The sequence below is a fragment of the Ewingella americana genome (genome assembly GCF_006438725.1).
Lineage (GTDB): Bacteria > Pseudomonadota > Gammaproteobacteria > Enterobacterales > Enterobacteriaceae > Ewingella > Ewingella americana_A.
Genome location: NZ_RCZD01000001.1, coordinates 461,373 through 576,715 on the forward strand (window position 1 = coordinate 461,373; position 115,343 = coordinate 576,715).

Genomic DNA, 115,343 nt, shown 5'->3' on the forward strand with positions numbered 1-115,343 from the left:
GGTAGTATTTATCGCTGAAATCATCCTGAAAGGCCTGGATCGGCACATTAAAGAAAGCATCAATGGTGTTGGTTTTTTGCAAACCCTCCGACTGTTCGCGCAGGCCGTCGTAAAACATCTGATAGCTGACTTGCAGTTCAGCCGCCGCTTTCTGTGCATCTCCCTGCAAACCTCCGGTGAGGGCCGCAAACTGCCGGAAGTATTTATCCGAGGCGACCAGCGAAGCCTGTGATGCTTCCATCAGGCTATGCCAACTGCCGTCAGAGCCGGTTTCCTTATCCTGCATGAAATAAATGCCAGCCCGGTTGAGCTTGTCGCTGGCCATCAGCAATTCCATGCGGGCTTTGTCCATGACCGCTTGCTGCTGGCGCAGACTTTCGGTGGCAATGACGTTTTGGCGGGCGTCTTGTAAAATATTGGCCAGGGTCAGGGTTGAGAAAATCTGTAACGCCGAAAACAGCGTAATGACACAAATTACCCCAAAAAGAATCCCCCGCTGGCGGGATATGAATATTGAACGGAGTGCTGTGGTTAAAATGCGTGGCAAATTAGTAAGAGGAAATGTTAATTTCATGATTATTCTGCGTAATTTTTAATGTAAGCAGAATTTTAATCCCTGGAAATGACATAAATATTTCAGGGATCACCATGTCACTCACCCAATGCGTATTTGGGGCTGGAACAACGAACTGGCGTTCAAGATAATTGGGGCTGGCAACTGAAGGTTTTCCGCCCCCGTAATAGCGTCGTTTTCGGTATCCAGTCTGAGACGCTAATTCAGCGAACCTCATGAGGTGCACGATCCTGTTACCGTCCAGGGGGGCACGCCAAATGAGGCAAAAAAGTGTCTACGAAATCCGGATCTATTCCGTTTTGATGCAGTAAGTGTAATAAAAAAGTTAATTATTATGTCATGCTGTATTAAATATTTTAATTTAAAATATTAATATTCAATTTGTCAACAAAATAGAGTTCATTTTTTTCATTTCAAACACATATCAGAGCAATCGTTTGCTTTAAAAAGGAAAGCAGCCTCAAATTGCAATAAAAAGAGAAAATAAAGCACAGATTTCTACTCATCGCTTTAATGGCGAATTATTATTTTTTTGCTGATAATAGCAAAAAAATAATCGCCTTGACTATTGTCCCTCCAGGTTTAGAATCTTCCGCAGAGTATATATAGAGAGTTCACCTTCGCTCGGATGAATAATCTATTTTAGAAATCTCAAACCAACAAAATAAAGGAATAATTGTGCCTATCAACAACCCAATATGGAGTCAGGAAGAGTTAACTGGCAATATAAAATACAACAAAGACTTAGCCACAATAATAAAAAACAACGCATGGCATGGACTATTTGAATCACCCAAATGGATTTTGATGAACCCCGCCGATGAAGTTATTGACTTTTATCATAAATACATCGTTAACCCCTCTTTAGCTTTACGTAATCGATTCTCACTTTCTGGCAATAAGCTCCATGATCTCGGTTGTGGTGGCGGACGTCATCTGTTTTACTTTAATGAACGAGGTTTTGAGGTTACGGGCAGTGATTTGTCTGAAAATGCCATTGAGTTTACAAAGTCTGAATTAGCACGCCGTCAACAAAGCGCAGAACTCGTTCTTTGCCCAATGACAGAACTCCCCTTTGAAAATGATACATTTGATATTACTGTATCTCGTGCTGTTATCAACCACGCCTCTTTACAGGATGTTAAAAAAACCATCTTTGAAGTTGCCCGCACAACCAAACAAGGTGGCCTATTTTTCGTCACTTTCTCTTCGGAACGTGCATCCGATTGGAAAAAAGGTACGGAAGTTGAAGAGGATGTCTCCTATATTCCAGAGTCTGGCCCGGAAAAAGGTCTTATTCATACTTTCCTGAATGCTGCAGCCACATCAGCTCTGCTCGAACCGTTTTTCCGTATAGAAGAAATTTACTTGTACGAACACCCGTCTTGGGTAACTGATGCTCCTGGCGCCTCGAGTCCAAATGAATATTTTGGTTCTGAATACGTCGCTATTTGCGTGCGCCGCTAATATTATTTAGCCATGGCAGTTTCTCGCAATGGAGGGCTGCCACTTATTTTGTGGTGTTCAAGGTATTTAAAGATGATATTGACAGGAAAATCCATTGAGGAATTTGTCAGGAATGGTGACATTTCCATATCTCCTTTCTCCAAAAATAATATAACAACAAATTCTTATGATCTTACTTTAGGATGCCAATTTATTCGGTATAGTGAAGAGGTTATGGATCCTAAGAAAGAAAATAAATACGATATTATTGAGTGTGGCCCTGAAGGCATATTACTGAGCAAAGGGGATTTTCTATTAGCTCATAGCATTGAAAAACTCGGCAGTAATAAGTATGTTCCCATTATTCACGCCAAATCCAGTATCGCCAGGCTGGGGCTCTTTGTGCATATCACAGCAGACTTAATTGACATTGGTTCATTTGGCTGTGTAACCTTCCAGTTGCATAGCACCTTACCGATAAGATTATTTCCCGGAATGAAAATAGGCCAAGTAACGTTCTGGAAACCTCTGGGGGAGATTATTCCCTACAGCGGGAAGTATCAGGGTTCTGTGGGGCCGAGGGCATCGATGGCTTATTCAGATTTTAAAGTGTAATAATCAAACAATTCAACATGGACTCAGAATATGATTCTTACCGGCAGCGAAATAAAAAAGAGAACCGCCAGTAACGACATTACTATAATTCCATTTAATGAAAAACAATTAAATCCAAACAGCTATAACTATTGTTTAGGCCCACGATTAGGTATTCCTAACCTCACTGGGAATAATGTTTCTTTTGACTTTATCGATCTCCCTCCAGAGGGATTTGTAATGGATGCTGGAACCACTTATTTGGGGCATACGCTGGAGATTTTGGGTAGCAATAAATTCGCTATGTCTCTGATTGGGCGTAGCTCTTTAGGACGTCTAGGCCTTTTCTTGCAAGTTTCAGCTAATCTTGGACATACCGGGGCCTGCCATCAATGGACATTGGAGTTAGTTGCTACCCGCCCTTTCCGACTCTATCCTGGTATGCGTATCGGTCAAATATCTTTCTGGGTTAATCAGGGTTCTCCGGGTCTGTACCATGGGGGATATTCCGCCTACAACAACCCACAAGTGTCGAAAATAGTACCATTGGTTGAGTCTGTATGATGAATATTACCAGTAAAACACTCAGTGATAATAAACTGCATCTCATGGCATCAGAAAAAGTGCGTGCTAAAGAGGCTTTTTCACAGGCTTTTTCGGGGGCTGGTTTTACTTTTCATCAACCTGATGGATTGATACCCAGCCATGATAAATCCACCCTATTTACAGGCTCTACTATTAGTACCTTTAAGCCTTATCTGCAACAAAATGCGGGACTTGTTCTAAATCCTATGTTTACGGTTCAGGACTGTTTACGCACCCAAAATAATCTTGCGATGCAAGATGTAGTCAATTACCCCAAATGGTCTTCTCTGTTTAGTAGTGTAGGCGCAATCGGGCGATATCAGGATCGCTATCTAATAGTTCAGGCTTTGCGTGATTTCATCTCTAACCTGGAGCTGAATACTCCTGCGCGTCTGCGGATTAATATTGCTAGCCTGGACCATGATATTATTGACATGCTGGAGGCTGGAGGGATGGCTGATTATCTCCATTTTGATAGCCAACAACCAGCCTATTACTGCCATAAGTTTGGTATGGATGGCATTACTGGCCGAAACTGCAACCTTGCCGTCAGCAGTGATGGCGAAACGTTTATGGACATTGGTAATCTCATTGTCATTGAGTCAGCACAGGCACCGCTTGGTGTTGAAGCGGCATTCGGGCTTGAAACCATCGTCACGCGTATGCATGGGTTGTGCAGCTCAATTCTGGCTTTGAGCGCAGCCACTTGCTTTTCAATCCACTCAGCTGAAAACTTGTACATCATTGATGCATTGGTTGCCTGTGTCGCCATCATGTCATTCGATATCCAACCTATAGCGAATAATCGAGGCAGAGTTTTGCGTCGATATCTTCAAGGCCTAAATCAGTTACGCTTAAAAAATAGTATATCAATCGAATTTATTGCAGATGCTGCCAGACATTTCGAACTAACCCATTACAAAACACAGCATATCTATAAGAGGATTGAACAATATCTGCAGCAGCATACATTGTTAGTAGTACAAGACCTGACATTATCTAATATTAACATGCGCCTATCCCACAGCTTGTACAAATAAATAACAGGATATTATTTAGATATGAAACTTGGTGTTATTTCTGATATCCATGAAGATGTTGTCCGGCTTGAAGAATCGTTAAAACTATTCGAAGCTCTTGGAATAGATGATGTGGTTTGCCTGGGTGATATCGTTGGTTATTCTGTACCCTTCTATGGTTATCTTAAGACGAGAAATGCTAACCGTTGTGTGGAATTGATACAAAAAAACTGTTGTGCCGTGGTTATTGGTAACCATGATCTATTTGCTATTCGCAAGGTGCCTTCTGCAGCGGCAGACTTTGTTTACCCTGCTGATTGGTATCAGCAGGACTATGAGCAGCGTAAGTTATTAGCCGATAAAAAAATATTCCTTTATGAAGACCACGAATTACCAAGCCTACTCAATGACAATAACCTTAGCTATTTAAACTCATTACCAGAAAAAATCATCAAATCCTTTTCCACTCATAATTTATTGCTCTCTCACTACGCACTGCCTGACATTACCGGTTCATGTACCCATGAAGTCAAAACTCATCAGGATCTTGCAGCACATTTTGCCTTTATGGATGAGCATCGTTGTCTGCATGGCTTATCAGGCAATGATCATATTCCGGGCATGAAAGTATTTACTCCTAAGCATGTTGTCCAGACTGGATTCGAACGTCATGAATTAGGGACATCCGTCGCCTGGATAACCGGGCCAACACTGTCTAAAGGCACGATGGAAAATGGCGTCATGATCTATGACAGCAAGGAGATGTCCATTTCCTCAATTGCACTCGGCACACCATTGCATCAGATTCCGGCCACCATCTGAATCGGTTTATACCAACGAGACGAATCGAATGAATAACTATATTTTATACATTAATGGTCGACAAAATCCTCATGAACGGATGGCAGAAATGCGCGCAGCACGTTCTTTGGGTCTGAACATTGTGCTTATGGCTAAAAACATACCGGCATATGCCGCTGTATTAGCCATCGAAACCGTCACTGTTGATTTGGATGATTTCGAAACTTGTCTCGGCGTCGCCAGTTTGTTGAATAAAAAGTATGCTTTTAAAGGCATTGTCTGTTGGTCGGAAACAGATGTTCCGCTTAAAAATTTTCTCGCGAACGAATTACATCTTGCAGGCATGAGTGCGCAGGCCGTTCGCCATAGCCGCGATAAAATTGCCATGAAACAAAAGGTAAAACATCTTGGCTCGATGATTCCTCGTTTTCAAGCAGTCATCTCTTTACTGAGTGCGAAAAACGCAGCAAGGCAGATAGGTTATCCGGTGATCGTCAAACCTGCATCAGGTTCGGGATCAAAAGGTATATTTAAAGTTAACAACGACCACGCATTAGAGCAGGCGCTTAGTCAACTTTCAAACATCGCTACAGACTCCTTTGATACGGTATTCAGTGCATTTGGGGGGGAGATTATTCTTGAAGAGTTTATTGAAGGGCCTGAGTTTAGCGTAGATGGTTATGTGTCTGACGGGAAGATTACAGTCATCGGTATCACTGACTATCAGTCTGATCCAGTAACCTTTGTGGAAAACCGTCATATATTTCCTTCTAACCATAGCGATCCCATACAGGATGAGATCGAACGCTGTGCGCGTCAGATTGTCGAATCACTAGAAATAAATAATACTGTTTTCCATCTGGAAGGAAAATACTCATGTAACGGATTTAAATTTATTGAGTGTGCCGCCAGACCAGCCGGTGGGTACATATCGACCCATCTATTACAGCATGCCAGCCGTCACCAACACTTACAAAACTATGTCCAGGTTTGCTGCGCAATTCAGCCGTCAACTTTACGCTTAAGCGGAGATTATATCGGCGTACGATATTTATTTGCAGAAAAAAATGGCACATTACACAGTATAGATAACGTGACCAAAGTACTGAACCATCCTAACATTCAGCATCTATATTTACATTTCTCCCCAGGGCATATTGTCACATTACCACCCGAGGATTACAGCGCTTATCGTCTCGGTGTAATTATTGGTACGGGCGAGGATTACAATCAGCTTGCCGATACCTTAGAATGGGCAGCAGAACAAATAAGGTTTACAATCAAATGAAAAACGTCCTAATCTTATTTGGGTGTGCATCACACCGTCAGGGACCACGTGCTATTTCTCAAGCTCACTCATTAGGGCTCAATGTTATTCTGGTTGATACTCAGGATAATGTCGAAAATCTATCAGCTAATGCTCCGCAGAACATTCAAATTTATACAGTAAGCTCAAAAGATTATGATGCTTGCTTTCCGCTAATCAAATCACTGTGTACAACATTTCCGGTAATTGGAATTTATACTTTTGAAGAGTATTCCGTGGAAACCTGCTCGCGTCTTTGCGCCACGTTGGGTTTCATCAATAACCCAACGGCGGCCATATTACGAATTAGGAACAAAAACAGTTGTCGTCAAATTCTCTCTGAAAATGGCTTGCCGCAGCCGGAATTACACATTTTCAACAATCTGCAACAGGCCTGTTATTGTTTACAAACCCAACCGACTGGAGGTGGAGATTGGATTCTTAAACCTATCGACGCCTCAGGTAGCCAAGGAGTCAGTCGTATAACCAATAATGGCATACATCAACTGCACACAGCATTTTCCAGATTGACTTCCACTCAACAGGAAGGGTTTATTATAGAAAAATTTATTATTGGTAAAGAATTTAGCCTTGAGGGATTCTTTCATTATGGCGAGCCAATATTTCAAGGCATCACAGAAAAAGCCCTTAAGCCGGGCAGTAGTTTTGTAGAAGATATGCATATCTTCCCTGCTGAATTGCCTATAGAAACGAGAAATGACGTTTTTGCGGTGGCAAAAAAAGCCTTACATTGTGTTGGGTTGATGTTTGGGCATTTTCATCTGGAGTTTTGGATTTCTGACTGCCAAATCATCATTGGTGAAATTCATAGTCGACCAGGTGGCGATTACATTCATCTTTTAACAGAAGTCGTGACAGGTATTCCCACTTATGCGGCGGTATTCCAACAATATATTGAATCTGCATCTTGTCATGAACCTGCTCCCACAATCACTCACCGATGCGCCGCTGCGGTGAAATATTTCGATGCCCCAGAGGGTGAACTGATTGCGATCTACGGAATAGCTGACTTACAAAAAAAGAATCAAATAATACTGACTGAAATCACTGTTAAACCCGGAGAAATACTTCCACCATGTACTGAGTCTGGTAAGCGCGTGGGATGTGTTGTTGTTCGGGAGGAAAGTAGTGACAAGGCAAAACACACTGCAATGGAGATGGCAGCATATGTCCACTTTGACATCCTCTAAAAACAGCATGTCCTTGATGACCATCGACTCATTTTTATTCTCGTTCACCTACTTTATGACATTGTCGATCCTGGCTTTGTATATGGATGCATTTCTTGGCCTGTCGGCATTAGAAACTGGCAGTATTATTATGGTGTCCTCTATTGGTTCTAAGGTCACACGCTTGCTGATTTCGCCATTTCTGGACTTGATTACACCAGCATACTTAGTTTCTCTTTCGGCCTTTACGATGAGCCTGAGTTGCATCACTATCGCCCTTTCGCAACAGTACCTGCCAGTATTGTGCGCTGTAGGTTTTTTTGGCATTGCTTATGGAAGTAACAGCATTTTAATCCGTGCTGTCGCGGGAGCAACTGATAACACTCATATGCGTACTGCGTTCTTTGTCCGATTGTCCGTCATCACAAATCTGGCATCCATGCTGGCACCATTAATCGCCATTTATCTTTATAACCACATTTCGCCACGCCTACCTTTCTTAGTTGCTTCTTTCCTGATGTTCTGTTTCTCACTCGCGCTCTTGAGGAGCCACGAATTATGGCCTCCCCTGGCTGCGCAAAAAAAATGGACGCATGCATTACGTGAACAGCTGGGTGACAAAACGTTGCGACACTATTTTCTACTAACAGCGCTATGCTGGATGATCTATTCCCAATTATTTACATCTTTACCGTTACATATTAATCAGCTTATGGGATCCACTAGCCAATTTGGTTATATAATGACGTTTAATGGTATCCTTTCCATAATGCTAGCTCCCAGGTTACAGGCACTATTTACACACTATAAAATCAACACATTCCAGACACTTTTCTTTTCTTTGGCGGCCCATGCGATGGGATCTTTATGGCTGCATTACGCTACAACGCTAACAGAACTCTATTTTGCTATCTTTGTCTGGACGTTAGGTGAGTTGCTACTAATCCCGACATTACAAAGCTGTATTTCGGGCTATTCTGCCAAAAATATTCTCATCAGTGTTTTGGCCATCAATTCTATTGCTATGGGAATCGGCGAAGGTCTGGGGGGGTTTCTCGGCATCTACTTGATCAAAAATTCAAGCTACTGCTTCATGATATTTTTCGCTCTGACAGTGCTCACTCTGGGGTATGTTATTGCCTTCAAGCCCTTGTTTACACCAAATGGCGATGACCTGGCAATTAACGACAAACCAGCATGTTAGTTTAAACGTTAAGCAGTTTACAACTAAGACTAAGTATCTGGCTTGTTGTGGCTTTTTCTGAGGGTAAACTGCTTCTAAAGAAAATTAATGTCAGAACGGTTAACTATTTCTGACTAATCACTATTTGTTCAAAGATTTCATGGCCAGGATAGTGACGCTGCAACGTAGTATTAATATCCATACGTATAAATTGGCCATTTACTCTAAAAAGACCGTAATTAGGATCTAGAAAATAGTACTCGCCTGAGGATATACGGACTAATGCGACTGCATGCATCGTATTTTTAAATTGGGGGGCTGAGACACCAAAAATAACACCACAGGATTTACCAAAATATTTCAACCCTTGAAATAATGAAAACCCACCAGATTTAGAATAAGAATATTCCAAACCAGGATTTTCGCTGTTTTTTTCCAACTCTCTCTGCCGATTATTCTTATAATGCGCAGTGAATTCCGCAGATCTCACTCTTGCATTAGAGCTATTCGTCCCATTTATACCCACACGTGTTTCATAATTTTTCTGCCGTCTCGCCGCCCTTTCCAAAAAATGTATAAACTCTTGTCGATCAACCGGGATATGTACATGCATCACCGAAGGAGCCGAGGAAAACCAACCCGGCACCCATCTTTCAAGGAGATTTTTTTCTGTTTTCACCGGGCGATTTTTTAAAATATCACCAAGCCAGGTCAGGCAGAAACCCATACAAAAACCTTCGGATTTATGCGTATTAAGAAATTCATTATAGTTACGCTGAAAATTAACAATCAATTCCATTTGGACATCCTTTCAACCTTCTCCATAAACACCATCACAACAAATTCAACCATGGCGGGACGATTTATCATTTTCATCGCGTAGAGGAATATCTATTCGTGATTATTTACAACCTGTTCATTTCCTGAGAATGACTAATAGACAATGTATAATCATCTCGTCACACCTATTTATTATAATCAACAAATAATAAACCGCCTCAACATCTCATATAACCCACAGTATAATAAAGGCTAATATTATAAATAACAATGGGCATTTCAATAAGAAACATGCCTTATTAAATATTCGGGTGAACAAAAACAAATAACCCATGCAAATTAATTTATATGGGTTATTTGTTAGCACTTATACTTTAGGGAAAATCCATACATCATCGACAGGCAGGGAAAGACGGCACATCTCCTGGCCCCGCACGTCGTTGCCGTAAGCCCGCACCACGAAGTCCTCAGCCACCGTACGGAACAGGTACTCCCAGCGGTCACCAAGGTACATGCTGGTCAGTAACGGCAGTTCTATCTGGTTGCCATCCGGGTTGTCCCCCATGCGCACACGTTCCACACGGATAACGGCGGTCCCCTCCTCACCAGCCTTCACGCTTTCGCCCGCCTGCCCCCAGAGAACCCAGTCTTTACCCTCAATGCGGGCTTTGCCGTCACGCACTTCAGTCACTTTGCCATGCAGGCGGTTATTGCTGCCCATGAATTCGGCGGTGAAGAGTGTTTTCGGCGAGCCGTACATCTCCTGTGGCGTACCTTGTTGCTCTATTTTTCCGTTATTGAGCAGCAGAATACGGTCGGAGATCGCCATGGCTTCATTCTGGTCGTGCGTCACCATCAGCGCCGACAGGCCGAGCTTGATGATCAGTTCCCGCAAGAACACGCGGGCTTCTTCGCGCAGCTTGGCGTCGAGGTTGGACAGCGGTTCATCGAGCAGGATCACCGGCGGGTTGTAGACCAGTGCGCGGCCAATCGCCACGCGCTGCTGTTGTCCACCGGATAGCTGATGCGGATGCCGCTTACCAAGATGGCCAAGGCCGAGCTGATCAAGTACCGCTTGCACCCGCTGGGTCAGTTCCGATGAGGCGACCTTACGCAACTTCAACGGATAGGCGACATTCTCAAACACGGTTTTGTGTGGCCAGAGTGCGTAGGACTGAAATACCAGCCCGAGGTTACGCTCTTCTGCCGGGATCTCACTGCGTGAACTGCCGTCATATACGGTATTTTTACCGATAATAATGCGCCCCTGCGTAGGCTTTTCCAACCCGGCCACGGCTCTGAGCAGCGTGGTTTTACCGCTGCCGGAAGGCCCGAGCAGCGAGACAACTTCCCCGCGTTTTAGATCCATGGAAACGCCCTTTAACACCGGATTGTCGCCATAGGTTAAGTGCAGATTCTCGACCGATAATTCAATCATGTAATTTGACTCCAAAACGAAGGGCAATACCCAGACCTAACACCACCAGCAGGATGTTAATAAAGGAGAGCGCGGCAACGATATCAATCGCTCCGGCGGCCCACAGGGAAACCAGCATGGAGCCGATGGTTTCCGTTCCCGGCGAAAGCAGGTAGACGCCGGTAGAATATTCACGCTCAAAAATCAGAAACATCAGCAGCCACGAACCAATCAGGCCGTAGCGTGACAGAGGAATAGTGACATGACGGGTGATTTGTCCGCGGGTGGCACCGGTACTGCGTGCCGCCTCTTCCAGCTCCGGGCCGACCTGCAATAAGGTCGAGGAGATCAGCCGCAGACCATAGGCCATCCAGACCACGGTATACGCCAGCCATACGCTAAAAATGGTACTGCGCAGCGATCGCAGCCACACCACCAGGTTGTCGCGCAGCCACTGCGACCATGACATATCGGACAGCCAGCCGGACTTGAGCGAGTTGTCCAGCCACATCGGCAGGAACAGGAATACCCACAGGAACGCCAGACCGGCCAGCAGTCCTGGCACCGCACGTGGCACCAGCACGCTGTAATCCAAAAAGCGCGTTACGCCGTCAGGTTTACGATGCATCGCGATACCGATAAACAGATAGCAGGCTACCGCCAGCGCGCCACCGATAACGCCGATAGCCATTGAGTTAACGATCGCCCGCAGCAGGTTTGGCTGCTGCCAGATAGTGCGGAACGTATTGAGAGAAAGCTCATCCCATATCGACACCCCCACGCCCCAGTTAGAAATGAAAGCACGTAAAATCACCCCCACCAGCGGTACGCCAATGGTCACCGTCAGCCAGAAGGCCACCACGGCACCGGCTACCCAGCGCCACTTGCCAAGTGGTAATGCGCGGGCCTGCGAAGCTTTACCTTTAACGGTGACGAAACGGTTGGCGGTGCGCATCAGGCGACGCTGCAACATCACCAGCGGGATGGTGATGCAAATGAGCACCACCGCCACGGCAGCCATCAGATGATAAGAGGGTGTACCGAGTTTGTTGGTGAGCTGATAGAGGTAGGTGGCCAGCACCAGGTTGCCTTCGGGGTCACCGAGCACCAGCATCAGGCCGAACACTTCCAGCCCGAGGAAAAACAACAATACGGCGGCATATAAAATGGCCGGACGCACCATCGGCAGACTGACGGCCGTCATCACCTGCAAGGGCGACGCCCCGGCGGTTCGCGCTGCTTCTTCGACGTCAGACCCGACGCTGCGCAACGCTGAGGAGATGTAGAGATAGGCATGCGGCACGTGAGTCAGACCAGCAATCACCACGATGCTCAACATGTCGTAGATATTCCACGGCACGAACCCGAGAATGGATTGCGCCCACAGCGAGAAAAAACCGACTGGCCCGGCGGCCACCACGTAACCAAACCCCAACACCATTGGCGAGACAAAAATCGGCACCAGAATCAACGGTTCAATCACGCGTCTGCCGGGCAAATCGGTACGCACCATCAAAAATGCCAGGATACCGCCGAGTGGAATCGAAATAATCACCAGTCCAAATGCCAGGATAAAGCCGCTTTTCAGCGCCTTATAGAAATCCGGGTCGGTGAAGATAAATTCAAAAGACTCGAGGCTCCACTCTTTTGACGGGGAAAAGAACGGGGCCGAGAGAAAACTCTGTATGACGATGAACGACAGCGGAATGTAGATAACCAGTGCCGTGATTAACACCACTATGCTGCGCGGCAGACCCTGCCACTTTCGGCGCAATGCATTCATGTTACTTCCCTTCGGTTAGAAACCCTGAACAGCGTGATCAGGCAAGAGAAAGGGAGGCTTACACCCCCGTCTATATCCAAAATACTTCAAGCTGCAGGAGTAAATCTGTCTGGAGCAGATTTGAACGCGGCAGCCAGCGGCCCTGCAGCTTGAAGGATGGCGGGTATATTATTTGCCGGCGGCGGTGCGCCACTGTTTGATGTAATCCAGACGTTTTTTCTGTTGCAGATACTCCAGCAGGGTTTCATCGACCGGAATTGGCTTGAGCGCGTTACCTAGCATTTTGGTCAAGCCATCAATGTCATTTTTGCCTTCGATATCGTTGCGAATGGACGGAATGTCGGCCTGGTTGGCAAGGATGTTCTGCCCCGCTTCAGACAGCACATAGTCCAGCCACAGTTTGGCGGCATTGCCATTTTTGGCTTCTTTACTGATGAAGGAGACGCGCGACAGCACCAGGGTGTAATCCTTCGGATAGGAAATACCCAGCGATGGATCCGTTTTGGCACGGGCTTCGGCGTAGGAACCGAGAATGTTAAAGCCGATCAGGTTTTCACCTGATGAGACCCGTTCCATCATCGTCCCGGTGGAAGACTGCACTGCCAGACCGCCCTTCGCCACTTCGCTCAGCGTGTTGAAATAATTCGGATCTGCTTTGAAATCCTGCACGGAGAGCATGAAACCCAGACCCGATTTTTCGATGTCGTAGGTGGTGACTTTTTTATTAAATTTGTCAGTCTGGCTGGCGATGAGTTTTGCCAGTGCTGCGTGGGAATCCGGGACATCACCCTGCGGGATCAGGCGCTTGTTATAGATAAATACCACCGGCTCATAGGTCGTGCCGTAGGCTTTCTCTTTCCACACGGCCCATTTCGGCAATTGTTTCAATTCAGGTGAAGAATATTCAGCGGCATAATCGGTCGCCAGCTTCAGCGCGGTGTCCATTGACGAACTCCACACCACATCGCCACTGGTCCCGCCGGCTGCCTGTTCACTGATGTAGCGGTTGTAGAGTTCGGTGCTGTTCATGTCGTTGTATTCGACTTTCACGCCCGGATAAGCAGCTTCAAAGCCCTGAATCAGCGGGCCTGCGGCTTTGGTATCCGTGGTGGAGTAGACCACCACTTTGCCCTCTTTGGTGGCCGCATCGACGATTTTTTGATAGTCAGCCGGGTACCCTTGAGGTAATGCAGACATGGCAGAGGTAGAAATCAGTACAGCAGAAGCAAGCAGAGACAGGCGTAATTTTTTCGACATTATTGTTAACCTCTAGTTACATTTGAGAAACTAAAAATCAACATAACGCATAACATCTGACAGGCAATGGAGTAATTCTTTTATCTTCTTAAATTGTGATTCGGGGCGTTTTTTAGGCAATTAACACCATAAAAACCACGGTAAAAGCGCGAAACAGACCAACTGAAGGTGGCCCGTTGTGGAGAGACATGCGGGCGTGATTATCCAAAGAATCCGCAGTGCCGATATCCGCCGCTCCCCCCTTTCACGCGCCATTGCGATGATCATCGGCACAAATTCGTGGTCCCCTTCACCAACCTAAGGTTTTCTTAATAATAGATGTGGCATAAAGCCGGGCCGAAAGATGATGAGATGTTTTTACATAATTAAATGCGAATCAGTTTCAGAACTGTTATCAGTGTAATATGTAAACTTTGCCATGCCTTGCGCATGTCGGCGACGTCGTTTTCTTCTTCTTTTTTCTTAAGGACTTTTTTATGAAGTTACGCTTTTCCTCACTCGGGCCAGTCGCTTTACTCACTTCTTCACTGATGCTGGCCTTTTCTGCCAGCGCCGCTGATGAAGGTATTGTTATTTACAATGCTCAGCATGAAAACCTGGTGCAATCCTGGGTTGATGGCTTCACCAAAGATACTGGCATCAAAGTCACGCTGCGTAACGGTGGCGATAGCGAGCTGGGCAACCAGCTGATACAAGAAGGCAGCGCCTCTCCGGCCGACGTTTTCCTGACCGAGAACTCACCGGCTATGGTGCTGGTCGATAACGCCAAACTTTTCGCCCCCCTCGACTCAGCGACCCAAAAGCAGGTTGAGCCCGCCTACCGTCCAACGCATGGCCGCTGGATTGGCATTGCTGCCCGTACCACTGTGTTTGTTTATAACCCGGAAAAAATCAGCGAAGCGCAGTTACCTAAATCAATGATGGATCTGGCTAAACCAGAATGGAAAGGCCGCTGGGCTGCCTCCCCTTCGGGTGCTGATTTCCAGGCGATTGTCAGCGCATTACTGGAACTGAAAGGCGAGAAAGCAACGCTGGAATGGCTGAAAGCGATGAAAACCAACTTCACCGCCTATAAAGGCAACAGTACCGTGATGAAAGCGGTGAATGCCGGTCAGATTGATGGCGGGATCATCTATCACTATTACCGCTTTGTCGATCAGGCCAAGACCGGTGAAAACAGCAAAAATACCAAACTGTTTTACTTCAAACATAACGATCCCGGTGCGTTTGTGAGCATCTCCGGCGGCGGCGTTCTGGCTTCTAGTCAGCATCAAAAAGAAGCTCAGGAATTTGTTAAATGGATCACCGGTAAACAAGGTCAGGAGATTCTGCGCACCAATAACGCCTTCGAATATGCTGTCGGTGTGAATGCCGCGTCTAACCCGAAACTGGTTCCGCTGAAAGCGTTGGATGCACCGAAAGTGGATGCGTCAGAGTTGAACAGCAAAAAAGTGGTCGAGTTAATGACTGAAGCAGGCCTGCTGTAATAGCAGTTATTTTTCCCAGCAGCGTGCCTTAATTATTATGTCGAATATCAGTATCGAAGGTGTCCGCGCCAGATGGCGTAACAACAGTCGCCGTTCCTCACGCCGGGCTGGAACCGGTATCGTGCTGGCCGCGGTTTTGCTGTCCCTGTTGTCTCTACTGCCGCTGGGATTTGTGGTCGGCATTACCCTTGATACCGGTTGGGCGACGGTGAAGGCACTGGTTTTTCGCCCACGCGTGGGCGAATTACTGACCAATACGGTGCTGCTGGTGATCATCACGCTACCGCTGTGCGCTGTTATTGGCATCGCGCTGGCGTGGCTCACAGAACGCACTCAACTGCCGGGGCGCAGGTTCTGGTCTTTGTTGGCGATAGCGCCTCTGGCCGTGCCAGCGTTTGTACAAAGTTACGCCTGGATAAGCCTCGTTCCGTCAATGCATGGGCTGGGGGCGGGCGTATTTATCTCCGTCATTGCCTACTTCCCGTTTATTTATCTGCCAGCAACCGCCGTGTTGCGACGCCTCGATCCCGGCCTTGAAGATGCTGCATCCTCACTGGGTTCTACGCCTGTGGCGGTTTTTTTCCGCGTGATCCTGCCGCAATTAAAACTGGCCGTCTGGGGCGGCTCACTGCTTATTGCGCTGCATTTACTGGCTGAATATGGCCTGTATGCCATGATCCGTTTCGATACCTTCACGACCGCCATCTTTGATCAATTCCAGTCAACGTTTAACGGTCCGGCCGCCAACATGCTGGCGGGCGTTCTGGCGTTGTGCTGCCTTGCGGTATTAATGGTGGAGTCCGCCAGCCGTGGCACAGCGCGTTATGCACGAGTAGGGTCAGGCAGCGCCAGACGACAAACGCTACGGTCATTAAAACCGGGCCTGACAGCGCTGAGTTTGTGCCTGCCGATATTGCTGACTGCCCTGTCGCTCGGCGTACCTTTTGTCACCCTGACGCGCTGGCTGTATCTGGGCGGCACTGACGTATGGCTCAACCCTCAACTGTTGCCTGCGTTGAAACAAACGCTGTGGTATGCGCTGGCCGGTGCGGCAATCACCACGGTGTGTGCGGTGCCAATGGCGTGGATTTCCGTCCGCTATCCGGGGCGCTTATACCGCTTTCTGGAAGGCTGCAATTATATAACCAGTTCGCTGCCCGGCATTGTGGTGGCGCTGGCGCTGGTGACCATCACCATCCGCATCGCCCGTCCGCTATACCAGACGGAAATCACCATTTTATTTGCCTATCTGCTGATGTTTATGCCGCGTGCGCTGATCAACCTGCGGGCCGGTATTGCTCAGGCACCGGTTGAGCTAGAAAATGCGGCGCGCAGCCTGGGCCGCACACCGTTTCAGGCGTTGTGGAGTACAACGATGCGGCTGGCCGCGCCGGGTGCCGCCGCCGGTGCTGCACTGGTGTTTCTGGCCGTAACCAATGAACTGACCGCCACCTTGCTGCTGGCACCCAATGGCACGCGAACGCTGGCGACCGCCTTCTGGGCACTGACCAGCGAAATCGATTATGTTGCGGCATCACCCTATGCACTGCTGATGGTATTGCTGTCGCTGCCATTAACCTGGATCCTTTATTCACAATCTCAACGTAAGGCTGGACTATGAGCACGCTCGACCTGCGGGAAATCACAAAATCTTATTCAGCGGTAAAAGTGCTGGAAAGTATTAACCTGCGGGTGGGCCCCGGCAGCCGCACGGCGATTGTCGGGCCTTCCGGTTCTGGGAAAACCACACTGCTGCGCATTATTGCCGGTTTCGAAACCCCGGATAGCGGGCAAGTACTGTTGCAGGGCCAAAGGTTGTTTGATGTCACTACACAGGTCCCTGCACACCAAAGAGGTATTGGGTTTGTGCCGCAAGATGGGGCGCTGTTCCCACATTTTACCGTGGCGGGAAATATTGCTTACGGCTTGAGCGGCGGGAAACGCGAGAAGCAAATCCGTATCGACGAACTGATGGAGATGGTCGCGCTGGACCGGCGTCTTGCAACCTTATGGCCGCACGAACTTTCCGGCGGGCAGCAGCAGCGTGTAGCACTGGCGAGAGCGTTGGCACAAAAACCGGTGCTGATGTTACTGGATGAGCCGTTTTCCGCACTCGATACCGCCCTTCGCGCATCAACCCGCAAAGCGGTTGCCGACTTGCTGGCACAAACCCGTATCGCCTCTATTTTGGTTACACACGACCAGACCGAAGCGCTGTCATTTGCCGATCAAGTCGCAGTGATGCGCAACGGGAAACTGGCACACGTAGGCGCGCCACAGGCGTTGTATTTACGTCCTGCCGATGAAATGACGGCAACATTTTTAGGTGAAACACTGTTACTGGATGCGCACCTGGAACATGGCTGGGCACAATGTGTGCTGGGAACAATCGCCGTGGATAACGCTTCCCGCACCGGCAGTGCGCGCGTCATGCTGCGCCCGGAGCAAATCCGCCTGACGCCAGTCGAGGTCGCCGGGCAGCCCACGAAGCAATGCCTGGCAAGGGTGACACGCATTGATTTTGCAGGATTTATCTCAACGCTAAGCCTGGACATTTCGGGCAGCCATCAGACAATTGAGATCAAAACGGTCAGTAAAAAGGATCTTGTGGTGGGATCAACGGTTGAAATTACTGTCGAGGGCAGTGCGCACGTATTCCTTACGTAACCCCCGCCACACGTGAAGAATCTCAACTTTCAGGCACAAAAAAAGCCGCTAATTGCTTAGCAGCTTTGATGTGTTGTTTATGGCGGAGGAGGAGAGATTCGAACTCTCGAATGGTTTCCCATCGCCGGTTTTCAAGACCGGTGCCTTCAGCCCCTCGGCCACCCCTCCGTAAACAACAAGCACCGACCGACATCAGTCGCTCAGTACGGGGCGTAGTATACAAGACCGAAAAAAAGATGCAAATATTATTTTCAGGCTAGTTTGTTGATTTTATGAACATTTACACAGTGCTCATGAATTTCAGATACAAAAAAAGCCGCTAATGACTTAGCAGCTTTCTTGTGTTGTTTATGGCGGAGGAGGAGAGATTCGAACTCTCGAATGGTTTCCCATCGCCGGTTTTCAAGACCGGTGCCTTCAGCCGCTCGGCCACCCCTCCGCAACGAAGCGAACTATAAACATAGCCGATCCTCTTGTAAAGCCTGATTCTATCCGATTGCCTGAAAAACAGGCATTCGGTTATCAAACGGTGATTTAAGCATCATTACGGCGATTGTGACGTCAGGAAACCCTGCCCGGCCACGCCTGGCGAGGTAAAGAAGGGTAAAACGTCTTTGATAACGCAAGGCAACTACTTACACTCCAGTCTGACTCTATTTTCACCGACTCCAATTCTATTTTAAGAGTGAGAATTTAATTATGGATCGTATTGTTGCCTCTTCGTCTTCACGTGCAGGCTCACTGCTCAGCACACACCGGGTGCTGCGTAATACTTATTTTCTGCTCGCACTGACGCTGGGTGTTTCTGCGATGACCGCGACTGCCAGTACGTTGCTGCGTCTGCCCTCTCCGGGCATGCTGATCACGCTGGTCGGCTTTTATGGTCTGATGTTCCTGACCTACCGCACCGCCGATCGCCCGGTAGGTATCCTCGCGGCCTTCGCGCTGACCGGCTTTATGGGTTACACCTTAGGCCCGATGCTCAGTTCACTGCTGTCTGTCGGCGCCGGTGACATTATTATGCTGGCGCTTGGCGGTACCGCGCTGGTGTTCTTCTGCTGTTCCGCCTACGTGCTGACAACGCGCAAAGACATGTCGTTCCTGTCAGGCATGATGATGGCCGGTTTTGTGGTGCTGCTGGTCGCGGTTATCGCGAATCTTTTCCTGCAAATCCCGGCGCTGTCGCTGGCGATCAGCTGCCTGTTTATTCTGTTCTCGGCAGGCGCGATTTTGTGGGAGACCAGTAATATTATTCACGGTGGTGAAACCAATTATATTCGTGCCACGGTCAGCCTGTATGTCTCGCTGTATAACGTATTTGTCAGCCTGCTGAGTATTTTAGGGCTGTCACGCAGCAACTAACTCTCCAGGAAGATGTGTCAGAGCCTCGCGAATGCGGGGCTTTTTATTTTGTGCTGAACCTCTTTTTGGTAGACTGTGGGCTGAGTTTTTTACCGCTTTGAGGTTTTATGCTGGAGTTTGCAGGTCGTGAAATTGAGACCGATGCGCAGGGTTATCTGAAAAACAGCGCTGACTGGGACGAAGCCCTGGCCCCGCTGCTGGCCGAACAGGAAGCCATCACCCTGACAGACGCACACTGGGAAGTGATCCACTTTGTGCGCGGATTCTATCTGGAATTCAATACGTCGCCCGCCATTCGTATGCTGGTGAAAGCTATGGGCCAAAAGTATGGCGAAGAAAAAGGCAACAGCCGGTATTTGTTCCGACTGTTCCCACAAGGTCCGGCCAAACAGGCGACTAAGATTGCCGGGCTGCCGAAGCCGGTGAAATGCCTGTAAGCCAACGACTGAAAATCAGTGGCGGATTTTAAATTCGCTAAACTCGCCCGGTGCAACAGGTTCGCTGAGTACGCGGTCTACGGTGGCGTGTTTAGGCCCACCCAGTTTCAGCCATTCAAGTAATTGCTCGACGTTTTCCTGCTCGCCGCAGACCACCACTTCGACACTGCCGTCATCCAGATTTTTGGCATAACCGGTCAGACCCAGTGCAGTGGCCTGATGCTGTGTCGCGAAACGAAATCCGACACCTTGTACCCGGCCGTAGACATAGGCGGCTATACTGATTTTTGCCATAATATTCTCTCCGTTAGCGGTATGGTTCGTTGCAATTTCGACTGCTTGCCCGGACAATGACGCTCTTTTTTTGTCTCCGAACTGACAGAACCTAACTCTATGACTGCTCGTTTATTTCTGGCCAAAGGCCGCGAAAAATCCCTCCTGCGCCGCCATCCGTGGGTGTTTTCCGGCGCGGTTACCCGTGTCGAAGGCAAAGCTAATTCTGGCGACACTATTGATATTGTAGACAATCAGGGGAAATGGCTGGCCCGCGGTGCCTATTCCCCCTCTTCGCAAATCCGTGCCCGCATCTGGACATTCCGCCAGGATGAAGACATTGATATCGAGTTTTTCGTCCGCCGCTTGCAGCAAGCGCAGAGCTGGCGTGACTGGATTGCCAGGCGCGATAGCCTCGACAGCTACCGCCTGATTGCTGGTGAATCCGACGGCCTGCCGGGGATCACCATCGACCGCTTCCAGAACTTCCTGGTGCTGCAATTGCTCTCTGCCGGTGCGGAATATCAGCGCGCGCCTCTGCTGGCCGCGCTGCAAAAATGTTACCCGGAATGCGCAATCTGGGACCGTTCTGACGTCGCCGTGCGTAAGAAAGAGGGCCTGGAATTGACTCAGGGCCACATATTCGGCGAAGAGCCCCCAGCCCTGTTGCCGATTCAGGAACATGGCATGAGTCTGCTGGTCGATATTAAGGAAGGCCATAAAACCGGCTTCTACCTTGACCAGCGTGACAGCCGTCTGGCCGCGCGTAAATATGCCGAAGGCCGTAAAGTTCTGAACTGTTTCTCTTACACCGGTGCTTTCGCGGTATCTGCGCTGATGGGCGGTTGTGAGAAAGTGATCAACGTCGATACTTCACAAAGCGCACTGGATATCGCCCGCCAGAACGTCGAGCTGAATAATCTGGACCTGTCTAAAGTGGAATTTGTCCGCGAAGACGTGTTCCAGCTGCTACGCAAATACCGTGCGGAAGGCGAACAGTTCGACATGATCGTGATGGACCCGCCGAAGTTTGTCGAAAACAAAAATCAGCTGGCCAGCGCCTGTCGTGGTTACAAAGATATCAACATGCTGGCATTACAGTTATTGCGTCCAGGCGGAATTTTACTGAGTTTCTCCTGTTCCGGCCTGCTGCCAACCGATTTATTCCAGAAGATCCTGGCCGATGCCGCGCTGGATGCTCATCGTGAAATCCAGTTTGTGGAGCAGTTCCGTCAGGCAGCTGATCATCCGGTGATCGGTTCTTATCCAGAAGGTCTTTACCTGAAAGGTTTTGCCTGCGTAGTCATGTCCTGATGTTATCGATCTGTGCTTTATCCTGGCTCAGATCACCCATCCTCAGGGCATAACGGGGTAAAAACTTGAAATCGAGCGTCCTGCCTCCATATTAGAAGGTAGAATGTAATTTCAAGAGGTGACTATGATTGCCAGCAAATTCGGTATAGGCCAGCAGGTCCGCCACAGACTGTTAGGGTATTTAGGGGTAGTGATTGACGTTGATGCGGAATATTCACTGGATAAACCGGATGCCGACGACGTTGAAGCCGACGACGCCATGCGCACGGCGCCGTGGTATCACGTGGTAATGGAAGATGATAAAGGCCAGCCAGTGCACACTTATCTGGCAGAGATCCAAATCGATCACGAAGCCGCACGCTCACATCCTGAGCAAACTTCGCTGGACGATTTGGCAGAGTCTATTCGTAATCAGTTACTGGCTCCACGCCTGCGAAACTAAACCTGAAAAGGCGCATGTCTTTGATGAAAAACCGGTCTTCTCAGACCGGTTTTTTTGTGCCCGATAAGCGCATCACCGGGTTATTTTTCCAGACCTAATCGCGGGATCTCAATTTTCGGGCAGCGATCCATAACCACTTTCAGCCCAACCTGCGTTGCCAATTCCTCTGCCTGAAGGTTGATCACCCCGAGCTGAAGCCATAACACTTTTGCTCCAATATCCACGGCTTCCTGTGCTACACCAAAAGCCGCTTCGGCATTGCGAAAGACATCAACCATGTCCACCGGATGGGGGATCTCAGCCAGCGTCGCATAGGCTTTTTGCCCCAGCAGGGTTGTACCGGCTAATTTCGGGCTCACTGGCGTTACCTGATACCCCTGAGAGAGCAAATACTTCATCACCCCAAAACTCGGGCGGGAAGGATTATCACTAGCCCCAACTAAAGCGATGGTTTTAACGTCGTTAAGGATGGTGCTGATATCATCATCGTGCATTGCAAAAACCTCATTAAAGGGCGTAAGCAAAGTGTAACGCAGCCTTTTAGGTTTGGCAGCCTTTCGTCTCACACGACCGGACGCAGAATTTTAGAAATAGTGTTTCAAGAAGTAAACATAAATACATTCTGCAAAACTTTGACACACTATCTGTATTGCTCAATAATAGAAGTTGTCGGTAGCAGTTAAGGGGTGAGAAATGAAAGTCAGAATGATGACCGCTTTATTGTCGGTTTGCCTGCTGGCACCCGCATGTGCGACCAGCCTGAAACTTTCACCCGATCTGGATCTACTGGTTATTGACGGAAAAAAAATGTCTGGTGCGATCCTCAAAGGAGCAGACAGTCTTGAGGTGGATGCGGGACAGCACCAAATTTTGTTTCAGGTGAGTAAAAATCTGCACCCCGCCATGATGGCCCCGTTGACCTACCACTCCCCCGCCATGATCGTCACGTTTAGCGCCAAAGGTTTACGCTCTGTCTCGTTTGAACTACCTGCGCTGGATAATGAAATGGACGCCGCATTCTTCAGTAAAAATCTTAACTACCGCGTGGTTGATGAAAACGGCCAGGATGTTGCCACACGACGCGATGTGCTGAGATCAGTGGCCTACAGTAATTCTGTCGACGTGGTGAAAATGATGATCCACTACAATCAATCGGGCCTCAAAGCATCCGTGCCTGATTTTGCTGTTCTGGCACAACAAGGAGGGGCCACAGCGAACGTTACCCCGCTCTCGGCTTTGATGCCTGCCAGCCAACACCATGGGCAGTCATTACCTCCTTTCTGGTCGCAGCTTACCGCATCCCCTCACTTTGGCCGTTTTTTCTCCTGGTTCACCCTTCCACACGCCTGACATCACACAAATTTCCCCACCGGCGTCACGGATTGCACTTTCATCCCATAATTATTGCGCTGGCGCTATGCAGTGAAACGCAGTTTCAGTATTCTGGATACAACCATACTTTGCATTTTTGATTCTGCGTTTAAGGGAAAATTGATGGAATTTACCACCCGCACCATTGCCAAGAAAAAACATATCGCGCTGGTCGCACATGACCATTGCAAAAATATGCTGATGAAATGGGTCGATAAGAATGTGGCCGAACTGGCACTGCACACACTTTACGCCACCGGTACCACAGGTAATTTGGTGCAACGCAATACCGGTATTGAGGTAAAAAGCATGTTGAGCGGCCCGATGGGCGGCGATCAACAGGTGGGCGCAATGATTGCGGAAGGGAAAATCGACATGCTGATTTTCTTATGGGATCCGCTGAACGCGGTGCCCCATGACCCGGACGTGAAAGCCCTGTTACGTCTTGCGACCGTGTGGAATATTCCGGTGGCCACCAATTTGGCCACGGCAGACTTCCTGATCGCCTCGCCGCTATTTAAGTCGGAAGTGGAAATTTCTATCCCTGACTACCAGCGCTATTTGTGGTCACGCCTGAAAGATTAAGCCATCCTTTTGCCCGTCAATGTCTGTTCCAGGACGTTTGGCGGGCATCCTCATTAACCTGTCAGGGTTTACGCTGAACGGGTACGCCCAAATCTTCCAGCTGTTCGACAAACACCGACGGTTGGGATTTATTCTGCAATAGCCAGACATTGTGTTTTGCACGGGTCATGGCGACGTAGAGCAGACGCCGCTCTTCAGCATCGGCGAAATTCTCCGGCTCCGGCAATAAGACCTCTTCCAGCAACGACTCGCGCGCTGCCGCAGGGAAACCATCATTACCTTCGTGCAGCCCAGCAATAATCACGTATTCCGCCTGCTGACCTTTACTGGCATGAATGGTCATAAATTCGATATTCAGCTTCGGCCAGCGGGTGGCCGCTTTCTGTAAAACCTCAGGACGCAGGTGATGATAACGGGCCAGGATCAGGATCCGCTCGTCAGGTTTAGCGAAGCCACTGAGCTTATCCAACAGGGCATCGAGCTGGTCATCTGGCAGGATCACTACATTTTTCTTATTTCCCTTCGTCAAACTATTGAGCGGTTTTTTCAGCTGGTAAGGGTTTTGCAACACGAACTTATTGGCAATGTCGCCAATGCGATCGTTGAAGCGATACGTGGTATCGAGTGCGCACTGCGCGCTATCACCGAAATTCGCCGCAAATGCCGTGGTCAGTGACAGTTCCGCCCCACTGAAGCGGTAGATCGCCTGCCAGTCATCACCGACCGCAAATAGGTTGGTGTGGCTATTTTGCTCGCGAAGGGCAGCTAACAGACGTGCGCGTTGCGGAGAAATGTCCTGAAATTCGTCGACCAGAATATGTTTCCAGGGGCTGACAAAGCGCCCTTTCTCCAGAATATTCACGGCCTGATGGATAAGGCCGGAAAAATCAACCGCATCTTCCCCCTTTAGCGCCGACTTCCAGGCTTTCAGTAAAGGCGCCATTAACCGGATGCGTTTCAGGAAAAGGTCCCGCACGTCTTCAGATGCCTGTGCAACCATTTCAGCCTGACTACCGCCGTGCATGCGCATCAGCCCGAGCCAGCGTTCAAGGCGGCTACCCAGGCGCTCCGCCAGCGCTTTATTTTTCCAGTAATCCCCTTCGGGAACGTCCCACTCCAACTCGTCGGTCATCCATTGACGCCAACCGCTGGCCTGCACTTTTTTCTCGGCACACTGCTGCTGCCAGGTTTTGATCAATAAACTGCGCCGTGCTTTACTGTCCGTTTCCAGCTTGCTGATTTTTGGCGTTTTTTTGCTGCCTTCCTGAATGATGTGCAGCGCCAGCGCATGGAAGGTTTTAGCCTTGATGTCATAGGTGTTGAGCCGCTCGTTGATGCGGGCATTCATTTCATCCGCCGCCTGTCGGCCAAATGCCAGCAACAAAACCTGTTCAGGATGCGCGTCCTGACGATGCAGCAACCACCCTGCGCGGGCCACCAGCACGGAAGTTTTACCACTGCCCGCACCGGCTAATACCAGAACAGCATCTTCCCCATTAACCACGGCACGACATTGACTGTTGTTGAGCGGCGAGGTTTCGATGTTGTCGAAGAAATCACGGTGTTGTTCGATAACCCGCCCGGTCCAGGCAGCATTGCGCTTATCGACGCTCTGCGCCCCCTGACGTAGCCATTTCAGGCAGAGTTCGTAATCGTCGCGACAATTATTAAATTCACCGAGGCGCTCAACGGGAACCGGCACCGCAGAAAAAGCGTCGGCGATATTCTGCTGAACAACAGACAGCTCACTTTTTTTGAACCATTTGTCCTGTTGTTCGATACGCGCAATATTTTCAGCCTGCTGATGCAAGACACCGGCGCTGACCTCACTCATCTCCTCACTCCAGCGTTGCCAGACCTTAAGAAGATGCTGATAAAACAGCTGAGTTTCCTGCCATTCGGTCCCATGAAGCCTGACGACTTTTTCTTCCGGTAGCTCAAATTCCAGCTCCCCCCAGACGATTCCCCGCTTGCAGCGGATATGAATAAGCTGGTTGAAAGGGATCAGGTAGTGATGTTTATCGCCGCTGACTTCGACGCCTGCATTGAGCAGCCGCACCCGGTTATAAGGATGTTGTGCCAGATGTTTCCCGAATGAAGTCGATTTCAGTTCCATATCATCACGCCATTTTCTCGCTGTAAGAGCCACTTATTGATAGCTGATTATTAATTAAGGATTTATTGGCAGTTTACCTGCAACAAGCGCTGGCACTCTACCCCCAAAATCAGGGTAGAATAAAAAGGGTAGAATTTCCGTTAACGTTGCGGGGGCAACCCCCTCTTCTGACTTGAGCCGAGTGATAACATGCGTGCTATTTTAAATATTCTGAATTTCGTTTTGGGTGGTGTATTTACCACGCTGGCGTGGCTTCTGGCCACTCTCATCAGCATCTTGCTGATCTTCACTCTGCCACTGACCCGCTCCTGCTGGGAAATCACGCGGCTTTCGCTGGTGCCTTTTGGCAACGAAGCCATGCACGTTAATGAATTGTACCCGGAAAAACGCAATGCCGTATTGTCCGGTGGCGGGACTTTGCTGAATATTTTCTGGTTTATCTTCTTCGGCTGGTGGTTGTGCCTGTCTCATATCGCGGCGGGCATTGTGCAGTGTTGCACCATTATTGGCATACCAGTCGGTATCGCTAATTTCAAAATTGCCGTGATTGCCCTTTGGCCTGTCGGCCAGCGTGTGGTTTCCGTTGAACTGGCAAAACAGGTGCGTGAAGCCAATGCAAGTCGCACTCTCGCCAATGGCCGGATCCGTTAACTATCGTCTGGCCTCTTCAGCCATGATATCAGCCCTTTTTAACACGTGGAGTTCGTCGTGCTCTCTTTTGCTCCGGGTTTGAGGCGTTATGCCTACAACAGCAATGTTCTTTATAACATCCGTATTTTTATTGCGCTTACCGGGGCGGCGGCGGTTCCTTGGTGGCTTCACCTGCCGACACTCACCATTCCTTTAACACTGGGCGTGGTCGCTGCTGCATTGGCCGACCTGGATGACCGGCTGGCCGGAAGGCTGAGGAATTTGCTGATCACGCTGGTTTGTTTTTTTATTGCGTCGGCATCCATTGAACTGCTATTCCCTTACCCATGGTTCTTTGCATTAGGGCTGATGGTCTCTACCTGTGGTTTTATATTGCTCGGGGCGCTGGGCCAGCGTTATGCCACCATTGCTTTCGGTGCATTACTGATCGCCATTTACACCATGCTCGGTACCAGCATGTACCACATCTGGTACCAGCAGCCGGTACTGCTGCTGTGCGGTGCCATCTGGTACAACCTGCTCACACTCGCAGGACATATTCTCTATCCCATTCGCCCGTTACAGGACCTGATCTCACGTTGCTATCAGCAGTTGGCACATTACCTTGAAGCTAAGGCGGCGTTGTTCGATCCTGACCAGGAAGGGGAAGATAATAAACAGCTGGTGGAGCTGGCAATGGCTAACGGCCAGTTGGTGGCCACGCTGAACCAAACCAAGAATACGTTACAAACCCGCCTGAAAGGTGACCGTGGCCAAAAAGGAACGCGCAGAACACTACACTACTATTTTGTGGTGCAGGACATCCACGAACGGGCCAGTTCGTCGCATGTTCAATACAAAAAACTCAGCGAACAATTTCATCACAGCGATATTCTTTTCCGCTTCCAGCGCCTGATGAGTATGCAAGCCCGTGCCTGCACCCAGCTTTCGCAATCTATTCTTTACCGGCAGAAATATTCCCACAATACCCAATTTGAGCGAGCTTTTTCACGTCTCGATGAAGCCCTGTTGCGCCTGGATGCACAGGCACAACACAGGGAAATGCTTCAGGCGCTACGCCATTTACTGCGCAACCTGCGCGCGATTGACGCCCAGTTAGCCAGTATTGAGTCGGAACAAACATTACCTGAGAACCAGGACGGTAAAAGTCCGTTTGCTGAAAACAGGCTCACCGGGCTCGACGATATCTGGTTACGCATATCGCGCCACCTGACACCAAAGTCAGCACTGTTCCGCCATGCCATCCGTATGGCAATCGTACTGGTAGTGGGTTATGGCTTTATTCAGGTCAGTGGACTGAATCACGGCTATTGGATTTTGCTCACCAGCCTGTTCGTCTGTCAGCCAAACTACAATGCTACACGCCGCCGTCTGGCATTGAGGATTATCGGCACGCTGGCAGGGATTGCATTGGGGATCCCGATTTTGTATTTCGTGCCTTCTATTGAAGGCCAGATGATACTCATCGTCATCACTGGTGTGCTGTTTTTTGCATTCAGAAATGTGCAATACGCGCATGCCACCATGTTCATCACACTGCTGGTGCTGCTGTGCTTTAACTTGCTGGGTGAAGGGTTCGAGATCGCGATCCCACGTATTATCGACACATTAATCGGTTGTGGTATTGCCTGGGCGGCGGTGACGTTTATCTGGCCAGACTGGAAGTTCCGACAATTGCCGATGGTGGTAGACAAGACCTTTACTGCTAATTGTCGTTATCTGGACGCCATCTTGGTTCAGTATCATCAGGGCAAAGACAACGGTCTGGACTACCGGCTAGCAAGGCGCGATGCGCATAACTGTGATGCAGAACTTGCGTCAGTTGTTTCAAATATGACGTCTGAAAAAAATAACGACCCGGAAACGCTTGAAGCAGCATTCCGACTATTGTGCCTGAACCACACCATGCTGAGCTATATCTCGGCGCTGGGGGCACATCGTGAGAAGCTACATGATGAGGAAACCTTACGTCTACTTGATGACGCGGCGTGCTGCGTTGATGGTGCTCTCCATCACGAACCCTCTGAATCGGCCCGTATTCAAAAGGCATTGGAACAGTTGATGGTGCGCATTCAACTGCGCACCACCGAGTCTGACAGTAAGGAACAGTTGGTGTTACAACAAATAGGTCTGCTGGTTGCTCATCTTCCTGAGCTGACCGATCTTAACAGCAAAATTTTGCCCGTTATTGACGCATAAAATACCCGCCAACAAGACTGAATTTTCGCTGACGTGGAGTTAGCATGCAGGCAGTGGCATCACTGCCTGATGCGAAATATACCACTGAGTCAGCAAGATACGGGCATCATGAGGCAGCGCAGCCTCATGAAACCCCAGGATGGCCCCTTCCAGTGCCATCAAAACATTCAGCCCCACATTTTGCTTGACCGAACACAGTTTCAAATAAGTTGTGCATGCGCCGTGCGCCCTTAATTCTGAAGATGTTGATATCCCCACCTGCCAAAGCAAACGTTCAAGACTCAGGCTGATATTGGGTAGATCCTTCAGCCTTGCATCACCATTTTTTTTGGTCTTGATGTCATGAAGCATACCCTCGAGTGAACTCTTCGCCAGAGACAAAAGCCGCTCAGGTTCCGCCCAAAGTCTCTCACCCACCTTAAAGTAACGTAAGGAGATGGCGATGCCTCTTTTACGGTAAATCAGGGATTCCATGCCCATTAAACAAAATTGTTTTTCATTCTCTGGGGTCGCTCGCAGGTATAACTCCCCCTCGGAGACGAGCGCAAACATGATGCCATTCGCAGACAGGCTATAACCGCCAAACTGCGATCTGGAATGTATGTTTCCTAAAGAAGCGAAAAGTAGTTTAGATTCAGAAATCCTTTTTTTTGATTGATTAATCATTGCGATATCCTTTCATGTGTGGATGTAGACGTGCCCTTTCTAGTTACCCGGACAACTAAAAGCAAAATACTCAAAGTCCTTCGAAGCTCCAAACACAAAATGCGTTTACATGAATTTGCCTTCAAAATATGCGAGATTTCTTGGAAAAAATTGGGTTGATCTTTGTCCAACCAACGAGTACTGTACATACATACAGTAACCCACTGGCGAGGCACATTATGCGAACTCAACATCTGGCAAATCATCGTTTCAGTCATCAGGCGCTTTCTACAAAGTCTCAATGCATCACTTCACCGGCATCGACAAATAATGGTCTGATCACTGAGTTCGTCTATAGCGAGAGCCAGCCAGCCTTTTCACAGTTACTTTTACCGGTATTGCAACATCTCGGACTTCAATCGCGTTGGTTGTTATGGCTTACGCCACAACAAAAACTCAGCCGCCATTGGATATCCCAATCAGGCCTTCCTGCTGGAAAAATTGTACAGGTGAGCCAAATTAATGCGATGTCGACCGTAGATGCTATGGAAAAAGCTTTGCAGACGGGAAACTACAGCGTAGTACTTGGATGGTTGCCAGATCTGACGGATTCAGAGCGTGAAAGATTGCGGTTAGCAGCAGTTCAGGGAGGGGCCTACGGATTCATAATGAGGCCTACAAATGATGCAATCTCAGGTCATGGACAGCAACCAATCGCAAAAATTCAGTCCTCCGTATACCATTAGTTCAAATTAGGAATATTCTGATGAAAATAAGCGGTTATTTAGTGATTTATGCTAAAAAGTGCGTTTTTGTCGGTAAAAATGGTCTTAGAAGGTGCAACCAACCCTACAGTTTCGTCAACATATAGCCAAACATGTTAAGAAATGTGTACGTTTTTGCCTTTTTTCCGCCCCTCTTTCCATATCAAGCTTGTAAGTTTCTCGCCACGTTGTAGACTTTACAACGCCAAGGTTGCTCTATAATGCCAACGTAAAGTGGCAAAGTTCTTAACGGAAGCAATAACTTTGGCTCAAGGATTTTAACCAAGGGCTTAAAATGCTTAAAGCTCAATTGGCCCATTTGGATGATAACGAGGCGCAAAAATGAAAAAGACAGCTATCACATTAGCACTGGCACTGGCAGGTTTCGCAACCGTAGCGCAAGCTGCCCCTAAAGATAACACCTGGTACACCGGTGGTAAATTGGGTTGGTCCCAATACCATGACACTGGTTTCGCAAATGCTTACGAAGGTATCGGCAATGGCCCTACCCACGATAGCCAACTGGGTGCAGGTGCGTTTGTAGGTTACCAAGCAAACCAATACCTGGGCTTTGAAATGGGATATGACTGGCTTGGCCGTATGCCTTACAAAGGCGACACGAACAACGGTGCTTTCAAAGCACAGGGCGTTCAGCTGACTGCTAAACTGAGCTACCCACTGACTGACGAACTGGACATCTACACTCGTCTGGGTGGTATGGTTTGGCGTGCAGACTCCAAAGGTAACTTTGGTGCAACCCCTACTACTGCAGCAAGCCGTGTCAGCGACCACGACACTGGCGTTTCTCCACTGGCAGCCGTTGGTTTGGAATACGCTGTAACCAAAAACTGGGCTACTCGTCTGGATTACCAGTGGGTTAACAACATTGGTGATGCTGCTACCGTTGGTGCACGTCCTGATAACGCAATGCTGTCTGTAGGTGTTTCTTACCGTTTCGGTCAAGATGAAGCAGCTGCACCAGTTGTTGCTCCAACAGCAGCTCCAGCTCCAGTTGTTCAGACCAAAAAGTTCACTCTGAAATCTGACGTTCTGTTCACCTTCGGCAAATCTAGCCTGAAACCAGAAGGCCAACAGGCTCTGGATCAGCTGTATACCCAACTGAGCTCTATGGATCCTAAAGACGGTTCTGTTGTCGTTCTGGGTTACACCGATGCAGTAGGTTCTGAACAGTCTAACCAGAAACTGTCTGAGCAACGCGCTCAAACCGTGGTTGATTACTTAGTTTCTAAAGGCATCCCGTCAGATAAAATCTCTGCACGTGGTATGGGCGAAACTAACTCTATCACTGGTAACACCTGTGGCTACAAAACTGGCCGTGCTAACAAGGCTCAGATCGCTTGCCTGGCACCAGATCGTCGCGTAGAAATCGAAGTTAAAGGTATCAAAGACGTTGTGACTCAGCCTCAGGCATAAGTCATTCCACTTTAATACTGTTTAACCACAGATATTAAAAACCCCGCTTCGGCGGGGTTTTTTTATGTTTGAAAGGGGGGAATAGACAATCCCGGTCGGCGCACTTCCCTGAAAGGGACTACTCTTTATTACCGAGGATTTGTTGCAGGTCTTCTTTGAGGGAGGACATTTGAGTAGCGTACTTCTCTTTGCGTTCCGCATCTTCCAACAATTGAATAATTGTATCAGAGAGCGTTGCACTGCGACGTTGAGCTAATCCAGCCAGCCGCTGCCAGACTAAAAATTCGAGGTCGATCGATTTCTTGCGCGTATGCTGATGTTCAGCGTTGAAATGACGTTTACGCCGTGCACGAATTGTCTGCTTCAGTCTGTTCTCTAAAGCCACGTTCATGTTATTGGCAATCCAGTCGAGGACTCTGACCGGCTCGTTCTCTAATTTTAAAAGTTCATCAACTGCGTCCTGAGCGGCACTGTTTTCTAAATGGCGGGTAATACGTTCACCTTCACGGTGCTTCTTTACCAGATATTTCCATTTCCAACCGCTCTCAAGATTTTCCAATTGCTGATATTTCATTGTGAGCTCTTCTGTGACCCCGTAACTTTAATAAGCATAACAGCTTTATTTCATTTTTCACTGCAAATAAAACATGTCGTTCTGCTCAATTTTTGCACGGACGAACGCCCACTGCAGTGATGAGGGTCTTAACCGTGACACTCTCTGTATGCAGCAGTGTTAATTCTTGTATAATCGCCCTTTCCCTTTTTAAAGATCACAGCTAACACATTGACCAATAACCGACTTGATTGGCAGCTATTACTGCCTGATACCGCGCCTTACGAGGCAATTTTCGCAACGGCTGCTGAGTTGGCCCCAGTTGATTTTGCTGATATACAGCCAAGACTGGAAAATGGTTTAACGCTGTTCTGCCATCCGCTTTCGCGTCCACGCTTTATGACTATCAAAGCGCTGGAAAGCCGTGAGTATTTGTCACGAATCACAGATGTCGTTAAACATATTCTGCCCGATCAGCAAGAAGTGCTTGGCTCCCGCTATATTATTAATGGCAGCCAAATCACACTTGAGCCCGCGCAGTCGGTTGATGACACCTTTGCGGCAAAACTCTCCTGTCATTTTCAGGAATGGATTGAGTCAGAACAACTGTTTGGCTGTGTCCGCCTGTATAAAGATCAAATTCAACTTGAGCCAGGGCTTATCCATCAGGTGAATGGCGGCGTGCTGGTGCTTTCCGTACGCTCTCTTTTAGCACAACCGCTGATGTGGCTACGTCTCAAACAGATGATCACGCAGGGCTGGTATCGCTGGGCCTCGCCTGATGAGACACGCCCACTCCCCGTTTCCATTCCGCCTATGCCTTTGGATATCCGTCTGATACTCGTTGGTGATCGTATTTCACTTGGCGAATTCAACGATATGGAATCGGAATTGCTGGAATCCGCCGTTTATGGTGAGTTTGAAGCCGACCTGCCGCTGACAGAACCCAGTGATATGACGACCTGGTGTGGCTACATCAATACACTGGCTGATGAGCTGGAGATCCCTCGTCTGGCAGCAGATACCTGGCCGGCCATGCTGCGACTTGCCGTGAGATACAGCACTGATCAGGGTAGTTTAACGCTTTGTCCGGCATGGCTAAGCGCTCAACTTACCGAGGCGGCGTTGTACAACGAAGAGGAACAGCTCAGTCTGAAAGCCTTTGAAGCTGCGATCAACGCCCGTTCCTGGCGCGAAAGCTATTTACAAGAACGTATGCAAGATGAGATTGAACTCGGGCAGATCCGCATTGAAACCGACGGTGAGGTCATTGGTCAGATTAATGGCTTGTCGGTACTGGAATATCCGGGACATCCACGCGCCTTTGGTGAACCTTCCCGTATAAGCTGTGTCGTACACACCGGCGACGGCGAATTCACCGACGTCGAGCGTAAAGCAGAATTGGGCGGTAATCTGCATGCGAAAGGCATGATGATTATGCAGGCGTTCCTGATCTCTGAGCTGGAACTTGACCAGCCTCTGCCGTTCTCCGCATCGATTGTTTTCGAGCAATCTTACGGCGAAGTCGATGGCGACAGCGCCTCACTGGCAGAACTTTGTGCGTTGATAAGCGCACTGTCATTGCAGCCGATCAGCCAGCAAATTGCAGTGACCGGCTCTGTTGACCAGTTTGGTAATGTACAACCCATTGGTGGCGTAAATGAGAAAATCGAAGGCTTCTTCGAAGTTTGTCAGCGCCGCGGTTTGACCGGTAAACAAGGGGTCATTCTGCCCACCAGCAACGTGCGTAACCTGTGCCTACATCCGCAGGTGTTGGATGCCGTTCGCGAAGGCCAGTTCCATTTATGGGCAGTTGATAATGCAGCAGAAGCGCTGCCTATCCTGACCGGATTAATTTACTCATATGAAGAGCAGGCTGAAGAAGTGCGCCCAAGCTTGCTGAGTTTGATTCAGGAACGTATCGCGCTGGCCCTGCCGCAGGATCGCCGCCGTTATCCCTGGCCTCTTCGCTGGTTGAACTGATTCAACTACAGCTGATCGGAGTTGTCCGGCTTACACCTGTTAGCTAAACTCCGTCCTTCAACAAAATAAGGCTTACATAGAACATGGTAGATAAACGCGATTCCTATACGAAAGAAGACCTAGAAGCCTCTGGCCGTAGTGAGCTTTTCGGTGCTGGCGGCCCGCCATTGCCATCTGGCAACATGCTGATGATGGATCGCATCGTTAAGATGCAAGAAGACGGCGGCACCCATGGCAAAGGTTATGTGGAAGCCGAACTGGATATCAATCCTGATTTATGGTTCTTTGGCTGTCATTTCATTGGTGACCCGGTGATGCCTGGCTGTCTGGGCCTTGATGCAATGTGGCAATTGGTTGGCTTTTATCTGGGCTGGCTCGGTGGCGAAGGCAAAGGCCGCGCACTGGGTGTCGGTGAAGTTAAATTCACCGGTCAGGTATTGCCGACTGCAAAAGTGGTGACTTACCGACTGAACTTTAAACGCGTGATCAACCGTAAACTGATCATGGGCGTAGCTGATGGTGAAGTACTGGTTGATGGTCAGGTTATTTATACCGCCAGCGATCTTAAAGTGGGTCTTTTCAAAGACGCCGCCGCCTTCTGACAAACAGCTATACCCTGAAAAAAAACGAATATGGCAACATATTCGTTTTTTTATGTCTGTCATATCGTGGATGAAAGCACCAGAAACAAAAACCTCCGCCCGTAGCGGAGGTTGTTCCTTTTTCTGACAGAGCTCCGCTTAAGCGGTAACTGCCCTGTCCTCCATGGCTTGTCGCCAACCCCCGAGCCAATGCGATCGGGCATCTAATGATTGATAGGGGCAAATTTCTTTCGAGCGCCCGCCTATTCCGGCTTGGTAACCACGTGATAATGCCCGTTCCAGGCGATCGCGTTTTTGTCTCTTCATGCCTTGTTTCCCTCATTTATTCAGGTTCAGGTGGAAAGAAAACAGTGGTCCGCATCTGCGTCCACACTTAACAAATAGCTGCTATAGCCGAAGAGGTCAATGCGAAAATTTCACGCCAGTGTCATATTTGTGAGGTATTTTATCTGATTGCGCGCGAGCTAATCGCGCCATAAAAATCTCATCTGGCTGATCACCAATAAAAAATCCCGCACACTGAGCGTTCAGCATCCGGGATTTTATCTGTTTAGCTTAAATAAAATTAAGCTTAAAAAATGTTCATCTTATCTGACGGGCGATCTGGCTCGCTTCTTGCTGCCAACCCGCGGCAAGCGTGCGTACTAACGCATCATAGCCATCTTCTTGCTGTTTCAATGTCAGGTTGAAACTCCGCTGAATAGTCTGCCCATTGTGGGTTAATACCCAACTTCCGCTTATCAGTGCAGACCCATCATAGCGACCATGGAAGCCCGTCACATTGACGTTAAGCACATCCTGTTCAGCACTGCCGGCGGGCTGCGCAGAGACAATGCGTCCCGGCAGTTCACGCCCCAGATAAGTCACTAGCGACTGCTGGAGCTGTTGGTCCAGAGGACTGGCCCACAGGTTATTTTGTGTCAGCACGTACTGGACGTCATTGGTCTGAAACACCAGACCGTTACCTGCCAGATAATCCGCGACGCTAACATGTTCAACCCACAACTGCCGTTGCTGCCCTTGCGGCATCATGCTGCTGCCGCTGGTTGTTGCTGGGGTGCTGCTCAGTGCTGGCAGTTGGTAATAGGTTTTATGGTCACTGCTGCTACAGGCAGTCAGAAATAATGCTAAGACGACAGGTATCCATTTCATCATTATTTGGCCTTCTTCGGCTGAGGATCATCTTGCCCTGGGGCGGCGAAAATCAGTGCGTTGCTTTTCTGATTCAGTGTTTTCAGAACCGGTTGCAGTTCACGCAGGGTTTTATCCAGACTCTGCATATCACCGACCAGATTGCTGTATGCCGGTGAACCAGGCTGGAAGCCTTTGAGGCTGCGGTTAAGCTGGATAAGCGTTTGTTGCATATCCTGCGGCAGCGTTTTCATCTCTTTACTGCTCACAATGGCATTCAGTGAATCGATAGTTCTCTGCGTCGACTTCATGGTTTTTTGACTTTCAGCCAGCGTACTGGTCGCTTCACGTATCATCGGTTCGATCGGCAGATTGTTAATCTTATCCAGCGTAGTCATCAGTTTCTGCTGGATCTGCGCAAAACCACCGCTCACTGTTGGTAGCAGTTTGTGTCCTGCAACTTCCAGCGGACCTTTCCACGGTTTCTCATTTGGATAGAAATCGAGATCGATAAACATCGAACCCGTTAGCAGGTTGGCTGATTTCATCGAAGCCCGCAGACCATGGGCGATACCATCGCGAATGTGATCTTCAATATTGAAGCTGCTACCCAATAATTGATCAAAACGATCCGGCTCGATGCGGATAAGAACCGGTATCCGGTAGTCATCCGTAATTTGCTGTTTCATGACGTTCAGCGGATACGGTACTTCCGCCACCGTTCCCAGACGGATACCGCGGAACTCCACCGGAGCGCCTGGTTGCAGGCCACGCACAGAATCGGAGAAGAACATCACGTAATCCATATGACGGGTATACAGAGATTCCTGAATACTTTTTTGGTCGTCAAACAGCTGATAATTATCGCCGTTCTTAGCTTCCAGCCCCTGCGTCCAGCCATTAGGAATATCAAAACTGACGCCACCGCTGAAGAGCGTCGTCAGTGAACCCATTTCGACACGCATACCTGCGGCAGACATATCAAAGTTCACACCGCTGTCTTTCCAGAAGCGTACGTTGTCTGTGACCAGCGTGTCGTAAGGAGCGCGAATGAATAGCTGGTATTTGATGTTACGGGCTTTCGGGTCGAAATGGCTGGTCTCAACACTACCGACCTGGAAGCCACGGAACAGTACCGGATCGCCAGGACTAAGCTGCCCAGAGCGTTCACTTTCCAGCACCACGCGGATCCCTTTCGCATCAGGGGACGCCAGAGGTGGTGAGTCATCAAGTTTGTATTCCGCTTTCTCGCTACCTCTATTACCGGGCTGCAATTGGATATAGGCGCCGGACAGCAGTGTCCCTAAACCCGACACCCCTTCGCGTCCGATTTGCGGTTTCACCACCCAGAAAACTGAATCGTCGCGGAGCATTTTTTCCATGCCAGTGTTCAGACGCGCTTTGATGATAACCTGTTGTAAGTCATCACTCAGGGTCACACTTTCCACTTTACCGACATCGACGTTACGGCTCTTGATGGCGGTTTTCCCACCCTCAATACCTTCGGCAGTCGTGGTGATTAATGTCACTTCCGGGCCCTGATGGCTGTAATGGTAAAACAGGATCCAGGCCCCGATAAGGGCAGTTACGATAGGAATGATCCAGACAGGCGACCAGCGTTTAATTTTTTCGATCTTTGCGGTGCCACCGTTACTGTGGGGCATATTATTTTCCGCCATCTTGTTGCTCCTTCATAGGCTGTACCACGGCCCGATCCCAAATCAGCCTTGGATCGAAAATCATTGCGGCGAACATAGTAAGAATAACGACTCCAGCAAAAAGCAGTGCACCGATGTCTGGATAAATACTCATTAGCTGCCCCATTCTGACCAGTGCAGAAAGCACTGCGATAACGAATACGTCAATCATCGACCAACGCCCGACAAACTCGACCACCTCATAAATGACATGCAATCTCTCACGGTCGATGGGTTTGTTGCTGTTGGCATCCCAACACAGCCAACCGATGGCAATCATTTTTAATGTTGGCACCAAAATACTGGCGATCAGAATCACCATGGCAACGGGATATGACCCTTCGCTCCATAGTAGAATAACACCGGCCATAATCGTCGACGGCATTGGCGTACCCAACACCTGCGTGATCATAATAGGTAATAAATTAGCGGGGATATAAAGCAGTATCGACGTCACCAGTAATGCCATAGTCCATTGCACACTGTTTTTACGCCGTGCGTAACCTTTCATTTCGCAGCGGCTGCAGACCAGCTGATCCACCGGCAAAATAGCCATACAGCAATGGCATGAACGTAGCCCCTGACTCAGACCACTCTCACCGATTCGTAGCGACTGGGTCGGACGTGGCGCAGGTTCAACCTGCTGCCATAACCCGTAGCGGTCAGTACACTGAAAGGCCCGTAATTGCAGCAAGCAGAAAAGCACATAAGGAAGGAAACTGGTACCCACCCCCACATCGCCATATGCCATCAGTTTGACAAAACTCACCAGCACACCAGCAAGGAAGATCTCCACCATGCACCAGGCTTTCAAACGGAACAGCGTGCGCGCAATACTCACTTTCCAGTGGGCTGAAAGCCGGGTCTTCATGCACAGAACGATGATTGACAGCATGCAGACAGCAGGTAGCAACTGCACCACGATCATAAACAGAGAGGCCATGCTGGCATAGTTTTCAGAGACCAGCACTTGCGGAATTTGGATCAGCGTCACTTCACTGCCAAGACCGGCGACTTTCATGTTAACGAAGGGAAAAAGATTGGCAAGCAACAGCATAAACAGGGCGCTTGCAGCATAGCCGATAGGACGCCTGCGGGGCTCTTTCCAGCGCGATGTCAGCGTGGTGTGACAACGGGGACATTTCGCTTTTTGCCCGATGGCAACAGCAGGGATCTCCACCAATAAGTCGCATTGGGGACACAAAATGTGCGGGTCATGGACATGAGAACACACTGTCAACTCCTCAACGGCGGAAGATACTAATACCTGCGCGGACGAATAAATCCGTTATTCGCCTGCGCAGGGAGGGACAGGTTTAGCCGTTTTTCTGCGCTTCCAGCGCTTCCCAACGTTCAAAGGCCTGTTCTAACTCTTGTTCGACGGCCGCCAACGAGTTTAATACCTGCTGGGTTTCATCATGCGGACGGGTGAAAAAATCCGCATCATTCATTTGTTGCTGCAATCCGGCAATCCGCCCTTCCAGCTCACTGATTTGCTGGGGCAAAAGCTCCAGCTCACGTTGCTGATTATAGCTGAGCTTATTGGCAGTGCGTTTGGCAGGTTCTGCTTTCTGCTGTGTCGACGCTTTGTTTTCTGTCGCTGCAACCTGGCGGATTGGCTTCTGGTGGCGACGTTGATGTTGCGCATCATGGTAACCCCCCACATAGCTGTTGATCACGCCGTTGCCTTCATAAATCCAGCATTCGGTTGCCGAGTTATCAACAAATTCACGGTCATGACTAACCAGCATCACGGTGCCCTGATAGGTGTCGATCATCTCTTCCAGCAGCTCCAGCGTTTCCACATCCAGGTCATTGGTTGGTTCATCAAGAATCAACAGGTTGCTTGGGCGCAGGAACAATTTTGCCAGCAGCAGACGGTTACGCTCGCCGCCTGACAGCGCTTTTACCGGCGTCATGGCGCGTTTAGGGTGGAACAGGAAGTCCTGCAGGTAACCCAGCACGTGGCGTGAGCGACCGTTTACCATCACTTCCTGTTTACCTTCTGCCAGGTTGTCCATCACGGTACGTTCCGGGTCAAGCTCAGCGCGGTGCTGGTCGAAGTACGCCACTTCCAGCTTGGTGCCGCAGTGAACGCGGCCGCTATCGGCTTGAATCTGACTTAACATCAGTTTAAGTAATGTCGTTTTACCACAGCCGTTCGGGCCAACCAGCGCAATTTTATCACCGCGCATCACTTGAGCAGAGAAGTTGCTCACCAGCTGTTTACCGGCAATCGCGTAGCTGACATCTTCCATTTCGAAGACAATCTTGCCGGAACTCGAGGCTTCAACGACCTGCATCTTGGCGGTGCCCATCACTTCACGGCGATCAGAACGCTCTTTACGCAGGGCTTTCAGGGCGCGCACGCGGCCTTCGTTACGGGTACGACGGGCTTTGATACCCTGACGGATCCACACTTCTTCCTGTGCCAGCTTTTTATCAAACTCGGCATTTTGCAACTCTTCTACACGCAGGGCTTCTTCTTTCGCCAGCAGGTAAGCTTCGTAGTTGCCCGGATAGGAAACCAGTTTGCCGCGATCAAGATCGACAATGCGGGTCGCCATATTGCGGATAAACGAACGGTCATGGGAAATGAAGATAATGCTGCCCTGGAATTCTTTCAGGAACTCTTCCAGCCAGCTGATACTTTCGATATCTAAGTGGTTGGTCGGTTCGTCGAGCAGTAATACTTTCGGAGAACTGACCAGCGCACGGCCCAGCGCGGCTTTACGCAACCAGCCACCGGACAGCGAAGTCAGTTCAGCATCGGCATCCAGACCCAGTTGCAGCAACACTTCACTAATGCGGCTATCGAGCTGCCATAAGCCCTGGTGGTCAAGAATTTCCATTACCTGAGAGAGTTTGTTCAGGTTTTTCTCGCTCGGGTCGGTCTCTACCAGATGCGAAATAGCGTGATACGCCTTCAGATGTTCCGCCTGCTCAGACACGCCTTCAGACACGAAGTCAAACACGGTACCGGCGACATTACGTGGCGGATCCTGTTGCAGGCGCGCCACGATCAAATCTTGCTCGTAAACAATACGACCGTCATCCAGCGGGACTTCGCGGTTGATGATTTTCATCAGCGTCGATTTACCGGCGCCGTTACGGCCTACCAGACAGACGCGTTCGTTCGGTTCGATGTGTAATTCGGTGTTATCCAACAAAGGCGAGTCACTGAATGACAGCCAGGCACCTGACATACTGATTAACGACATAAACTTTACTTTTCCTCGCCGGCGTGAGAAAGCAACCAGCAGTTATGAATTTGACGATTACGGGCGAAATCCTGCGACAGGGTTTGGCTGGTGATCTCTTTTGCGCTCAGACCGAGCTGACTCAGTCCCTCGAGATCCATCTGGAAACCGCGCTTATTATTGGAGAACATGATGGTACCGTTGCGACGTAAAATACGCTTCAGGTCTTTCATTAATGACAGATGATCGCGCTGAACGTCGAAACTTTCGGCCATACGTTTAGAGTTGGAGAAGGTCGGCGGATCGATAAAGATCACATCGAACTGTTCGTCGCACATGCCTAAATAGGAGAGACAATCTGCCTGGATCAGGCGGTGTTGACGCCCTGTCAGGTCGTTGACCCGCAGGTTTTTCTCCGCCCACTCAAGATAAGTACGAGACATATCCACCGTGGTGGTACTGCGTGCGCCACCGAGTCCTGCATGAACGCTGGCGGTACCGGTATAGGCAAACAGGTTAAGGAAGTCTTTACCCTTGCTCATTTCGCCGAGCATCTGGCGGGCAATACGGTGATCGAGGAACAGGCCAGTATCCAGATAATCGGTCAGGTTAACCCACAGCTTAGCGTTGAACTCTTCCACCAGCTGGAATTCACCTTTTTGCGCCAATTTCTCGTACTGATTTGCGCCTTTCTGACGTTCACGGGTTTTCAACACTAACTGGCTGGAAGAGATATCCAGCACGGAGAGCGTAGCATTGATCACATCGAACAAACGCTGACGGGCTTTCTGTGCATCGACAGTTTTTGGCGGCGCGTACTCCTGCACCACCACTTTGCTGCCGTAGCGGTCAACGGCAACGTTGTAATCCGGCAGATCGGCGTCATACAGGCGATAACATTCAATCCCTTGCTGTTTGGCCCATTTTTCCAACTTTTTGACGTTTTTACGCAGACGGTTGGCGTAATCCTCTGCCATTTGCGTGCCTGCCGCGCCGGTCGGGTTTTCGGCCAACAGGTAGTTTTTCTGCACACATTCCAGCGGACCGTTTTTAGCCTTAAATTGGCGATCGGCGCGCAACTGTACGCAGCTCAGCAGTTCAGGCGAAGCGCTGAACAGAGAGAGCTGCCAGCCGCCAAACTGGGTTTTCATAATGCGGCCCAGTTGGTTATGCAGGGCAATCAAGGCCGGTTCGCTTTCCAGACGCTCACCATACGGTGGGTTACTGATCACCGTACCGGTCGGGCCTTCTGGCAGCGGATTCACCAGTTTGCCGACTTCGCCCGCTTCGAGGGTGATAAGTTCAGCGACACCGGCACGACGGGCGTTAGCACGGGCCATTTCAATCACGCGACGATCAATATCAGAACCGAAGAAGCGCGAGGTGGTCTCCTGCAAGGCACGACGGGTACGCACCTGCGCCTCGGTCGTGAGTTCACGCCATAAATCCGCGTCAAACTTATTCCAGCCGGTAAAACCCCAATGTGGGCGATGCAGACCCGGTGCGCGATCGGCCGCGATCATGGCGGCTTCAATCAGCAAGGTGCCAGAACCACACATGGGATCGACCATCGGCGTGCCGGCTTTCCAGCCAGAACGCATGACAATGGCGGCAGCCAGGCTCTCTTTCAACGGTGCCTGACCGGCCAGGTCACGGTAGCCACGCTGATGCAAACCTTCGCCGCTCAAATCGAGCGCCACGCTGGCAGTGTCACGTTGCAGGAACACATTGACGCGGATGTCCGGCTGCTGTTTCGCCACGTTAGGACGTTCATCCATTTTACGGGTGAAACTGTCAACGATGGCGTCCTTAACTTTCAAGGCACCGTACTGGCTATTACGGATCTCATCATTCAGACCACTAAAGTGCACTGCGAAGGTTTTATCGACGCTGAAAATTTCCGGCCAGTCGATCGCCATCACGCCCATATAGAGGTCTAAATCACTGTGGACTTTAAATTCATTCAGAGGCAGCAGAATGCGCGAAGCCAGACGGCTCCACAGCAAACTTTGATACATCAGGCGATCGTCACCTTCAAAATGCACCCCTCCCTGCACAACTTTACAGGCTTGCGCACCCAGCGTTTCCAGTTCGCTTTTTAAAAGTTCTTCCAGTCCACGCGCCGTGCTGGCAAACAAAGAGTTCATATCGACATATCACCAAAAAGAAAATAGTTGCGCATTATAGCTAATCCGGCCCGCTTGTCATAAAGTCTCTGGTCATCAGAAAAAATAGAGCAAGGAGGCACGTTTCCGTGGCCACCCTTTCACGATTATTTGTTCACCCTGTAAAGTCGATGCGTGGACTGCAATTGTCTCACGCACAGGTGACAGCCAGCGGTCTGGCGTTTGATCGCCTCTTCATGCTGACAGACCCACAGGGAATGTTTATCACCGCCCGCCAATATCCGCAGTTGGTCCAGTTTACGCCCGCTTTGCTTCCCGATGGCCTGTTAATCAACAGTCCCGATGGCGAAACCATCAGTATGCGTTTTCGTGATTTTAGCCAACCAGGTGCAGCCACGGAAGTTTGGGGCAATCAGTTTACCTCACTCATCGCACCAGATGCGGTAAATCAGTGGCTCAGCCGCTATTTAAACCGCGACGTGCAATTGCGCTGGGTGGGCGAAGAACCGACACGCCGCGTGAAAAAGCACGCTGATGTCCCGCTCTCCTTCGCCGACGGCTTCCCTTACCTGTTAATGAATGAAGCCTCGATGCGCGATTTGCAAAACCGTTGCCCCAGCAGCGTGAAGCTTGAACAGTTCCGGCCGAATCTGGTGGTCAGTGGCGTGGAAGCCTACGCCGAAGATAGCTGGCAGACCATCCGCATTGGCGACGTCATTTTTGACCTGGTGAAACCTTGCAGTCGTTGCGTGCTGACCACCGTCAGTACCGAACGTGGGCGCAAGCATCCACGCGGTGAGCCGCTGAAAACCCTGCAAGGTTATCGCACCGCCGACAACGGCGATGTGGATTTCGGCCAGAACATGATTGCCCGTAACACCGGGATGATCCGCGCAGGTGACAGCATTCAGGTGCTGGCGACCAAACCCCCGCGCCCTTACTCTCCCGGCGTGGTGGTTGAAAGCATTGTGGCACCCAGGAATGAGGTCAAAAGTGTCAGCATTCATTATCAGGGCACGGCGTTCACCGGAAATAATCAGCAGATTTTACTCGAACAGTTGGAAATGCGGGGTTTACGTATCCCTTATTCCTGCCGGGCGGGAATTTGCGGTGCATGCAAGCTGACGCTGGAGGCAGGCGAAGTGTCACCGCTGAAAGCCAGTGCCATTGGTAAAGACGGGACAATATTGTCGTGTAGCTGTATTCCAGGAACGGATATCGTTCTGCGTTAGATGCAAAGTGACGAAGTCAGGCGGGGAACTTAGACCGCCTGATCGTAGAAATGGGTTTTCGCTGCACGAACCGGTGCTGGCATCAAGCGGTCATGCATGATCTTAATCGCATCACCGAGCACCATCCCCCGGCCAGCCAGTGTTAGCCGGTCCTGGGCCAGTAAACAGAGGCTGGCGCTATCACCGGACTCCACCACCAACAACGTGGCCTGTTCACCGCTTTCCATCACCTGGACCTGCGCAATCTGGCCATTATCAGGCTGGAATGGTCGGGACTGTTGAGTAAAGTGCCAGCTTTTAGGCATCAATGGCTTGAGGAAACGGAAAGCCACCAGCGCATTCAACACTAATTCAGCCCGTTGCTCATTACCTAATTTGACGTTTTTACACTGCTCTTCATAATCAAAATAGAGTGCGGCATCATCGACGCAAAATGAGGCATCGCTGAAGGCGTCGGGAGTTAACATTTTTGCAGGAAAACGGGAACGGAAAATCATGCCATTGGCGAGATCCAGCATTAGCCGGTCATGTTCGGCATCAAAATACCAACGCCAATTATCATCTGGTTTGATTTTCATTTCGTTATCCTGTTTGCTCCGAACCCACAATCTGATGACTGACTATTAAAAGCACCGAGCTTACATTAGGCTTTTTAGTAGTGAATCAACATCAGACAAATCTTGAGCTGCTGCTGCCGATATATAAGGCAGTGGACAAAATATAGACGAGCCGGGTTAATAAATAAACCCCCGGCTGTCATTAGGCGTGAAAAATATTAGATATGAGTGACAATATCCTTAATCAAACGCGGTCCGTGATAGATAAAGCCGGAATAGATTTGAATTAACGAGGCACCGGCTGCCATTTTTTCCCGTGCGGCGGTTAATGAATCTATCCCCCCAACACCAATAATAGGCAACTGGCCTTTAAGTTCATCAGAGAGCATACGGATGATTTCCGTACTGCGCAGTTGAACGGGACGTCCACTTAACCCGCCGGTCTGCTCACAATAATTAAGCCCCTGGATCAGTTTACGATCCAAGGTGGTATTGGTGGCAATCACGCCATCCATATTATGGCGAACTAAACTGTCGGCTATTTGGATCAATTCTTCATGAGAAAGATCCGGCGCGATCTTCACCGCAACAGGAACATATTTTTGATGCCGCTGCTGCAATTCGAGCTGCTTATTTTTGATCGCTGCCAGCAAATCATCCAGCGCCTCACCGTACTGCAAAGAACGTAATCCCGGTGTATTTGGCGAGGAAATATTGACGGCGATATAACCGGCATAAGGATAGATTTTATCCATGCAGGTCAGATAATCATCTTTGCCGTTCTCGACTGGCGTGTCTTTATTCTTGCCGATATTAATGCCGAGAATTCCGCCAAAGTGTGAACGCTTCACATTGTTGACCAGATTATCTACACCACGGTTATTGAAACCCATGCGGTTAATCAGACCTTGTGCTTCAACAATACGGAACAAGCGCGGCTTATCATTACCGTCCTGCGCACGCGGCGTCACTGTACCGACTTCCACAAAACCAAAACCCATCGCACCGAAGGCATCAATGCAATCACCGTCTTTATCCAGACCGGCGGCAAGACCTAATGGGTTTTTAAATGACAGCCCCATACAACTGACCGGTTTGGTCGGCACGGACTGGCGGATGAGAAATTCAAACGGCGAACCAGAAATACGGCTCAGTTGGCGGAAAGTAAGTTCGTGCGCGCGCTCAGGGTCGAGCTGAAACAGTGCTTTCCTGACAAGAGGATAAAACATGAAGACTCCTGGATTCCCGGTGGCTAGACGGGGCGACATTATCGACTAAGCGCCGCATAAAGGGAAACGATTCACGGCTAAAAACTGACTTCTGCGCAATCGATACCCTTTTATTCACTTCCACTTTACCTTTTCATTACTTTTAAGCCATAAATTCCCGGCTATAGCCGCTTTTTCACTATTCATTTCTAAAATTTAGATTTCCAGTCCCCTGCCCACGCCTGTTAGCTTTAAATCACTTCGTTAAACAAAATGATGAATCTAGAACTTTAAGTTATAAGGAATGGTGTGATGATACGCGTTATCTCTTTGGCAGGCAGTCCACGGCAACCCTCCCGATCTTCAGCATTACTGGCGTTGAGCCATCGCTGGCTGACGTCACGTGGCGTAGAAGTGATCTCTTATGGCCTGCAGGATTTCTCAGCAGAAGATTTACTGTTCGCTAATTTCGCCAGTCCTCAGTTGAAAAAATTGACCGCGCAACTTGCCGAAGCCGATGGGTTGATCGTCGCCACACCGGTTTATAAGGCGTCATTTTCCGGGGCGCTGAAAACCCTGCTGGATCTTTTACCCGAACGTGCGCTGGACCATAAAGTGGTACTGCCTCTGGCAACCGCTGGGTCGATTGGCCACATGCTGGCAGTGGACTACGCGCTAAAACCCGTACTGGCTTCTTTGAAAGCACAGGAGGTTTTGCAGGGCGTATTTGCCGATGACAGTCTGATCAGTGATTACCAGACCTTTCCGGCCACGCTGGAACCCGCGTTGAGCGAACGACTGGAAGAGTCTCTGGAGAATTTCTATCTGGCGCTGAGCCGCCGCCGTCCGCTTCCCCGCCCTGCCACCCAAACCGCCGTGACCCTGCGGGTCTGACAGGCCAGAAGAGGAATAGAATGATGAGGTTACCGCTCTCTCTGTTACGCCACCTGCCGTTAATGGCCGGGCTACTGGTCACGCTTTCGTTCAGCACGCAAGCAGCCACTTCGCAGGAAAAAGCCCCGGCGGAATTTCGCATCGCTTATCAAAAAGGCTCTGTCGGACTGGTGCTGGCGAAGTCCCATCAATTGCTGGAAAAACGCTTTCCTGATACCAAAATCAGCTGGGTAGAATTCCCTGCCGGCCCGCAAATTCTGGAAGCACTGAACGTCGGCAGTATTGATCTCGGCGGCACGGGTGATCTTCCCCCACTGTTTGCGCAGGCTGCCGGGGCCGACCTGCTCTATGTTGGCTCTGAACCGCCGAAGCCGAAAGCCGAAGTGATTCTGGTTGATAACGACAGCCCAATCAAAACCGTCGCCGATCTTAAAGGTCATAAAGTGGCGTTTCAGAAAGGCTCCAGCTCACACAATCTGTTATTACGCGCCCTGCAACAGGCCGGTCTGAAGTTCACCGATATCAAACCGATTTACCTGACACCGGCTGACGCACGCGCTGCCTTCCAGCAGCATGACGTTGATGCCTGGGCGATTTGGGATCCCTATTACTCCGCCGCGAAACTGCAAGGCAATGTGCGCGTATTGATTGATGGCAGCACGCTGAATCAGACCGGTTCGTTCTATCTGGCACCGAAGACATATACCGAGGCCAACCCGCAGTTCATTCATCAGGTTCTGGCTGTGCTGACTGAAGCCAATGCGCTGGTCAAAACCGAGCGGGTGCAAAGTATCCAGCTGCTTGCCAAAGCCATGGGCCTGCCGGAAGACGTGATTGCCAGCTACCTGGATCATCTACCCGATTCCCCTATTACGCCGGTAGACGAACGTACGGAAAAAGCCCAGCAGGCGACAGCGGACCTGTTTTATCAGAATCATATTTTACCCAAACCGGTCGATATTAAAGACCGCATCTGGCATGACCGCGCTGCGCAATAGTCAGCACCGATCTCTCTATAACAACGGCCGCCGCTGATAGAAGCGGCGGCATCGACGACAGAGGAGTTATCACATGAGTCTGAACGTTTTCTGGTTTCTGCCCACTCACGGCGATGGACGTTATCTCGGTACCGACAAAGATGCCCGCACCGTTGATCTCAGCTATTTGCAACAAATCGCCCAAGCGGCGGACCGTCTTGGTTTTGGTGGCGTGCTGCTGCCGACTGGCCGCTCCTGCGAAGACTCCTGGCTGGTAGCCGCATCGCTGATTTCCGTCACTCAGCGTCTGAAGTTTTTGGTGGCGCTACGGCCGGGGATTATCTCCCCGACGCTGGCGGCGCGTCAGGCTGCGACGCTGGACCGGCTTTCCGGCGGTCGCGCTCTGTTTAATCTGGTGACCGGCGGTGATCCTGCCGAACTGGCGGCCGAAGGATTGCACCTCAATCATAAAGAGCGTTATGAGGCCTCGGCGGAGTTTACCCGTATCTGGCGGCAAGTGCTGGAAGGCGAAACCGTCGATTATGAAGGCAAACACATACAAGTGAAAGGCGCCAGCCTGATGCACCCGCCAGTACAACAGCCGCGCCCGCCGCTCTATTTTGGCGGATCTTCGGACGAAGCACAGGACCTTGCCGCTGAACAGGTCGAGCTCTATCTGACCTGGGGCGAGCCGCCGCATTTGGTGAAAGAAAAAATTGAGCAGGTCCGCGCTAAAGCGGCAGCCCACGGGCGCAGCGTGCGCTTTGGCATTCGTCTACACGTGATAGTGCGTGAAACGAATGAAGAAGCCTGGCTGGCCGCGAACCGACTGATTGCCAATCTGGATGATGCAACCATTCAAAAAGCGCAGGCGGCGTTTGCCAGAACCGACTCGGTTGGCCAGCATCGCATGGCTGCCCTGCACGGCGGTAACCGCGACAAACTGGAAATCAGCCCAAATCTGTGGGCGGGTGTGGGCCTGGTGCGCAGCGGCGCAGGCACCGCACTGGTCGGCGATGGGCCAACCGTGGCGGCCCGCATGCAGGAATATGCCGATTTGGGGATCGATACCTTTATCTTCTCAGGTTATCCACACCTCGAAGAAGCCTACCGCGTCAGCGAATTGCTGTTCCCGCATCTGGATCTGGCGACAGCCGATCAGGACACCACGGTGAAACGCGCCATTGAAGCGCGCGGTGAACTGGTGGCACATGATTTCGCACCTCAGCGCTCTGCCGCTCAACACTGAGGAGTCCAACATGCATGCATCGCAACGCTGGCTGGATCGTGTATTGCCTTGGATTTTACCGTTCGCTCTGATTGGTGGCTGGCAGCTGGCGGTAGAAGCCGGGTGGCTGTCGAACCGAATTCTTCCCGCGCCGAGCGCTGTGGTGGAGGCGTTCTGGACGCTGGCGAAAAGCGGTGACCTGTGGCAAAACCTGAAAATCAGTACGTTCCGTGCACTGGTCGGTTTCGCCCTCGGTGGCAGTCTGGGCCTGCTGCTGGGCTTTATTACCGGTCTGTCACGCTGGGGCGAACGTCTGCTCGACAGCTCGTTACAGATGCTGCGCAACATTCCCCATCTGGCGCTGATCCCGTTGGTGATTTTATGGTTTGGCATTGATGAATCCGCCAAAATTTTCCTGGTGGCCCTCGGCACATTGTTCCCAATTTACCTCAACACCTATCACGGCATTCGCAATATCGATCGTGGCCTGCTAGAGATGGCACGCAGCTACGGGTTGTCCGGTTTCCCACTGTTTATACAGGTGGTTTTACCGGGTGCCCTGCCCTCAATCATGGCCGGCGTGCGCTTCGCGCTGGGATTTATGTGGCTGACGCTGATCGTTGCAGAAACCATTTCGGCCAACTCCGGTATCGGTTATCTGGCAATGAACGCCCGTGAATTCTTGCAAACCGATGTGGTCGTGGTCGCTATTGTACTGTACGCCATTCTCGGCAAACTGGCCGACCTGCTGGCCCGCGCGCTGGAGAGCGTCTGGCTACGCTGGCACCCGGCTTATCAGAAGAAACAAGGAGACGCCGCATGAGCAACACGGCTCGTATTCCACAAGGCACGCCGGTTACGCTGACAGGTATCAGCAAGAAATATGGCAACCGCACGGTGTTAAATGACATTAATCTGCGCATTTCTCCCGGACAGTTTGTGGCGGTGGTCGGCCGCAGCGGTTGTGGCAAAAGTACCTTGTTGCGCCTGCTGGCCGGGCTGGAGAGTACCACGCACGGGGAAATGCGCAGCGGCAGCGCACCGCTCAGTCAGGTGCGGGATGACACGCGGCTGATGTTTCAGGATGACCGCCTGCTGCCATGGAAAAAGGTCATTGATAATGTCGGTCTCGGCCTGAAAGGTCAGTGGCGCGAGGCAGCGCAGGCAGCCCTGGAAGAGGTCGGGCTGGCCGACCGTGCCAACGACTGGCCTTCGGCGTTATCCGGTGGGCAAAAACAGCGTGTCGCCCTGGCCCGTGCACTGATCCACCGCCCCCGCCTGCTCTTACTGGATGAACCTCTGGGTGCGCTCGACGCGTTGACGCGCATCGAGATGCAGGGATTGATCGAACGTTTATGGCAGCAGCATGATTTTACCGTGTTGCTGGTTACCCATGACGTCAGCGAAGCTGTCACTGTCGCCGATCGGGTAATTTTGATTGAACAGGGCCAGGTTGGTCTGGATTTACAGATTGATTTGCCCCGCCCACGGCGCAAAGGATCTGCCCGCCTGGCGGAGCTGGAAGCCGAAGTCCTGGAGCGTGTTCTGACACCGCAACCGTCCCAAACGGGGACGCAGGAAGCCAAACGCGCGCAGAGTTAGTCATAAAGAACCATCAAGCCATGACGTAAAAAGGGCGATGTTTCCATCGCCCTTTGGTTATTAATTATAACGCTGCTTATTAAGCGTCTAACGCCTTACTGATCTTCTCGAACAGATCCCCTGACAGATTCTCCAGCCCTTTCAACTGCTCAAGCGCACTGCGCATCAACGTCTGACGGTTGGCGTCATAACGTTTCAGACGGATCAGCGGCTCAATCATTCGTGCTGCTACCTGCGGGTTACGGGTATTCAGATCGGTGAGCATTTCCACCAGGAACTGATAACCGCTGCCATCGGCGGCGTGGAATGCAGACGGGTTGGTCGAGGCAAAGGCGCCGATCAGCGATCGTACGCGGTTCGGGTTGCTCATGGTGAATGAACGGTGAGTCAGTAATGAACGGACTTTTTGCAATACATCCGCCGACGGGCTGGAGGCCTGCAAAATGAACCATTTATCCATCACTAAACCGTCCTGATGCCAGCGCTCATCATAAGCCGCCATCAGCGCTTCACGGCACGGTAACTGGGCCGCAACGGCCGCAGACATCGCCGCCAGCGAGTCGGTCATGTTGTCCGCCTGCTCAAACTGGGCACGCACAATCTTGTCAGCCTGAGTCACATCACCAAACGCCAGATAACGCAGGCAGGTATTACGCAGTGCGCGCTTACCGATGTCCGCATGCACTACGCGGTACGCCGGCAGGCGATTTGCGTTGTACACCGCGAGGAACTCGTCAGCCATTTCGGTTGCCAGGCAACGGGTGATCGCCGCGTGCACCGCGCTGATCGCTTCCGGGTCGATAATATCGAACAGTTCCGCGATTTCGTTTTCAGACGGCAAGGTCAGGATCTGCGCGGCCAGGGCCGGATCAATCGTGTCATCCAGCAATACTGCGCGGAAAGCATCAGCCACGTGCAGCGGCAGTGACAGCGGTTGTTTCTGCTGATGACGCGCCACATTGAGTTTGATGTAAATTGCCAGCAGACTTTGCGCCGAATCCCAGCGAGAGAAGTCATTGCGTGCATGCTTCATCAGGAAAGTGAGCTGATGATCGCCATATTTATAGTCCAACTTCACGGGTGCGGAGAATTCACGCAGCAAAGACGGCACCGGCTGATATTGCACATCTTCAAAGATGAAGGTCTGCTCAGCTTCGGTCACGTTCAGCACGTTGCTGACGATGCTGCCGTTTTGCTTGAGTGGGATCACATTGCCTTGCGGATCATACAGTTCGATATCCAGCGGAATATGCAACGGCAGCTTTTCAGCCTGGTCGGCCGTCGGTGGCGTTTTCTGGCTGACGGTTAATGTGTACTGCTGTTTTTCCACGTCATAGTCATCACGTACGGTCAAAATTGGCGTGCCTGACTGGCTGTACCAGCGACGGAACAGAGACAGGTCAACATTCGACGCATCTTCCATCGCCTGCACGAAGTCATCACAAGTGGCTGCGCTGCCATCATGACGTTCGAAATAGAGCTGAATACCGGCCTGGAACTTCTCTTCGCCCAGCAGGGTATGCAGCATGCGGATCACTTCTGAACCCTTTTCATACACCGTCAGGGTGTAGAAGTTGTTCATTTCGATCACTTTTTCAGGACGGATCGGGTGCGCCATCGGGCTTGCGTCTTCGGCGAACTGTGCGGAACGCATGATGCGCACGTTATCAATGCGGTTTACCGAACGTGAGCCGAGGTCAGAACTGAACTCCTGATCGCGAAAAACCGTCAGTCCCTCTTTCAGGCTGAGCTGGAACCAGTCGCGGCAAGTCACGCGGTTACCGGTCCAGTTATGGAAATATTCGTGGCCAATCACGGCTTCAATGCCCAGATAATCTTTATCCGTCGCCGTCTCCGCTTTTGCCAGCACATATTTAGAGTTAAAGACGTTCAGGCCTTTGTTTTCCATCGCGCCCATGTTGAAGAAATCAACGGCAACGATCATGAAGATATCGAGGTCATATTCCAGATTGAAACGGGTTTCGTCCCACTTCATCGACTGCTTCAGCGACGCCATTGCCCAGTCGGCGCGATCCAGATTGCCGCGGTCAACAAACAGCTCCAGCGCCACATCGCGACCTGAGCGGGTTTTGAAGGAATCACGCAGCACATCAAAATCACCGGCCACCAGCGCAAACAGGTAGCAAGGTTTAGGGAACGGATCCTGCCACTTAATCCAATGTTTGCCGCCTTCCAGCTCGCCTGAATCAATACGGTTGCCGTTGGAGAGCAAGTAGGGATAACGCGCTTTGTCGGCCACAATGCGGGTCGAGAAACGTGCCAGAACGTCCGGGCGGTCCAGATAATAGGTAATGTGCTGGAAACCCTCGGCTTCACACTGGGTACACAACGCTTCACCAGAGAGATAAAGCCCTTCCAGCGCGCTGTTTTTGGCCGGGTGGATTTCGTTGACGATGTGGAGTTCAAAGGCTTCCGGCAGGCGGTCAATGACCAGCGTTTTATCCGTCACCTGATAACTCGGCCAATCCTGGCCGTTGACTTTCAGGCTGATTAGCGTCAAGTCTTCGCCGTTAAGCACCAGCGAAGCGCCTTCTGCGCCCTGGCGTTTAATCTGGCTGACAGCGGTAACCACGGTAGTTTGCGCATCGAGTTCAAAATTGAGGTCGATATCGGTAATGGTATAGTCCGGGGCACGGTAATCGTGACGGAACTTGGCTTGTGGCAGTTGAGTCATAAAAAACCTTTTAACGTTTTCGTTAGTGACGACGTCTGTTGCTCATCGTGGCTGGTCTGAGCACTCCGGCAGGAGAAACCTCAGCGACTTATAAAGCTTTCCTGAACTTTACCACAGGCACTTTAAATTCCCAGATTGTTGCAGGTTTGTGAGTCTGTTAGACCACGTTTTGTTCAAAACGGAAACCCCAGCGACTGTGCAAACCAATTGTTAACAAAAAGATGCCATTTTGAAGACCAAAGCACGTTTAAGCCTCGACCCCTCTCGGACAATTATGATGTGATGAGGATTCTTTCGCAGGATATTACGGTATACTTCACAGACTTTGCTGTTTTATCCAGAATGCTTTTTTATCTGGAATGGTTGGGTTTATGCGAACGGCCTCAATACGCTATGTCGAGGTTTTTGCCAGCCAGCCCTTTCTGACGAGGATGCTGTAAACGCGCTATGACTTCATACGCTTCCCCGATTTTGACTTCGCTGTTAGATACCGACGCTTATAAGCTGCATATGCAGCAAGCCGTCTTCCATCGCTATCATAATATTAGCGTCGTGGCAGAATTCCGCTGCCGTGGTGACGAGCTGCTGGGCGAGTACGCCAGCGAAATACGCCAGCAAATCGAGATGATGAGCCAGTTGGCTCTGACTGATGATGAGTTCACTTATCTCTCTGGATTGCCGTTTTTCAGCGCCGATTACCTCAATTGGCTGAAGACTTTCCGCTATAACCCTCAACAGGTTGTCGTATCTGACAGCGACGGTCATTTGCACGTGCGCATTTCAGGCCCATGGCGTGAAGTGATCATGTGGGAAGTACCGCTGCTGGCCGTGATCAGCGAGGTTGTACACCGTCACCGTTCTGCTCAGGTGACCACACAAATGGCGGTCGATCAACTGCGCAAGAATCTTGCACGTTTCAAACAGGAAACGTCTGACATCGATATCTCCCGCTTCCGCCTGATGGACTTCGGCACACGCCGCCGTTTCTCCGGTGAAGTTCAGCACGCGATTGTCAGTACACTGAAAGCGGAATTCCCGTATCTGGTCGGCACCAGCAATTATGATGTCGCCCGCAAATTACAGCTGTCACCTGTCGGAACCCAGGCGCATGAATGGTTTCAGGCTCATCAGCAAATCAGCCCGGTTCTGGCCAATAGTCAACGCGCTGCGCTCCAGGCATGGTTGGATGAATATCCCGACCAACTGGGTATCGCGCTGACCGACTGCATAACGATGGATGCTTTCCTGCGCGATTTTGGCCCGACGTTTGCCAACGCCTACGACGGATTGCGCCATGATTCGGGGGATCCAGTTGAATGGGGCGAAAAAGCTATCGCGCACTATCAAAAACTCGGCATTGACCCGATGAGCAAAACCTTAGTGTTCTCAGATAATCTGGATTTAGACAAAGCCTTGAGTCTTTATCGCCATTTCCACACCCGGGTGAATCTGGTGTTTGGGATCGGTACGCGCCTGACCTGTAATATCCCTGGGGTCAATCCGCTGAATATCGTGATAAAACTGGTGCAATGTAATGGCAAACCGGTAGCGAAATTGTCTGACAGCCCGGGGAAAACTATTTGTCAGGATAAAGCCTTCGTGAAAGCCTTACGTAAAGCCTTTGACCTGCCGCTGGTCAAGAAAGCCTCCTGACCCTTACGACTGTGTTTATTCTAAATGCAGGCGGTTTACCTCCCCCTTCCTGCCATCATCTTATCCAGATGACTTTTCCCACTCACTTTTTCCTCCTTTATATAAATATTATTTAGATCTGCGAATTTCCGGTCAGTCACACGATAAATAGGGAGATCTATTGCTCTGCACAGACGAATGTTGTCCGGGCAAGGTGATTTCTGCTTGTGTCCTGAGAAAGGCTAAGTAACATAGCAAAATCCCTTTTTATAGGGGTCCGTTAGTTCTCAACTATCATCTGAACATATAAGAAAGAGAGAAATTTATGAGCGTTGTGCCTGTAGTCGACGTACTGCAAGGCCGTGCTGCGGTTGACAGTGAAGTCACCGTACGCGGTTGGGTGCGTACCCGGAGAGATTCTAAAGCTGGTATCTCCTTCCTCGCCGTTTATGACGGCTCCTGCTTTAATCCGTTACAGGCCGTTGTGAATAATTCTCTTCCTAATTATCAGGATGAGGTTCTGCGCCTGACCACCGGTTGTTCAATTGAAGTGACCGGCACCGTTGTCGCCTCACCGGGTGAAGGCCAGAGTTTTGAGCTGCAAGCCACGGCCATTAACGTGGTTGGCTGGGTGGATGACCCGGACACTTACCCGATGGCGGCGAAACGTCACTCCATCGAATATCTGCGCGAAGTGGCGCACCTGCGCCCGCGTACCAATCTGATTGGCGCAGTTGCCCGTGTGCGTAACACCCTGTCGCAGGCGATTCATCGTTTCTATCATGAAAACGGCTACTTCTGGGTGTCGACACCGCTGATTACCGCCTCTGATACCGAAGGCGCTGGCGAAATGTTCCGCGTCTCTACCCTTGATTTCCAGAACCTGCCGCGCACCGATAAAGGCGAAGTCGATTTCAGCGAAGACTTTTTCGGTAAAGAAGCCTTCCTTACCGTTTCTGGTCAGCTGAACGGCGAAACCTATGCCTGCGCACTCTCCAAGGTGTACACCTTCGGTCCGACCTTCCGTGCCGAAAACTCCAACACCAGCCGCCATCTGGCAGAGTTCTGGATGGTTGAACCGGAAGTGGCATTTGCCACCCTTGATGATATCGCCGCACTGGCAGAAAGCATGTTGAAATATGTTTTCCAGGCCGTTCTGGATGAAAGGGCAGACGATATGGCCTTTTTCGCAGAACGCGTAGACAAAGATGCTGTTTCTCGCCTGGAGCGTTTTGTGACATCAGATTTCGCTCAGGTCGATTATACCGATGCAGTAGAAATACTGATGAATTGCGGCCAGACATTCGAAAATCCTGTGTCATGGGGTGTCGATCTTTCTTCTGAGCATGAACGCTACCTGGCAGAACAGCATTTTAAAGCGCCAGTGGTGGTCAAAAATTATCCGAAAGATATCAAAGCATTCTACATGCGAATGAATGACGACGGAAAAACAGTTGCAGCTATGGATGTGCTGGCCCCTGGTATTGGGGAGATCATCGGCGGTTCACAGCGTGAAGAACGATTGGATGTTCTTGATGCGCGCCTTGAAGAAATGGGCCTGAATAAAGAAGATTATTGGTGGTATCGCGATCTTCGTCGCTACGGCACCGTGCCCCACTCAGGTTTCGGCTTGGGCTTTGAACGTTTGGTCGCTTATGTGACCGGTGTGCAAAATGTGCGTGACGTGATCCCGTTCCCACGCACACCACGTAATGCAACCTTCTAATTAACTAAAATATTTTCCGAATAACATTTTAGTTACAAAACTAAGGCCAGCTCAGCTGGCCTTAGTCATTTTTAAAGGTAGATCCCTGTCACAAAGTTCCGTAGAAATTACACTTTGTAATACATTCTTTCTCGCTGAAACAAGTTTAGGGGTTTGGTAGCATTTTCGATGTAGATTAAGCAGTCCTCGGATGGAACACTGCCTTCAGACACAGGAGACACCAAACTCTCAACAATAGTTCCCTAAAGAATTATTGACGGCAGTGGCAGGTGTCCAAATAAAACCAATGAGGGTAATAATAATGATGAAGCGCAATATTCTTGCAATCGTAATTCCAGCTCTGTTGGCTGCTGGTGCAGCAAACGCAGCTGAAATTTATAACAAAGACGGCAACAAACTGGACCTGTACGGTAAAGTTGACGCACGCCACACCTTCTCTGATAGCACCGGCGATGACGGTGACCAGACTTACGTTCGTTTCGGCTTTAAAGGCGAAACAAAAATTACCGACCAACTGACCGGTTACGGCCAGTGGGAATACAACGTTCAGGCTAACCACGCTGAAAGCGCTGGCGACGAAGGCAACAAAACTCGTCTGGGCTTCGCAGGTCTGAAATTTGGCGACTGGGGTTCATTTGACTACGGTCGTAACTACGGCGTGATCTACGACGTAATGTCTTATACTGACCAATTGCCAATATTCGGCGATGACACCATGTACAAAACCAACGACAACTTCATGATTGGTCGTGCAAATGGTCTGGCTACTTACCGTAACAGCAACTTCTTCGGTCTGGTTGATGGCCTGAGCTTCGCTGTTCAGTACCAAGGCAAAAATGAAAATGATCGTAACGATGATGCATTTTCTAAAGACGGCCTTACCAATTTAGGTGTTCCTCACAGTTCATCTGTTACCCAGAACGGCGACGGCTGGGGTGCATCAACAGCTTATGCCATCGGCAACTCTGGCGTTAGCGTGACCGGTGCTTACTTCTCTTCAAACCGTACCGATACTCAGAAACTTGACGGTAACGGCGACAAAGCGTCTGCCTACGCATTCGGTACCAAATACGATGCCAACAACCTGTACCTGGCTGCATTCTATGGTGAATCAACTAACACCACGGCATACGGTCAAGGCAGTAACCCACAGACTGCTAACAAAACTCAGAACTTCGAAGTTGTCGCTCAGTACCAGTTCGATTTCGGTCTGCGCCCATCCATCGCTTACCTGCAGTCTAAAGGCAAGGACCTGAATGGCGTAACTAACAGCAGCACTGGCGCTACCTACGGCGGCGGCGATGCTGACCTGGTTAAATATATCGAAGTGGGTACCTACTACTACTTCAACAAAAACATGTCCACCTATGTTGACTACAAAATCAACCTGCTGGACGACAACGATTACACCAAAGCTGCCGGTGCAAGCACTGACAACGTTGTTGGTGTTGGCTTGCAATACCAGTTCTAATTTCGCTTAACCGATGCGCTTACGGGTGCATCCTGAGTGATTTGAAAGGCAGGGCTTCGGCTCTGCCTTTTGCTTTTACACACTTCCCCACCCTTTTCAATTATCACAATTATTAATCTCAAAGCCCGCTTCACAACTCCGCTTTCTTTTTGCCGCAAACGGTTGGCAAACGGACTTTCAGGCGGTAACCTGATGCCCTCTTTCTGCTAAATATCAGGCCATGGAAGTCTCCTCTATGTTTGAAAAAATCACTGCTGCACCTGCTGATCCTATTCTCGGTCTTACCGATCTTTTCCGTGCTGACGCTCGCCAGGATAAAATCAATCTTGGGATTGGTGTTTATAAAGATGAAACGGGGAAAACACCGGTTCTGACCAGCGTGAAGAAAGCTGAGCAATTTTTGCTGGAAAACGAAACGACCAAGACTTATTTGAGTATCGACGGACTGCCTGATTTTGCGCGTTGTACTCAGGAACTGCTGTTTGGTAAAGACAGTGCCATCATCGCAGATAAACGTGCGCGCACCGCACAGACGCCAGGTGGTACAGGCGGCCTGCGTATCGCCGCAGACTTTATCGCAACACAGACCAGCGCCAAGCGCATCTGGGTAAGCAATCCAAGCTGGCCTAACCACAAAGGGGTGTTCAACGCCTCGGGTCTGGAAGTGGTGGAATATAATTATTACGACGCAACTAACCACGCACTGGACTTCGATGGCATGGTAAACAGCCTGAATGAAGCTCAGGCCGGCGACGTGGTGTTGTTCCACGGTTGTTGCCATAACCCAACCGGTATCGACCCAACAACAGAACAGTGGGCGCAACTGGCTGAACTTTCTGTCGCTAAAGGTTGGCTGCCACTGTTTGACTTTGCTTATCAGGGCTTTGCCAAAGGGTTGGAAGAAGATGCACAGGGCCTGCGCATTTTTGCGGCTAAACATGCTGAATTGCTGGTCGCCAGCTCTTACTCGAAAAACTTCGGCCTGTATAACGAGCGCGTGGGTGCCTGTACTCTGGTCGCCGCTGATGCTGAAACCGCTGACCGTTCGTTCAGCCAGGTAAAATCTGTTATCCGCGCAAACTACTCTAACCCGCCGTCACACGGCGCTGCGGTTGTTGCCACTATATTAGGTAACGAAGCGCTGCGTGCTATCTGGGAGCAGGAATTGAGCGACATGCGTCAACGTATTCACCGTATGCGCCAGTTGTTTGTGACCACGTTGCAGGAAAAAGGGGCTCAGCAGGACTTTAGCTTTATTATTAACCAAAACGGCATGTTCTCGTTTAGCGGGCTGACCAAAGATCAAGTTATGCGTCTGCGTGACGAGTTCGGCGTGTACGCGGTTAACTCCGGCCGTATTAACGTTGCCGGTATCACCCTCGATAACATGGCACCACTGTGCGAAGCCATCGTCGCTGTTTTGTGATCAAATAAAGCTGCAAAAAAAAACCAGTCAAGCCACTGACTGGTTTTCTTATTTATAGCATTCTGTATTTTATTGAAACGAGTTACCAGACCGGCAGTTCATCCTGCAAAAACGGGTTGGTTTTACGTTCATGGCCAAAATCTGACATCGGCCCATGACCGGGAATGAACGTCATATCATCACCCAGCGGTAACAGCTTGGTTTTGATTGATTTGATCAACGCCTGGTGATTACCCCGAGGGAAATCACTGCGCCCGACGCCACCACGGAAAATAACGTCACCAGAAACGGCTAAACGGCTTTTATCATTGATAAATATAATGTGTCCCGGCGTATGACCTGGGCAATGTAGAACGGTAAGACGCTCTTCGCCGACGCTTACCTCATCACCCTCTTCCAGCCAGGTGTTCGGCGTCAGTGGCGCGCAATAGTCTAAGCCAAACATCTGGCTCTGCGTCGGCAGTGATTCCAGCAAGAACAGATCTTCTTTCTGCGGCCCGACAATGGGGGCGTTAAAGTGCCTGGCAATATCCGCTGCAGCCCCCACATGATCAAGGTGACCATGCGTTAGCAAGATCTGGCTGACAGTCACACCCAGGGCGGCAACTTCCGCAATGATTTTTCCAGCCTCACCACCCGGGTCAACAATCGCGGCCTGAAGGGTTTTACTGCACCAGATAACAGAACAATTTTGGCTGAATGCCGTGACAGGAATAAGATGGTATTTCATAAGGCTCCACAACAGCTTATCCCGCAAAGGATAGACCGCAAATTACGCATATCACCAGGTTCTTGCCGGACCCGTGTCGATGTGCACAAAGTTACTTCGTGGATAATATCCTACACCACCCATCTTCATTTTTAACGCAGCTTTGCGGATATAGCTCAACTCAATGCCTTCGATGTGAAAATCCATCGCCTGGCCTTTGGTATGATAGCTGTCTTTTGCTACCCCGCTGCCTGGTCTGCGCATGCTGTTGTTGGTTGCGACCGTACGGTAACCGGAGATCAGTTGAATTGGTTTATTGGTTGCAAGCATGATTTGCAGACGGTAAAGATGATCGAAGAGAGCCGGATCAATACTCTTCACCTTTTCTGCCCGATAGTCCCTGAACAGATGATTCAATCTGGCCAACTCATCCTTGTTGTAACGCTTTCCATCGAAAAATTCTGTTTTGAGGCTTTCGCCGGTATTCAAGTTATTAACCACTAAAATACGCGGACGAGGTGTGGAAAGAGTGGCGAAAGCACGTCCTGGAAGGAGCGCAATACCCATAGCGGCACTGCCGAGTGCCAGCCATTTACGGCGATGTTTGTCAATTTGATCCATGAACAGTCTACTACCCGGTAAGAGAGTCAAAAATAGGCACAAAAAGAGTACCGCTTCGAACCTTAACTGCCTTATTTCAGTGAGTCAACCCATCCATAAAGCAAAACGGGGAGGCTATCACAGCCATCCCCGTTATCAGGCCAAATACTCTGACCGCTATCATTTTAGTTTTACTGCATTTATTGCAGCAAAAGTTCAGCCTTTGACAAAATTTGTGCACCGGATCGCACCGGAGAGTCATAATTGTAAATGTCTGTGCGGAACTGAGGTTTACCATCCTCAGCAACCCATGCCGTCAAATAAAACAGTTTAACCGGTATGTGATGACGAATTGGCACAAAGGTCGTATTCCCGGCCTGCAGGGTTGAGGAGATACGGGTGTCATTCCAGCCGGCATCTTGCAACAGCATATTCGCCAGTTCAGACGCCTTATTAACGCGCACGCAACCTGAACTCAGGGCGCGGATATCTTTCTGGAACAAGCCGTGATTCGGCGTGTCATGCAGATAGATAGCATCCGAGCTTGGCATGTTGAATTTATAGCGGCCAAGGGAGTTTGTCGCGCCCGGTGCCTGACGGATACGGTATGGGAAGTGGTTTGGCGTCACGACGCTCCAGTCAATCATTGACGGATCCACCACCTCAGCATCGTTGTTCCAGCCAGCCAGGACCGTATAACCGTGCTTCTGGAAATAGCCGGTGTCGCGCATCGCTTTGGGCACAATATCTTCCCGAACCAGCGTAGTCGGCACGTTCCACGGTGGGTTCACGACCACGTTGTTTAGCGCACTGCTCATCAGCGGGGTTTTACGGCTGGGACGGCCGACAATCACTCTTGACGACAGCACTTCACTGCCATTGAGATAATAGGTCAATTGGTAGTTGGGAATATTCACCATAATGCCGGTATTGATGTTACCCGGCAGAATACGCAGGCGTTGGATATTCAATGCAAACAGCGTAGCACGCAGGCGTGGAGAGGCATTCAACCATTCGCGTGTACGTAAACCGATAACACCATCCGGCTCAAGTCCCTGCCATTTCTGGAAGCGTTTAACCGCCTCTACCAGCTCCGGCGAGTACACATTATCAGCCACGGAAACCGGAACTGCGGCAGCTGAATGTCCAGTACTTTCGACTGTAGGTAAGACGTCAGTAACCGACGTCGCAGCAGGGCTGACAACCGGAGATAGCGGCGCGGATTTATCTGCTGATTCATCAACGGACAAATCATCGTTGGCGGCCGCGCCCGGGCCATCTTTAGCAATAGTTTCATCGGTAGGCTGTGGCGATTTCGCCTCGGCCGGTAAAGCGGTCATCATGCCACTACGGTTGAGGATTTCACGCAACGCCGGGATATCATCACTGAGTTGCCCAGGTCGCAGGCTGGCTAAGTGAGTAACCTGAGGCCATGGGCGGTTGTCCGCCAGCATGGTTTTTAACGCGGAATGCATTTTGGAATATAAAGGATGCTGAGGCATCAGCGTCTTCATATACCCCGCGGTCGTTCCCTTGCGTAGTGCCAGCTGCCATTGGTTTATCACCGTCAGGGGCGGCGTAGTCATTTTGTAGGGTTTACCGCTATAGAGCCAGTTGTCGCCGTTGGCTTCAACCCCGCTGACAAACTGCAAATACCCCAGCATCGCATCCGATAAAACGATATCACGCGACATCCCCGTCACTTGCGGATCAGTTAGCCATTTAACCCATTGCGTAAACTGTGGTTGCACACCAGAAATAGCCAGTTCGGCGAGTTGCTGCTGAAATTGCTGAACAGCGTCCCGGTTCTGCCACATGGGTTGCATGTGATTCGCGGCATACAACGTCGCAAGGGATGAAATATAAAGAGGTTTAACACTTGCCGGTAGCTCAGCCTGCAACTGGCTGAGGCTCTGCACACTCGAAAGCGTTGCGGAACGAACGGGCAACGTTGGTACCGCTGCAAATACAGCCCCCACAGGAGCCAGTCCCATGGCGAAAAGACAGCTGGCTACCAGAAATCTGAGAGACCCTTGACTCGTAAACAACATCCCTTGCCTCCCGTTAACATGCCCAAATTAAAATAGCTGAATTCAAGCAAACAACTCGTAGTGTAAGTATAAAAGAGAATTCTATTTTTGCGCGGGATCTCAACACAATAGCGCCCCCCGCGTGCTAAGAAGACTCTATGCTAGCAGCGGCGTTAAATAAAGCACTGTCAGTGGGATTATCATCTCATTCAACATGAGTGATGTTTATTTGCACAAAAAATAAACCTCGTCCAACAGCAATGTTCTTTATGCAACAGAATTTCATTTATCCTTATGCGCTATTCCCGCAAGAATCTCGCCTTCATGGCGGAACGGGTATTTTGATGAACTGATGAAAAGTGAGAGTGCGGCTGAATAAAAATTAGGGTAATTAATAGGGTATGAACTGAATAGTGGGACAAGGAGAAAACAATGGTCGTCAGATTGGCATCACCGCAAGAAGCGGAAAAACTTTGGATAATTAGAAACAAAGCCATACGACACGGCTGCAAAGATTCCTATGGCGAAGAGACCCTCCAGGCATGGACGCAAGATAAAATGCCTGAAGGCTTCCGCAATACCATCGCTGAAAATCCATTTTTTGTTATTGATGATCCTGCAGGGGAATATCCCGTTGCCACTGGCTTTCTTGACCTAAAAAACCAGAGTGTTGAAGCTATATTTACCCTTCCCGAATTTACGGGTCAGGGAATGGCAAGAGCAATACTCGATGCTATAAAAAATGAAGCCCGGCTACGGGGGCTAAAAAAATTAGTTTTATCTTCAACGCCCAACGCTTTTGAATTCTATAAAAAGAATGGCTTTATCCTGTTAAAGGAAAGTATTCACCATTCACCTATGGCTAATGCTGATTTACGCTGTATGGAAATGAGTTGCGACCTCTAGACATGACCTTCCTCCCCCACGCAGACAGTGTGATGTAAGACTCTGCATTATCTGATATATATTTCATGAGCATGAAAAAGCCCCGCATGCGGGGCTTTTCAGTATCAACGTGTTACAGCTGCGGTTTTCGACTCAGGAACTGCCCGCCTCAGTATTGACGATCGCGGGCTGCTCGGCGGCAAAACCGCGTAAACCCACCACATGGACATGTTCATGATTATTGAATACTTTACGCACCAGTTTATAGGTGGTGCCTTTCTCTGGGCTGATGTTTTCAGGGGCAGCGATAATCAACTGCATCTCCAGTCGATCACAGAGTTCGAACAGCGTGGCAATAGATTTGGCATCCAGTCGCGCTGCTTCATCAAGGAACAGTAAACGGCAAGGCGAGATATCTTTACCGCGCATACGGCTCGACTCTTCCTCCCAGCTCTGCACCACCATCACCAGAATCGACATACCGGTCCCGATAGCTTCACCAGTAGAAAGTGCACCGCTCTCTGCACGCAACCAGCCGTCAGATCCACGGTTAACTTCCACTTCCATCTCCAGATAGTTGCGGTAGTCGAGCAGCTCTTCACCGATGGTCTGCGGCGTACGCTGGCCCATATCGATTTGTGGATTCAGACGCTGATAAAGTTTAGCCAGCGCTTCCGAGAAGGTCAGACGGTTGCTGCTGAACAGATCCTGATGTTGTTCTTGCTGCTCAGACAGCACATCGAGTAATCCGGCATGTGCTTCACGCACATTAACGTTAAGCCGTACACTCTTCACCTGACCAAAGGCCACGGCCTGCAGGCCTTGGTTCAGTTGGCGAATACGGTTCTGCTCGCGTTGAATGGTTTTGCGAATAATGTTCGCTACGCTTTTTGAGCTTAGCGCCAGTTGCTGTTCGCGTGCGGTCAGTTCTTCGGTCAGACGGCCCAGTTCGATCTCCATCTGCTCAATGGCTTCAACCGGGTCATCGGTCCGAATAATATCCTGGCGGATACGTTCGCGCAGATGCTGATAAACGGCAATGTAGAACTGGATTTTACGTTCAGGACGCTTCGGATCCTCAGAAAGTCGCAGCACGTCACGCAGATGTTCGTTATCTGCCACCGCCAGACGCAAGGCACCGAGTGATTTATCCGACATCGAGCGCAACTCATCGCCGTCCATGTAGGCCAGCTCGCGGCGGTGTAGACGGCGCTCAACACCGTTATCTTTCACCAGACGCATCACGGCACACCAGCCCGCTTTTGCCGTCACTACCTGTTCGCGGCTCTGATGGTAATCGCGTTCTAGTTTGCGTAATTTCTTCTGCAAGTTGTCCATTTCGGCTTCGCAGAAAGTGATCTGTTTTTCCAGCTGGTTGCAACGCGAACGGTTGGTGCTCAACGCTGCATGCAGTTCGTCACGGCGCAATTTAGCGCGCGCTTCCGCATTGGCATCGGCCTGAACACCGATGTCCTGCAACTCCTGCCCCAACTCTTTGAGCATGTCACGCTTGGCATCAAACGAGCTTTTAAGTGACGCTAGCACCTGGCTGTACTGGGTGAACTGGGCCTGATGCTGGCGCAACAGGTCACGGGCACGAGTACGTTCCGCTTCAGCATGTTCGAGACGCTGGCGCAGTTTGTCATTCAAATCTGAGTTTTCAGTCAGCATGCCGGCAGAATCGGTATAACCGAAATGCGCACGGCGCTGAACCACTTCGGTCAGCGAGAAGGCCTGTTGTTTGGCCAGACGCTGAGCGTGCTGCGCCTGAGCATAATCTTCTTTTAACTGTTCATGCTGTTCCGGGTCGCTTTGTAATACAGATACCAGCGGCTCCAGCTTGGTCAGCGAAGCACTGTGCTGCTGGATAAAGCGGGCAGAGTCCTGCGCCTCTTCCAGCTCTTCACGCAATTCCTCAACACGATCAATCAGCGTCTCATCACACAGCAGACCAACGCGCGGTTGCAGCTTATTGAGCATCGTGAAGGCGTCTTTTGCCTGTTCATACTGTTGGCGCTGCTGCTGATTTGCACCTTCATGTGCATTAAGCGCACGTTCCAGCTCACCACGGCGGGCACTCAGGCTACGAATATCAGCCTCTGGATCGGCATCAAACGCGACGGCCAGGTGGCTGCCGATAAAACGGCTGAAGGCCTGATGCACTCGCTGAATTTTCTGCACATCAAACGACAGGTTGGCATAACGCTCGGAAAGTGTTTCACGCTCTTTATTGAGCGTCTCGAGTCGGTTATCACGCGCCGCACGGCCAAACAGCGGCACCTGAGGGAAATGGGAATAACGCCACTGGCGCTCACCACTTTTCACCAGGACTGCGCCAGGTAACTCTTCGACGGCAAATACGCTGTCATCAAAGGACTGCGGATCCCCTTCAATCAGATATAAATCTTCAGGGCAATCATCCAGGCCATCGAGCTGATCGCGAATGCGTGATAAGTCAGGCACGACGATGGCATGGCGTGACGGACCGTACAACGCGGAGAAGTACGGCGCATCGTCAATGGTCACGTCATCATAAATTTCTGACAGAAGCACGCCACCAAAGCGTTCCGCCAGGGCAATCATGCGAGAATCTTCAGCACCGCTTGGCTGGCTAAGTCGGGTTATCTGCCCTTCAATACGGCGTTTTTTTGCCGCGACTTCATCACGTTCAACCGTGGTTTCGCGCTCGCTTTCCAGCAGTTGCTGCATATGCTCAGTCACCTGCTGGCTGCTTTCCAGCGGTTCTTTGCTTTGCTCGCTCAACTGGCTGAGGGCTTCCTGTGCGGCCAGCCAGACAGGAGCACGAGCCGTCAGTTCACGAATGCGCGACTGAACTTGTTCGAGTTCCTGACGCATTTCCATACGGCGTTCGCCAGCCTGGGAAACGACCAAAGACAACTCTTCAATCTGTACGTCGAGTTCGCGTTGCAGTTCATCAAGATCTTCAGGATGTACGTCTTGCCCGGTGCGCTTGCAGAACTCCTGCAACTGACGCTCAGCATCCTGCTGCTCGCGCAGACGTCCTTCCAACTCGGTAAGGCGCATACGCAGTGGCTCAACACGTTCGGCCTGATGCTGCTGGGCAGACCAGTCACGCAACAGTTCTCGGGCGGTTTGCCAGGCTTCACTGCGGCTGACTTCACCGGCGATTTTCACCACCAGTTGATAAGCATTTTCGAACTGGCTGTGCGCGGCATCGGCCACGCTCATTTTCTGTTCCAACATCAGCAAGATGTCTGTCGTTTCTTGCTCTTTGCTCTGGAAGGTTTCCAGCCACTCTTCGCTGTTTTGAATTGTCAGATCGGGGATCTGGCACAGTTCGCGGGCACGTTCGATAGCATGCAGCGCCTGCTGATACTGAATGGCACGAGTTTGCTGTACATCCAGCGCCTGCTGATAATCGGCCAGCTGGCTTTTGAGTTCATCGACTTCGAGTTCAGCGGCTTCCGCGCGCGCTTCATGCTCAGTGTGCAGTTCACCGGCTTCGGCCACCACTTCATTTTGTTCTTCGAGGCGATAGGTCAGCTCTTCGAGATCGCCTTCGTAGCGCTCGATTTTTTCCTGCTGACGCATCGCGGTCTGCACCAGACTCAGGTGATCACTGGCCGCCTGATAGTCAGTTTCCAAATCGCTTTGTGAACCGCTCTGCTCGGCCAGTTCACGTGCCATTTCAACATGGCGATACTGCTCACTGGAAAGCTGTTTGCGGCTACTCAGTAAGTCATTTCGCAAAACCAGGGCGCCGTCGAGATGAATACGACGATCGTTAGCATGACGCATGTAGTCCGCAGCAACGTACGAAGTGGCTTCTGAAATCAGATGCTTAAACAGATCACGGTCAGACTGGGTAACGCGAATGGCTTCCAGCGTCATGCGGTTTTCGCGCAATGCGGCTTCCATATCCTGGAAGGCTTTACGCACGCCGCTGTTTTCCGGCAACAAGTAGTCACGCAGAGAGCGGGTAATGGCACTGGAGATACCGCCATACAGCGAGGCTTCAATCAGACGGTAAAATTTGCTGCGATCCGAGGCCGTGCGCAGGCGGCGCGGGATAACACCCAGGTCGAACATCAGCGAGTGGTAGTCAGTAATGGAGTTGAACTGCTTGAACTGTACCCCTTCCATCGCTTCGACGTTGTCTTTCAGTTCCTGCAAAGAGAGCACGCGCGCCTGACGTTCACCCACGGTTTCCGTGAGGATTTCGGTCGGTTGAATCGACGTTGGCAAGCCCTGAATGGTGAAGGGTTTGATGTCCACTTTGCGGTCACGCCCGGCAACCTGTTGCAGGCGCACGCCGACGATCACCCGCTGATGGCGAGAGTTAACCACGTCCAGCGTCGAATAACAGACGCCCGCACGCAATTTACCGTGCAGGCCTTTGTCGCGTGAACCCGAGGTGGCGCCTGCTTCCGTGGTGTTACGGAAATGCAGCAAGGTCAAATCGGGGATGAGCGCCGTGACGAACGCTGCCATGGTGGTGGATTTACCGGCACCGTTACCGCCGGAAAGCGTAGTCACCAACGCATCAAGGTCAAATGTCCGGGCAAAAAAACCGTTCCAGTTAACCAGCGTCAGTGAGCGAAATTTACCGCGTTCAATCATTCCTGTTCATCCTCTGCGCTCTCATTTCCATGCTCTGCCTGCGGTTCACCGTCATCATTTTCATCATTGAGCGACAGGGCATTTTCAATCGGCATCGCTTCACCGTCGCGGATCATCCGCAACTGTGCTTCGCGGGCATCATCACCGCTGCGCACGTCAGCGCCGAAACGAAACACCGCTTCGGTGATACGGAATTTGGTGCTGTCAGCACCCATAAACCACACCATGCCCAGACGGCGCAGGCGATTGAGTGAGGTTCTGACCTTATCCTGCAGTTTCTGACGGTCCAGATCCGAACCGGTGGAACGCTGGTTGACGTATTTCATCAACTTAGATTCGTCCGCCAGACTTAACAGCTCGTCGTATAACTCCTGCTGGGTAAAAATACCCTCATGTGCCAGCCGCTCAGGGCTGAGGTACAGATAGCAGAGAATTTTGCCAACCATCATATCCAGTTCGGAAAGCACCGAGCGCGGAATAAGGGTGGTTGAACGCGGGCGCAGGTAAAAGAATCCTTCCGGCGCACGGATCAGTTCAACGCTGTAACGATGGTAAAACAGCTCTAATTCTTCCTGATAGTCCATCAGGAAGGCGTGGTTATCCAATTCATCAATGCCAATGTGACGGCCAGAACGAAGCTGACTGTCCAGAGCAGGAAAGAGGGAATTTGCCAACGCCTGCGCCAGCTTAGCTGGCATTATGTGTTCAATATTTGTCGATGACATGGGCCTGCACCTTGGCTCCGAAATCATTGATTGCCTGCCATTCGGCTGGCAACCCTGAAAAATCTGCTTCAGCCACACCAAGGCGCACGGCCTGGTCGACTACAATTCGCGCTACGTCAAAATGCCGCGCACGCGGATACTGCTCGAGATAATCACGCATCACGGTTCCCAGGTTGAGTGGCGTCTTCTGTTGTTGATAAACCAGCAATGCCTGTTCAATCAACGCGGTAAGTTGTTCACGTATTTCACTGAACTCTTCGTACTCGAGATCCGGCGGTAATTCCCCGGTCACTTCCTCACTGCGCAAAGCCAGCTCTTCGTCACGCATATCCAGCAGACGTTCAGCATTGGCAAACGTCAGAGTCCAGGGCTGGTCGAAATAGTTTTGCACCGACTGGCGTAAACGTTGCGCAAAGACGCGGTTTTTATCCATGTCGATGGCAGTACGAATAAATTTGTGGACGTGGCGATCGTAGCCAATCCAGAGGTCAATCGCCTGCTGGCCCCAACTGGTTATACGGTCAAGCTTACTTTGCAGATCAAACACCAGTTTGTCGACAAAACCCAGCTCGCCGTCGCCCAGGGTGTACTCCTGAATACGCAGTAAATGCGCCTGGAGTAAGTCGCCTGCGGCTTCCAGCGTATCTTGCAGTTCACGTAGCGTACCGGAGGTTTCAGACAATAACATTTCACAGCTTGAAATAGCCGCACGCCAGTCTTTATTGAGCAGTGAAGCGATGTCATCTTTTACACCCTGCTGCTGTTCGTCCATGATCCTTTGGGTCAGATCGATACTGTCAAAGATCTCAGCCACGGAGTACTTGAGCGGGGCGAAAACGTTGCGGTGCCAGTGAAATTCGTCGCCGCCCTCTTCGGCGGCATCCGCCGCACGCTTAAGTTCCTGCGCCACGATAGACAACTGCATAGAGAGTCGCAATGTGGAAAATTCGCGCTGGCGAATATAGTAGTCGGTAATGCCAATTCCCAGCGGGGTTAAACGATAGATGGCATTGCCATCAGCCAGTTCACTGACAAAACGATTGAGTAAACGCTGACGCACCATGTCATTAATGGCGTTATTGGCACGTACGGTGACAGTTTCATGCGTCTGCTCGAAGCCTTTGCTTACGTGACGGAACGCATCAACCAGTTCACCTTCACTCATTTCCCCATCAAGGCGCTCACCATTGAGCGTAGCGATCGCCAGAAGAAAGGCCAGCCTCTCCGTTGGCAGCGAAATTGAGAAGTCATTTTTGCGTGCCCAGGCGACCAGTTCGGGTACAGTCTGGGAAAATTCACTCATGATTCGTCCTTCAGATTGGGTTTGTGCGCCATCACGTGGATGTAACGTCCCAAACTAACAAAAGGTTCCTGTCGGCAATAGCGCTGCTCCAGCGCCAAGAGCTCGTCAAAATCCTGTTTATGTTGTTGCCTGTTACGCAGGTAATCGTGGAATACCCGGACACCCGTCTTGCCGCAGATCTGCATGCCCAGATCGTCAAGCCATTGGTAGACCTGTTGGGGTTCCAGCGGGTGATCGGGCAACAGCGAACTTTTTTTTATTTTTGGAACGCCAGCCTCAACGTGGCCGAAATTACCCAAAATCATGTGCCGCATGACCAGACCGTGGATATTGTAAAACATCAGCGACAGCGCGCCACCGGGCGCGAGGCATTCGGTTAATGCTTGTAATGCCGGTTGCGGTTCCGCCAGCCATTCGATCACCGCGTGGAACAATATCAGATCAACTGGGTGTTCCAAATGCTGTGCGATGTTCTGAGCCGGACATTGTACAAATTGCATGTTCCCGCTCACACCTTTTTCATCGGCAGCCACTTTGGCGCGGCGGATCATCTCACCTGACAGATCACACAACAAGACCTGATGTCCTAAAGCGGCCAGTTCACACGCCATTTGCCCTTCACCACCGCCAGCATCCAGAATGCGCAGCGGGCGGTCGGGCAGTGTTGCGATCAACTGCTGTAAATCCTGCCCCAGCACCGCCTGACGAATTCGTCCTTTCGTCGTGCCGTAGATATTGCGCGAAAATTTTTCAGCAATATCGTCGAAATTGCGATCCTGCATGGAATGACACCTGCTGCGAGAAGAAGAAATGAGTTGATTGCTCATGGCGGACTGACCGACCAGCCTGCTATTTTGGCACAGGCTGACATAGAATAAATCATCCTGACGTGGATTCATTCCCGGATGCCGTTTTTTCACTCAAAAGGAGCGCTTTCAGATGCTGTTTATGCTCAAAAAAACTGTTGGTGGGTTGTTACTGCCTTTGCCGTTTTTATTATTGCTGATGGCATTCGCGTTGGTTTTGCTGTGGTTTACCCGTTGGCAGAAGGCCGGCAAAGTCTGTTTTTTATTGAGTTGGTTGATTCTGGCCTTGCTGAGCCTGCAACCCGTCGCCGATAGCCTGCTGAGTCCGCTCGAAAACACCTACCCCACTTATCAGCCGAACACGGCAGAGCCGGTGAAATATATTGTGGTACTCGGTGGCGGCTATACCTATAACGCCGAGTGGGCCCCCAGCTCGAATCTGATCAACAACAGCTTGCCGCGCGTGACGGAAGGGATCCGCATTTACCGGCTGAATCCGGGAGCAAAAATGATTTTTACCGGCGGAAAAGCCGTGACTAATCCGGTGAGTTCGGCGGAAGTCGCGGCTAAAGTGGCGATAAGCCTGGGTGTGCCGGAAAGTGATATCCTAAAAGTGGATACGCCGCGCGATACGCAGCAGGAAGCCAAGCAGGTCAAAGCGCTGATTGGGCAACAACCGATGGTGTTGGTGACCTCCGCTAATCATCTGCCGCGCGCCATGATTTTCTTCCATGAGCAAGGACTGACACCAATACCGGCTCCCGCTAACCAGCTGGCGATTGACTCCCCGCTGAATCCGTGGGAGAGAATATTGCCAAGCCCTCAGTTCTTATCGCACAGCGAGCGCGTTTGGTATGAAAGCATGGGAAGAGTCTGGCAATGGCTGCGAGGCAGCCCGCCGGAGTAAGCTCAGTTCAGCCACGGCAACAGCTGCTGGCGCGCATAGTCAAAGGCGCGCCGGTCAAATTGCCCGGTATGAATCAGATGAGAGACAGATTCCCAGATAATATAGAGCCAGCGTCTGGCGAGGAAAGTGTCAGAGACTGGCGCACGCTGTAAGTAGCTGAACAGCAGTTCTTCGCTCATGCCCTTTTCCCACAGGCGAAACAGATCGAACTCGCGCGGTGCCCACAATACAGTTCCCGGATTGATCATCGCCAGTAGCTGGTCACTGCGCGGATCTTTCAACAAGCTGCGCAATGACACATTGCCATGTACCAGAACCGGGTTGTCATCGAAGTCAGCAAATAAGTCGTTCATGCTGGCTCGGGCACGAAACAGCAACGTGCGGTCATCCTGCGTGAGAATGCCGGACTGTAGGTTAGTTGCCGAGGCCCACAGCACTTCTACCCGTTGCTGATACCACGCCGTCCAGTTATTTTCCTGTGTGCTGTCGACCGTACCGACGCAACCGTGGCTATCAATACGATGCCATGCCAGCAAACCCTCGACAATTTGCTCCATCAGCACATTCCAGCGCTGTGGGGTGCGGGTCGGCGCTTCGGCAGAGACACCGCGCAGACGCTCAATCAGTAGGATCTCTTTATAAGGGGGCTGACGTGTAGTCACCATGCCAAATATCGTCGGCACCCTGGTAACACCCTCGCGAGCCAGCATCGACAACTTATAAGCTTCCTGCGCGGCAATACCTGCACAGGTAAAACTCTTCGCCAGCAGCGACATCGCATGCCCCTGCTCATCATAAATGGCAAACAGATGGGCATAGGGTTGTTCGCTGACACATTCGAGACGAGAGATACGCTCTCCCAGGACGAGACTTAATTCGGCTTTCAGCTGTTCCATAATCATTGCACTGTAGTGAATGGGCTCTGGGTCATGATGGAAGCATTACCCGGGGATTTCTCCGTTTCAGATCAAGGAAAACGGCATAAATTTGCCTGGGTAACAATAGAAAGGCGATGTGGCTGGATGCATAAGGGAAAAGCCGGAATGTCGCAATGACATTCCGTATCAGTGCCGGTAACGGAAACTCACGGTTACAGGCTTTATTTAGTGATCGAAGAATTCACGTACACGCTGCAAATCTTCGGGTGTATCGACACCGACAGAAGGAATGGCTTTAGCAACCGCAACGTGAATTTTTTCACCGTACCAGAGTACGCGCAGTTGCTCGAGCAGTTCAATATTTTCCAGCTGACTCGGCGCCCAGGAGACATAACGCCTGACGAAACCGGCACGATAAGCGTAAATACCAATATGACGTAGGAAAGTGTCGCCCACGCTCTCTTTCGATTTGGCAAAACGCTCCCGTTCCCAGGGAATGGCCGCACGCGAGAAATAAAGGGCGTAGCCATTGATGTCCATCACCACTTTCACCGCATTCGGATTGAACGCTTCTTCAGCGCTGCTAATCGGCACGGCTAGCGTAGCCATACCTGCTTCACAAGACGCCAAATTTTCTGCGACCTGACGGATAATCAGCGGAGGCACCAGTGGCTCATCGCCCTGTACGTTCACGATGATATCTTCATCAGTAAAACCGTAGTGCTCGATGACCTCCGCCAGACGTTCAGTACCGGACTGATGATCGGCGCGGGTCATACATGCTTCGCCCCCCGCCGCCTGTACAGCGCTGAATACATCAGGATGGTCCGTCGCCACAATGACGCGATCGGCACCCGATTCCAGAGCGCGCTCCATTACATGGATCACCATCGGCTTTCCGTTGATATCAGCCAAAGGCTTGCCGGGCAAACGGCTGGAGGCAAAGCGAGCGGGAATGATAACAATGAAACTCATGGATGCGTCTCGTCAGCTGATAGCGCGCGGGCTTCTGTTTCTAACAACACCGGAATGCCGTCGCGAACCGGGAAAGCGAGCCCGTCCACTTTGCACACTAACTCTTGCGATTCTTTGTTGAAGTAGAGCTTACCGGTACAGACAGGACAAGCGACTATTTCGAGTAAACGATGATCCATACTTCCTCCCCGAGATTGCCCACATGGCAAGCAGCCCAATGCAGCAATGTTTTTTTGAGATAAACCTTTAGGGTGCCGAGAATACCATAAGCCGTAACAGGTCGTTAATCGGGAAGCGGCAGGTAAGGGTTGCGAGAGTGTTAAGAAAAAAATATTGGGATGTTGGTTACGATAATATTGCAAACAGGTTTATAGCGGCGTAGAATTTTTAATGTGACCTGCATCACAAAAACAAATCAAATTATGAGAGTAAAAATGAAACTGATCAACAAAATCATCTCAATGTTCGCGAACTTCAGTAACTAATACTGGCTTCACCTGCATTCATCGTGAAAGAACGGCCACTGAATGTGGCCGTTTTGTTTTACATTATTTCACGTCTTGAAGTAGAGACCAGCCCTTTCCCCAGCAAGCGTGCAGCGTTTCAGGAAGTTTACCTGTCCTGATTTCCTGTGCTCCGTGCCACAGTGCGCAGCGGCTAAACGCATCGGTCAGGTCTTTGACTCGACGTGGACTGATTTTCAGACCCGCTTCCAGGTGTAACGCTTTAACTTCAAAAATTTTTTCCTTGCGATGAATCTTGGCATCTACTCGACCAATCAATTCACCACGCTGTAAAATCGGCAAAGTAAAATAGCCAAACTGACGCTTTGCTTCTGGGGTATAGCACTCCAGACGGTAGTCAAAATTAAACAACGTCAGTGCACGCTTGCGGTCCCAGACAACTGGATCGAAAGGTGAAAGCAGGGTCGTCACCGTGGAACTAATTCGTCCATCTAGCGCCTGCTGTAACAAAGGGTACTGCGCCTGATGCACATAACACTCACCCTCGATCCCCTCGACATTCACCCTCGTGATTTCACCACGTTGCAGTAAATCCTTGACTACATCAGCGGTTTTTACGCGCTTTAAGCGGTAATAATCGGCCAGCCATTCAGCCTTAAAAAAACCGAGGCTTTGAGCCGAACGACGCAACATCTGAAATTCCGCATCGGCCTGAGATAATGCCTGCGTTGCATCGTTCCAGTCAGGCAATACCCTTTCTGCCAGATCATAAACACGATGGAAATTACGTCTCTCTACCACCATCAATTTTCCTGCGGTAAACAGCGTTTCGAGATGCTTTTTATGCGGCTTCCAATCCCACCAGCCACTGGTCGAGCGTTTTTCGGCATTGAAATCTGCAGAACGTACCGGGCCATTATCCGCTATATGACGAATCAGAATAGCAATGTCTTCCTGATGGGTATCAAACCATGCCTGGGAGTATTTCCAGCCCATATTTTCTGGCTGCAGCATCCGGTGTCGTAGTAACCGATAATCGTCGATTGGAATGAAACAGGCTTCATGTGCCCAATACTCGAAGAGTTTTCCTGCAGCCAGTGCCTCCTCCAACCATTCGGGAGGATAATGCCCCAACCGGCTGAACAGCACCAGATAAGGGCTGCGAGCCACCACGCTGATGGTGTCAATTTGCAGCAGCGCCATCGTACTAATGGCCGAGATCAGATCTTCGCGAGCAGGTTTACGCTTTAGAGGGTGTTGTAACTGTTGTGCAGCAAGGTGCAACGTTCGGGCGGCAGAAAGAGGTATAACTGGGTGAGACATATCGGTATCCGTTAATGACAATCATCTTACAGATACCGATAGCATATTTTGCCCAGAGCGTAAATTTTACACGCTGAGATCAGAGGTAAATCCAGACTTAGAAGGCAATCACGTCGGCAGCTGCCGGGCCGTGAACTACGCTGCGGTAGGTTGTGAACTCTACACGCTGACCTGCATTCAAAGACTTATTACCCGTATTGGCAATTGAGGCGCGTTGAACATAAATTTCAGACGAACCATCAAGAGGGCAGATAAAACCATAACCTTTGGCTTGGTTGTACCACTTAACTAAACCCATTTTTAACATCATAATTGTAAATCCTTTATTTGGGCATCCATGAACACGCTTTTTATTATTGTTCGGATGCGCTTGCCCATACTAAAGTTATTTTTTTATAAAAACCTCTAATGAGCGATTGTGAAAATAGTTTTCTTTTTAATGGAGACATCAAAAAGATCTGCCATAAGGCAATCAGGGCCAATCGATAAGATTGAATACTTATGGGAGGGACTTAGAAGGTTCGTCTTTGAAGCGGCATCATTAGATAACGTCTTGGGAGGAACTACCTGACTCTAATACTCGTACATAAATAGCTCTGTATCACAGGCCGTTAGACATTTACTCATAAGTAAAAACAAATAGCAAGTCGATTTACTAAAGGAGAGATTAAGCACAGCAGCGTTAAAATTTTTATGATTAAAATCAGGGAATTATAAAAAGTTCCACAGAAAATTAAATGCACCAAAGGGTGTAAAAGAAAACATGCCGTGCCTGGAAACACGTTTATTTACGCAATATCACTTGGTCTATTTTAGCAAACAGATTTCCAGATTCATCTGGCGATATGCGCGCATTAACAGGTAGGTACCACCAATGTGGCTGGGCAAACAACCTGCATTTCACTGCATCTTTTTCTGTCATTAACAGTGTCTGATCTGGCGAAGCGAGAGGGTTTAACTGGTCGGGCTGATAGTCCTGATGATCCGCGAATGCGATCTCCGCCTGAGTTACCACACCCAAACTTTTTAATGTGGCGAAAAAACGCGGGGGGTGCCCTATCCCGGCCATCGCTACAACATCTTGCAAGGCTGTCACATCACACTGCTCACCGGTCAGTACATTAACGGCAAGGCCCGCTTCGAGTGTCATACTAATTTCACCCGCGTGGGCAGTACCACCATTAGTGATCACTGCATCCACGGTACTTAAGCGCGCAGCACGTTCGCGCATTGGCCCGGCTGGTAACCACCAGCCATTACCAAAACGACGAACACCATCAACCACGACAACTTCAATATCTCGTTGTAATGCGTAATGTTGCAAACCGTCATCCGTGACGATCACATCAAGATGACTCTCTTTCAACAGCGCTTTTACAGCGTCCGAACGGACCGGTGAAACCGCCACCGGCGCACCTGTGCGTTGAAAGATCAATACAGGCTCATCGCCCGCTTCGGCTGCTGTAGTTGCGCTGTTTAATACCAACGGATACTTTGCGGCATTGCCCCCATAACCACGGGAAACAACGCCTGCACGTAAACCACGTTGTTGTAACGCTTCAACGAGCCAGATAACGACCGGCGTTTTACCATTGCCGCCTGCGGTTAAATTGCCGACCACCACCACCGGAACGGGGGCGCGCCAGCTCTTCTTCCACCCTTTTTTATAGCTGTAACGAAGCGTAAAAGTGATCAGCCCGTACAGCCATGCAAAAGGTAACAGCAACAGATAAAGCGGTGATTTACCTGACCAAATGCGCGCTATCATTGGCCAAATTGCATCCGGTGAAGCTGAGCATAGACGCCATGCTGTGCGAGTAAATCGACGTGATTACCACGTTCGACTACACGGCCATCCTCAATGACCAGGATTTCATCCGCTTTTTCGATCGTTGAGAGCCGGTGCGCAATCACCAGAGAAGTACGGTTCTTTTGCAGTTCATCAAGTGCAGCCTGAATTGCACGCTCAGACTCGGTATCAAGCGCTGAGGTCGCTTCGTCAAGAATAAGGACCGGCGAGTCACGTAGCAGTGCGCGGGCAATGGCAATGCGCTGACGCTGCCCACCAGAAAGTAGCACGCCATTTTCCCCAATGACCGTATCTAAACCGTTGTCCATCTTATTGATGAAGTCCATCGCATATGCCATTGTCGCCGCTTTCTCAATGTCTTCGCGCGTGAAGACATCAGTACGGGCATAGGCAATATTATTGGCGATAGTGTCATTGAAAAGATGAACATTTTGCGACACTAAGGCCACCTGATTACGCAGCGAGGACAACGTGTAATCGCGTAAATCATGTCCATCTAACAGGATTTCGCCTTCCTGAATATCATAAAAACGGGTCAACAAATTCGCGATAGTCGATTTGCCTGAACCCGAACGACCAACCAGTGCGACGGTGCGCCCGGCAGGGATTGTGAAAGCCACGTCGCGTAATGCGGGGATATCACGGCCCGGATAGGTGAACGTAACGTTTTTGAACTCAACGTCGCCCTTCGCACGCTCTACAACACGCTTACCGTCATCTTTTTCCTGTTCCATATCCAGAATGGAGAACAGCGTCTGGCAGGCTGCCATACCGCGCTGGAACTGGGCATTAACGTTGGTTAATGACTTCAGCGGACGCATCAGGGCAATCATGGAGGAGAAGACGACAGTGATAGTACCGGCACTTAATGTTTCCATAACGGAGGGGAAACTAGCCGCGTAAAGCACAAATGCCAGCGCCAGAGAGGCAATCAGCTGAATGATAGGGTCTGAAATCGATGACGCAGACACCAAACGCATACCTTGTTGACGCATGCGGTTACTCACTGAGTCAAAACGTTCTGTTTCAACTTTCTGTCCGCCAAAAATCAGCACTTCTTTGTGCCCTTTCAGCATCTGCTCAGCGCTGGTCGTGACATGCCCCATCGTATTTTGCATATTTTTACTGATTTCGCGAAAACGCTTCGACACCACCCGGATAACGATGGATACGATCGGCGCGATCACCACCAGGATGATCGACAACTGCCAGCTATAGTAGAACATCAGGATAAACAGTCCGATGATCGATGCACCTTCGCGAACCACGGTAACCAGAGCGCTCGATGAGGAGGACGCGACCTGCTCAGAGTCATAAGTAATACGTGACAGCAAAGTCCCGGTAGACTGTTGGTCAAAGAAGGCGACAGGCATCCCCATCATGTGTCCAAACAGACGGCGGCGCATTTGCATCACCACTTTGCCAGAGACCCATGAGATGCAGTAACTTGAAATGTAACCACTGATACCACGGACGATCATCAGGCCGATCACAGCCAGTGGCATCCACAGCAAAATTGAGCGATCGGCTTTACCAAAGCCGTCATCAAGAAGCGGTTTCAGAAGAGATAACATAAACGTATCACTGGCGGCGTTAGCAACCAGCGCAACAGCCGCAGCGATAAGCCCGGCTCTAAAAGGAGTGATCATCGGCCACAGGCGACGGAATGTCTGCCAGGTGGAGAGATCTTTATCATTCATCATGCATTATTAACCAGCTGCGATAGAGATAGCCGACCATTCTACTCATTATCGTCGGATACGCCAAACCGGGCGTGGTACCAGCGGGGAAATATTTGTTCGCGTAAACCATTAACAGACCAGTAATCTTCGAAAAAAAGTGCCGTTATCTGGCCTGAATGTGAAGTATCACGCCAGCCAAGCTGGGCATGGTCGTATCTGCTCACCACTTTTTTGGCAGGTAAGTGCCATTGATTAAACCGGGAAGCGGAAGCGATTGCCATTTCAGGATTGACTGCCCGCAAGAAAGGCCCGGTTGAGGACGTATTGCTGCCGTGGTGTGGAACCTGCAACAACGTTGCAGCCAGTTCATGATGATATCGGGAGACGAGACTTCGCTCAGCGCTGGCTTCAATATCACCAGTGAGTAATACCCTGAATTTCCCGTCATCAATGCGGATAACACAGCTGTCGTCATTACCCGCCCGGCTGGTCAGTTTATCGGGCCACAGCACGTTAAAGGTCAACCCTTGCCACTGCCATCGTGTGCCACTGATACAAGGTAGCGGTGAGCTTATTGAACTTTCGCGAACGCTCGCCAAAGGGAAAGCCCGTTGTATGCTCTCTAAACCACCCCGGTGATCCTCATCGCCATGGCTGATAATAATTTGTTCCAGCGAAATATTACGCCACCTGATGAAAGGTAAAATATTCATCTCCGCTGCGGAGCCACCCTCCCAGCGATTTCCCGTGTCGTATAAAATTCCTTGGCCGTTTTTGCTGATAAGTATCGCCAGACCATGGCCAACATCGATCATATCGACACGCCAGCGTTCAGGCGCTTTCGCATTGAGCCAAACTGTGATCACCACTGCCAAAATCAGGATATTCGCTGGACTCGTCTGTATCCAACCAAAACGCCATGCCATTACACCGCACCACCCCGAGAACGTTAGGGAAAAAGCAGAAGCTCCTGAATAAAACCACTCACTGGCAAATTTCTTCACTCCCCAAAAGGCCAGTGAAAGAGTGTGATCAGCCACGGACCAAATTATCTGGTTAATTTCTGTCGAGAATATTCCATGACTGATCAACCCGAGCAGAACCAGCGGGACGGTGAATAATGAAACAATGGGCACTGCCCACATGTTTGCCATGAAGGAGGAATAATTGATGCCATGAAACAGGCCTACCTGCATAGGCAGAAGCAACAATGTCATACCAAGCTGTAAATGCCCCCAACGTAATACTACCCAATAGCCATGACGGGTAAATCGTGCAGGAAGCGGAGCCCATTGAAACCAAAAAATCAGCGCTGCGACGGCCAGGCATGAAAGCCAAAAACTGTCGGAGAGAATACTCATGGGATCCATCAGTAACAGAGTGGCGATCCCCCAAAGCCACACTTGCCACGGATGACATCTGACCCGGTAAAATCGTAACGTCATCCACAACGAAAGCGCCAGAGCAGCGCGCAGCGCGGGGGCGTTGCTTCCGGCAAGCCAGGTGTAAATGAGCAGCGTGGCTTCGCTGACAATCAGCGGAAAACGATAATCAATAAATTTAAGCGGTAGGAGATATTGTATTCCTCTCGCCAACAACCAGCCAATCCACGCGGCGATACCAATGTGCAGCCCCGATATCGCAACCAGATGCGCTACGCCTGTTTTTTGCAACAGCGACTTATCTTCCTGACTGATAAGTCCTTTTTCTCCAAAGGCCAGCGCCACAAGCACCGCGCGATTGTTCAACCCCAGCAGATCGTTTTGAATACTGCTGATAAGCCGCTGGCGTGCATCGCACTTGTCATTAAGCAACGTTCCATGCTCAATTCTTCCTTGTAATGGCCAATGATTTGCTAAAGCCCAGCGCTGGGAGTCAAATCCGCCTTCGTTAAGAGATGCATGAACAGGCCTTAACTTCACTGTCAATTTCCACACCTGCCCAGCACAATTATTTTCCTCTGCATTTCCCCATTGGCCCCTGAAATAAATCGGCGGAAAAACACGCTTTCCCGCCACTTCGCGAATACGCATTATCACTTGATGCTTGTCTTGGCGATCTAAATTGATCGACTGAACGCTGGCGATAATCTCCTTATCCCCGCGACTCAACGCACTGGTTTGAAATAATAGATATTGCCCCTGACACGCAGCCCAAACAAAGCTCACCAGGAGTATCGCAAGGAGGCGAGTAAATTTGTGGTCGATTATCCACAGACCCCATGCAAAGAATGCGATCAACAGACAGCCCGAAAAAGAAGGCAGAGAGGGTAAAATGAGCAGCGGGAGCATGCCCGCAGTGACGGCCAGCGCCAGTTCATCCATTGAAAGTTTCATAATGACGTCCCTGTCTTCGTATTCAACCGGATTCAGCTTGGATATCGACGGGACTCCATACCCGACGTTTAGGCAGCAAGTATGATTTGGGCATGATGCAGGGGACAAGCAGCAGAGGTGAAGGATGCGAGACATCGCGCAAGAAAGGACGTTGGCATTGAATTTTATGCAAAAAAAAACGGTACCTTAAAAAGGCACCGCTTTAGGTTCGCTATAGGCAGAATTTATGTCAGGCCAGAGCCTTAGCCATAAATATTCGCGCGATCACGCAACTCTTTACCCGGCTTAAAGTGTGGAACATATTTACCTTCCAACTCTACTTTATCACCAGTTTTTGGGTTACGCCCAACACGCGGAGCACGGTAGTGAAGAGAAAAACTGCCAAACCCACGGATCTCAATGCGTTCGCCATCAGCTAAAGTTGCAGCCATATGTTCAAGCATCTCTTTCACTGCATCCTCAATGGCTTTCGCCGGGACATGAGAGTGCTGGCCAGCAAGTCTTTCAATAAGTTCAGACTTGGTCATATTACCTCCAAGCTTTGCAGCTAAACTACCGTTTCGGGGCGATATTGAAACCGCCCCCCGTCATTACTCGCCTTTTGCCGCTTTGAACGCTTCAGCCATAGCGTTAGAGAAGTTGCTTTCTTCTGCTGGTTTGTTGTTAACCACAGCGATTGCTTCTTTCTCGTCTGACTCATCCTTAGCACGGACGGACAGGCTTACTACGCGGTTCTTACGATCAACACCGGTGAATTTAGCTTCAACATCATCACCAACGCTCAGAACCAGAGTTGCGTCTTCAATACGGTCGCGAGAAGCTTCAGAAGCACGCAGGTAACCTTCTACGCCGCCTGCTAATTCAACTGTAGCACCTTTAGCGTCAACTGCTGTGACTTTACCAGTAACAATAGTACCTTTCTTGTTCGTAGACAGGTAGTTATTGAACGGATCTTCAGCCAGTTGTTTCACGCCCAAGGAGATGCGCTCGCGCTCTGCGTCAACCTGCAGAACCACAGCTGCGATTTCGTCGCCTTTCTTGTATTCACGAACTGCTTCTTCGCCTGCAACGTTCCAGGAGATGTCAGACAGGTGAACCAGGCCGTCGATGCCGCCATCCAGACCAATGAAGATACCGAAGTCAGTGATTGACTTGATTTTACCTTCAACACGGTCGTTCTTGTTGTGGGTTTCTGCAAACAGCTGCCATGGGTTAGATTTGCATTGTTTCAGGCCCAGGGAGATACGACGACGTTCTTCGTCGATATCCAGAACCATCACTTCTACAACATCGCCCACGTTAACAACTTTAGATGGGTGGATGTTTTTGTTAGTCCAATCCATTTCAGAAACGTGAACCAGACCTTCAACGCCTTCTTCGATTTCTACGAAGCAGCCGTAATCAGTCAGGTTGGTAACGCGACCAGTCAGTTTAGTACCTTCTGGATAACGTTTAGCAATAGCAACCCAAGGATCTTCGCCCAGTTGTTTCAGACCCAGTGATACACGGGTACGTTCACGGTCAAATTTCAGAACTTTAACAGTGATTTCGTCGCCAACGTTGACGATTTCGCTTGGATGTTTAACACGTTTCCAAGCCATATCAGTGATGTGCAACAGGCCATCAACGCCGCCCAGATCAACGAATGCACCGTAGTCAGTGAGGTTCTTAACGATACCTTTAACTTCCATGCCTTCCTGCAGGTTTTCCAGCAGTTGATCGCGCTCTGCGCTGTTCTCAGACTCAATTACTGCACGGCGAGAAACAACAACGTTGTTGCGTTTCTGGTCCAGTTTGATGACTTTGAACTCAAGATCTTTGCCTTCGAGATGCAGCGTGTCGCGAACAGGACGAACGTCTACCAGTGAACCTGGCAGGAACGCACGAATACCGTTCAGCTCAACAGTGAAACCGCCTTTAACTTTACCGTTGATAACACCAGTAACAGTTGCAGATTCTTCGTAAGCTTTTTCCAGCGTGATCCAAGCTTCATGACGTTTAGCTTTTTCACGGGACAGCAGAGTTTCACCGAAGCCGTCTTCGACAGCGTCCAGCGCAACATCAACTTCGTCGCCAACCTGGATTTCCAGTTCGCCCTGTGCGTTTTTGAATTGTTCTGCCGGAATTGCAGACTCAGATTTCAGACCGGCGTCAACCAGTACGATATCTTTGTCGATAGACACAACAACACCACGAACGATGGAGCCAGGACGGGTTTCGATTGTTTTTAAGGATTCTTCAAAGAGTTGAGCAAAAGATTCAGTCATGTTGTTAATCTTTAAGTTCTTAAGTTTAACGTCCATCTGGCGTCCTGCTGGATGGGGTTGTTTCAAATGCCCCGCTACAGATCCTTGCGGCGAGGTTAAAAAAAACTATAGCCAAAACTGGCACTGAATATTCTTCAGCACCAAATTACGGCTCGATTACCGGGTTTGTTTTTGCGGCAATCCTAGAATTTCTGTGGCATAGGCCAGCGCACGTTGGATAACTTCGTCAATCGACATACTGGTTGAATCCAGTAATAACGCGTCTGAAGCAGCGACCAAAGGCGCAATAGCACGATTACGGTCACGGTCATCCCGCTCCTTTATCTCGGCTAAAAGACGTTCAAAGTTAACACTAAAGCCTTTTTCCTGCAACTGTAGCATTCTTCTGTTTGCACGCTCTTCCGAGCTGGCGTCCAAAAATATTTTTACCGGTGCATCAGGAAACACGACAGTGCCCATGTCGCGCCCATCGGCAATCAGCCCGGGCGCTTCACGAAAAGCACGCTGGCGGCGAAGCAAGGCTTCGCGAACACGCGGAAACGCGGCAGCCTGAGAGGCCGTATTACCCACCGTTTCAGTGCGGATTTCGTTACTGACATCCTCACCTTCTAAAATCACTTTTAATTGCCCATCCTGAGCGACAAAACGAACGTCCAGGTGTGCGGCAAGCGGTACCAACGCCTCTTCAGAGACAATATCGACCTGATGATGTAAAGCAGCCAACGCTAAAACGCGGTAGATCGCACCCGAGTCCAGCAGACGCCACTCGAGCGCCTCTGCCAGCGCCTTACACAACGTGCCTTTACCTGCGCCACTTGGCCCATCAACGGTGATCACCGGGGCTAAAGCCGTCATTTCAGTCTCCTTTGAGTGGGGTAAACCCTCATCATTAACCCGACAGGGCTAATTCAGGAGCGGTATTATACGCTGCCTTTATCACAACTGTTACCCCACGTTGTTCAGTTGCCGAAAAAGCAGACTACGCCTATCAAACAAGCCTGCAATAAAGTGCATAAAAAAACGGACACCTTTCGATGTCCGTCATAGTTATAGACTATGCGAGCGTACTGATAGACGCGAGCCGTTCAAAATAATCGGGGAATGTTTTCGCGGTGCATTTCGGATCAAGGATCGTCACTGGGGTATCCGACAACGCCACCAGCGAGAAACACATTGCCATTCGGTGGTCGTTATAGGTACCAATCTCAGCAAATGTCAGTGACTGCGGCGGTTCCACGCGAATGTAATCCTCGCCCTCTTCAACTGTTGCGCCAACTTTACGTAACTCAGTCGCCATTGCCGCCAGACGATCGGTCTCTTTGACGCGCCAGTTATAAATATTGCGCAGCGTCGTCGGCCCTTTGGCAAACAGTGCGGCGGTGGCGATGGTCATCGCGGCATCAGGGATATGGTTCATGTCCATATCGATGCCGGTCAGTTCACCGCGGGTGCACTCGATATAATCCTCAGCCCAGCTGATTTTAGCGCCCATTTGTTCCAGCACGTCGGCAAAACGGATATCGCCCTGCATGCTGTTTTTGCCAATGCCCGTCACGCGCACGGTGCCGCCTTTAATCGCAGCTGCCGCAAGAAAATAGGAGGCGGAAGAAGCATCGCCTTCAACAAGGTAGGTACCTGGCGAAACATACTGCTGCTTACCGGTGATACGGAACTGCTGGTATTGGTGATTTTCCACTTCAATACCGAAGGTTTTCATCAGATTTAAGGTGATGTCAATATATGGTTTGGAAACCAGATCGCCCTTAATTTGAATCTTGGTGTCATTTTCTGCCAGCGGAGCCATCATCAGTAGCGCTGTCAGGAACTGGCTGGAGACGCTGCCATCAACGGTCACTTCGCCGCCCTTAAATCCACCACGCAGGCGCACTGGCGGATAATTCTCCTGCTCAATATATTCAACATCCGCACCGCCCTGACGCAACGCATCAACCAGATGGCCAATCGGACGCTCTTTCATACGCGGCTCGCCAGTCAGCACCACATCGTGCGAGCCGAGACAAAGGGCTGCTGCAAGCGGGCGCATAGCCGTACCGGCATTACCCAGGAAAAGTTCCAGGGCCGCTGATGGCTGAAAAACACCACCCAGACCATCGATTTCACAGTGTGTACGATCAGCGGAGAGGCGATAGGTAACACCCAGTTTGGTGAGGGCATTTAACATATGCCTGACGTCATCACTGTCGAGCAAATTATTCAGGCGGGTCGTGCCCTGTGCAAAAGCAGCCAGTAAAAGTGCACGGTTGGACACACTTTTTGAGCCAGGTAAATTGATGGTACCGTTAACTAGTGCAACGGGTTGTAATGTCAGGGATTCCACGCTTTCTCCATTTTCTTTTATTCATAAAATGACCCCGGACTTCCGGCCGGGGTCATTTTAAAACCACACTTACTCAGCCATTCTGACACACATTAACCGTGGCGTTTTTCGAAATCAGCCATAAAGTCGGTCAATGCCTTCACGCCTTCAATCGGCATAGCATTATAAATTGAAGCACGCATGCCGCCAGCTACGCGGTGGCCTTTAAGCGCGTGCATGCCAGCCTCAAAAGATTGTTGCAGGAACAGTTTATCCAGGGAGGCATCGGCCATCTGAAAGGGAACGTTCATCCACGAGCGGTTGGCTACAGCTACATCGTTGCGGTAAAAATCGCTGCGATCAATGGTGCCATAGAGCAATTCAGCTTTTGCCTGATTCCGTTTTTCCATTTCACGTAATCCCCCCTGTTCTTTCAACCACTTAAACACCATCCCGGATAAATACCAGGCGAAGGTTGGCGGCGTGTTGAACATCGAGTCATTCTCGGCCAGTACTGTGTAATCAAGAATCGACGGCAGCGCTTTTTGCGCCTTGCCGAGCAAATCTTCCCGCACGATAACCAGGGTCAGACCCGCAGGACCGATATTTTTCTGCGCACCGGCATAAATCACACCAAAACGGCTGACATCGACAGGCCGGGATAAAATAGAGGAGGAGTAGTCAGCGATAACAATTTTGTCACCAAAGTCAGGCACTTCATCTATAGCAACACCATCAATGGTTTCATTTGGGCAGTAGTGAACATAGGCGGCATCATCATTCAATGCCCACTGACTCATCGGCAAAATCCCACGCTTACCATCAACAGTAGTCGTCACATTGATAACATTTGGCGTGCAATATTTTTGGGCTTCTTTAACTGCGCTGTGCGCCCAATAACCACCGTCGATATAATCTGCAGTGGTTTTGTCACCCAGTAAATTCATCGGTACGGCGGCAAATTGCGCGCGCGCACCACCATGACAGAACAGAACTTTATAGTTGGAAGGGATATTCATCAGCTCGCGAATATCACGTTCGGACTCTTCTGCAACCTGGATAAACTCCTTACTGCGATGGCTGATTTCCATTACTGACGTTCCCAGCCCATGCCAGTTACACAGTTCCTGTTCAGCACGACGCAACACTTCTGCCGGGATCATTGCCGGACCAGCACTAAAATTATAAACCTGAGTCATTTCCCCTCACCACTCCGCTGAGACAACCATAAGATATAACCAATTTACCGGTTTTATCATCCGAGACAAGCAGTCTGCAACGGTTATTCGTAACGGGAGCATGATCACATTGTTGTCACTGCGTTATCGGTTGCCTGTAGCCCAAAATCCCGTATGATTGCGCGTTTTTAGAACGCTTAAAAGTGAACTCAATGACTCAAACCTTTATTACTGGCAAAGACGCTGCGCTGGAAGACTCCATTTCCCGTTTCCAACAAAAACTCACTGATCTCGGTTTTAACATTGAGGAAGCTTCCTGGCTGAACCCGGTTCCTCACGTCTGGTCTGTGCATATCCGCGATCGCGACTGTCCACTGTGTTTTACCAATGGTAAAGGTGCCAGTAGAAAAGCGGCATTGGCCTCAGCGCTCGGTGAATATTTTGAGCGTCTGTCGACCAACTATTTCTTCGCCGATTTCTATCTGGGCAAAGAGATTGCTAACGGCGATTTTGTGCATTACCCGAACGAAAAATGGTTCCCGATCCCAGCGGACAATAGTCTGCCAGCGGGAATTCTGGATAAGCGTTTACACGATTTTTATGATGCCGATAAAGAACTGACCGGCAACGATTTGGTAGACCTCCAATCCGGCAATCCAGATCGTGGCATTTGTGCCCTGCCTTTCACCCGTCAGTCTGATCTACAAACCGTTTATATTCCGATGAACATTATCGGTAACTTATACGTCTCAAACGGTATGTCAGCGGGTAATACCGCCAACGAAGCTCGCGTTCAGGGGCTTTCCGAGGTGTTCGAACGTTACGTAAAAAACCGTATCATCGCTGAATCCATCAGCTTGCCGGAGATCCCAACCGACGTGCTGGCACGTTATCCTGGTGTGGTTGAAGCTATTGCTAAACTGGAAGAGGAAGGTTTCCCGATCCTTTCTTATGACGCGTCGCTCGGCGGCAACTACCCCGTTATCTGCGTAGTGTTGTTTAACCCGGCCAATGGCACCTGCTTTGCCTCCTTTGGCGCACACCCTGATTTCGGCGTGGCGCTGGAACGTACCGTCACCGAATTGCTGCAGGGTCGTAGCCTGAAAGATTTGGACGTCTTCACCGCACCGACCTTTGATGATGAAGAAGTCGCGGAACATGCCAATCTGGAAACCCACTTCATCGATTCCAGCGGTTTAATCTCGTGGGATATGTTCAAGCAAGATGCTGACTATCCGTTTGCAGACTGGAGCTTCAGCGGCACCACAGAACAAGAGTTTGCCACGCTGATGGCTATCTTTGATAAAGAAGACGCCGAAGTTTATATCGCCGATTACGAACATCTGGATGTCTACGCCTGTCGCATCATTGTTCCGGGCATGTCTGATATTTATCCGGCTGAAGATTTGTTACTGGCCAACAACACGATGGGCGCTCATCTGCGCGAACAGTTACTGGCATTGCCGGGCAGTGATTTGCCGAAAGAAGCCTACCTGGAAATGATCACCCAATTAGATGAAGAAGGTCTGGACGACTTTACCCGCGTGCGGGAATTATTGGGTATCGCCAGTGGCAAAAACAATGGCTGGTATACACTTCGTGTTGGTGAGTTGAAATCCATGCTGGCACTGGCAGGCGGTGATTTAGATCAGGCCCTGACCTGGGCTGAGTGGGCTCATGAGTTTAACTCCTCCGTTTACAGCGATGAACGCAACAACTATTACCGTTGCCTGCAGACCTTACTGCAACTATCACTGGAAGAAGATCGCTCTCCGGCTCAATATTATGGCGCTTTTGTCAAAATGTATGGCCAGGATGCTGTAGACAGCGCTTCAGCAGCCATCAGTGGCGAAGAACGCTTCCACAGCTTGTTCGCCGTCGAGATGGACCTGCGTGCCCTACCGTCCCATCAGGGATTGCTGGCCGCTTACGAAAAACTGCAAGTGGCTAAACGCCGTCATTGGTCCAAAGCCTGATTTAAAGCCGTTTGACCAGGTTAATCTTTTAGAACCGGCAGCCTCTAACTGCCGGTTTTTTTATCTCGCAAGATATTTGACTCGCAGATAAAAGTGGCGTGTAATTCGCCTTTGCCTGACTATACTTGCCTGCTTAGGCCTTTAATCAGGCGGGTTCTTTTTTAAACGTTAAAGAACAGTAAATATATTATGTTCATTCTTGGGTGTAATAGTTACATTGAAGCTTAAATGTTAACATGTTTTTTGCGTTGGCTAAAAAGCCCTTCAACTTTATTTGTAATATTTAAAATGTTTTTAATTCATAATTTTCAATGAGATAACCACTAAACCACCCCTTTAGCCTACGTTGAATACGTCCCTAACACCCCCCCTTATGATCCAAGTCAATTTTTACGTTATACTGCTTTGCTAGTATCTCGTTGTGCAGTAGATAACCCTTAAAGAGAGAGTTACTGTGAAAGCTGACAACCCCTTCAATTTATTGTTACCCGCAGCAACAGCGAAAGTCGCCGAAGATGCAGGTGTTTATAAAGCCACTAAACAACCGCTGAAAACGTTTTATTTAGCGATCACTGCTGGCGTCTTTATTTCCATTGCTTTTGTTTTCTATATCACATCAACCACTGGTGCTGCGGCCGTTCCTTTTGGTCTTGCAAAACTGGTTGGGGGGATCTGCTTCTCACTTGGCCTGATGTTGGTCGTCGTTTGTGGTGCTGACCTCTTCACGTCTACTGTACTCATCGTTATTGCTAAGGCCAGCGGCCGCATAACCTGGGGTCAATTGGCGTGTAATTGGATCAACGTCTACATTGGTAACCTCATTGGCGCACTGTTTTTTGTCGCACTGATCTGGTTCTCTGGCGAACACATGGTCGATAATGGCTTGTGGGGGCTGAATGTTCTCCAAACCGCAGACCACAAAATGCATCACACCTTCATTGAAGCTGTGTGCCTCGGTATTCTGGCTAACCTGATGGTCTGTCTTGCGGTATGGATGAGTTACTCTGGCCGCAGCCTGATGGACAAAATGTTCGCCATGATCCTTCCCGTCGCTATGTTTGTTGCCAGTGGTTTTGAGCACAGCATCGCCAACATGTTTATGATTCCTCTCGGTATTGTCATCAAGAACTTTGCATCGCCTGAGTTCTGGCAAGCGGTTGGAACCACGCCAGCGCAATTCGCAGAACTGAATATCAGTAACTTTATTATCGACAACCTGATCCCCGTCACTATCGGGAACATCATTGGTGGCGGTCTGATGGTAGGGTTAACTTACTGGGTAATATATCTCCGCGATGAGCAGCATCACTAAGTACTGTGGGATGCTTGTCACGACAGGTTTACAAACCGATTTTTAAAGAAAGCCAAATTAGAAGGTAGGTGCATAATGTCCAAGCTCAATGAAAAATTGACCAACGCATGGCAAGGTTTTAGTGCTGGCGACTGGCAGAATGAAGTTAACGTTCGTGACTTCATCCAGAAGAACTACACCCCGTATGAAGGTGACGAGTCATTCCTGGCCGGTGCGACCAAAGCGACCTCTACGCTATGGGATAAAGTAATGGAAGGCATCAAACTGGAAAACAGCACTCATGCTCCAGTTGATTTTGATACCGACGTTGCTGCAACCATCACCTCTCATGATGCGGGCTACATCAACAAGTCCCTCGAAACTATCGTGGGTCTGCAAACTGACGCACCATTGAAACGCGCCCTGATCCCGTTCGGCGGCATCAAGATGGTTGAAGGTTCATGTAAAGTTTATGGCCGTGAACTGGACCCTGCGCTGAAAAAAATCTTCACCGACTACCGCAAAACCCATAACCAGGGTGTATTCGATGTTTATACCAAAGACATCCTGAATTGCCGTAAATCAGGTGTTCTGACCGGTCTGCCAGACGCCTACGGCCGTGGCCGTATCATCGGTGACTACCGTCGCGTTGCGCTGTACGGTATTGATTTCCTGATGGCTGACAAATACAAACAATTCCTGTCACTGCAAGATGATATGGAAAATGGCGTAAACCTGGAAATGACCATCCAGCTGCGCGAAGAGATCTCAGAGCAATACCGTGCCCTGGGCCAGATTAAAGAAATGGCTGCCAAATATGGCTGCGATATTTCTACACCAGCAACAACCGCTCAGGAAGCAGTTCAGTGGACTTACTTCGGCTATCTGGCTGCGGTTAAATCCCAGAACGGCGCTGCAATGTCCTTCGGTCGTGTATCGACCTTCCTTGACGCATTCATCGAACGTGATATCAAAGCAGGTAAACTGACTGAAGAAGCGGCTCAGGAACTGATTGACCATCTGGTTATGAAACTGCGCATGGTTCGTTTCCTCCGTACTCCTGAGTATGATGAATTGTTCTCCGGTGACCCTATCTGGGCAACTGAATCTCTGGCAGGTATGGGTGTTGATGGCCGTACTCTGGTTACTAAAAACAGCTATCGCTTCCTGAATACCCTATACACCATGGGGCCTTCACCAGAGCCGAACATGACCATCCTGTGGTCAGAAAAACTGCCACTGAACTTCAAAAAGTATGCGGCGAAAGTCTCTATCGATACGTCATCTGTTCAGTATGAAAACGATGACCTGATGCGTCCTGACTTCAACAATGATGACTACGCAATTGCTTGCTGCGTAAGCCCGATGATTGTTGGTAAACAAATGCAGTTCTTCGGCGCGCGTGCCAACCTGGCGAAAACCATGTTGTATGCAATCAACGGCGGCGTTGACGAAAAAATGAAAATCCAGGTTGGCCCTAAAGAAGCGCCAATGATGGATGCCGTGCTGGACTATGACAAAGTCATGGAACGTATGGATCACTTCATGGACTGGCTGGCTAAACAGTACGTGACTGCACTGAACATCATTCACTTCATGCACGATAAATACAGCTATGAAGCGGCATTGATGGCGCTGCATGACCGTGATGTTTATCGCACCATGGCATGTGGTATCGCAGGTCTGTCAGTGGCTGCTGACTCCCTGTCTGCTATCAAATATGCAAAAGTTAGCACCATTCGTGACGAAGACGGCCTGGCTGTTGACTTCAAAATCGAAGGCGAATACCCGCAGTTTGGTAACAACGATTCACGCGTAGATGACATTGCTTGTGACCTGGTAGAACGTTTCATGAAGAAAATTCAGAAACTGCGTACCTACCGTGGCGCTGTAGCAACTCAGTCTGTTCTTACCATCACCTCTAACGTGGTTTATGGTAAGAAAACCGGTAACACCCCAGACGGTCGCCGTGCTGGCGCGCCATTTGGTCCAGGTGCTAACCCAATGCATGGTCGTGACCAGAAAGGTGCTGTCGCCTCTCTGACTTCCGTTGCAAAACTTCCGTTTGCTTATGCAAAAGACGGCATCTCTTATACTTTCTCTATCGTGCCAAATGCACTGGGTAAAGATGATGACGTTCGTAAAGCTAACCTGGCTGGTTTGATGGACGGTTACTTCCATCACGAATCAAATATCGAAGGCGGTCAGCACCTGAACGTCAACGTAATGAACCGTGAAATGCTGTTAGACGCGATGGAAAATCCGGAAAAATATCCGCAACTGACCATCCGTGTCTCTGGTTACGCAGTGCGTTTCAACTCGCTGACCAAAGAACAACAGCAAGACGTGATCACCCGTACGTTCACCAAAACGCTGTAAGATTATCTACCCGCAATAAGCAGGTATAAAACTAAGGCTCCACACCTGTGGAGCCTTTATTTCATCTACCGTCTCAACTATCGACATTCTCGAGTAGACTGTTTTGCCAGATATCTCCTACAGGCGGATCTCTGGCAAAGCAGTTCCGCAGTGCTGACTCAATCAACCTTGCTGTTTGTCTGTTATTATTAGCTGGTAACCACAAGACCAAACTCAATGTGATAATGGCACCTTTTCAGTTTATCTCTGCCAGGTCAGCATCCGCGCGTTTTAGACTGCAACCTATTGGTCAATATTGGAGAAAAACCCGCAATGTCAGTTCAAGGTCGTATCCACTCTTATGAATCCTGTGGCACGGTAGATGGCCCGGGTATACGTTTTATTGTTTTCTTCCAGGGCTGCCTGATGCGTTGCATGTATTGCCATAACCGGGATACCTGGGACACGCACGGCGGTACAGAGATCAATGTTGAGGATTTGATGAAGGAGGTGGTGACCTATCGTCACTTTATGAATGCCTCTGGTGGTGGTGTCACGGCTTCCGGTGGTGAAGCAATCCTGCAAGCTGAATTTGTGCGTGACTGGTTCCGCGCCTGTCAGAAAGAAGGTATTAACACTTGCCTGGATACCAACGGTTTTGTGCGCCGCTATGATCCAGTCATTGATGAATTACTCGATGTGACCGATCTGGTGATGCTTGATTTAAAGCAAATGAACGATGATATCCATCAGAATCTGGTCGGTGTATCCAACCACCGTACGCTGGATTTTGCGCGCTATTTGGCTAAACGCAACCAACGCACTTGGATCCGCTATGTCGTTGTCCCGGGCTGGTCTGACGATGATAAGTCATCACATCTGTTGGGCGAATTCACCAAAGACATGGCCAACATCGAGAAAATTGAACTGCTGCCTTATCATGAACTGGGCAAGCATAAGTGGACGGCGATGGGTGAAGAGTACGGTCTGGACGGTGTAAACCCGCCGACCAAAGAGATCATGGAAAGGGTGAAAGGTATTCTTGAGAGCTACGGACATAAAGTGATTTACTAATTCTGAAACTCAACTTACTCACCATAAAAAACGCCCGGACAGTCTTACTGCCGGGCGTTTTTTATTGACCAAAGAGTCACTCGGGGAATATCTGTCTGACGTAGGATTAAGCTGCTGCCACTGGATTTTGGTGCTTGTCGGCCTTACGTAACAATGCCACCAAATAAACCAATGCAACGATGGCAATCATCACAAACAGTAGCCGGTCGGAATAGCTTTGCATCAGCATGGCGGTCATCGTTGGGCCAGCCAGACTGCCAATGGTGTAACTCATCAACAGCGCCTGATTCATTGCCACCAGTTCGTCTGGATTGACCTTTTCGCACGCCCAGGACATAGCCACCGGATATAGCGTAAAACCCGCGCAACCCAGAATAAACAAGGTGGGTGCCATTGCGTACCCGCTGAGCATCGCTATACTGCCCAAAATCACCACAAAGACCTGCACCCGTAAAACAATCAGACGACCATAGCGGTCGGCAAGACGCCCGACCGGCCATTGGCCAATGATGCCTGAGCTGACCAGCAACGCCATCCAATAGCCCACGTCTGCATCGCTCATCCCCTGATGATTCAGGAACAGCGGCATCAAACCATACAGTGACCCGAGAATTATCCCCGAGATAACGCAGCCATTAATTCCCAACCGCGCGCTGCGGCGCTTAAGCATAGGCCACACGGTCATACGCGGCTGCCCGCTGTCCTGATTGATGATATGGGTGAAAAGTAGCGGCAGCATAGCAATCACAATCAGTGACGTGACCCATGGCAACACATTAAGCAGTTCGGTAGAAACCATACCAAGCATCAACTGTCCGAAAACCGTACCGATGTAATAAATAATCATATAGGCCGCTAACAGCTGGCCGCGATTTTTCACCGTGCCGCTGCGCAGTAATGCGCTCTCAACCACGACCCAAATCAGTGCGCATCCCATACCTGCAACAAAGCGCCAGCCAATCCAGCTCCAGAATGTCATGGAGAGCGCCAGACCGGCGGTGGCGATAGCAAACACAATGCAGGAGAGATGATAGCTGCGATTAAACCCGATTCGTTTGATCAACGCACCGGCGATCAGTGTGCCGACCAAATTCCCGGAATAATACGAGGAACTGACGAGTCCGACTTGCCAGGTTGGCAGCATGTCGTGGCTCAACCAGAGAGGGACAAGCGTATTGAGAACAGCAATAGAAACCGTCAGTAACAGGAGCCCACAGAGCAATAATATTACCGGGCGAGAATAGGCGGACATAGGGCGTTGGCGACCACGAATGCGAAGAAATTGCGCGCATCATGCCACCAGCGGATTAAAAGTCAATCAGGTGAAAATCGGCATGAGCACGAACTGCGGGGCAATGATTCAAATCACTCATCAATCATGGGGAACAATGTCACAGGCTCACTAAACACAAAGTAATATCACCATGATAACAAACAAGTTTACATTTCCCACAGCCATTACAGTGCGTATTATCGATGATGGGTTGATTCTGTTGATTAAAAAATATTGCCGTGCGCGGACACACAATTTCGCACATCCGGCATAAATCATCCAGCCGCCCCAGACATTGGTCAGAAATCACCGGGCGCAGGCCGGTATCCATGACCGCACTGAAGTCCAGCGCCCCACTATGGCAGATCGCTGTACAGGCACCGCAGAAATCACATTCGGCAAACTCGATATTCACCTGCGCTTTTCCGCCATCCAGAGCAATGATCCCCATCGGGCATGCATCGCGACAAGCCCCACAGCCATCGCAGGATTGTAAAAACAGCGGTTCTACGGCGGCTTGAGGTGGACGTGCCACACGCCGCTGCAATGCCTCCGACTCAAAGCCGTGCTGCAAGGCTCGTTGCCCAGGAGCGAGTAAACCGCGAAACAGCCCGCGGCGACTGACCGTCCTTGAACTCATCCAGGCACGATAATAAGCCGAGTCGCGAGAGTCACTCATCAGCGATATAGCTCATGCTCAACTACTGCGTGTGTACATTGCTGTTGCCATCCCGTCAACGTGATGCGGGTTAACTGAGCAAGGCTCTGATACAAAGGATGCGCAGCGCCCTCCTCTAACAGGGTCAGATAACGGAAAGACCAGGGGAAAAGATGCATTGCCAGAAACTCGTTGAGCAGAGCCGGAGAGTTTTCCGCCAACCAGGCTGACATCATCAACATCAGACCGATGTGATCCTCAGGTTCAGCCTGAGTCCGATTGGGTTCGATACCGTGATCACGCATCCATTCCCGCAGGTCAAGGGTGGAATCACCAAACAGTACGCTTTCACGATCCAGATAAACCGATCCCCAGGGTGGTGCGGGCAGCGCATAGGGGCCAACAAACAGGCGCTGGAAAGCCTCTGCATCTGGCTCTTCATGGGTTGTAAATTGCGCTAAAAGTGTAGCAATAGGTTGCAGATCCCCTGGCTCACCATAAGGCCACTCTTGCATCCACTGATTGCTCTGCAACCAATGGATGAGGGGCAGTGCCTGCACTGAGTTTGGCGGAAAATATAAGAGCGAACCTACGATTTTTCCTGTGGCGGCGATGGCTTCTACTGACATACGTCACTCGCTTTGAAAGCGCGCATTGCAGCGAAGCAATGCGCGAGAGATAAAGGATTAACTGCCAATTGTCATACCTACGGTCATATGCAGACCATAGAAAACGGCACGCCCGATTAACTCACCGGCAAACACCATAACAAAAGCCAGCGTCAGGGAGGCAACCGCAGGACGGTTACGCTGAATCAGTGGGCAAATCCAGCAGCCAAGACCAAGAACAACCAGCACCAGACGCGCAACACTCAACGCGCCATATTGCGGTATCAGCGCAGACGCAGCCTGAACCGAGCTGTTGATCATCGCCAGGCTCGCACTCTGCATCACCACGGCCGCCATGCTGACAACCAGTGCAGCGACGCTTACCATCGGCAACAAACGTAACGTACAACTTTGGATATTGGCTAAACGCAGCAGCAAAGCACCGAGCAGCGGTCCACCAATCAGGACCGTCAGGACAAAGTTCAGTGAGGTATACGCATTGTCCCATGTCGGGACCGTATCAATTTCATAAACCCGGCACATGGCGTAAACAAAACCCACGCCCGCCACCATGGTGATCACCAGCCAGACCTTACCTAACGCCTCAGGCATTTTATTCAATACGGCCAGCAGCCAGTAAATGCCGCCCAGCGCAAAGAACAAAGAACCACTGCCGATTTCGTTACTCAGTGGCGATGACCCCAGACGATTCAATGAGTTGAACGCCCTAAGTGGTGAACCAAGGTGCAGCACGGAGGCGATAAAAGCCACCGCCATCAACACCCACAGGAAGAACATTGCCAGGTGAATTCGGCGCATCTCTTCCTGAGTGCGTTTACTGAGCAGAGCCAAGGCTAAGACGACAAAGCCCCCCACCACACACTGCCCTAAAACGGTAAAGACCATCAAAGGCCATTCATGCCATCCGTTTCCCATCTCAGACCTCCTTCGGGTTAGCAAGATATCCAGTGGTATCGCCTACCGGACGGCAATTCGCATTGGGCTTAATAACAATATTCGGTTTTGTGAACTGCGCACCAGGCAGAGGCGCAACCTGCGCCAGCGTGCCGTATTTCTCCCGCAACTCTTCGATCGGTGCCATGTCCAGCGCGCGTAATGGGCAGGATTCGACGCAAATCGGTTTCTTACCTTCGGCCACGCGTTCGTAACATCCGTCGCATTTGGTCATATGGCCTTTCGCGGCGTTGTATTGTGGTGCGCCATACGGGCAGGCCATGTGGCAATAACGGCAGCCGATACAGATATCTTCGTTAACGACGACGAAACCGTCATCACGTTTATGCATTGCGCCGCTCGGGCAGACCTTGGTACAAGCCGGGTCTTCACAATGGTTACAGGCAATCGACAGATAGTAGGCAAAAACGTTCTGATGCCAGCCGTCGCCGTCCTGCTGCCAGTCCCCCCCCGCGTATTCGTAGATACGTCGAAAACTGACATCAGGTGTCAGATTCTTAAAATCTTTGCACGCCAGTTCGCAAGTCTTGCAGCCGGTGCAACGACTTGAATCAATATAAAAACCATATTGGGTTGTCATGATTTATTCCTTTAAACCTTCGCCACTTGCACAAGGTTGGTATGAGAGGGGTTACCTTTCGCCAGGGGTGAAGGCCGTTGAGAAGTCAAAACATTGATGCTACCTGCACGGTCGATTTTGTTACTGTCAGGTGAGTACCAGGCTCCCTCTCCCAGCGCAACCACGCCCGGCATCATACGCGGCGTCACTTTGGCAGCGATCTGTACTTCGCCACGGTCATTGAAGATGCGGATCATGTCGCCATTGCTGATATTGCGCGAACTGGCATCCAGAGGATTGATCCACATCTCCTGACGGCAGGCGGCCTTCAGGACATCGACATTGCCGTAGGTCGAATGGGTGCGGGCTTTATAGTGGAAACCGGTCAGTTGCAACGGATAACTGCTCGCCAGTGGGTCATCATAGTTTTCAAATCCAGCGGCATAGATCGGCAGCGGATCGATAATGTCATCTTTTTCCAACTGCCATTTCGTGGCGATATTGGCCAACTCAGCGGAGTAGATTTCGATTTTACCCGATGCGGTTTTCAGAGGATTGGCTTGCGGATCCTGACGGAAAGCTTTGTAGGCGACATGGTGCCCTTGCGGATCGCGCTGCTTGAAAATACCGTGTTGGCGGAAAGTGTCGAAGTCCGGCAAGGCGGGTATCGCCAGCATGGATTGCTGATACAGATGGCGCATCCACTCTTCCTGAGTACGGCCTTCAGTGAACTTCTGCTCAACGCCCATGCGTTTAGCCAGTTCACTGGTCATCTCATAGATGTTTTTGCATTCGAAACGCGGTTTGATGACTTGATCGGCAAAAATGACGTAAGCCATATTGCCCGCCGAGGCGTCCAGACAGAAATCCATCTGTTCGGATGCGGTACAGTCGGGCAGGACGATATCGGCATATTTTGCCGAAGAAGTCATGTGGTTATCTATCACCACAATCATCTCACACTGCTTGTCATCCTGAAGAATGTCGTGAGTGCGATTGATATCAGAGTGCTGATTGATTAGGCAGTTACCGGCATAGTTCCAAATAAATTTGATGGGAACATCCAGCTTATCTTTGCCCCGAACACCATCTCGCGTGGCCGTCATTTCAGTAGCGCGGACAATCGCATCCGTCCACATGAACATGGAAATGCTGGTCTGAACTGGATTTTCAAACGTAGGCATGCGGACAAACGGCAGGCTATAAGAGCCTTCACGCGCGCCCGAGTTTCCGCCGTTAATTCCCACATTACCGGTCAGAATGGCCAGCATCGCAATGGCGCGGGTGGCTATTTCACCGTTCGAATGACGCTGCGGTCCCCACCCTTGTGAGATAAAGGCCGGTTTTGCCTGGCCTATTTCGCGCCCAAGCTTAATGATTTTGTCGGCTGAAATACCGGTGATCTTCGCCGCCCACACTGGGGTTTTGGCAATGCCATCCGCGCCTGCGCCCAAAATATAGGCTTTATAATGCGCATTAGCCGGTGCGCCAGCAGGCAGGGTTTTCTCGTCATAACCAATGCAGTATTTATCAAGGAACGGTTGATCCACCAAATTTTCGGTGATCATCACGTGCGCCAACGCGGCAGCCAGTGCACCGTCCGTACCAGGACGGATCGGCACCCACTCATCCTCACGGCCAGCACCGGTGTCGGTATAGCGCGGGTCGATGATAATCATCCGGGCATTGGATTTCTGCCGAGCCTGTTCGACGTAATAGGTCACCCCGCCGCCGCTCATTCGCGTTTCACCCGGGTTGTTGCCGAACAGCACCACCAACTTACTGTTTTCAATGTCTGACGGGCTGTTGCCATCAGCCCAGCCGCCATAAGTGTAATTCAAACCTTCGGCAATCTGCGCTGAGCTGTAATCGCCGTAGTGATTGAGATACCCACCGCAGCAGTTCATCAGGCGCGCAATCAGTGTAGAACCCGGTGGCCATGAACGGGTCATGGTGCCGCCTAAGGTTCCGGTGCCGTAATTCAGGTAGATCGCTTCATTGCCATATTTGCTGATGATATCTTTCATGCTGCCAGCAATGGTATCGAATGCCTCTTCCCAACTGATACGTTTGAATTTACCTTCACCGCGTGCGCCTACCCTTTTCATCGGGTATTTCAGGCGATCGGGATTGTAGACACGACGGCGCATCGAACGGCCCCTCAGGCAAGCACGCACCTGATGCAATCCTTCGTAGCTGTCATCGCCGGTATTGTCGGTTTCGACATAACGGATCTCGCCGTCTGTCACATGCATTCTCAACGGACAACGGCTGCCACAATTCACCGTACAGGCACTCCAGACCACTTTCTGATTGGCCGGTTTGCTGCCAGAGACTGCTTCTGTCGCCAGTGCATGACGAAAAGGGAGTGATACTCCCCCCGCTGCTGCTGCCAACCCCACCAGAGCGGAACTTTTCATCAGCGAACGACGACTGATTCCCTCGCCTTTGGTTGATGTCTCTTGCTTCTTAATCGACATTACTTTGCTCCTCAATATCCCCCGCATAAAACGTTCAGGGGGATAAACATTGATGACGACTTCTGCGGGAGGGAGTCTTTGCGTCCCCGGCCTCGCTTATACTTTTTCTATTTGAATCAGGTTGGTATGCTGGGGATTGCCTTTGGCCAGCGGCGACGCTCGTTGGGTGGTGAGCGTATTCATGCAGGCACCGTGATCGACGCGGTCGCCGTTCATGTTGGCCTGATGCCACGCACCCTGCCCCATCGCCACCACGCCTGGCATAATGCGTGGCGTCACTTTGGCCGCCACCCGCACTTCACCGCGATCGTTGAAAACTTTCACCTTGTCGCCGTTTGCGATGCCGCGGGTTTTGGCATCAAGCGGATTGATCCAGACTTCCTGGCGACAGGCAGCCTGCAACACATCAATGTTGCCGTAAGTTGAGTGAGTGCGGGCTTTGTAATGGAAGCCAAACATCTGTAGCGGGAACTGGCTGCGTTTCGGGTCGTCCCATCCTTCGAACGTCGACGCATAAATCGGCAGCGGGTTGATGGTTTCATCTTTTTCCAACTCCCACTGCGAGGCGATGTCAGCCAGCGCAGAAGAGTAAATTTCAATTTTCCCTGACGGAGTTTTCAGCGGATTAGCCTGCGGATCCTGGCGGAATTTTTTGTAAGCCACGAAGTGCCCTGCCGGATCTTTACGCTTATAAATACCCATCTCGCGCAATTCCTCGTAGGCCGGCAATGTCGGGTCTTTCAACAGCATTTTGGCGTAAAGATAGTGCAGCCACTCACGTTGGGTACGGCCCTCAGTGAATTTAGCGTAAACATCCGGGCCAAGACGGCGCGCTACTTCGCTCATCATCTCGTAGATGCCTTTGCGTTCGAACTTGGCGGTGGTCGCTGGCTGAATGAATATTAGGTAGCCCATATTCCCGGCGTAATCGTTGGGAATAATATCTTCCTGTTCGACAGTCATCAGATCAGGCAGCAGAATATCGGCATATTTTGCCGAAGAGGTCATGAAGTTTTCCAGCACGACAATCATTTCGCACTGTGAGTCATCCTGGAGAATGTCATGAGTTCTGTTGATGTCAGAATGCTGATTGGTGATGGTGTTTCCGGCGTAGTTCCAGATAAACTTGATCGGCACATCAAGCTTATCTTTGCCGCGCACACCGTCCTTTTTGGCCGTCATTTCGGGGCCGCGTACAATGGCATCAGTCCAACTGAAACAGGAAATTTGCGTTTCCACCGGGTTTTCCAGCACCGGCATACGTTCGATAGTGATGGTGTAAGTGGATTCACGCGCGCCGCTGTTACCGCCATTAATGCCGACGTTGCCGGTTAAAATCGGCAGCATGGCAATCGCACGGGAAGTCAGCTCACCGTTGGCCTGGCGCTGCGGCCCCCAGCCCTGGGAAATGTACGCCGGTTTGGCCTGTCCAATTTCACGCGCCAGTTTAATGATACGGTCAGCGGGGATACCCGTGACGTGTGAGGCCCATAACGGCGTCTTGGCCGTGGCATCTTCACCCTGACCGAGAATATAAGCTTTGTAATGGCTATTAGCAGGCGCATCGGCAGGCAAGGTTTTTTCGTCGTAGCCGATGCAGTACGTATCAAGGAATGGCTGATCGACCAGATTTTCGGTGATCAACACATGGGCAAGGCCTGCGACCAGCGCGGCATCTGTGCCAGGACGAATAGGGATCCATTCATCTTCACGCCCGGCGGCGGTATCGGTATAACGCGGATCGATCACAATCATGCGCGCATTCGAACGCTCACGCGCCTGTTCCAGATAATAGGTGATCCCGCCACCACTCATGCGTGTTTCAGCCGGGTTGTTACCAAACAGCACCACCAGTTTGCTGTTTTCGATATCCGACGTACTATTACCGTCGTTGCTGCCGTAGGTGTAAGGCATAGCGCAGGCGATCTGCGCCGTACTGTAGGTACCATAATGGCTGAGGAAACCGCCATAACAGTTCATTAGGCGGGCGACCAGTGAGGCGTAAGGCGAAGAGCGTGTAATGTTGCCGCCCACTACACCGGAGGTGTAATTGATGTATACCGCTTCATTGCCATATTTGGCGACAATACGTTTCAAGTTGTTGGCAATGTCGTCGAATGCTTCTTCCCAACTGATACGCTTAAATTTACCTTCACCGCGCTTACCCACGCGTTTCATCGGATAGTTAAGACGCTCAGGATGATTCATACGGCGACGCATTGAGCGTCCGCGTAAACAAGCGCGCACCTGATGGTCACCATATTCGTCATTGCCGGTATTGTCGGTCTCAACCCAGTACACTTCGTTATCACGAACGTGCAACCGCAGGGCGCATCGGCTGCCGCAGTTTACAGAGCAAGCGCCCCAGACTACACGGTCTTTGCCATTCTGGGTTTCGGCAGTGACAATTTCAGCCATAGCTTTGCGGCTGAAAGGCAATGAAACGCTGCCTGCAGCGATGGCCAGTCCTGCCAGCGTGGATGTTTTCATCAACGTTCGGCGGCTGATCCCCGCTTTCTCTGGGGTTATTTCAGGTTTAATTTCCGACATGCTACGCTCCGGTAAGTTGCTGCTTCCTGTTGCTCCGTCCTGTCCCACCGGTAACAACACCGATGCCTGTAGACCTTGGCGAAGAAATGAGCGGGCCGGGGAAAGCGTTTAAATTGGAGCATCAGCATACCCACTCAGATTGCATGGATACTACTCACCATGAGGTAGGAAACTTTGTTTGCTATCAAAAAAGGAAGGATTGAACACCAGTGATTAGTAAATTCGTCGCACCACGCACTATTTCACACATAAAAAAAGCGCCCGCTGGCGCTTTTTCGCTATATTTTAGAATATATAACGGCATTAGCCGATATATTCTAAACCCCCCATGTAAGGGCGTAATACTGCTGGCACTTCGATACGGCCATCGGCCAACTGGTAATTTTCCAACACGGCCACCAGAGTACGGCCTACGGCTAAGCCGGAACCGTTCAGGGTATGAACCAAACGTGTTTTTTTCTCGGTTTTGCTACGGCAGCGAGCCTGCATACGACGCGCCTGGAAATCCCACATGTTTGAGCATGAAGAAATTTCGCGATAAGTATTCTGCGCAGGCAGCCACACTTCCAGATCGTAGGTTTTGGCGGAACCAAAGCCCATATCGCCGGTACACAGCAACATTTTGCGGTATGGAAGGTCCAGCAACTGAAGCACTTTCTCAGCGTGGCCAGTCAGCTCCTCTAAAGCCTGCATGGAGTCTTCCGGGCGAACAATTTGTACCATCTCGACTTTATCGAACTGGTGCATACGAATCAGACCACGAGTATCACGGCCATAAGAACCGGCTTCAGAACGGAAGCACGGGGTATGGGCAGTCATTTTCAGCGGCAGGGACTCTTCTTCCAAAATTTCGTCACGCACCAGATTGGTGAGCGGAACTTCAGCCGTTGGAATCAATGCATAGTTACTGGTGCCTGCTTCTTCGCTTAGCGGTTTAGTGTGGAATAGATCCTCACCAAATTTCGGCAACTGGCCGGTGCCGTAAAGCGTGTCATGGTTAACCAGATACGGTACATAAGCTTCGAGATAGCCATGCTGCTCGGTGTGCAGATCCAGCATGAACTGAGACAAAGCACGGTGCATACGGGCGACCTGCCCTTTCATCACCACGAAACGCGAACCGGTCAGTTTGACGGCAGCGGCAAAGTCCAGCCCACCGGACATTTCGCCCAGGGACACGTGATCGCGCACCTCGAAATCATACTGACGAGGTGTACCCCAGCGGCTGACTTCCTGATTATCGTTTTCGTCTTTACCGGCAGGCACGGAATCATCTGGCAGGTTAGGAATAGCGGAAGCGATATTGCGAATGTCATTTTGCAACGCATCCAGCTCAGCCTTCGCGGCATCCAGTCTCTCACCCAGCGCATTCACTTCCTGACGCAGGGGTTCGATGTCTTCGCCACGGGCTTTTGCCAGACCGATAGATTTCGATCGAGCGTTACGGTCAGCCTGGAGAGTTTCCGTTTCTACCTGCAAGACTTTGCGACGTTCTTCTTGAGAACGTAGCGTTTCCACATCGAGTTTAAAACCTCTGCGAGCAAGTTTTTCTGCAACTGCGTCTAGCTCATTACGCAGTAGATTGGGATCGAGCATGCTAATCCTGTACGTGTCGTTTTGATTGTGAAGTAGATGAAGCACGCCGCCTGAACCGGCAGCATGTCAAAGAGTTATCAGAAGTAACCTTACCGCAAGAGCAAAATTAGCGGTAGCGTTTTGTCGGGCTATTTTGATCTTGTTCAGTCAGCCATGCCAGCTTTTCGCCGATCTTACCTTCCAGCCCGCGAGATGATGGATAATAGTACTGAGTTTTCGCCATTTGCGGCGGGAAATAGTTCTCACCAGCGGCATAGGCGTTGGGTTCATCATGGGCATAACGGTATTCTGCGCCCAGCCCCATTTCCTTCATCAGCTTGGTTGGCGCATTGCGTAAATGCTCGGGCACATCATAATCCGATTGCTCGCGGGCATCGCGCATCGCCGCTTTAAAAGCGCTGTAGACAGCATTGCTTTTCGGTGCGCAGGCCAGATAAACAATCGCCTGAGCGATTGCCCGTTCACCTTCAGCCGGCCCAACGCGGGTAAAGCAATCCCACGCAGAAATGGCAACCTGCATACCGCGTGGATCCGCATTCCCGACATCTTCTGACGCAATCGCCAATAAACGTCGGGCCACGTAAAGCGGATCGCCACCGGCAGTAATAATGCGGGCGTACCAGTAAAGAGCGGCATCGGGGGAAGAACCGCGCACCGATTTATGCAGTGCAGAAATCAGATCATAATAGCGATCGCCTTTGTTATCGAAACGCGCGCTGCGCTCACCGGAGATTTCTTTCAGTAACTCAGGCGTTAAAGTCCTGATGCCGTTGGCATCGATTTCAGCCATATCAGCCATCATTTCTATGCTGTTTAGCGCACGGCGTGCATCACCGTTAACCAGTTCACCCAGCATTCGACGCGTCTCATCGGGTACTACAATTTTTTGATCCGCATAGCCGCGCTCTTTGTTGGTCAGCGCTTGATCAATCACTTTCTCGATATCTTCCGCCGTCAGGGATTTGAGCAGATAGACGCGTGCACGGGAAAGCAGTGCTGAATTGAGTTCGAACGAGGGATTTTCGGTCGTCGCACCAATAAAGGTGATGGTGCCGTCTTCGATATGTGGCAGGAAAGCATCCTGCTGGCTTTTGTTAAATCGATGGACCTCATCAACAAACAGTATGGTGCGTCTGCCTGCATCACGGTTTTGCCGCGCACGCTCTATTGCCTCACGGATCTCTTTAATGCCTGAGGTGACAGCCGAAATGCGTTCCACATCCGCGCTGGCGTAGCGCCCAATCAACTCTGCCAGCGTCGTTTTCCCCGTTCCCGGTGGTCCCCATAGGATCATCGAATGCAGTTGCCCGGCTTCTATCGCACGTGGCAACGGTTTACCCGGCGCCAGTAAATGTTGCTGGCCGATATACTCTGCAAGAGAAACTGGCCGCATTCTTGCGGCCAGTGGCTGGAACTCATTGTGGGAAAAATCGAGTGACAGATTACTCAAAGGGGCCTCACTGACGCTGGTCATCCACCGTCACACCTTTCGGCGGTGTAAATTTGAATTTGGCATCATCAACCGTGGAGTTTTGCTGGCCTTTCAAGACATAAGCACTTTTCTGGCCATCCTGCTCAACGGCGGTAAAGCTTTTGATGGTGCCGGTTGGGGTCACATTAATCGCAAATTGCTTGAGATTGCCCGTTGCTGCTTTCGGCGTTAATTCGAAATCATCGCCTTTTTGCTTGATGTTGTATTTTGACCAGTCACTGCTGTCGTTGCGGGTAATCAACATAAACGGCGTATTACCGGTCGCATTTTTCAGCCAGGTTGCAGTAACTTGCTCAACAAACGGGTTATAGAACCACAGAGTTTTACCGTCAGACACCAGAATGCTTTCATCCGGTGATGTCATATGCCAGTTGAAGAGATTGGGGCGTTTGACCCACAGCTCGCCTTCACCCTGCTGCACAGCAGCACCATCATCACTGGTGACGGTTTGAGTGAAGCTGGCATGGAACGTATTCAGTTTGCCAAGACGAGATTTAAGATCACTGCTAGCGTCAGCCAGAACGGAAGCGGAGGTAAACGCAGTCAATAAACACCCTACCATTAACAATTTTTTCATTCTTATACTTGCCTCAGAAATCCATAAATTCAGACGATGCCTTTCACACAGGCAAAAGACGTATGGTGCGAACTCTATCCGAGGCAGCGTGCCAGCGGTAGCTCAATCGTCTGAAAAACCATTGTTTTACGCATCTTTGCATAAGGGCCGCATTCGCGACCCTTCTTAACAAAATACAAGCAAATCAGGAGAGATTTATTCGTGCGATGGCGGTGCCAGCACCTCGCGGTTACCGTTATGGCCCGGAGCACTGACAATGCCCTGCGCTTCCATTTGCTCAACGATACGCGCCGCACGGTTGTAGCCGATACGGAACTGACGCTGTACACCGGATATAGAAGCACGGCGTTTATCCACCACGAAAGCCACTGCCTGATCAAACAGGGCATCCAGCTCTTCATCACTATCAAGACCCAGACCACCGCCCTCACCGTCTTCACCACCGGAGATGATGCTTTCGATATATTTTGGACGACCGCGGGCTTTCCAGTCTTGAACGACTGCATGCACTTCCTGGTCGCGAACAAAGGCACCGTGAACACGCACAGGGATCGAGGAGTTAGGCGCCATATACAACATGTCACCCATACCCAGTAAAGATTCGGCACCGCCCTGATCGAGGATAGTGCGTGAGTCAATTTTACTCGAAACTGTAAACGCAATACGGGTGGGGATATTGGCTTTGATAAGGCCAGTGATAACATCCACTGACGGACGCTGGGTTGCCAGAACCAGATGAATACCCGCCGCACGCGCTTTCTGTGCCAGACGTGCAATCAATTCTTCAACTTTTTTGCCCACCGTCATCATCAGATCAGCAAATTCGTCCACCATAACCACAATGAAAGGCTCTTTCTCAAGATGCGGAGGTTCAGCCGCCATGCCATCACCTGGCTTCCAGAATGGATCAGGAATTGGGCGGCCCATGGCTTCGGCTTCTTTTACTCGATCGTTATAGCCCGCTAAATTACGCACTCCAAGTGCAGACATGAGCTTATAACGACGCTCCATTTCGCCCACACACCAGCGTAATGCATTAGCGGCATCTTTCATGTCTGTTACAACAGGAGTCAAAAGGTGTGGAATGCCTTCATAGACCGATAACTCGAGCATTTTCGGGTCGATCATAATGAATTTCACGTCTTTCTCTGACGCTTTATAAAGAATACTCAGAATCATGGCGTTAACACCCACCGACTTACCGGAACCTGTAGTACCAGCAACCAATAAGTGTGGCATTTTAGCCAGATCAGCTATTACCGGTTCACCGGAAATATCTTTACCCAACACGATCGTCAGCGGTGAAGGACTGTCTTGGAATTTCGCACAGTCCAGCACTTCGCGTAGATAAACGGTCTGACGCTTTTTGTTAGGTAATTCTAATCCGACATAAGGTTTGCCCGGAATAACCTCAACCACACGAACAGCCACCGCAGACAGGGAGCGCGCAAGGTCACGCGACAAATTTGAAATACGTGCAGCTTTAACACCTGGAGCCAAATTCAGCTCGAAACGCGTGATCACTGGCCCAGGTAATTTGCCGACAACATCCGCCTTTATGCGGTAATCATTTAAACGCGCTTCTATTAGGTTACCCATTTGTTCTAATGCAAAGTCATCTACAGGCTCAGCTTCAACCGGAGGAGAAGTCAACAGGTCCAATGATGGGAATGGCGTGGTCGGCCTGACCAACGGTTGCTCATTGCGCATAAGGAATGGGTGGATCAGACTGTCCATGTTTGGCTGATGCGTCGCCTGTGACTGCTGCGGCGCTTCATACTGCTCGATAGCTTCCACCGGCGCATGGGATGGGCGATGGACTGACTGGCCGAAAGTTGGCACATCAGGTTCTTCGCTTTTCTGTGGGGACAGCGTAAACAGCGGTTCCGAAGGCGTGTCATCGACCAAATCCGCCATTGGCGAGAAGGTGAAGGCATCATGCGTGCTGATATTGATTGCCGCCGCCGCCAGAACCTCAGAAGCTGACTCCGTTGGCGCAGAGGAGAAAGCACGCTCCTGATAGGGCACGGAATCCATTGGCTCCTGCGCTTCCTGTTGGTAACGATTCTGCTCACGCGTAGCAAACGCTTGACGCAATGCGGCCTCCTCTAGCGCCGCCTCCTCGTCCTGCTCGGTAGCTTGGTGTTCTTCACCGTAACGCTGGCTTTGCTGATGGGCAAACTGCTGACGCAGCGCCGCTTCCTGTAAAGCCTGGTCATCGTCGCCCTGAATGCTATCGGTATCATCAATCGCAGGACCAGCGACATGTTGCTGTGCGGCAACCTGCTCTTGCTCCTGTTGTTCTGCCATTCGTTGGGAAGGCAACTTGATACCGTAAGACGCCAGCTCGCGACGCGTAGGGATACGAACCGGATTTGGACGCGGTAATTCTGGACCGACACCTTTTTTAATTTGCGAATTGCCATCACTGACAGCACTGAACGCAGGCATAAAGGTATTGGTTGACGATATAGCCGACTGCCCGGCCTGTGCCAGGCCCGTCGCCAGTGCCGCCGTTGCTGCAACACTATTCACATCGGAGCTGTCGCGCTGTGCGGTACTAAAATCAAAAGGCGAGTGCTCAGCGTCAGGATCGGCATGTGCACTCCAGTTACCCAGACGCGGCTCATCCTGACGGTGAGGCGAATGCGGCACAGGCTGTTGCGGCGCAGGCGTTTCCTGGGGGATCTCAAAACTGTATAACGGTGGAGGTGGCGAAATAACCGCTTCCGGCGCAGGAATATGCGCAGGCGGAGTGAGTTCTGCCGGAGTTGGTTCAGCGGGAGAGGCTATCGTTTGTGGCTGCGGGCTCTCATGAACAGGCTCGTGCACTGACGGCGCAGAGAACAATACATCATCCTCTTCCTCAGCAGCCGAAGCGGGAGCAGATGAAGCTGCAACGGCCGCCGTGGTAACTGCCGCAGCACGTGCTGCATCAGAAGGCACATAATCGCTATCAAGAAGAGGATCGTCATGCGCATCCTGGGCTTGCTGATCATGGTGATCGTCATATTCTTCATCGTCATCACGGCGCGAACGGTTAGTCATAAAGGTGGTTACACCTAAAACCACACCGCCAATTTTCTCTGCAATCGTCAGCCATGACCACCCTGTAAACAGCGTTAAACCCGCTGCCCAGACGCATAGAAGCAACAGGGTTGCGCCAACATTGTTCAACCACGGGGTCATTGCTGTTCCCAGCAAACTGCCGATCACCCCGCCGGAAGCGAAGTAATAGAGGTCGTCGATGTTAAACGCGGCTAACCCACAAGATGTAAGAATTAACGCCAGCGTCCCGATGAGGCGCAGCGATAAGGAAAAATAATCGACATGATCCTGATTATCACGCTGGCGAAACGCCGCCCAACACAGGCTAAGCATGATAGGGGGAATTGCGTAAGCCAATACGCCAAAAACGAAGAATAATGTATCGGCCATCCAGGCCCCGACACCCCCACCCCAATTATGGATAGGTCCATGCCAAGCAGTCTGCGACCAGCTCGGATCTGATGGGTTAAAACTCACCAATGCCGCAATAAGGTAAACGGCGAAAACGGCTACCACAACCAGCACAGCCTCCAATACACGGCGGCTACTGCTCAGTTTCTTCAAGGTAACGTCTTTATCTTCTGTATATTCCTGGCTCAAGAAAGGCTCTCCAGGTTCCTGTGGGCTGAAAAAGCAACAGCGCCGAGAACGGGCCTCGGCGCCAGAGCTGTATAGATACACAGGAGTGTAGCTAACTTTATAAGGTTTTGCACCTGAACCTTTACCGGGTCTTAATGACCAGTCGGTTAGTTTGTTTTACTTCTTCCATCACCACATAGGTGCGGGTGTCGTTGACACCCGGCAGACGAAGTAACGTCTCTCCTAACAACTTACGGTAAGCGGACATATCAGGTACGCGGGTTTTCAACAAATAGTCGAAGTCCCCGGAAACCAAATGACACTCCTGAATATCTTCGAGTTTCTGTACTGCAGCATTAAATTGCTCAAACACATCCGGTGCACCACGGTTGAGTGTTATTTCAACAAACACCAGCAGTGAAGCATCCAGATAATGTGGATTGAGCAATGCGGTATAACCGTTGATGAAGCCCTGACGTTCTAAACGACGAACGCGCTCCAGACACGGCGTTGGAGATAATCCCACACGTTTGGAAAGCTCGACGTTTGAAATCCGGCCATCCTTTTGCAGTTCATTGAGGATGTTACGGTCAATACGATCGAGATCTTTTCCCGGACGTTTTTTATTGTCTACCATTATTATTGTCTCTCTGCTGTCCTTCCCTGCACCTGCCATACCCTAGCCAACTTCAATGTGTCAGGGTTTGTCCAAAGCGAAGACCCGATTGTTATAGGTTTTAGCACCCTGTTTAAACACGTTCGTCCCCTGTCGAAAGAAAACGCGTTCAGTGACCTGATACCGAGAAAAAATAACGCTGTGAAATTAATAGCTTGCATGCTGACAGCTGTTTTCACTAAATCCTGCACAAGAAATGACCAGCGTTGTAAAACCCCGAACGAGCCAGGTAGCAGCTGTTTGCGTAATTTCAAGTTACAGGCAGGCGATTAATTTCTTCGTCCCCAGATGTTTTCGCAAATGCACAGCGGATTGTCAAAGTAAAAGAAGCAAAATCAGAAGAACGTGCCAGATTGAAATGACACGACGTCCTTTTTAGCTATCTGCCCTGACCGACAACAACAAAACAATTCGATAGCTTTTCCACGATAAACCCTGCAAGAAGACAGGATTTAGCTTGAAAACGTCACATTGTGATGGACCAAATAAACCCGAACTTATGACCCAGCCCAAATTTATTTCTCAATCCTTCAATCAGTTACCCAACTAAAAGCCTGACTGCGGTTCTGTTCTACGCGGGTTTAACAGTAAAAACTATCAGACAAATCGCTAACAACATCTGAGTTTACTTTTTTTACGGCGCGCTTTTCCCTACAATCGATTCATTGCTAGTCCCCATCACGGAGATGAATTGCTCATGAGTACGGTTAAACACAGTAAGTTATTGATTTTAGGCTCAGGTCCTGCCGGTTATACCGCAGCGGTTTATGCTGCCCGCGCCAACCTGAACCCGGTGCTGATCACTGGCATGGAAAAAGGCGGTCAGTTGACCACCACGACGGAAGTTGAAAACTGGCCGGGTGACCCGGAAGGTTTGACGGGGCCAGGCCTGATGGATCGCATGCACGAGCATGCGGCAAAATTTAATACCGAAATCATCATTGACCATATTCACAAAGTTGATTTGCAGCATCGTCCTTTCCGCCTGTTTGGCGATAGCGAAGAGTACACCTGTGATGCCCTGATCATCGCCACCGGCGCTTCTGCACGTTATATCGGTTTGCCCTCTGAGGAGGCTTTCAAGGGCAAAGGCGTTTCTGCCTGTGCGACCTGCGACGGCTTCTTCTACCGTAACCAGAAAGTTGCCGTGGTCGGCGGGGGTAATACGGCCGTGGAAGAGGCACTCTATCTGGCCAACATCGCCGAAGAAGTTCACCTGATCCACCGTCGTGACAGCTTCCGTGCAGAGAAAATCCTTATTGACCGCCTGAACGAGAAAGCCAAAAACGGCAACATCGTGCTGCACACCCATAAAACGCTGGATGAAGTTCTTGGCGACCAGATGGGCGTCACCGGCGCAAATCTGCGTGATGCGCGTACTGATGAGTTGGAGAAACTTGACGTTGCCGGTGTATTTATCGCCATCGGCCACAGCCCGAACACCGCGATTTTTGACGGCCAACTGGCGCTCGAAAACGGCTATATCAAAGTTCAGTCAGGCATTCACGGCAACGCCACTCAGACCAGTATTCCAGGCGTTTTTGCTGCGGGTGATGTCATGGACCACATCTACCGCCAGGCCATCACGTCGGCCGGTACCGGTTGTATGGCCGCGCTGGATGCAGAACGTTATCTGGATGGTCTGGTTAAACCTGCTGCGGTTTAAACATTTCTGCGACAACAGTATGTTGTATGCCCTATAGGGCGGCTGAATGGCCGCCTTATTTTTTATAAAAATAGATAATGTTTTCAGTCTTACTTTGAACATGTAACATGAGCTGGCTTTCGACTTAGCTCGGAACGCAACGGTTGATAGCGCCGTCACTGCGGCGCTTTTTTGGATCATGCGACCTGCTATCGGGCTTCTTCAGCGTCCTCCTGATTTCCCCGCCAAGCCGCATGTCACTCTATGCAGAAATATCCACACAGTGATTTCTGTATTGCTGCGCAGACTGATTGCCTGATGAATAAAACTCGACAACAAGAACTGATCCGTTGGTTAAAACAACAAAGCACTCGCGCTAAAGGCTGGGTACGCCTGTCGATGATGCTCGGTTTACTCTCCGGTTTATTGATCCTGGCTCAGGCCTGGTTGATGGCAGGATTACTGCACAGCCTGATCATTCAACACACGCCACGCGAGGCCCTACTGCAAAGTTTCCTGTTGCTGGCGTTGACGTTTATTGTACGTGCGGTGGTGACCTGGTTACGTGAGCAGGTAGGTTTTATCTGTGGAAAAGTGATCCGCCAGGAGATGCGAAAACAGGTACTCGACCGGCTGACGACGCTTGGCCCCGCTTGGATCCAGGGCAAACCGGCAGGAAGCTGGGCCACTATCATTCTTGAACAGATCGAAGACATGCAGGACTATTACGCGCGCTATCTGCCGCAAGTCGCCCTGGCGGGGATCATCCCGCTGCTGATTCTGGTCAGTATCTTTCCGGTCAACTGGGCAGCAGGCATGATCCTGTTGGTCACCGCGCCCCTGATCCCCCTATTTATGGCGCTGGTAGGTATGGGCGCTGCGGATGCCAACCGCCGTAACTTCACTGCCCTCGCCCGCCTGAGCGGTAACTTCCTCGACAGCCTGCGCGGCCTCGACACCCTACGCCTGTTCCACCGCGCACAGGCCGAAACAGACCAGATCACCCGCTCGACCGAGAAATTCCGCGCCAGAACGATGGACGTGCTGCGTCTGGCATTCTTATCTTCCGCCGTGCTCGAATTCTTCGCTTCTCTTTCCATCGCCGTTGTTGCGGTCTATTTTGGCTTCTCATATCTGGGTGAACTGAATTTTGGCAGCTACGGCACACCGGTCACCTTGTTCGCCGGGTTCCTGGTGTTGATTCTGGCACCCGAGTTTTTCCAGCCACTGCGCGACCTTGGCGCGTTTTACCACGCTAAAGCCCAGGCCGTCGGTGCGGCAGAAAGCCTGCTGACGTTTCTTACTGCAGAGGCCGAAAGTCAGGGGGAAGGGACGCATAGCTGGGAAAGTACACTGCCGGTATCGCTGGCGGCCAGTGAGTGGGTAGTCCGCTCACCGGAGGGCAAAACGTTAGCTGGCCCGCTCAATTTTAATCTGTCAGCAGGAACGCGCGTGGCCATCGTTGGCCTGAGCGGAGCGGGGAAAAGCTCCCTGCTCAATGCACTGCTTGGCTTTTTGCCCTACCAGGGTTCGCTTCAGGCTAATGGCCTTGAATTGCGAGATATCCGCAGCAGCGAATGGCGCAAGCAGCTTAGCTGGGTGGGTCAGAACCCCCATCTTCCAGAGCAATCACTGCGCGCTAATATCCTGTTGAATCAGCCTGATGCCAGCGAAAACCAACTCCAGTCTGCAATAGAACGTGCCTATGTCAGTGAGTTTTTAGCCTTGCTACCGCAAGGTCTGGATACCGAACTGGGCGACAGTGCCGCACGCCTGTCTGTTGGCCAGGCTCAGCGCGTTGCCGTGGCACGCGCACTGCTCTCGCCCTGCCAGCTATTGTTGCTGGACGAACCGACGGCCAGCCTCGATGCACACAGTGAAAAGCGCGTGATGCATGCGCTGAGTGAGGCCTCTACGTCGCAAACTACCCTGCTAGTCACGCATCAGTTAGAAGATACCGAACATTACGATGTGATCTGGGTGATGGATAAAGGCCAACTCATCGAACAAGGCAGCTATCAGCAATTAGTGGCGCAAAACGGCGCATTCTCCCGTTTGCTGGCCCAGCGCAGTCAGGAGCTGTAACCATGAAAATTCTACTGCCTTACCTCGCGCTGTACCGCCGCCACTGGCTGCGGCTGTCATTGGGGATTATTCTGGCGATTGTCACCCTGCTTGCAAGCATCGGATTGCTGACGCTTTCCGGTTGGTTCCTGGCCGCTTCGGCGGTGGCAGGTTTAGCCGGGTTGTACACCTTCAACTATATGTTACCTGCCGCAGGCGTGCGCGGTGCGGCCATTCTCCGCACTGCCGGGCGTTATGCTGAACGGCTGGTTAGTCATGACGCAACCTTCCGCGTACTGGCGCATTTGCGCGTATTCACTTTCACCAAAATCATGCCGCTGTCACCCGGTGGCATCGCCCGTTTTCGTCAGGCCGATTTACTCAACCGCCTGGTGGCGGATGTCGATACGCTTGACCACCTCTATCTGCGCGTTATCTCTCCGCT

Annotated in this window: 93 protein-coding genes, 2 tRNA genes and 1 pseudogene (2 of these 96 cut by a window edge); 42 read left to right on the forward strand and 54 right to left on the reverse strand. The window is 50.5% G+C overall.

Going from position 1 to position 115,343, the window contains the following annotated elements:
* Nucleotides 1-574 carry the beginning of a methyl-accepting chemotaxis protein gene (locus EAH77_RS02015; protein ID WP_140470124.1) on the reverse strand. 1,076 nt of this gene lie to the left of the window's left edge, so 574 of the gene's 1,650 nt are visible here — the first part of the coding sequence; the start codon lies at nucleotides 572-574; the stop codon falls past the left edge of the window.
* A gap of 73 nt (nucleotides 575-647) precedes the next feature.
* Nucleotides 648-809, reverse strand: a pseudogene (locus EAH77_RS02020) (IS3 family transposase); the annotation flags it as partial.
* A gap of 443 nt (nucleotides 810-1,252) precedes the next feature.
* Between EAH77_RS02020 and EAH77_RS02025 the strand changes: the two are divergent.
* The 8 genes from EAH77_RS02025 to EAH77_RS02060 all read left to right on the forward strand — a co-directional run bounded on the left by EAH77_RS02025 (nucleotide 1,253) and on the right by EAH77_RS02060 (nucleotide 8,719).
* Nucleotides 1,253-2,041, forward strand: a complete 789-nt coding sequence (locus EAH77_RS02025; protein WP_140470125.1) for a class I SAM-dependent methyltransferase — start codon at nucleotides 1,253-1,255, stop codon at nucleotides 2,039-2,041.
* Between the two features lie 72 nt (nucleotides 2,042-2,113).
* Entirely contained in the window at nucleotides 2,114-2,635 is a 522-nt protein-coding gene (dcd, locus tag EAH77_RS02030) for a dCTP deaminase (RefSeq protein WP_140470126.1), read from the forward strand.
* 30 nt (nucleotides 2,636-2,665) lie between these two features.
* Nucleotides 2,666-3,178, forward strand: a complete 513-nt coding sequence (locus EAH77_RS02035) for a dCTP deaminase (protein ID WP_194150467.1) — start codon at nucleotides 2,666-2,668, stop codon at nucleotides 3,176-3,178.
* The gene (locus EAH77_RS02040) at nucleotides 3,175-4,239 is read left to right on the forward strand and encodes a hypothetical protein (RefSeq protein ID WP_140470127.1); all 1,065 of its coding nucleotides are present in this window, start codon (nucleotides 3,175-3,177) and stop codon (nucleotides 4,237-4,239) included. The genes EAH77_RS02035 and EAH77_RS02040 overlap by 4 nt, the downstream gene beginning before the upstream one ends.
* A 21-nt stretch (nucleotides 4,240-4,260) precedes the next feature.
* Nucleotides 4,261-5,040 carry a metallophosphoesterase family protein gene (locus tag EAH77_RS02045; protein ID WP_140470128.1) on the forward strand — a complete coding sequence of 260 codons (780 nt, stop codon included), beginning with the start codon at nucleotides 4,261-4,263 and terminating at the stop codon, nucleotides 5,038-5,040.
* Between the two features lie 28 nt (nucleotides 5,041-5,068).
* A complete protein-coding gene (locus EAH77_RS02050) occupies nucleotides 5,069-6,307 on the forward strand; it encodes an ATP-grasp domain-containing protein (protein WP_140470129.1) in 1,239 nt (412 codons plus the stop codon).
* The gene (locus tag EAH77_RS02055) at nucleotides 6,304-7,536 is read left to right on the forward strand and encodes an ATP-grasp domain-containing protein (RefSeq protein ID WP_161985759.1); all 1,233 of its coding nucleotides are present in this window, start codon (nucleotides 6,304-6,306) and stop codon (nucleotides 7,534-7,536) included. Before EAH77_RS02050 ends, EAH77_RS02055 begins: the two co-directional genes overlap by 4 nt.
* Complete coding sequence (locus EAH77_RS02060) at nucleotides 7,514-8,719, forward strand: MFS transporter (RefSeq protein WP_140470131.1); 1,206 nt, start codon at nucleotides 7,514-7,516, stop codon at nucleotides 8,717-8,719. Before EAH77_RS02055 ends, EAH77_RS02060 begins: the two co-directional genes overlap by 23 nt.
* Nucleotides 8,720-8,822: 103 nt before the next feature.
* On the opposite strand, the gene EAH77_RS02065 is transcribed toward EAH77_RS02060, so the two are convergent.
* The 4 genes from EAH77_RS02065 to EAH77_RS02080 form a co-directional block, all read right to left on the reverse strand.
* Nucleotides 8,823-9,497, reverse strand: coding sequence for a hypothetical protein (locus EAH77_RS02065; RefSeq protein WP_140470132.1), 675 nt, complete (start codon nucleotides 9,495-9,497; stop codon nucleotides 8,823-8,825).
* 348 nt (nucleotides 9,498-9,845) lie between these two features.
* Nucleotides 9,846-10,916, reverse strand: a complete 1,071-nt coding sequence (locus EAH77_RS02070; protein ID WP_140470133.1) for an ABC transporter ATP-binding protein — start codon at nucleotides 10,914-10,916, stop codon at nucleotides 9,846-9,848.
* Nucleotides 10,909-12,678, reverse strand: coding sequence for an ABC transporter permease (locus tag EAH77_RS02075; protein ID WP_140470134.1), 1,770 nt, complete (start codon nucleotides 12,676-12,678; stop codon nucleotides 10,909-10,911). The genes EAH77_RS02070 and EAH77_RS02075 overlap by 8 nt, the downstream gene beginning before the upstream one ends.
* Nucleotides 12,679-12,846: 168 nt before the next feature.
* Nucleotides 12,847-13,935 (reverse strand): ABC transporter substrate-binding protein, encoded by a 1,089-nt coding sequence (locus tag EAH77_RS02080; RefSeq protein WP_140470135.1) that lies wholly within the window; start codon nucleotides 13,933-13,935, stop codon nucleotides 12,847-12,849.
* 476 nt (nucleotides 13,936-14,411) lie between these two features.
* Here EAH77_RS02080 and EAH77_RS02085 point away from each other — a divergent pair, with 476 nt between their 5' ends.
* From EAH77_RS02085 to EAH77_RS02095, 3 genes are read left to right on the forward strand one after another with little or no spacing between them, the layout of a single operon-like run.
* Nucleotides 14,412-15,422, forward strand: a complete 1,011-nt coding sequence (locus EAH77_RS02085) for an iron ABC transporter substrate-binding protein (protein ID WP_140470136.1) — start codon at nucleotides 14,412-14,414, stop codon at nucleotides 15,420-15,422.
* Between the two features lie 37 nt (nucleotides 15,423-15,459).
* Nucleotides 15,460-17,043 carry an ABC transporter permease gene (locus EAH77_RS02090; RefSeq protein ID WP_140470137.1) on the forward strand — a complete coding sequence of 528 codons (1,584 nt, stop codon included), beginning with the start codon at nucleotides 15,460-15,462 and terminating at the stop codon, nucleotides 17,041-17,043.
* A complete protein-coding gene (locus EAH77_RS02095; RefSeq protein ID WP_140470138.1) occupies nucleotides 17,040-18,089 on the forward strand; it encodes an ABC transporter ATP-binding protein in 1,050 nt (349 codons plus the stop codon). Before EAH77_RS02090 ends, EAH77_RS02095 begins: the two co-directional genes overlap by 4 nt.
* A gap of 80 nt (nucleotides 18,090-18,169) precedes the next feature.
* Here EAH77_RS02095 and EAH77_RS02100 read toward each other — a convergent pair.
* A tRNA-Ser gene (locus EAH77_RS02100) sits at nucleotides 18,170-18,257 on the reverse strand.
* A gap of 183 nt (nucleotides 18,258-18,440) precedes the next feature.
* Nucleotides 18,441-18,528: transfer RNA gene (locus EAH77_RS02105), tRNA-Ser, on the reverse strand.
* A 260-nt stretch (nucleotides 18,529-18,788) separates the two neighbouring features.
* Here EAH77_RS02105 and yccA point away from each other — a divergent pair.
* Nucleotides 18,789-19,451, forward strand: a complete 663-nt coding sequence (yccA, locus tag EAH77_RS02110; RefSeq protein ID WP_140470139.1) for an FtsH protease modulator YccA — start codon at nucleotides 18,789-18,791, stop codon at nucleotides 19,449-19,451.
* A 107-nt stretch (nucleotides 19,452-19,558) separates the two neighbouring features.
* Nucleotides 19,559-19,888 (forward strand): sulfurtransferase TusE, encoded by a 330-nt coding sequence (gene tusE, locus EAH77_RS02115; protein WP_140470140.1) that lies wholly within the window; start codon nucleotides 19,559-19,561, stop codon nucleotides 19,886-19,888.
* 15 nt (nucleotides 19,889-19,903) lie between these two features.
* Here the strand turns inward: tusE and yccX are convergent, their stop codons facing one another.
* Entirely contained in the window at nucleotides 19,904-20,182 is a 279-nt protein-coding gene (gene yccX / locus EAH77_RS02120; protein WP_140470141.1) for an acylphosphatase, read from the reverse strand.
* 99 nt (nucleotides 20,183-20,281) lie between these two features.
* Here yccX and rlmI point away from each other — a divergent pair, with 99 nt between their 5' ends.
* Together rlmI and hspQ are read left to right on the forward strand one after the other, a co-directional pair.
* Nucleotides 20,282-21,475 (forward strand): 23S rRNA (cytosine(1962)-C(5))-methyltransferase RlmI, encoded by a 1,194-nt coding sequence (rlmI, locus tag EAH77_RS02125; protein WP_140470142.1) that lies wholly within the window; start codon nucleotides 20,282-20,284, stop codon nucleotides 21,473-21,475.
* Nucleotides 21,476-21,599: 124 nt separating this feature from the next.
* A complete protein-coding gene (gene hspQ, locus EAH77_RS02130) occupies nucleotides 21,600-21,917 on the forward strand; it encodes a heat shock protein HspQ (RefSeq protein WP_140470143.1) in 318 nt (105 codons plus the stop codon).
* Nucleotides 21,918-21,997: 80 nt separating this feature from the next.
* Here the strand turns inward: hspQ and EAH77_RS02135 are convergent, their stop codons facing one another.
* Nucleotides 21,998-22,411 carry a CoA-binding protein gene (locus tag EAH77_RS02135; RefSeq protein ID WP_140470144.1) on the reverse strand — a complete coding sequence of 138 codons (414 nt, stop codon included), beginning with the start codon at nucleotides 22,409-22,411 and terminating at the stop codon, nucleotides 21,998-22,000.
* A 199-nt stretch (nucleotides 22,412-22,610) separates the two neighbouring features.
* Here EAH77_RS02135 and EAH77_RS02140 point away from each other — a divergent pair, with 199 nt between their 5' ends.
* Both EAH77_RS02140 and EAH77_RS02145 read left to right on the forward strand, forming a co-directional pair.
* On the forward strand, nucleotides 22,611-23,267 hold the full coding sequence (locus tag EAH77_RS02140; RefSeq protein WP_140470145.1) for a DUF2057 family protein: 657 nt from the start codon (nucleotides 22,611-22,613) through the stop codon (nucleotides 23,265-23,267).
* Between the two features lie 144 nt (nucleotides 23,268-23,411).
* The gene (locus EAH77_RS02145; protein ID WP_140470146.1) at nucleotides 23,412-23,873 is read left to right on the forward strand and encodes a methylglyoxal synthase; all 462 of its coding nucleotides are present in this window, start codon (nucleotides 23,412-23,414) and stop codon (nucleotides 23,871-23,873) included.
* Between the two features lie 61 nt (nucleotides 23,874-23,934).
* On the opposite strand, the gene helD is transcribed toward EAH77_RS02145, so the two are convergent.
* Nucleotides 23,935-25,989, reverse strand: a complete 2,055-nt coding sequence (gene helD / locus EAH77_RS02150) for a DNA helicase IV (RefSeq protein WP_140470147.1) — start codon at nucleotides 25,987-25,989, stop codon at nucleotides 23,935-23,937.
* Nucleotides 25,990-26,178: 189 nt separating this feature from the next.
* Between helD and EAH77_RS02155 the strand changes: the two genes are divergently transcribed.
* Complete coding sequence (locus tag EAH77_RS02155; RefSeq protein WP_140470148.1) at nucleotides 26,179-26,640, forward strand: YccF domain-containing protein; 462 nt, start codon at nucleotides 26,179-26,181, stop codon at nucleotides 26,638-26,640.
* A gap of 57 nt (nucleotides 26,641-26,697) precedes the next feature.
* Nucleotides 26,698-28,839, forward strand: a complete 2,142-nt coding sequence (yccS, locus tag EAH77_RS02160) for a YccS family putative transporter (RefSeq protein WP_140470149.1) — start codon at nucleotides 26,698-26,700, stop codon at nucleotides 28,837-28,839.
* A 39-nt stretch (nucleotides 28,840-28,878) separates the two neighbouring features.
* Here the strand turns inward: yccS and EAH77_RS02165 are convergent, their stop codons facing one another.
* Nucleotides 28,879-29,505 carry a TfoX/Sxy family DNA transformation protein gene (locus EAH77_RS02165; RefSeq protein ID WP_140470150.1) on the reverse strand — a complete coding sequence of 209 codons (627 nt, stop codon included), beginning with the start codon at nucleotides 29,503-29,505 and terminating at the stop codon, nucleotides 28,879-28,881.
* A 218-nt stretch (nucleotides 29,506-29,723) separates the two neighbouring features.
* Here EAH77_RS02165 and sulA point away from each other — a divergent pair, with 218 nt between their 5' ends.
* Nucleotides 29,724-30,230, forward strand: coding sequence for an SOS-induced cell division inhibitor SulA (gene sulA / locus EAH77_RS02170; RefSeq protein ID WP_140470151.1), 507 nt, complete (start codon nucleotides 29,724-29,726; stop codon nucleotides 30,228-30,230).
* Nucleotides 30,231-30,590: 360 nt separating this feature from the next.
* On the forward strand, nucleotides 30,591-31,682 hold the full coding sequence (ompA, locus tag EAH77_RS02175; RefSeq protein ID WP_140470152.1) for a porin OmpA: 1,092 nt from the start codon (nucleotides 30,591-30,593) through the stop codon (nucleotides 31,680-31,682).
* 118 nt (nucleotides 31,683-31,800) lie between these two features.
* Here the strand turns inward: ompA and matP are convergent, their stop codons facing one another.
* Complete coding sequence (gene matP, locus EAH77_RS02180; protein WP_140470153.1) at nucleotides 31,801-32,256, reverse strand: macrodomain Ter protein MatP; 456 nt, start codon at nucleotides 32,254-32,256, stop codon at nucleotides 31,801-31,803.
* 210 nt (nucleotides 32,257-32,466) lie between these two features.
* Between matP and EAH77_RS02185 the strand changes: the two genes are divergently transcribed.
* Together EAH77_RS02185 and fabA are read left to right on the forward strand one after the other, a co-directional pair.
* Nucleotides 32,467-34,218: an AAA family ATPase gene (locus EAH77_RS02185; protein WP_140470154.1), complete on the forward strand. Its 1,752-nt coding sequence runs from the start codon at nucleotides 32,467-32,469 to the stop codon at nucleotides 34,216-34,218.
* 83 nt (nucleotides 34,219-34,301) lie between these two features.
* Nucleotides 34,302-34,820, forward strand: coding sequence for a bifunctional 3-hydroxydecanoyl-ACP dehydratase/trans-2-decenoyl-ACP isomerase (fabA, locus tag EAH77_RS02190; RefSeq protein WP_140470155.1), 519 nt, complete (start codon nucleotides 34,302-34,304; stop codon nucleotides 34,818-34,820).
* A 138-nt stretch (nucleotides 34,821-34,958) separates the two neighbouring features.
* On the opposite strand, the gene rmf is transcribed toward fabA, so the two are convergent.
* The 6 genes from rmf to rlmKL form a co-directional block, all read right to left on the reverse strand.
* Nucleotides 34,959-35,126, reverse strand: a complete 168-nt coding sequence (gene rmf, locus EAH77_RS02195; RefSeq protein ID WP_104921488.1) for a ribosome modulation factor — start codon at nucleotides 35,124-35,126, stop codon at nucleotides 34,959-34,961.
* Between the two features lie 276 nt (nucleotides 35,127-35,402).
* Complete coding sequence (gene pqiC / locus EAH77_RS02200; protein ID WP_140470156.1) at nucleotides 35,403-35,975, reverse strand: membrane integrity-associated transporter subunit PqiC; 573 nt, start codon at nucleotides 35,973-35,975, stop codon at nucleotides 35,403-35,405.
* Entirely contained in the window at nucleotides 35,975-37,630 is a 1,656-nt protein-coding gene (gene pqiB, locus EAH77_RS02205; RefSeq protein ID WP_140470157.1) for an intermembrane transport protein PqiB, read from the reverse strand. Before pqiB ends, pqiC begins: the two co-directional genes overlap by 1 nt.
* The gene (gene pqiA / locus EAH77_RS02210; RefSeq protein ID WP_140470158.1) at nucleotides 37,617-38,882 is read right to left on the reverse strand and encodes a membrane integrity-associated transporter subunit PqiA; all 1,266 of its coding nucleotides are present in this window, start codon (nucleotides 38,880-38,882) and stop codon (nucleotides 37,617-37,619) included. The genes pqiB and pqiA overlap by 14 nt, the downstream gene beginning before the upstream one ends.
* A gap of 82 nt (nucleotides 38,883-38,964) precedes the next feature.
* Nucleotides 38,965-40,869, reverse strand: a complete 1,905-nt coding sequence (locus tag EAH77_RS02215; RefSeq protein WP_140470159.1) for an ABC transporter ATP-binding protein — start codon at nucleotides 40,867-40,869, stop codon at nucleotides 38,965-38,967.
* Between the two features lie 5 nt (nucleotides 40,870-40,874).
* Nucleotides 40,875-42,995, reverse strand: a complete 2,121-nt coding sequence (gene rlmKL / locus EAH77_RS02220; RefSeq protein WP_140470160.1) for a bifunctional 23S rRNA (guanine(2069)-N(7))-methyltransferase RlmK/23S rRNA (guanine(2445)-N(2))-methyltransferase RlmL — start codon at nucleotides 42,993-42,995, stop codon at nucleotides 40,875-40,877.
* A gap of 107 nt (nucleotides 42,996-43,102) precedes the next feature.
* Between rlmKL and EAH77_RS02225 the strand changes: the two genes are divergently transcribed.
* A complete protein-coding gene (locus tag EAH77_RS02225; RefSeq protein ID WP_140470161.1) occupies nucleotides 43,103-44,206 on the forward strand; it encodes a YcbX family protein in 1,104 nt (367 codons plus the stop codon).
* Between the two features lie 29 nt (nucleotides 44,207-44,235).
* Here EAH77_RS02225 and EAH77_RS02230 read toward each other — a convergent pair whose 3' ends face one another.
* Together EAH77_RS02230 and pyrD are read right to left on the reverse strand one after the other, a co-directional pair.
* Complete coding sequence (locus EAH77_RS02230; RefSeq protein WP_140470162.1) at nucleotides 44,236-44,784, reverse strand: cell division protein ZapC; 549 nt, start codon at nucleotides 44,782-44,784, stop codon at nucleotides 44,236-44,238.
* 197 nt (nucleotides 44,785-44,981) lie between these two features.
* Nucleotides 44,982-45,992: a quinone-dependent dihydroorotate dehydrogenase gene (pyrD, locus tag EAH77_RS02235; RefSeq protein ID WP_140470163.1), complete on the reverse strand. Its 1,011-nt coding sequence runs from the start codon at nucleotides 45,990-45,992 to the stop codon at nucleotides 44,982-44,984.
* Between the two features lie 294 nt (nucleotides 45,993-46,286).
* On the opposite strand from pyrD, the gene ssuE reads away from it, so the two are divergent.
* The 5 genes from ssuE to ssuB all read left to right on the forward strand — a co-directional run bounded on the left by ssuE (nucleotide 46,287) and on the right by ssuB (nucleotide 50,672).
* Nucleotides 46,287-46,865 (forward strand): NADPH-dependent FMN reductase, encoded by a 579-nt coding sequence (gene ssuE, locus EAH77_RS02240; RefSeq protein ID WP_140470352.1) that lies wholly within the window; start codon nucleotides 46,287-46,289, stop codon nucleotides 46,863-46,865.
* Between the two features lie 23 nt (nucleotides 46,866-46,888).
* Nucleotides 46,889-47,863 (forward strand): sulfonate ABC transporter substrate-binding protein, encoded by a 975-nt coding sequence (locus EAH77_RS02245; protein ID WP_140470353.1) that lies wholly within the window; start codon nucleotides 46,889-46,891, stop codon nucleotides 47,861-47,863.
* Nucleotides 47,864-47,936: 73 nt separating this feature from the next.
* Nucleotides 47,937-49,091, forward strand: coding sequence for an FMNH2-dependent alkanesulfonate monooxygenase (gene ssuD, locus EAH77_RS02250; protein ID WP_140470164.1), 1,155 nt, complete (start codon nucleotides 47,937-47,939; stop codon nucleotides 49,089-49,091).
* Between the two features lie 10 nt (nucleotides 49,092-49,101).
* Nucleotides 49,102-49,893 carry an aliphatic sulfonate ABC transporter permease SsuC gene (gene ssuC / locus EAH77_RS02255; protein ID WP_140470165.1) on the forward strand — a complete coding sequence of 264 codons (792 nt, stop codon included), beginning with the start codon at nucleotides 49,102-49,104 and terminating at the stop codon, nucleotides 49,891-49,893.
* Nucleotides 49,890-50,672: an aliphatic sulfonates ABC transporter ATP-binding protein gene (gene ssuB / locus EAH77_RS02260; RefSeq protein WP_140470166.1), complete on the forward strand. Its 783-nt coding sequence runs from the start codon at nucleotides 49,890-49,892 to the stop codon at nucleotides 50,670-50,672. Before ssuC ends, ssuB begins: the two co-directional genes overlap by 4 nt.
* 79 nt (nucleotides 50,673-50,751) lie before the next feature.
* Here ssuB and pepN read toward each other — a convergent pair whose 3' ends face one another.
* On the reverse strand, nucleotides 50,752-53,367 hold the full coding sequence (pepN, locus tag EAH77_RS02265; RefSeq protein ID WP_140470167.1) for an aminopeptidase N: 2,616 nt from the start codon (nucleotides 53,365-53,367) through the stop codon (nucleotides 50,752-50,754).
* Nucleotides 53,368-53,814: 447 nt separating this feature from the next.
* Between pepN and pncB the strand changes: the two genes are divergently transcribed.
* The 4 genes from pncB (at nucleotide 53,815) to EAH77_RS02285 (ending at nucleotide 59,622) form a co-directional block, all read left to right on the forward strand.
* Nucleotides 53,815-55,020: a nicotinate phosphoribosyltransferase gene (pncB, locus tag EAH77_RS02270; RefSeq protein WP_140470168.1), complete on the forward strand. Its 1,206-nt coding sequence runs from the start codon at nucleotides 53,815-53,817 to the stop codon at nucleotides 55,018-55,020.
* Nucleotides 55,021-55,324: 304 nt separating this feature from the next.
* On the forward strand, nucleotides 55,325-56,725 hold the full coding sequence (gene asnS / locus EAH77_RS02275) for an asparagine--tRNA ligase (protein WP_140470169.1): 1,401 nt from the start codon (nucleotides 55,325-55,327) through the stop codon (nucleotides 56,723-56,725).
* A gap of 301 nt (nucleotides 56,726-57,026) precedes the next feature.
* On the forward strand, nucleotides 57,027-58,196 hold the full coding sequence (ompC, locus tag EAH77_RS02280) for a porin OmpC (RefSeq protein ID WP_277752534.1): 1,170 nt from the start codon (nucleotides 57,027-57,029) through the stop codon (nucleotides 58,194-58,196).
* Nucleotides 58,197-58,431: 235 nt separating this feature from the next.
* On the forward strand, nucleotides 58,432-59,622 hold the full coding sequence (locus tag EAH77_RS02285) for an amino acid aminotransferase (RefSeq protein ID WP_140470170.1): 1,191 nt from the start codon (nucleotides 58,432-58,434) through the stop codon (nucleotides 59,620-59,622).
* A gap of 82 nt (nucleotides 59,623-59,704) precedes the next feature.
* On the opposite strand, the gene EAH77_RS02290 is transcribed toward EAH77_RS02285, so the two are convergent.
* From EAH77_RS02290 to ldtD, 3 genes are all read right to left on the reverse strand, one after another.
* Nucleotides 59,705-60,352, reverse strand: coding sequence for an MBL fold metallo-hydrolase (locus tag EAH77_RS02290; RefSeq protein WP_140470171.1), 648 nt, complete (start codon nucleotides 60,350-60,352; stop codon nucleotides 59,705-59,707).
* Between the two features lie 51 nt (nucleotides 60,353-60,403).
* Nucleotides 60,404-60,952, reverse strand: coding sequence for a YcbK family protein (locus EAH77_RS02295; RefSeq protein ID WP_140470172.1), 549 nt, complete (start codon nucleotides 60,950-60,952; stop codon nucleotides 60,404-60,406).
* A 179-nt stretch (nucleotides 60,953-61,131) separates the two neighbouring features.
* The gene (gene ldtD, locus EAH77_RS02300) at nucleotides 61,132-62,982 is read right to left on the reverse strand and encodes a L,D-transpeptidase (protein ID WP_194150468.1); all 1,851 of its coding nucleotides are present in this window, start codon (nucleotides 62,980-62,982) and stop codon (nucleotides 61,132-61,134) included.
* Nucleotides 62,983-63,393: 411 nt separating this feature from the next.
* Here ldtD and EAH77_RS02305 point away from each other — a divergent pair, with 411 nt between their 5' ends.
* Nucleotides 63,394-63,867: a GNAT family N-acetyltransferase gene (locus EAH77_RS02305; RefSeq protein WP_140470173.1), complete on the forward strand. Its 474-nt coding sequence runs from the start codon at nucleotides 63,394-63,396 to the stop codon at nucleotides 63,865-63,867.
* 132 nt (nucleotides 63,868-63,999) lie between these two features.
* Here the strand turns inward: EAH77_RS02305 and mukB are convergent, their stop codons facing one another.
* From mukB to cmoM, 4 genes are read right to left on the reverse strand one after another with little or no spacing between them, the layout of a single operon-like run.
* Nucleotides 64,000-68,448 carry a chromosome partition protein MukB gene (mukB, locus tag EAH77_RS02310; protein ID WP_140470174.1) on the reverse strand — a complete coding sequence of 1,483 codons (4,449 nt, stop codon included), beginning with the start codon at nucleotides 68,446-68,448 and terminating at the stop codon, nucleotides 64,000-64,002.
* Nucleotides 68,445-69,173: a chromosome partition protein MukE gene (mukE, locus tag EAH77_RS02315; RefSeq protein ID WP_140470175.1), complete on the reverse strand. Its 729-nt coding sequence runs from the start codon at nucleotides 69,171-69,173 to the stop codon at nucleotides 68,445-68,447. The genes mukB and mukE overlap by 4 nt, the downstream gene beginning before the upstream one ends.
* Nucleotides 69,154-70,476, reverse strand: a complete 1,323-nt coding sequence (mukF, locus tag EAH77_RS02320) for a chromosome partition protein MukF (protein ID WP_140470176.1) — start codon at nucleotides 70,474-70,476, stop codon at nucleotides 69,154-69,156. Before mukF ends, mukE begins: the two co-directional genes overlap by 20 nt.
* Nucleotides 70,473-71,258 (reverse strand): tRNA uridine 5-oxyacetic acid(34) methyltransferase CmoM, encoded by a 786-nt coding sequence (gene cmoM / locus EAH77_RS02325; protein WP_140470177.1) that lies wholly within the window; start codon nucleotides 71,256-71,258, stop codon nucleotides 70,473-70,475. The genes mukF and cmoM overlap by 4 nt, the downstream gene beginning before the upstream one ends.
* A gap of 157 nt (nucleotides 71,259-71,415) precedes the next feature.
* Here cmoM and elyC point away from each other — a divergent pair, with 157 nt between their 5' ends.
* Entirely contained in the window at nucleotides 71,416-72,189 is a 774-nt protein-coding gene (gene elyC, locus EAH77_RS02330) for an envelope biogenesis factor ElyC (RefSeq protein ID WP_140470178.1), read from the forward strand.
* Between the two features lie 2 nt (nucleotides 72,190-72,191).
* Here elyC and EAH77_RS02335 read toward each other — a convergent pair whose 3' ends face one another.
* The 13 genes from EAH77_RS02335 to serC form a co-directional block, all read right to left on the reverse strand.
* Nucleotides 72,192-73,085, reverse strand: a complete 894-nt coding sequence (locus EAH77_RS02335) for a YcbJ family phosphotransferase (RefSeq protein WP_140470179.1) — start codon at nucleotides 73,083-73,085, stop codon at nucleotides 72,192-72,194.
* A 207-nt stretch (nucleotides 73,086-73,292) separates the two neighbouring features.
* A complete protein-coding gene (kdsB, locus tag EAH77_RS02340) occupies nucleotides 73,293-74,042 on the reverse strand; it encodes a 3-deoxy-manno-octulosonate cytidylyltransferase (protein ID WP_140470180.1) in 750 nt (249 codons plus the stop codon).
* A complete protein-coding gene (locus tag EAH77_RS02345; RefSeq protein WP_140470181.1) occupies nucleotides 74,039-74,221 on the reverse strand; it encodes a Trm112 family protein in 183 nt (60 codons plus the stop codon). Before EAH77_RS02345 ends, kdsB begins: the two co-directional genes overlap by 4 nt.
* A 369-nt stretch (nucleotides 74,222-74,590) precedes the next feature.
* Nucleotides 74,591-75,829: a winged helix-turn-helix domain-containing protein gene (locus tag EAH77_RS02350; protein ID WP_140470182.1), complete on the reverse strand. Its 1,239-nt coding sequence runs from the start codon at nucleotides 75,827-75,829 to the stop codon at nucleotides 74,591-74,593.
* Between the two features lie 97 nt (nucleotides 75,830-75,926).
* The gene (locus EAH77_RS02355) at nucleotides 75,927-76,139 is read right to left on the reverse strand and encodes a cold-shock protein (protein ID WP_140470183.1); all 213 of its coding nucleotides are present in this window, start codon (nucleotides 76,137-76,139) and stop codon (nucleotides 75,927-75,929) included.
* Nucleotides 76,140-76,613: 474 nt separating this feature from the next.
* Nucleotides 76,614-77,597: a tetraacyldisaccharide 4'-kinase gene (lpxK, locus tag EAH77_RS02360; protein ID WP_140470184.1), complete on the reverse strand. Its 984-nt coding sequence runs from the start codon at nucleotides 77,595-77,597 to the stop codon at nucleotides 76,614-76,616.
* Nucleotides 77,594-79,342 (reverse strand): lipid A ABC transporter ATP-binding protein/permease MsbA, encoded by a 1,749-nt coding sequence (gene msbA / locus EAH77_RS02365; RefSeq protein WP_140470185.1) that lies wholly within the window; start codon nucleotides 79,340-79,342, stop codon nucleotides 77,594-77,596. Before msbA ends, lpxK begins: the two co-directional genes overlap by 4 nt.
* A 38-nt stretch (nucleotides 79,343-79,380) precedes the next feature.
* Nucleotides 79,381-81,657, reverse strand: coding sequence for a ComEC family protein (locus tag EAH77_RS02370; RefSeq protein WP_140470186.1), 2,277 nt, complete (start codon nucleotides 81,655-81,657; stop codon nucleotides 79,381-79,383).
* A gap of 242 nt (nucleotides 81,658-81,899) precedes the next feature.
* Entirely contained in the window at nucleotides 81,900-82,184 is a 285-nt protein-coding gene (ihfB, locus tag EAH77_RS02375) for an integration host factor subunit beta (RefSeq protein ID WP_140470187.1), read from the reverse strand.
* Between the two features lie 63 nt (nucleotides 82,185-82,247).
* Nucleotides 82,248-83,960: a 30S ribosomal protein S1 gene (gene rpsA / locus EAH77_RS02380; RefSeq protein ID WP_140470188.1), complete on the reverse strand. Its 1,713-nt coding sequence runs from the start codon at nucleotides 83,958-83,960 to the stop codon at nucleotides 82,248-82,250.
* A gap of 120 nt (nucleotides 83,961-84,080) precedes the next feature.
* Nucleotides 84,081-84,779, reverse strand: a complete 699-nt coding sequence (gene cmk / locus EAH77_RS02385; RefSeq protein WP_140470189.1) for a (d)CMP kinase — start codon at nucleotides 84,777-84,779, stop codon at nucleotides 84,081-84,083.
* 199 nt (nucleotides 84,780-84,978) lie between these two features.
* Nucleotides 84,979-86,262: a 3-phosphoshikimate 1-carboxyvinyltransferase gene (gene aroA, locus EAH77_RS02390; protein WP_140470190.1), complete on the reverse strand. Its 1,284-nt coding sequence runs from the start codon at nucleotides 86,260-86,262 to the stop codon at nucleotides 84,979-84,981.
* 92 nt (nucleotides 86,263-86,354) lie between these two features.
* On the reverse strand, nucleotides 86,355-87,440 hold the full coding sequence (serC, locus tag EAH77_RS02395; protein ID WP_140470191.1) for a 3-phosphoserine/phosphohydroxythreonine transaminase: 1,086 nt from the start codon (nucleotides 87,438-87,440) through the stop codon (nucleotides 86,355-86,357).
* Between the two features lie 191 nt (nucleotides 87,441-87,631).
* Here serC and ycaO point away from each other — a divergent pair, with 191 nt between their 5' ends.
* The 4 genes from ycaO (at nucleotide 87,632) to pflA (ending at nucleotide 94,118) form a co-directional block, all read left to right on the forward strand.
* Nucleotides 87,632-89,395 carry a 30S ribosomal protein S12 methylthiotransferase accessory factor YcaO gene (gene ycaO, locus EAH77_RS02400; RefSeq protein WP_140470192.1) on the forward strand — a complete coding sequence of 588 codons (1,764 nt, stop codon included), beginning with the start codon at nucleotides 87,632-87,634 and terminating at the stop codon, nucleotides 89,393-89,395.
* Between the two features lie 454 nt (nucleotides 89,396-89,849).
* On the forward strand, nucleotides 89,850-90,707 hold the full coding sequence (gene focA / locus EAH77_RS02405) for a formate transporter FocA (protein ID WP_140470193.1): 858 nt from the start codon (nucleotides 89,850-89,852) through the stop codon (nucleotides 90,705-90,707).
* A gap of 75 nt (nucleotides 90,708-90,782) precedes the next feature.
* Entirely contained in the window at nucleotides 90,783-93,065 is a 2,283-nt protein-coding gene (pflB, locus tag EAH77_RS02410) for a formate C-acetyltransferase (RefSeq protein ID WP_140470194.1), read from the forward strand.
* A 312-nt stretch (nucleotides 93,066-93,377) separates the two neighbouring features.
* Entirely contained in the window at nucleotides 93,378-94,118 is a 741-nt protein-coding gene (gene pflA, locus EAH77_RS02415) for a pyruvate formate lyase 1-activating protein (protein ID WP_140470195.1), read from the forward strand.
* 106 nt (nucleotides 94,119-94,224) lie between these two features.
* On the opposite strand, the gene EAH77_RS02420 is transcribed toward pflA, so the two are convergent.
* The 12 genes from EAH77_RS02420 to lrp form a co-directional block, all read right to left on the reverse strand.
* Complete coding sequence (locus tag EAH77_RS02420) at nucleotides 94,225-95,370, reverse strand: MFS transporter (RefSeq protein WP_140470196.1); 1,146 nt, start codon at nucleotides 95,368-95,370, stop codon at nucleotides 94,225-94,227.
* 139 nt (nucleotides 95,371-95,509) lie between these two features.
* The gene (napF, locus tag EAH77_RS02425; RefSeq protein ID WP_140470197.1) at nucleotides 95,510-96,070 is read right to left on the reverse strand and encodes a ferredoxin-type protein NapF; all 561 of its coding nucleotides are present in this window, start codon (nucleotides 96,068-96,070) and stop codon (nucleotides 95,510-95,512) included.
* Nucleotides 96,070-96,678, reverse strand: coding sequence for a Tat proofreading chaperone DmsD (gene dmsD / locus EAH77_RS02430; protein ID WP_140470198.1), 609 nt, complete (start codon nucleotides 96,676-96,678; stop codon nucleotides 96,070-96,072). Before dmsD ends, napF begins: the two co-directional genes overlap by 1 nt.
* Before the next feature lie 57 nt (nucleotides 96,679-96,735).
* Complete coding sequence (locus tag EAH77_RS02435) at nucleotides 96,736-97,593, reverse strand: dimethyl sulfoxide reductase anchor subunit family protein (protein WP_140470199.1); 858 nt, start codon at nucleotides 97,591-97,593, stop codon at nucleotides 96,736-96,738.
* A gap of 1 nt (nucleotide 97,594) precedes the next feature.
* Complete coding sequence (locus EAH77_RS02440) at nucleotides 97,595-98,212, reverse strand: DMSO/selenate family reductase complex B subunit (RefSeq protein WP_140470200.1); 618 nt, start codon at nucleotides 98,210-98,212, stop codon at nucleotides 97,595-97,597.
* Between the two features lie 11 nt (nucleotides 98,213-98,223).
* On the reverse strand, nucleotides 98,224-100,671 hold the full coding sequence (gene dmsA, locus EAH77_RS02445; protein WP_140470201.1) for a dimethylsulfoxide reductase subunit A: 2,448 nt from the start codon (nucleotides 100,669-100,671) through the stop codon (nucleotides 98,224-98,226).
* A 96-nt stretch (nucleotides 100,672-100,767) separates the two neighbouring features.
* Complete coding sequence (gene ynfE / locus EAH77_RS02450; RefSeq protein ID WP_140470202.1) at nucleotides 100,768-103,221, reverse strand: selenate/tellurate reductase subunit YnfE; 2,454 nt, start codon at nucleotides 103,219-103,221, stop codon at nucleotides 100,768-100,770.
* A gap of 303 nt (nucleotides 103,222-103,524) precedes the next feature.
* Nucleotides 103,525-104,817, reverse strand: a complete 1,293-nt coding sequence (serS, locus tag EAH77_RS02455; RefSeq protein ID WP_140470203.1) for a serine--tRNA ligase — start codon at nucleotides 104,815-104,817, stop codon at nucleotides 103,525-103,527.
* A gap of 106 nt (nucleotides 104,818-104,923) precedes the next feature.
* Nucleotides 104,924-106,267 (reverse strand): replication-associated recombination protein A, encoded by a 1,344-nt coding sequence (locus tag EAH77_RS02460; RefSeq protein ID WP_140470356.1) that lies wholly within the window; start codon nucleotides 106,265-106,267, stop codon nucleotides 104,924-104,926.
* A gap of 7 nt (nucleotides 106,268-106,274) precedes the next feature.
* The gene (gene lolA / locus EAH77_RS02465) at nucleotides 106,275-106,886 is read right to left on the reverse strand and encodes an outer membrane lipoprotein chaperone LolA (RefSeq protein WP_140470204.1); all 612 of its coding nucleotides are present in this window, start codon (nucleotides 106,884-106,886) and stop codon (nucleotides 106,275-106,277) included.
* Between the two features lie 195 nt (nucleotides 106,887-107,081).
* Nucleotides 107,082-110,534, reverse strand: a complete 3,453-nt coding sequence (locus EAH77_RS02470) for a DNA translocase FtsK 4TM domain-containing protein (protein ID WP_140470205.1) — start codon at nucleotides 110,532-110,534, stop codon at nucleotides 107,082-107,084.
* A 121-nt stretch (nucleotides 110,535-110,655) separates the two neighbouring features.
* Nucleotides 110,656-111,150 (reverse strand): leucine-responsive transcriptional regulator Lrp, encoded by a 495-nt coding sequence (lrp, locus tag EAH77_RS02475; RefSeq protein ID WP_013574775.1) that lies wholly within the window; start codon nucleotides 111,148-111,150, stop codon nucleotides 110,656-110,658.
* Nucleotides 111,151-111,886: 736 nt separating this feature from the next.
* On the opposite strand from lrp, the gene trxB reads away from it, so the two are divergent.
* The 3 genes from trxB to cydC all read left to right on the forward strand — a co-directional run.
* Nucleotides 111,887-112,855, forward strand: a complete 969-nt coding sequence (gene trxB, locus EAH77_RS02480; protein ID WP_140470206.1) for a thioredoxin-disulfide reductase — start codon at nucleotides 111,887-111,889, stop codon at nucleotides 112,853-112,855.
* 297 nt (nucleotides 112,856-113,152) lie between these two features.
* Entirely contained in the window at nucleotides 113,153-114,919 is a 1,767-nt protein-coding gene (gene cydD, locus EAH77_RS02485) for a heme ABC transporter permease/ATP-binding protein CydD (RefSeq protein ID WP_140470207.1), read from the forward strand.
* 2 nt (nucleotides 114,920-114,921) lie between these two features.
* Nucleotides 114,922-115,343, forward strand: partial view of a heme ABC transporter ATP-binding protein/permease CydC gene (cydC, locus tag EAH77_RS02490; protein ID WP_140470208.1) — the 5' portion only. Its footprint extends 1,300 nt past the window's final position; 422 of the gene's 1,722 nt are visible here — the first part of the coding sequence; the start codon lies at nucleotides 114,922-114,924; its stop codon lies beyond the right edge, outside the window.

Coding starts and splice junctions, on each gene's coding strand:
- pqiC (WP_140470156.1), bottom strand. CDS start 35,975: ATGATGAAATGGATACCTGTCGTCTTAGCATTATTTCTGACTGCCTGT.
- lpxK (WP_140470184.1), bottom strand. CDS start 77,597: ATGATAGCGCGCATTTGGTCAGGTAAATCACCGCTTTATCTGTTGCTG.
- ynfE (WP_140470202.1), bottom strand. CDS start 103,221: ATGTCGGAAATTAAACCTGAAATAACCCCAGAGAAAGCGGGGATCAGC.
- EAH77_RS02050 (WP_140470129.1), top strand. CDS start 5,069: ATGAATAACTATATTTTATACATTAATGGTCGACAAAATCCTCATGAA.
- EAH77_RS02140 (WP_140470145.1), top strand. CDS start 22,611: ATGAAAGTCAGAATGATGACCGCTTTATTGTCGGTTTGCCTGCTGGCA.
- ompC (WP_277752534.1), top strand. CDS start 57,027: ATGATGAAGCGCAATATTCTTGCAATCGTAATTCCAGCTCTGTTGGCT.
- EAH77_RS02045 (WP_140470128.1), top strand. CDS start 4,261: ATGAAACTTGGTGTTATTTCTGATATCCATGAAGATGTTGTCCGGCTT.
- ihfB (WP_140470187.1), bottom strand. CDS start 82,184: ATGACCAAGTCTGAACTTATTGAAAGACTTGCTGGCCAGCACTCTCAT.
- dmsA (WP_140470201.1), bottom strand. CDS start 100,671: ATGTCGATTAAGAAGCAAGAGACATCAACCAAAGGCGAGGGAATCAGT.
- EAH77_RS02355 (WP_140470183.1), bottom strand. CDS start 76,139: ATGATGTTAAAAATGGGTTTAGTTAAGTGGTACAACCAAGCCAAAGGT.
- pqiB (WP_140470157.1), bottom strand. CDS start 37,630: ATGGCGGAAAATAATATGCCCCACAGTAACGGTGGCACCGCAAAGATC.
- cmoM (WP_140470177.1), bottom strand. CDS start 71,258: ATGCAGGATCGCAATTTCGACGATATTGCTGAAAAATTTTCGCGCAAT.
- tusE (WP_140470140.1), top strand. CDS start 19,559: ATGCTGGAGTTTGCAGGTCGTGAAATTGAGACCGATGCGCAGGGTTAT.
- EAH77_RS02055 (WP_161985759.1), top strand. CDS start 6,304: ATGAAAAACGTCCTAATCTTATTTGGGTGTGCATCACACCGTCAGGGA.
- EAH77_RS02135 (WP_140470144.1), bottom strand. CDS start 22,411: ATGCACGATGATGATATCAGCACCATCCTTAACGACGTTAAAACCATC.
- EAH77_RS02295 (WP_140470172.1), bottom strand. CDS start 60,952: ATGGATCAAATTGACAAACATCGCCGTAAATGGCTGGCACTCGGCAGT.
- EAH77_RS02285 (WP_140470170.1), top strand. CDS start 58,432: ATGTTTGAAAAAATCACTGCTGCACCTGCTGATCCTATTCTCGGTCTT.
- rpsA (WP_140470188.1), bottom strand. CDS start 83,960: ATGGACGTTAAACTTAAGAACTTAAAGATTAACAACATGACTGAATCT.
- EAH77_RS02290 (WP_140470171.1), bottom strand. CDS start 60,352: ATGAAATACCATCTTATTCCTGTCACGGCATTCAGCCAAAATTGTTCT.
- EAH77_RS02095 (WP_140470138.1), top strand. CDS start 17,040: ATGAGCACGCTCGACCTGCGGGAAATCACAAAATCTTATTCAGCGGTA.
- EAH77_RS02070 (WP_140470133.1), bottom strand. CDS start 10,916: ATGATTGAATTATCGGTCGAGAATCTGCACTTAACCTATGGCGACAAT.
- napF (WP_140470197.1), bottom strand. CDS start 96,070: ATGAGTGACTCTCGCGACTCGGCTTATTATCGTGCCTGGATGAGTTCA.
- EAH77_RS02165 (WP_140470150.1), bottom strand. CDS start 29,505: ATGATTAATCAATCAAAAAAAAGGATTTCTGAATCTAAACTACTTTTC.
- EAH77_RS02155 (WP_140470148.1), top strand. CDS start 26,179: ATGCGTGCTATTTTAAATATTCTGAATTTCGTTTTGGGTGGTGTATTT.
- helD (WP_140470147.1), bottom strand. CDS start 25,989: ATGGAACTGAAATCGACTTCATTCGGGAAACATCTGGCACAACATCCT.
- EAH77_RS02040 (WP_140470127.1), top strand. CDS start 3,175: ATGATGAATATTACCAGTAAAACACTCAGTGATAATAAACTGCATCTC.
- cmk (WP_140470189.1), bottom strand. CDS start 84,779: ATGACGGCTTTAGCCCCGGTGATCACCGTTGATGGGCCAAGTGGCGCA.
- EAH77_RS02230 (WP_140470162.1), bottom strand. CDS start 44,784: ATGAAAATCAAACCAGATGATAATTGGCGTTGGTATTTTGATGCCGAA.
- pyrD (WP_140470163.1), bottom strand. CDS start 45,992: ATGTTTTATCCTCTTGTCAGGAAAGCACTGTTTCAGCTCGACCCTGAG.
- EAH77_RS02370 (WP_140470186.1), bottom strand. CDS start 81,657: ATGAAACTTTCAATGGATGAACTGGCGCTGGCCGTCACTGCGGGCATG.
- EAH77_RS02085 (WP_140470136.1), top strand. CDS start 14,412: ATGAAGTTACGCTTTTCCTCACTCGGGCCAGTCGCTTTACTCACTTCT.
- asnS (WP_140470169.1), top strand. CDS start 55,325: ATGAGCGTTGTGCCTGTAGTCGACGTACTGCAAGGCCGTGCTGCGGTT.
- cydD (WP_140470207.1), top strand. CDS start 113,153: ATGAATAAAACTCGACAACAAGAACTGATCCGTTGGTTAAAACAACAA.
- pflB (WP_140470194.1), top strand. CDS start 90,783: ATGTCCAAGCTCAATGAAAAATTGACCAACGCATGGCAAGGTTTTAGT.
- EAH77_RS02060 (WP_140470131.1), top strand. CDS start 7,514: ATGTCCACTTTGACATCCTCTAAAAACAGCATGTCCTTGATGACCATC.
- ycaO (WP_140470192.1), top strand. CDS start 87,632: ATGACTCAAACCTTTATTACTGGCAAAGACGCTGCGCTGGAAGACTCC.
- ssuB (WP_140470166.1), top strand. CDS start 49,890: ATGAGCAACACGGCTCGTATTCCACAAGGCACGCCGGTTACGCTGACA.
- mukE (WP_140470175.1), bottom strand. CDS start 69,173: ATGTCATCGACAAATATTGAACACATAATGCCAGCTAAGCTGGCGCAG.
- EAH77_RS02440 (WP_140470200.1), bottom strand. CDS start 98,212: ATGACAACCCAATATGGTTTTTATATTGATTCAAGTCGTTGCACCGGC.
- hspQ (WP_140470143.1), top strand. CDS start 21,600: ATGATTGCCAGCAAATTCGGTATAGGCCAGCAGGTCCGCCACAGACTG.
- pncB (WP_140470168.1), top strand. CDS start 53,815: ATGACTTCATACGCTTCCCCGATTTTGACTTCGCTGTTAGATACCGAC.
- EAH77_RS02435 (WP_140470199.1), bottom strand. CDS start 97,593: ATGGGAAACGGATGGCATGAATGGCCTTTGATGGTCTTTACCGTTTTA.
- mukF (WP_140470176.1), bottom strand. CDS start 70,476: ATGAGTGAATTTTCCCAGACTGTACCCGAACTGGTCGCCTGGGCACGC.
- EAH77_RS02035 (WP_194150467.1), top strand. CDS start 2,666: ATGATTCTTACCGGCAGCGAAATAAAAAAGAGAACCGCCAGTAACGAC.
- rlmKL (WP_140470160.1), bottom strand. CDS start 42,995: ATGAACTCTTTGTTTGCCAGCACGGCGCGTGGACTGGAAGAACTTTTA.
- serC (WP_140470191.1), bottom strand. CDS start 87,440: ATGACTCAGGTTTATAATTTTAGTGCTGGTCCGGCAATGATCCCGGCA.
- sulA (WP_140470151.1), top strand. CDS start 29,724: ATGCGAACTCAACATCTGGCAAATCATCGTTTCAGTCATCAGGCGCTT.
- lrp (WP_013574775.1), bottom strand. CDS start 111,150: ATGGTAGACAATAAAAAACGTCCGGGAAAAGATCTCGATCGTATTGAC.
- EAH77_RS02350 (WP_140470182.1), bottom strand. CDS start 75,829: ATGTCTCACCCAGTTATACCTCTTTCTGCCGCCCGAACGTTGCACCTT.
- EAH77_RS02305 (WP_140470173.1), top strand. CDS start 63,394: ATGGTCGTCAGATTGGCATCACCGCAAGAAGCGGAAAAACTTTGGATA.
- yccX (WP_140470141.1), bottom strand. CDS start 20,182: ATGGCAAAAATCAGTATAGCCGCCTATGTCTACGGCCGGGTACAAGGT.
- EAH77_RS02075 (WP_140470134.1), bottom strand. CDS start 12,678: ATGAATGCATTGCGCCGAAAGTGGCAGGGTCTGCCGCGCAGCATAGTG.
- fabA (WP_140470155.1), top strand. CDS start 34,302: ATGGTAGATAAACGCGATTCCTATACGAAAGAAGACCTAGAAGCCTCT.
- dcd (WP_140470126.1), top strand. CDS start 2,114: ATGATATTGACAGGAAAATCCATTGAGGAATTTGTCAGGAATGGTGAC.
- EAH77_RS02345 (WP_140470181.1), bottom strand. CDS start 74,221: ATGGATCATCGTTTACTCGAAATAGTCGCTTGTCCTGTCTGTACCGGT.
- rlmI (WP_140470142.1), top strand. CDS start 20,282: ATGACTGCTCGTTTATTTCTGGCCAAAGGCCGCGAAAAATCCCTCCTG.
- rmf (WP_104921488.1), bottom strand. CDS start 35,126: ATGAAGAGACAAAAACGCGATCGCCTGGAACGGGCATTATCACGTGGT.
- elyC (WP_140470178.1), top strand. CDS start 71,416: ATGCTGTTTATGCTCAAAAAAACTGTTGGTGGGTTGTTACTGCCTTTG.
- EAH77_RS02245 (WP_140470353.1), top strand. CDS start 46,889: ATGAGGTTACCGCTCTCTCTGTTACGCCACCTGCCGTTAATGGCCGGG.
- EAH77_RS02420 (WP_140470196.1), bottom strand. CDS start 95,370: ATGTCCGCCTATTCTCGCCCGGTAATATTATTGCTCTGTGGGCTCCTG.
- lolA (WP_140470204.1), bottom strand. CDS start 106,886: ATGAAAAAATTGTTAATGGTAGGGTGTTTATTGACTGCGTTTACCTCC.
- EAH77_RS02090 (WP_140470137.1), top strand. CDS start 15,460: ATGTCGAATATCAGTATCGAAGGTGTCCGCGCCAGATGGCGTAACAAC.
- EAH77_RS02145 (WP_140470146.1), top strand. CDS start 23,412: ATGGAATTTACCACCCGCACCATTGCCAAGAAAAAACATATCGCGCTG.
- msbA (WP_140470185.1), bottom strand. CDS start 79,342: ATGATGAATGATAAAGATCTCTCCACCTGGCAGACATTCCGTCGCCTG.
- serS (WP_140470203.1), bottom strand. CDS start 104,817: ATGCTCGATCCCAATCTACTGCGTAATGAGCTAGACGCAGTTGCAGAA.
- kdsB (WP_140470180.1), bottom strand. CDS start 74,042: ATGAGTTTCATTGTTATCATTCCCGCTCGCTTTGCCTCCAGCCGTTTG.
- ldtD (WP_194150468.1), bottom strand. CDS start 62,982: ATGTTGTTTACGAGTCAAGGGTCTCTCAGATTTCTGGTAGCCAGCTGT.
- trxB (WP_140470206.1), top strand. CDS start 111,887: ATGAGTACGGTTAAACACAGTAAGTTATTGATTTTAGGCTCAGGTCCT.
- EAH77_RS02215 (WP_140470159.1), bottom strand. CDS start 40,869: ATGTCGTTAATCAGTATGTCAGGTGCCTGGCTGTCATTCAGTGACTCG.
- ssuC (WP_140470165.1), top strand. CDS start 49,102: ATGCATGCATCGCAACGCTGGCTGGATCGTGTATTGCCTTGGATTTTA.
- ssuD (WP_140470164.1), top strand. CDS start 47,937: ATGAGTCTGAACGTTTTCTGGTTTCTGCCCACTCACGGCGATGGACGT.
- pflA (WP_140470195.1), top strand. CDS start 93,378: ATGTCAGTTCAAGGTCGTATCCACTCTTATGAATCCTGTGGCACGGTA.
- pepN (WP_140470167.1), bottom strand. CDS start 53,367: ATGACTCAACTGCCACAAGCCAAGTTCCGTCACGATTACCGTGCCCCG.
- EAH77_RS02065 (WP_140470132.1), bottom strand. CDS start 9,497: ATGGAATTGATTGTTAATTTTCAGCGTAACTATAATGAATTTCTTAAT.
- yccA (WP_140470139.1), top strand. CDS start 18,789: ATGGATCGTATTGTTGCCTCTTCGTCTTCACGTGCAGGCTCACTGCTC.
- EAH77_RS02335 (WP_140470179.1), bottom strand. CDS start 73,085: ATGGAACAGCTGAAAGCCGAATTAAGTCTCGTCCTGGGAGAGCGTATC.
- ompA (WP_140470152.1), top strand. CDS start 30,591: ATGAAAAAGACAGCTATCACATTAGCACTGGCACTGGCAGGTTTCGCA.
- EAH77_RS02080 (WP_140470135.1), bottom strand. CDS start 13,935: ATGTCGAAAAAATTACGCCTGTCTCTGCTTGCTTCTGCTGTACTGATT.
- mukB (WP_140470174.1), bottom strand. CDS start 68,448: ATGATTGAACGCGGTAAATTTCGCTCACTGACGCTGGTTAACTGGAAC.
- dmsD (WP_140470198.1), bottom strand. CDS start 96,678: ATGTCAGTAGAAGCCATCGCCGCCACAGGAAAAATCGTAGGTTCGCTC.
- matP (WP_140470153.1), bottom strand. CDS start 32,256: ATGAAATATCAGCAATTGGAAAATCTTGAGAGCGGTTGGAAATGGAAA.